The sequence below is a fragment of the Priestia filamentosa genome, from assembly GCF_900177535.1.
Lineage (GTDB): Bacteria > Bacillota > Bacilli > Bacillales > Bacillaceae_H > Bacillus_I > Bacillus_I filamentosa.
Window position 1 is genome coordinate 1,267,101 of record NZ_FXAJ01000001.1, and the last position, 115,343, is coordinate 1,382,443.

Annotated in this window: 103 protein-coding genes and 2 pseudogenes (2 of these 105 cut by a window edge); 69 read left to right on the forward strand and 36 right to left on the reverse strand. The window is 34.8% G+C overall.

Annotation, left to right across the window (positions count from 1 at the left end; genetic code table 11):
* A protein-coding gene (locus B9N79_RS06540; RefSeq protein ID WP_048896828.1) for a DUF6022 family protein crosses the window boundary here: on the forward strand, positions 1-277 show its final stretch. Its footprint begins 428 nt before the window's first position; the window shows 277 of its 705 coding nt (coding positions 429-705); the start codon falls outside the window, past its left edge; it ends in the stop codon at positions 275-277.
* A 317-nt stretch (positions 278-594) separates the two neighbouring features.
* Here B9N79_RS06540 and B9N79_RS06545 read toward each other — a convergent pair whose 3' ends face one another.
* The gene (locus tag B9N79_RS06545) at positions 595-945 is read right to left on the reverse strand and encodes a DUF2200 domain-containing protein (protein WP_040060921.1); all 351 of its coding nucleotides are present in this window, start codon (positions 943-945) and stop codon (positions 595-597) included.
* A gap of 463 nt (positions 946-1,408) precedes the next feature.
* Positions 1,409-2,503, reverse strand: coding sequence for a GerAB/ArcD/ProY family transporter (locus B9N79_RS06550; RefSeq protein WP_040060923.1), 1,095 nt, complete (start codon positions 2,501-2,503; stop codon positions 1,409-1,411).
* A 345-nt stretch (positions 2,504-2,848) separates the two neighbouring features.
* On the opposite strand from B9N79_RS06550, the gene B9N79_RS27015 reads away from it, so the two are divergent.
* The 3 genes from B9N79_RS27015 (at position 2,849) to B9N79_RS06560 (ending at position 4,690) form a co-directional block, all read left to right on the forward strand.
* The gene (locus B9N79_RS27015; protein ID WP_477742887.1) at positions 2,849-2,959 is read left to right on the forward strand and encodes a YczF family membrane protein; all 111 of its coding nucleotides are present in this window, start codon (positions 2,849-2,851) and stop codon (positions 2,957-2,959) included.
* 222 nt (positions 2,960-3,181) lie between these two features.
* A complete protein-coding gene (locus B9N79_RS06555) occupies positions 3,182-3,931 on the forward strand; it encodes a MerR family transcriptional regulator (RefSeq protein ID WP_040060925.1) in 750 nt (249 codons plus the stop codon).
* A 183-nt stretch (positions 3,932-4,114) separates the two neighbouring features.
* Complete coding sequence (locus B9N79_RS06560; protein ID WP_040060926.1) at positions 4,115-4,690, forward strand: 2'-5' RNA ligase family protein; 576 nt, start codon at positions 4,115-4,117, stop codon at positions 4,688-4,690.
* Between the two features lie 39 nt (positions 4,691-4,729).
* Here B9N79_RS06560 and B9N79_RS06565 read toward each other — a convergent pair whose 3' ends face one another.
* Together B9N79_RS06565 and B9N79_RS06575 are read right to left on the reverse strand one after the other, a co-directional pair.
* On the reverse strand, positions 4,730-5,203 hold the full coding sequence (locus tag B9N79_RS06565; RefSeq protein WP_040060927.1) for a VOC family protein: 474 nt from the start codon (positions 5,201-5,203) through the stop codon (positions 4,730-4,732).
* Positions 5,204-6,091: 888 nt separating this feature from the next.
* Positions 6,092-7,093 (reverse strand): DUF3231 family protein, encoded by a 1,002-nt coding sequence (locus B9N79_RS06575; protein WP_082023768.1) that lies wholly within the window; start codon positions 7,091-7,093, stop codon positions 6,092-6,094.
* A 480-nt stretch (positions 7,094-7,573) separates the two neighbouring features.
* On the opposite strand from B9N79_RS06575, the gene B9N79_RS06580 reads away from it, so the two are divergent.
* Positions 7,574-8,575, forward strand: coding sequence for a DUF3231 family protein (locus B9N79_RS06580; RefSeq protein WP_040060932.1), 1,002 nt, complete (start codon positions 7,574-7,576; stop codon positions 8,573-8,575).
* A gap of 746 nt (positions 8,576-9,321) precedes the next feature.
* Here B9N79_RS06580 and B9N79_RS06585 read toward each other — a convergent pair.
* Together B9N79_RS06585 and B9N79_RS06590 are read right to left on the reverse strand one after the other, a co-directional pair.
* Complete coding sequence (locus B9N79_RS06585) at positions 9,322-10,248, reverse strand: DUF2268 domain-containing putative Zn-dependent protease (protein WP_040060934.1); 927 nt, start codon at positions 10,246-10,248, stop codon at positions 9,322-9,324.
* Between the two features lie 614 nt (positions 10,249-10,862).
* The gene (locus tag B9N79_RS06590; protein WP_040060936.1) at positions 10,863-11,246 is read right to left on the reverse strand and encodes a VOC family protein; all 384 of its coding nucleotides are present in this window, start codon (positions 11,244-11,246) and stop codon (positions 10,863-10,865) included.
* 682 nt (positions 11,247-11,928) lie between these two features.
* Between B9N79_RS06590 and B9N79_RS06595 the strand changes: the two genes are divergently transcribed.
* From B9N79_RS06595 to B9N79_RS06610, 4 genes are all read left to right on the forward strand, one after another.
* Positions 11,929-12,723, forward strand: a complete 795-nt coding sequence (locus B9N79_RS06595; protein WP_019392404.1) for an SDR family NAD(P)-dependent oxidoreductase — start codon at positions 11,929-11,931, stop codon at positions 12,721-12,723.
* A gap of 289 nt (positions 12,724-13,012) precedes the next feature.
* The gene (locus B9N79_RS06600; protein WP_040060938.1) at positions 13,013-13,933 is read left to right on the forward strand and encodes a bifunctional helix-turn-helix transcriptional regulator/GNAT family N-acetyltransferase; all 921 of its coding nucleotides are present in this window, start codon (positions 13,013-13,015) and stop codon (positions 13,931-13,933) included.
* A gap of 441 nt (positions 13,934-14,374) precedes the next feature.
* A complete protein-coding gene (locus B9N79_RS06605; protein ID WP_046217634.1) occupies positions 14,375-15,550 on the forward strand; it encodes a site-2 protease family protein in 1,176 nt (391 codons plus the stop codon).
* Between the two features lie 534 nt (positions 15,551-16,084).
* Complete coding sequence (locus tag B9N79_RS06610) at positions 16,085-16,582, forward strand: hypothetical protein (RefSeq protein ID WP_040060942.1); 498 nt, start codon at positions 16,085-16,087, stop codon at positions 16,580-16,582.
* Between the two features lie 295 nt (positions 16,583-16,877).
* Here the strand turns inward: B9N79_RS06610 and B9N79_RS06615 are convergent, their stop codons facing one another.
* Positions 16,878-17,753, reverse strand: coding sequence for a DMT family transporter (locus B9N79_RS06615; protein ID WP_046217633.1), 876 nt, complete (start codon positions 17,751-17,753; stop codon positions 16,878-16,880).
* Positions 17,754-18,167: 414 nt separating this feature from the next.
* On the opposite strand from B9N79_RS06615, the gene B9N79_RS06620 reads away from it, so the two are divergent.
* From B9N79_RS06620 to B9N79_RS26465, 5 genes and pseudogenes are all read left to right on the forward strand, one after another.
* Complete coding sequence (locus tag B9N79_RS06620) at positions 18,168-18,734, forward strand: RBBP9/YdeN family alpha/beta hydrolase (protein WP_046217632.1); 567 nt, start codon at positions 18,168-18,170, stop codon at positions 18,732-18,734.
* A gap of 495 nt (positions 18,735-19,229) precedes the next feature.
* On the forward strand, positions 19,230-19,799 hold the full coding sequence (locus tag B9N79_RS06625; protein ID WP_046217631.1) for a dihydrofolate reductase family protein: 570 nt from the start codon (positions 19,230-19,232) through the stop codon (positions 19,797-19,799).
* A 113-nt stretch (positions 19,800-19,912) separates the two neighbouring features.
* On the forward strand, positions 19,913-20,296 hold the full coding sequence (locus B9N79_RS06630; RefSeq protein ID WP_019392413.1) for a VOC family protein: 384 nt from the start codon (positions 19,913-19,915) through the stop codon (positions 20,294-20,296).
* 188 nt (positions 20,297-20,484) lie between these two features.
* The gene (locus B9N79_RS06635; protein WP_040060950.1) at positions 20,485-21,285 is read left to right on the forward strand and encodes an SDR family oxidoreductase; all 801 of its coding nucleotides are present in this window, start codon (positions 20,485-20,487) and stop codon (positions 21,283-21,285) included.
* Between the two features lie 83 nt (positions 21,286-21,368).
* Positions 21,369-21,602: pseudogene (locus B9N79_RS26465) on the forward strand (ArsI/CadI family heavy metal resistance metalloenzyme); the annotation flags it as partial.
* A gap of 244 nt (positions 21,603-21,846) precedes the next feature.
* Here B9N79_RS26465 and B9N79_RS06645 read toward each other — a convergent pair.
* The gene (locus B9N79_RS06645; RefSeq protein ID WP_019392415.1) at positions 21,847-22,272 is read right to left on the reverse strand and encodes a hypothetical protein; all 426 of its coding nucleotides are present in this window, start codon (positions 22,270-22,272) and stop codon (positions 21,847-21,849) included.
* Between the two features lie 735 nt (positions 22,273-23,007).
* On the opposite strand from B9N79_RS06645, the gene B9N79_RS06650 reads away from it, so the two are divergent.
* On the forward strand, positions 23,008-24,270 hold the full coding sequence (locus tag B9N79_RS06650; RefSeq protein WP_085118029.1) for a dicarboxylate/amino acid:cation symporter: 1,263 nt from the start codon (positions 23,008-23,010) through the stop codon (positions 24,268-24,270).
* Positions 24,271-24,514: 244 nt separating this feature from the next.
* Here the strand turns inward: B9N79_RS06650 and B9N79_RS06655 are convergent, their stop codons facing one another.
* On the reverse strand, positions 24,515-25,789 hold the full coding sequence (locus tag B9N79_RS06655; protein ID WP_046217630.1) for an MFS transporter: 1,275 nt from the start codon (positions 25,787-25,789) through the stop codon (positions 24,515-24,517).
* Between the two features lie 354 nt (positions 25,790-26,143).
* Here B9N79_RS06655 and B9N79_RS06660 point away from each other — a divergent pair, with 354 nt between their 5' ends.
* Positions 26,144-26,671: a DinB family protein gene (locus tag B9N79_RS06660; RefSeq protein WP_040060956.1), complete on the forward strand. Its 528-nt coding sequence runs from the start codon at positions 26,144-26,146 to the stop codon at positions 26,669-26,671.
* A gap of 579 nt (positions 26,672-27,250) precedes the next feature.
* Here B9N79_RS06660 and B9N79_RS06665 read toward each other — a convergent pair.
* Positions 27,251-28,360 carry a GntR family transcriptional regulator gene (locus B9N79_RS06665; protein WP_046217629.1) on the reverse strand — a complete coding sequence of 370 codons (1,110 nt, stop codon included), beginning with the start codon at positions 28,358-28,360 and terminating at the stop codon, positions 27,251-27,253.
* Positions 28,361-28,718: 358 nt separating this feature from the next.
* Between B9N79_RS06665 and B9N79_RS06670 the strand changes: the two genes are divergently transcribed.
* The 5 genes from B9N79_RS06670 (at position 28,719) to B9N79_RS06690 (ending at position 35,572) form a co-directional block, all read left to right on the forward strand.
* On the forward strand, positions 28,719-30,329 hold the full coding sequence (locus tag B9N79_RS06670) for a xylulokinase (RefSeq protein WP_046217947.1): 1,611 nt from the start codon (positions 28,719-28,721) through the stop codon (positions 30,327-30,329).
* 22 nt (positions 30,330-30,351) lie between these two features.
* Complete coding sequence (locus B9N79_RS06675; protein ID WP_046217628.1) at positions 30,352-31,047, forward strand: L-ribulose-5-phosphate 4-epimerase; 696 nt, start codon at positions 30,352-30,354, stop codon at positions 31,045-31,047.
* A gap of 49 nt (positions 31,048-31,096) precedes the next feature.
* Positions 31,097-32,521, forward strand: a complete 1,425-nt coding sequence (araA, locus tag B9N79_RS06680; RefSeq protein ID WP_085118032.1) for an L-arabinose isomerase — start codon at positions 31,097-31,099, stop codon at positions 32,519-32,521.
* 284 nt (positions 32,522-32,805) lie between these two features.
* Entirely contained in the window at positions 32,806-34,200 is a 1,395-nt protein-coding gene (locus B9N79_RS06685; RefSeq protein WP_019390841.1) for a sugar porter family MFS transporter, read from the forward strand.
* Between the two features lie 343 nt (positions 34,201-34,543).
* The gene (locus tag B9N79_RS06690; protein ID WP_040060963.1) at positions 34,544-35,572 is read left to right on the forward strand and encodes an aldose epimerase family protein; all 1,029 of its coding nucleotides are present in this window, start codon (positions 34,544-34,546) and stop codon (positions 35,570-35,572) included.
* Positions 35,573-35,971: 399 nt separating this feature from the next.
* Here B9N79_RS06690 and B9N79_RS06695 read toward each other — a convergent pair whose 3' ends face one another.
* On the reverse strand, positions 35,972-37,423 hold the full coding sequence (locus B9N79_RS06695; protein WP_040060964.1) for an MDR family MFS transporter: 1,452 nt from the start codon (positions 37,421-37,423) through the stop codon (positions 35,972-35,974).
* A gap of 1,334 nt (positions 37,424-38,757) precedes the next feature.
* On the opposite strand from B9N79_RS06695, the gene B9N79_RS06700 reads away from it, so the two are divergent.
* Genes B9N79_RS06700 through B9N79_RS06715 form a run of 4 tightly spaced genes read left to right on the forward strand, consistent with a single transcriptional unit; the run spans position 38,758 to position 42,647 of the window.
* Positions 38,758-39,939 carry an MFS transporter gene (locus B9N79_RS06700; RefSeq protein WP_019392605.1) on the forward strand — a complete coding sequence of 394 codons (1,182 nt, stop codon included), beginning with the start codon at positions 38,758-38,760 and terminating at the stop codon, positions 39,937-39,939.
* A 55-nt stretch (positions 39,940-39,994) separates the two neighbouring features.
* Complete coding sequence (aroE, locus tag B9N79_RS06705; RefSeq protein ID WP_019392606.1) at positions 39,995-40,894, forward strand: shikimate dehydrogenase; 900 nt, start codon at positions 39,995-39,997, stop codon at positions 40,892-40,894.
* A gap of 59 nt (positions 40,895-40,953) precedes the next feature.
* Positions 40,954-41,397 carry a type II 3-dehydroquinate dehydratase gene (aroQ, locus tag B9N79_RS06710; protein WP_040060967.1) on the forward strand — a complete coding sequence of 148 codons (444 nt, stop codon included), beginning with the start codon at positions 40,954-40,956 and terminating at the stop codon, positions 41,395-41,397.
* A gap of 50 nt (positions 41,398-41,447) precedes the next feature.
* Positions 41,448-42,647, forward strand: a complete 1,200-nt coding sequence (locus tag B9N79_RS06715) for an MFS transporter (protein ID WP_048896827.1) — start codon at positions 41,448-41,450, stop codon at positions 42,645-42,647.
* Positions 42,648-42,890: 243 nt separating this feature from the next.
* Here B9N79_RS06715 and B9N79_RS06720 read toward each other — a convergent pair whose 3' ends face one another.
* Positions 42,891-43,910, reverse strand: a complete 1,020-nt coding sequence (locus B9N79_RS06720; RefSeq protein ID WP_046217626.1) for a LacI family DNA-binding transcriptional regulator — start codon at positions 43,908-43,910, stop codon at positions 42,891-42,893.
* Between the two features lie 1,334 nt (positions 43,911-45,244).
* Between B9N79_RS06720 and B9N79_RS06725 the strand changes: the two genes are divergently transcribed.
* The 6 genes from B9N79_RS06725 (at position 45,245) to B9N79_RS26710 (ending at position 51,898) form a co-directional block, all read left to right on the forward strand.
* Positions 45,245-46,645: an MFS transporter gene (locus tag B9N79_RS06725; RefSeq protein ID WP_040060973.1), complete on the forward strand. Its 1,401-nt coding sequence runs from the start codon at positions 45,245-45,247 to the stop codon at positions 46,643-46,645.
* 540 nt (positions 46,646-47,185) lie between these two features.
* Entirely contained in the window at positions 47,186-47,674 is a 489-nt protein-coding gene (locus B9N79_RS06730; RefSeq protein ID WP_040060975.1) for a DinB family protein, read from the forward strand.
* 535 nt (positions 47,675-48,209) lie between these two features.
* A complete protein-coding gene (locus B9N79_RS06735; protein ID WP_019392614.1) occupies positions 48,210-48,875 on the forward strand; it encodes a FusB/FusC family EF-G-binding protein in 666 nt (221 codons plus the stop codon).
* A gap of 581 nt (positions 48,876-49,456) precedes the next feature.
* Positions 49,457-50,365, forward strand: coding sequence for an AraC family transcriptional regulator (locus B9N79_RS06740; protein ID WP_046217625.1), 909 nt, complete (start codon positions 49,457-49,459; stop codon positions 50,363-50,365).
* Between the two features lie 343 nt (positions 50,366-50,708).
* Positions 50,709-51,572, forward strand: a complete 864-nt coding sequence (locus B9N79_RS06745; protein ID WP_046217624.1) for a sugar phosphate isomerase/epimerase family protein — start codon at positions 50,709-50,711, stop codon at positions 51,570-51,572.
* A gap of 194 nt (positions 51,573-51,766) precedes the next feature.
* On the forward strand, positions 51,767-51,898 hold the full coding sequence (locus B9N79_RS26710; RefSeq protein ID WP_275080527.1) for a hypothetical protein: 132 nt from the start codon (positions 51,767-51,769) through the stop codon (positions 51,896-51,898).
* Positions 51,899-52,345: 447 nt separating this feature from the next.
* Here the strand turns inward: B9N79_RS26710 and B9N79_RS06755 are convergent, their stop codons facing one another.
* Positions 52,346-52,897, reverse strand: coding sequence for a GNAT family N-acetyltransferase (locus B9N79_RS06755; protein ID WP_040060981.1), 552 nt, complete (start codon positions 52,895-52,897; stop codon positions 52,346-52,348).
* 310 nt (positions 52,898-53,207) lie between these two features.
* Positions 53,208-53,648, reverse strand: a complete 441-nt coding sequence (locus B9N79_RS06760; RefSeq protein WP_019392620.1) for a MerR family transcriptional regulator — start codon at positions 53,646-53,648, stop codon at positions 53,208-53,210.
* Between the two features lie 309 nt (positions 53,649-53,957).
* Between B9N79_RS06760 and B9N79_RS06765 the strand changes: the two genes are divergently transcribed.
* Positions 53,958-55,160 (forward strand): MFS transporter, encoded by a 1,203-nt coding sequence (locus B9N79_RS06765; protein WP_019392621.1) that lies wholly within the window; start codon positions 53,958-53,960, stop codon positions 55,158-55,160.
* Between the two features lie 158 nt (positions 55,161-55,318).
* Here the strand turns inward: B9N79_RS06765 and B9N79_RS06770 are convergent, their stop codons facing one another.
* Positions 55,319-55,840, reverse strand: coding sequence for a cupin domain-containing protein (locus B9N79_RS06770; RefSeq protein ID WP_040060984.1), 522 nt, complete (start codon positions 55,838-55,840; stop codon positions 55,319-55,321).
* Positions 55,841-56,103: 263 nt separating this feature from the next.
* On the opposite strand from B9N79_RS06770, the gene B9N79_RS06775 reads away from it, so the two are divergent.
* The 3 genes and pseudogenes from B9N79_RS06775 to B9N79_RS06785 all read left to right on the forward strand — a co-directional run bounded on the left by B9N79_RS06775 (position 56,104) and on the right by B9N79_RS06785 (position 59,947).
* Positions 56,104-57,780: an alkaline phosphatase gene (locus B9N79_RS06775; protein ID WP_046217622.1), complete on the forward strand. Its 1,677-nt coding sequence runs from the start codon at positions 56,104-56,106 to the stop codon at positions 57,778-57,780.
* Between the two features lie 667 nt (positions 57,781-58,447).
* Positions 58,448-59,415: pseudogene (locus tag B9N79_RS06780) on the forward strand (alpha/beta fold hydrolase).
* Positions 59,416-59,743: 328 nt separating this feature from the next.
* Positions 59,744-59,947 (forward strand): alpha/beta-type small acid-soluble spore protein, encoded by a 204-nt coding sequence (locus B9N79_RS06785; protein ID WP_019392625.1) that lies wholly within the window; start codon positions 59,744-59,746, stop codon positions 59,945-59,947.
* 304 nt (positions 59,948-60,251) lie between these two features.
* On the opposite strand, the gene B9N79_RS06790 is transcribed toward B9N79_RS06785, so the two are convergent.
* The 3 genes from B9N79_RS06790 to corA all read right to left on the reverse strand — a co-directional run bounded on the left by B9N79_RS06790 (position 60,252) and on the right by corA (position 62,758).
* Entirely contained in the window at positions 60,252-60,590 is a 339-nt protein-coding gene (locus tag B9N79_RS06790; protein WP_040060986.1) for a hypothetical protein, read from the reverse strand.
* 317 nt (positions 60,591-60,907) lie between these two features.
* Complete coding sequence (locus tag B9N79_RS06795) at positions 60,908-61,552, reverse strand: phosphatase PAP2 family protein (protein WP_040060988.1); 645 nt, start codon at positions 61,550-61,552, stop codon at positions 60,908-60,910.
* A 249-nt stretch (positions 61,553-61,801) separates the two neighbouring features.
* The gene (gene corA, locus B9N79_RS06800; protein WP_040060990.1) at positions 61,802-62,758 is read right to left on the reverse strand and encodes a magnesium/cobalt transporter CorA; all 957 of its coding nucleotides are present in this window, start codon (positions 62,756-62,758) and stop codon (positions 61,802-61,804) included.
* Between the two features lie 667 nt (positions 62,759-63,425).
* Between corA and B9N79_RS06805 the strand changes: the two genes are divergently transcribed.
* On the forward strand, positions 63,426-63,650 hold the full coding sequence (locus B9N79_RS06805) for an alpha/beta-type small acid-soluble spore protein (protein WP_019392631.1): 225 nt from the start codon (positions 63,426-63,428) through the stop codon (positions 63,648-63,650).
* Between the two features lie 997 nt (positions 63,651-64,647).
* A complete protein-coding gene (locus B9N79_RS06810) occupies positions 64,648-65,064 on the forward strand; it encodes a DUF1284 domain-containing protein (protein ID WP_019392633.1) in 417 nt (138 codons plus the stop codon).
* A 173-nt stretch (positions 65,065-65,237) separates the two neighbouring features.
* On the opposite strand, the gene B9N79_RS06815 is transcribed toward B9N79_RS06810, so the two are convergent.
* Complete coding sequence (locus B9N79_RS06815) at positions 65,238-66,674, reverse strand: glycoside hydrolase family 1 protein (protein WP_040060994.1); 1,437 nt, start codon at positions 66,672-66,674, stop codon at positions 65,238-65,240.
* A gap of 321 nt (positions 66,675-66,995) precedes the next feature.
* Here B9N79_RS06815 and B9N79_RS06820 point away from each other — a divergent pair, with 321 nt between their 5' ends.
* The 5 genes from B9N79_RS06820 (at position 66,996) to B9N79_RS06840 (ending at position 72,120) form a co-directional block, all read left to right on the forward strand.
* Positions 66,996-67,829: a transketolase gene (locus B9N79_RS06820; protein ID WP_019392635.1), complete on the forward strand. Its 834-nt coding sequence runs from the start codon at positions 66,996-66,998 to the stop codon at positions 67,827-67,829.
* Positions 67,829-68,776, forward strand: a complete 948-nt coding sequence (locus B9N79_RS06825; RefSeq protein ID WP_019392636.1) for a transketolase family protein — start codon at positions 67,829-67,831, stop codon at positions 68,774-68,776. Before B9N79_RS06820 ends, B9N79_RS06825 begins: the two co-directional genes overlap by 1 nt.
* A 48-nt stretch (positions 68,777-68,824) precedes the next feature.
* The gene (locus tag B9N79_RS06830; protein WP_040060996.1) at positions 68,825-69,583 is read left to right on the forward strand and encodes an SDR family NAD(P)-dependent oxidoreductase; all 759 of its coding nucleotides are present in this window, start codon (positions 68,825-68,827) and stop codon (positions 69,581-69,583) included.
* Positions 69,584-69,705: 122 nt separating this feature from the next.
* The gene (locus B9N79_RS06835; protein ID WP_040060998.1) at positions 69,706-71,055 is read left to right on the forward strand and encodes a gluconate:H+ symporter; all 1,350 of its coding nucleotides are present in this window, start codon (positions 69,706-69,708) and stop codon (positions 71,053-71,055) included.
* A 354-nt stretch (positions 71,056-71,409) separates the two neighbouring features.
* Positions 71,410-72,120: a FadR/GntR family transcriptional regulator gene (locus B9N79_RS06840; RefSeq protein WP_019392639.1), complete on the forward strand. Its 711-nt coding sequence runs from the start codon at positions 71,410-71,412 to the stop codon at positions 72,118-72,120.
* Positions 72,121-72,553: 433 nt separating this feature from the next.
* On the opposite strand, the gene tpx is transcribed toward B9N79_RS06840, so the two are convergent.
* Positions 72,554-73,054: a thiol peroxidase gene (tpx, locus tag B9N79_RS06845; RefSeq protein ID WP_046217619.1), complete on the reverse strand. Its 501-nt coding sequence runs from the start codon at positions 73,052-73,054 to the stop codon at positions 72,554-72,556.
* 311 nt (positions 73,055-73,365) lie between these two features.
* Between tpx and pfkA the strand changes: the two genes are divergently transcribed.
* The 6 genes from pfkA to B9N79_RS06875 all read left to right on the forward strand — a co-directional run bounded on the left by pfkA (position 73,366) and on the right by B9N79_RS06875 (position 77,957).
* Positions 73,366-74,349 (forward strand): 6-phosphofructokinase, encoded by a 984-nt coding sequence (gene pfkA / locus B9N79_RS06850; protein WP_046217618.1) that lies wholly within the window; start codon positions 73,366-73,368, stop codon positions 74,347-74,349.
* A 220-nt stretch (positions 74,350-74,569) separates the two neighbouring features.
* The gene (locus tag B9N79_RS06855) at positions 74,570-74,695 is read left to right on the forward strand and encodes a GapA-binding peptide SR1P (protein WP_019392642.1); all 126 of its coding nucleotides are present in this window, start codon (positions 74,570-74,572) and stop codon (positions 74,693-74,695) included.
* A gap of 49 nt (positions 74,696-74,744) precedes the next feature.
* Positions 74,745-75,197 (forward strand): ribose 5-phosphate isomerase B, encoded by a 453-nt coding sequence (gene rpiB / locus B9N79_RS06860; RefSeq protein ID WP_040061002.1) that lies wholly within the window; start codon positions 74,745-74,747, stop codon positions 75,195-75,197.
* 222 nt (positions 75,198-75,419) lie between these two features.
* Positions 75,420-75,905 carry a hypothetical protein gene (locus B9N79_RS06865; protein WP_231573194.1) on the forward strand — a complete coding sequence of 162 codons (486 nt, stop codon included), beginning with the start codon at positions 75,420-75,422 and terminating at the stop codon, positions 75,903-75,905.
* 439 nt (positions 75,906-76,344) lie between these two features.
* On the forward strand, positions 76,345-77,130 hold the full coding sequence (locus B9N79_RS06870) for an SDR family oxidoreductase (RefSeq protein WP_040061004.1): 786 nt from the start codon (positions 76,345-76,347) through the stop codon (positions 77,128-77,130).
* 56 nt (positions 77,131-77,186) lie between these two features.
* Positions 77,187-77,957, forward strand: coding sequence for an SDR family NAD(P)-dependent oxidoreductase (locus B9N79_RS06875; RefSeq protein WP_085118034.1), 771 nt, complete (start codon positions 77,187-77,189; stop codon positions 77,955-77,957).
* 100 nt (positions 77,958-78,057) lie between these two features.
* Here the strand turns inward: B9N79_RS06875 and comJ are convergent, their stop codons facing one another.
* Positions 78,058-78,468: a competence protein ComJ gene (comJ, locus tag B9N79_RS06880; RefSeq protein ID WP_040061007.1), complete on the reverse strand. Its 411-nt coding sequence runs from the start codon at positions 78,466-78,468 to the stop codon at positions 78,058-78,060.
* A gap of 34 nt (positions 78,469-78,502) precedes the next feature.
* Positions 78,503-78,943, reverse strand: coding sequence for a NucA/NucB deoxyribonuclease domain-containing protein (locus tag B9N79_RS06885; protein ID WP_053102086.1), 441 nt, complete (start codon positions 78,941-78,943; stop codon positions 78,503-78,505).
* 429 nt (positions 78,944-79,372) lie between these two features.
* On the opposite strand from B9N79_RS06885, the gene B9N79_RS06890 reads away from it, so the two are divergent.
* The gene (locus B9N79_RS06890) at positions 79,373-80,290 is read left to right on the forward strand and encodes a M14 family zinc carboxypeptidase (RefSeq protein ID WP_240516652.1); all 918 of its coding nucleotides are present in this window, start codon (positions 79,373-79,375) and stop codon (positions 80,288-80,290) included.
* Between the two features lie 606 nt (positions 80,291-80,896).
* Here the strand turns inward: B9N79_RS06890 and B9N79_RS06895 are convergent.
* The 3 genes from B9N79_RS06895 to B9N79_RS06905 all read right to left on the reverse strand — a co-directional run bounded on the left by B9N79_RS06895 (position 80,897) and on the right by B9N79_RS06905 (position 83,729).
* On the reverse strand, positions 80,897-82,327 hold the full coding sequence (locus B9N79_RS06895) for a HAMP domain-containing sensor histidine kinase (RefSeq protein WP_019392651.1): 1,431 nt from the start codon (positions 82,325-82,327) through the stop codon (positions 80,897-80,899).
* Positions 82,308-82,997 carry a response regulator transcription factor gene (locus tag B9N79_RS06900; protein ID WP_040061010.1) on the reverse strand — a complete coding sequence of 230 codons (690 nt, stop codon included), beginning with the start codon at positions 82,995-82,997 and terminating at the stop codon, positions 82,308-82,310. Before B9N79_RS06900 ends, B9N79_RS06895 begins: the two co-directional genes overlap by 20 nt.
* Positions 82,998-83,063: 66 nt before the next feature.
* Entirely contained in the window at positions 83,064-83,729 is a 666-nt protein-coding gene (locus tag B9N79_RS06905) for a hypothetical protein (protein WP_046217616.1), read from the reverse strand.
* Between the two features lie 161 nt (positions 83,730-83,890).
* Between B9N79_RS06905 and cls the strand changes: the two genes are divergently transcribed.
* Positions 83,891-85,387, forward strand: a complete 1,497-nt coding sequence (gene cls / locus B9N79_RS06910; protein WP_040061015.1) for a cardiolipin synthase — start codon at positions 83,891-83,893, stop codon at positions 85,385-85,387.
* Positions 85,388-85,416: 29 nt separating this feature from the next.
* Here cls and B9N79_RS06915 read toward each other — a convergent pair whose 3' ends face one another.
* Positions 85,417-86,733 (reverse strand): APC family permease, encoded by a 1,317-nt coding sequence (locus B9N79_RS06915; RefSeq protein WP_040061017.1) that lies wholly within the window; start codon positions 86,731-86,733, stop codon positions 85,417-85,419.
* 60 nt (positions 86,734-86,793) lie between these two features.
* A complete protein-coding gene (bcaP, locus tag B9N79_RS06920) occupies positions 86,794-88,185 on the reverse strand; it encodes a branched-chain amino acid transporter BcaP (RefSeq protein WP_019392656.1) in 1,392 nt (463 codons plus the stop codon).
* A gap of 692 nt (positions 88,186-88,877) precedes the next feature.
* On the opposite strand from bcaP, the gene B9N79_RS06925 reads away from it, so the two are divergent.
* The 6 genes from B9N79_RS06925 (at position 88,878) to B9N79_RS06950 (ending at position 95,749) form a co-directional block, all read left to right on the forward strand.
* A complete protein-coding gene (locus B9N79_RS06925) occupies positions 88,878-90,392 on the forward strand; it encodes a class I adenylate-forming enzyme family protein (protein ID WP_040061019.1) in 1,515 nt (504 codons plus the stop codon).
* Positions 90,393-90,956: 564 nt separating this feature from the next.
* Positions 90,957-91,151, forward strand: a complete 195-nt coding sequence (locus tag B9N79_RS06930) for a cold-shock protein (RefSeq protein WP_019392658.1) — start codon at positions 90,957-90,959, stop codon at positions 91,149-91,151.
* Positions 91,152-91,259: 108 nt separating this feature from the next.
* Entirely contained in the window at positions 91,260-92,057 is a 798-nt protein-coding gene (locus B9N79_RS06935) for a lipid II flippase family protein (RefSeq protein ID WP_040061022.1), read from the forward strand.
* Between the two features lie 350 nt (positions 92,058-92,407).
* The gene (proC, locus tag B9N79_RS06940; protein ID WP_019392660.1) at positions 92,408-93,250 is read left to right on the forward strand and encodes a pyrroline-5-carboxylate reductase; all 843 of its coding nucleotides are present in this window, start codon (positions 92,408-92,410) and stop codon (positions 93,248-93,250) included.
* Between the two features lie 48 nt (positions 93,251-93,298).
* On the forward strand, positions 93,299-94,423 hold the full coding sequence (gene proB / locus B9N79_RS06945; RefSeq protein WP_026009577.1) for a glutamate 5-kinase: 1,125 nt from the start codon (positions 93,299-93,301) through the stop codon (positions 94,421-94,423).
* A gap of 63 nt (positions 94,424-94,486) precedes the next feature.
* Positions 94,487-95,749: a glutamate-5-semialdehyde dehydrogenase gene (locus tag B9N79_RS06950; protein WP_085118037.1), complete on the forward strand. Its 1,263-nt coding sequence runs from the start codon at positions 94,487-94,489 to the stop codon at positions 95,747-95,749.
* 47 nt (positions 95,750-95,796) lie between these two features.
* Here B9N79_RS06950 and B9N79_RS06955 read toward each other — a convergent pair whose 3' ends face one another.
* Together B9N79_RS06955 and B9N79_RS06960 are read right to left on the reverse strand one after the other, a co-directional pair.
* On the reverse strand, positions 95,797-96,150 hold the full coding sequence (locus B9N79_RS06955; RefSeq protein WP_158512822.1) for a methyl-accepting chemotaxis protein: 354 nt from the start codon (positions 96,148-96,150) through the stop codon (positions 95,797-95,799).
* Positions 96,151-96,159: 9 nt separating this feature from the next.
* Positions 96,160-97,485 (reverse strand): methyl-accepting chemotaxis protein, encoded by a 1,326-nt coding sequence (locus B9N79_RS06960; protein WP_082864738.1) that lies wholly within the window; start codon positions 97,483-97,485, stop codon positions 96,160-96,162.
* Between the two features lie 222 nt (positions 97,486-97,707).
* Between B9N79_RS06960 and B9N79_RS06965 the strand changes: the two genes are divergently transcribed.
* The 3 genes from B9N79_RS06965 to pepF all read left to right on the forward strand — a co-directional run bounded on the left by B9N79_RS06965 (position 97,708) and on the right by pepF (position 100,587).
* On the forward strand, positions 97,708-97,947 hold the full coding sequence (locus tag B9N79_RS06965) for a hypothetical protein (protein ID WP_048896826.1): 240 nt from the start codon (positions 97,708-97,710) through the stop codon (positions 97,945-97,947).
* A gap of 172 nt (positions 97,948-98,119) precedes the next feature.
* Entirely contained in the window at positions 98,120-98,653 is a 534-nt protein-coding gene (locus B9N79_RS06970) for a DUF420 domain-containing protein (protein ID WP_019392665.1), read from the forward strand.
* A 155-nt stretch (positions 98,654-98,808) separates the two neighbouring features.
* Entirely contained in the window at positions 98,809-100,587 is a 1,779-nt protein-coding gene (pepF, locus tag B9N79_RS06975; RefSeq protein ID WP_046217615.1) for an oligoendopeptidase F, read from the forward strand.
* A gap of 183 nt (positions 100,588-100,770) precedes the next feature.
* On the opposite strand, the gene B9N79_RS06980 is transcribed toward pepF, so the two are convergent.
* The 3 genes from B9N79_RS06980 to madL all read right to left on the reverse strand — a co-directional run bounded on the left by B9N79_RS06980 (position 100,771) and on the right by madL (position 102,520).
* Positions 100,771-101,169 carry a Rok-like winged helix domain-containing protein gene (locus tag B9N79_RS06980; RefSeq protein ID WP_019392667.1) on the reverse strand — a complete coding sequence of 133 codons (399 nt, stop codon included), beginning with the start codon at positions 101,167-101,169 and terminating at the stop codon, positions 100,771-100,773.
* 183 nt (positions 101,170-101,352) lie between these two features.
* Positions 101,353-102,111 carry a malonate transporter subunit MadM gene (gene madM, locus B9N79_RS06985; protein ID WP_019392668.1) on the reverse strand — a complete coding sequence of 253 codons (759 nt, stop codon included), beginning with the start codon at positions 102,109-102,111 and terminating at the stop codon, positions 101,353-101,355.
* Positions 102,112-102,142: 31 nt separating this feature from the next.
* Positions 102,143-102,520 (reverse strand): malonate transporter subunit MadL, encoded by a 378-nt coding sequence (gene madL / locus B9N79_RS06990; protein WP_040061028.1) that lies wholly within the window; start codon positions 102,518-102,520, stop codon positions 102,143-102,145.
* A gap of 476 nt (positions 102,521-102,996) precedes the next feature.
* On the opposite strand from madL, the gene B9N79_RS06995 reads away from it, so the two are divergent.
* The gene (locus tag B9N79_RS06995; RefSeq protein WP_040061030.1) at positions 102,997-104,217 is read left to right on the forward strand and encodes an MFS transporter; all 1,221 of its coding nucleotides are present in this window, start codon (positions 102,997-102,999) and stop codon (positions 104,215-104,217) included.
* A 70-nt stretch (positions 104,218-104,287) separates the two neighbouring features.
* Entirely contained in the window at positions 104,288-105,094 is an 807-nt protein-coding gene (locus tag B9N79_RS07000) for a uroporphyrinogen-III synthase (protein ID WP_040061032.1), read from the forward strand.
* A gap of 30 nt (positions 105,095-105,124) precedes the next feature.
* Here B9N79_RS07000 and B9N79_RS07005 read toward each other — a convergent pair whose 3' ends face one another.
* Positions 105,125-105,775 (reverse strand): lysozyme family protein, encoded by a 651-nt coding sequence (locus B9N79_RS07005; protein WP_019392672.1) that lies wholly within the window; start codon positions 105,773-105,775, stop codon positions 105,125-105,127.
* A 226-nt stretch (positions 105,776-106,001) separates the two neighbouring features.
* Between B9N79_RS07005 and B9N79_RS07010 the strand changes: the two genes are divergently transcribed.
* From B9N79_RS07010 to B9N79_RS07040, 7 genes are all read left to right on the forward strand, one after another.
* Positions 106,002-106,619: a ribonuclease H1 domain-containing protein gene (locus B9N79_RS07010; protein ID WP_040061034.1), complete on the forward strand. Its 618-nt coding sequence runs from the start codon at positions 106,002-106,004 to the stop codon at positions 106,617-106,619.
* Between the two features lie 231 nt (positions 106,620-106,850).
* The gene (mbcS, locus tag B9N79_RS07015) at positions 106,851-108,422 is read left to right on the forward strand and encodes an acyl-CoA synthetase MbcS (RefSeq protein ID WP_193399792.1); all 1,572 of its coding nucleotides are present in this window, start codon (positions 106,851-106,853) and stop codon (positions 108,420-108,422) included.
* 134 nt (positions 108,423-108,556) lie between these two features.
* On the forward strand, positions 108,557-109,057 hold the full coding sequence (locus B9N79_RS07020) for a hypothetical protein (RefSeq protein ID WP_040061036.1): 501 nt from the start codon (positions 108,557-108,559) through the stop codon (positions 109,055-109,057).
* Between the two features lie 258 nt (positions 109,058-109,315).
* Positions 109,316-109,786, forward strand: a complete 471-nt coding sequence (locus tag B9N79_RS07025) for a hypothetical protein (RefSeq protein WP_019392676.1) — start codon at positions 109,316-109,318, stop codon at positions 109,784-109,786.
* Between the two features lie 114 nt (positions 109,787-109,900).
* A complete protein-coding gene (locus tag B9N79_RS07030) occupies positions 109,901-110,866 on the forward strand; it encodes an NAD(P)H-dependent flavin oxidoreductase (RefSeq protein WP_046217614.1) in 966 nt (321 codons plus the stop codon).
* 70 nt (positions 110,867-110,936) lie between these two features.
* Complete coding sequence (locus B9N79_RS07035) at positions 110,937-111,383, forward strand: SRPBCC family protein (RefSeq protein WP_040061041.1); 447 nt, start codon at positions 110,937-110,939, stop codon at positions 111,381-111,383.
* A 121-nt stretch (positions 111,384-111,504) separates the two neighbouring features.
* Positions 111,505-112,365, forward strand: coding sequence for a YihY/virulence factor BrkB family protein (locus B9N79_RS07040; protein WP_019392679.1), 861 nt, complete (start codon positions 111,505-111,507; stop codon positions 112,363-112,365).
* 28 nt (positions 112,366-112,393) lie between these two features.
* Here B9N79_RS07040 and B9N79_RS07045 read toward each other — a convergent pair whose 3' ends face one another.
* The gene (locus tag B9N79_RS07045; protein WP_231573202.1) at positions 112,394-112,687 is read right to left on the reverse strand and encodes a DUF948 domain-containing protein; all 294 of its coding nucleotides are present in this window, start codon (positions 112,685-112,687) and stop codon (positions 112,394-112,396) included.
* Positions 112,688-112,804: 117 nt separating this feature from the next.
* Here B9N79_RS07045 and B9N79_RS07050 point away from each other — a divergent pair, with 117 nt between their 5' ends.
* Complete coding sequence (locus tag B9N79_RS07050) at positions 112,805-113,422, forward strand: NUDIX hydrolase (protein ID WP_040061044.1); 618 nt, start codon at positions 112,805-112,807, stop codon at positions 113,420-113,422.
* Here B9N79_RS07050 and B9N79_RS07055 read toward each other — a convergent pair.
* Both B9N79_RS07055 and B9N79_RS07060 read right to left on the reverse strand, forming a co-directional pair.
* The gene (locus B9N79_RS07055) at positions 113,419-114,417 is read right to left on the reverse strand and encodes a DUF4003 family protein (RefSeq protein WP_085118039.1); all 999 of its coding nucleotides are present in this window, start codon (positions 114,415-114,417) and stop codon (positions 113,419-113,421) included. The genes B9N79_RS07050 and B9N79_RS07055 overlap by 4 nt on opposite strands.
* Positions 114,418-114,480: 63 nt before the next feature.
* On the reverse strand, positions 114,481-115,343 hold the 3' portion of the coding sequence (locus B9N79_RS07060) for a LysR family transcriptional regulator (protein WP_019392683.1). 19 nt of this gene lie beyond the right edge of the window; the window shows 863 of its 882 coding nt (coding positions 20-882); the start codon falls outside the window, past its right edge — the gene reads right to left on this strand; it ends in the stop codon at positions 114,481-114,483.

Genomic DNA, 115,343 nt, shown 5'->3' on the forward strand with positions numbered 1-115,343 from the left:
GATTATAAAAGCTATTTCTCAAGCTTCTATACGCCTAAATAAGAAAGATCATGGATTCATTCCCCAGAATAGAGAAAACACAGATACTCTAAGATGGGAATATAGTGCAGAGACAGGATTGAGCGATTATTTAAAGTCTGATCAAGATGTCTTGGAAGTGAGTTATCTTGATTATGCTCTTTCACAATGGGGAAGACAAGGATGGGAGTTAACATCAGTAGTCCCTTATGAGGGTCGCCTAGTTGCTTTCTTTAAACGTCCTATATCAGCTAATTAAATGAATCCTGAAAATAAGACCAGATGTCTATATAATATATGGTCTTGTTTTTGGGGTTTTATAAGAAATGGGTGTTTGCTCTTTCTAGAACCAACATTATGTTGACTGGTTAGTATTGAATTTCCTGGAATAAAAAAACCTTTGCTCTGCATTAGCAAAGGGCATTTATATATGGGGGAATACACTAGTAGTATGGACAGTTTTATAGATTGATATACTTTTTTACTTCTTGTCTGAAGTTTCAAGATTAGTACTAATTCAACAAAAAAACACCGATTCTTTTATATAGGGAATCAGTGTTTTTTCATTTTTAATTATTATTTCCGCAAAATTTTCTCCATCGTTTTTCCCTTTGCTAACTCATCGATTAGCTTATCTAAATAGCGAATTTCCTGCATAGTTGGTTCTTCGATGTCTTCCACTCGGACACCGCAGATCACACCTTTAATCAAAGCCCTCGAAGGGTTCAGTTGGGGAGCTTCCGCAAAGAAGGTCTCAAAGTCTGTCTGTTTTTCCAGTTGAGCTTCTAACTCTTCCTGGCTATATCCTGTCAACCAACGGATGATTTCATCGACTTCTGTTTTCGTACGTCCTTTTTTCTCCGCCTTCGTAACATAAAGGGGATAGACCTTTGCTACACTCATTGTATAGATCCGATGTTTGGTCATGGATACATCCTCACTTTTATGTTTTTCTTTATTATATCACGAAAAATAATGGGTTCAAATGAAGTAATAACCGTTTGTATGGGTCAAGATTACCTTAGAGCTGTATTAGGTTTGCTTTCTTATGTGAAGGACTGGCTATAATTAAGAAAATTAGGCTTATATATACCCTCTACAAAGTTAAGTTAATAAAAACAAATATTTGTTTTACTTTTATTTAAATTAATAAAGCAATTATCACTAAGGAGGGGAGGGGGGAAATAGTAGTATTAACGAAATGATTATAAAACCAAGTAAACATAAAAATCACTTCATTGTTCATATGAGAAGAAAAGGGCCCTTTTAATTATCTCCCCCTTTTTAAGAGATTTATTTGTTATCACTTTTTCTATACGTGTAATATACGGGAAATAGAGGCAAAATTAATAATTACCCATAAGGTTTTTATATTCTCCAGAATAATATATTACGCTCTCTTCTTCTTATTTTTTAAGAAAGCAACAATAAGAAGAAGAAAAGGAATAATGGCTGAGAGAGTAATATATGGAACAAAAATTACTTCCCGTCCCTCACCTAGGTGTTCTTGAACGTTACTCGCAATCGTGATAGATAAGAAAAGAATGGCTATGCCTAAAGGATACGATAGTCGTGAAGGCGATTCAATATTAAATAAACTAGCCGTGCCTATGACAGCTGCATAAAAAAATATGCTAATCTTAAAAAAAATACCAATTATCGAGGCGATCATAAAAAATACATCAAGACGTTCCAAAAAATTAGCAACCTGGATGCTTTGTATAGTACTAAGAAGAGGGAATTGTGAACGTGATGTTAAGTCCACTCCAAGTACACTAATATTAATAATCATTGTAATGACCAAATTTATTCCACTTAATCCTATTGCACATAACATGGTCACTTGTGCTTTATTAGACTTATTTAAATAGGGAAGAATCATCGTAAACACGATTGCTTCTGCAAAAGGAAAATCTAAGGTTTGAGTGAACGCAACTTTTAAGACGGGTAACATCCCTTCTTCAAGTACTGGTTGTAAGTTGGTGAAATCGATTAAACCAGAACTCACAATAAGAATAAATCCAGTGATAGCAAGGATATACATCAATATAAAAAGAACCTCACCTGAGCGCGCGATAACCTCGATTCCTTTTCGAACCATATAAATAATGACAAGCATCAATAAAGCATCTGCAATAAATAGAGGTGTCTCAGAATAGGCAAAGGTTAGTAACATCTCCCCAAAATCACGTAGAACTCTTGAAGCATCATACATAAAGTAAAGAATGTAGACAAAGGCAAGTACGCTTCCTATCCCTTTACCTAGGATCTTTTGCATGTACTCCGTAGGCAAGAGATCTGGATAATAGGAATAAAGCTTGTGATAAATTAAAAATAGAACCAAGCTGCCTATCATTCCAAGTAGAATCGCAAGCCAAGTGTCCTGTTTTGCATCGATGGCAAGAGGTACTAGTAACGCACTACCTAGTTCAAATAGTACCATTAAGATAAATAACTGACCGGCACTAATCTTGGCTTTTTCCATGTAATGGGTACCTCTTTTCCAAATGGCTATCTTAGTATCAAAATTCTCCCCCATTTTTAATTGACGAATGATGATATCTGAACTGTTTTCTGTTTAATCGTAACAAGATTCGCTGATAAAGAACGGTGTATATTTTCTACTGAGTTGTTATCTGATTGATTTTCAGTATCCTGTTGGGGGGTCTTTTTTGATTTGAGGTTTTTAAAAAACGAAGGGATAAAGTAAGGCATCCTTCTCTTGTATTTTATTACTTTAACCACATATGGGATTTATATGTAATTTACAACGAAAATTTATATCATATTAGAGGGAAGAGAAAATCCTATTCAGTGAAGGGTAATAAGTATGAAAGTCGTAGGTGTTTTCCTTTTAATGACGGGATGTTTAATAGGGTTATCTCTAGGCTTCGATATGCTTCAAGGAGCAGACATTTTTCAGGCATTGTACAATGCTTGAAACCATTTTCGTATAAATTTAAATTTAAATATGTCTTACTAATTGAACGTCTATAAAAGTATATTTAAAGGACAAGAAAAAGCTCAAACCCGTTGGTGATGAACGTGTTTGCTCTTTTTACTATCTGGAAGATGTTTTATGTTAATCAGATAAGTATATTAGAATTAGTTATTGACTCTTACCTTAGAGTAGCCTTTAGACTGACAAATGAGGTGGATAAGTGTGCTATATACAGTAAAACAAATATCAGAATTAACAAATGTGACGGTAAAAACCCTATATCATTACCATAAAATTGGTCTTTTATTGCCTTGCAAAATAAGTGAAGCAGGTTATCGTCTCTATGGAATAAAAGAGCTGGAGCGTTTACAACAAATCTTATTTTATCGAGAGTTGGACTTTCCCCTCAAAAAAATACATCAATTATTGGATGGTGAGCCAGAACGGTTATCTATATTGTCTGATCAAAGAAAACTACTTCTTGCACGAATGGAAAGAATAAAGCGTTTAGTTCAGACACTAGATGAATCGATTCACTTCACCATGAAAGGTGATATTATGGATAAATCAGAAATGTTCAAAGGATTTGAGAGTGAAAAAGAGTGGGTGGAAGCAATGACGGATCAGAGTGAATATCTAAAAGAAAAATATGACTACGATTTGTTTAAAGAAAATCAAATTGATGTTCAGTCAATGAATGAGCAGGCTTTAGAGGCAAAACACTTTATGGATAGTATAGCTAATGCACTTAAGGAAGGATTAAAGTTTAATGATGAGAAGGTACAAGATTTAATCAAACAGCATATTGATTTCTTAAATAATCAGGGGCATAATACCAGAGCAGAAGATTTTGCAATACAAGCACGCTTCTTTTTAAATGATGATTTTCATAGAAATATGCTTGAGTCTCAGCAAACTGGACTTTCTTATTATCTATGCATTGCAGCCGAGTCATTTGCTGCTTTTAAGTAGAAAAGTTCAAATATAGAGTAACGAAATAAGTCAATCTTTCTGAGTTGGCTTATTTTGTTACTCTAATTTTCATTGTGTTAACCATACATTAAAAAGGATAGGATTACTCAGTAAAAATAAAGTGATATATGGAATTTTGTGCTGAAATATTTTATTAAAATATGAAAGCTGAGGAGAGAATTTATGGACCACTTCAAACATGATACCTATGTTGTGTTAGATTTACCAAAAGAAATTACTGAGCAAGTTAGAAAGATTAGATATCGTTTTAAAGATAAATTTTATACGGCTCTCCCACCTAAAATCACAGTTGCCGGTTCTAGTGGTGTTGGTGTATTACAAAATAATCAGGAACCAGATCAAGTATTTAAAATTTTAGATGATATTGCAACGAAAATAGAACCAATCAAGGCTTCTTTTTCAGAGGTTAAAAGATTTCCATATACAAACATCTTCTTTTTTTCCCTACATGATGAAGCTTCATTTCACAATATTCATAAAAAAATAGCACAATCAGATATTCGCTTTTCAAAAAATGACTTTCCTTATAAACCTCATTCTACACTGTGGGACCGTTCTTCTATATCAGAAAAAGAAATTCAAGAGTTACTTTCCATACGTTTAAAAGAAGAATTTATACTTAATACAATGTCAATTTACTCCCTTGAGTCCCCAGGGGGTGATGTAATTATTCTTTTACGTCATAGAGTCACATTTACATGGATGTTGTTTTCATTTTCTACCAGATTTATTAGGTGAACTTTTTATCGCTGTTAGAGGCCTATGGAAGCCTAATAACTAAAAGATGTCTCTTGGCAATCTTTCATTCATCTTTTCCCACTCACTCCACTTCATAATCGGTTTATCAGGTAAAGGTTCATCGTCTAACATAGAGATATATTCTACAGAATGTCCATTAGGATCCTCGAAGTAGAATGATACAGCAGGCATAAAAGGAAATACATATAATTCTCCTGAATCATCTTCAAAAAAATTACTAATAGAAATTCCTAATTTCTTTACTTCTATAGCAGTTTTTTTAAGGTCGTCTAAATCAACTGAGATAGCAAAGTGCTGTCTTTGGACATTCTTGCTTGGATAGTTTTCCCTTATACCTAGCATACCCTTACCTTCACCACCAACCCAAAAGAATGTAGACTTTCTACCTTCGTCTCTATATAAGGGAGATATACCAGGTAACTTTTTATAAAAATCCGAGGATTCTTCAAAATTTAATACATTAATGTGTGTTTCAAATATTCCGTTAATCATTTCTAAATCCTTTCTCTTAATGACTTTTTCTAAAATATAGTTTTTTTGCAATTGACCTATATCGAATTTCAATATAAGTTCTAAATATCGTAGATTGTTATTTAAATTATAAAATAATCCTATCGGTCAATTTATGCTCGCTGAGTTTTAAGCCACTTAAGCAACATTGTGTAAATGAACATTTACTTACTAAATTGCCTTTCTAACATTGAAAAAAACAGAATTAGGTGTAAACTTACAACTTTACTTTGAGTTTACAAGGATTTAGGATGGTGAGTACATAGTGAAATCTAAAATTTGCATAATCATTCTTTTAATCTCAGCTACTTTTTTAGGTGTATATGGCCAAGATATTTCCTATTTTTTAGATGAAAACATAATAGAATGGAATGCTATGTACTACTTGACTGCTGTAACGTATATAAGTATTTTTTTATACTTTGTTAAAATTCTCTGGACTTACATACTCCAAAGAAAAAATGTACTAAAGGGTAACATCTTAAACTTGTATTGGCTTGTTACTGTAATTCCTAGTTTCCTTATTTCTTTATGGTCCATATTTGTTTTAGCTATGTGGTGGGGATAATTATTCATATGTTCAAATTTATGAATGAGGGGATATTTTTACTTTTAAAAATATGCTTTGCTTGGCCACTTCCTGTTTTAATAAGTGATCATCATCTGGTTTAAATAACATAGATATATGGAAAATTATAAAATAATGGGAATTAGACAGTCAAATAAACGTCCATAAAAGTATATATAAAGGAAAAGAAAAAAGCGCAAACTCGTTGGTACTAAACTTGTTTGCGCTTTTTTACTTCCTCTACGGTGTTTGACAGACGCCGTAAAAAATGCTCTAAACAAATATAAGAGATAAGCCATCCGCTACTCATCAGGTAATTTCTTCCGGTCATTTGCTTGAGGTGGTTTTTCTATCCATCCTTTTTTAATCATAATGTTTCCCCAACTAGTCGTAAGTTTTAAATCTCTTAGAATAGATGATTCACAATGTGTTATTACATCTACCCTCATACTTACAGCCATAGCATTAGAATAATACACCATACCTAGGTTGAACATAAAACCTGCATGAAATAGCATTAATTTATCAGAGAAAGGAGCCATTTTAGAATCTGTAACGTGGGTATCTAATAACCGTGGTGAATGAAGGTTCTCTTCATGTAGTATGGAAGAAAAAATACCTATATGTTTATTAAGTAAACTTAAACCATCCTCCATAAATTTACGTATCTTTTTGTCCTTAGTTACTTGCTGAAAACCGAGAATAATACCTTTTGCCACAATACTCTTTCTCAAATTAATATATATATTTCCAGCCTCCATTGTATTTAAATGTCTTTTCTTCCCCAATACATCTATAGCATATCCTAACTCGGTAATGAATCCAGGATTTTGTGGTGTAGAAAAATAAGGATCTCTTTCATAAATTCCCTTAGACAGGAGGATATCAATTGATTGATTATAAACCTCCATTGTATCTATATTACACTGATAGTAATGGTTCCTAATATCTTTCCGAACGGAACTACTAAAAGACATGCTATACCCTGATAGCCCATGAGTTGTCATGGTATGTATGTACTGTAACCAAAAAAGATCCGTAAATAAAGGAGGTGCTTCGAGGTTTACATCTTTATCAGTAAAACCAATTGGTAGGGGGAAGTTCTCTTTATTTAAAAACTTTTTTAGCACTTCGAGATGCTTTTCAGATAATTCTAGACAAAATTTAAAAAGAGTACGAATTTCATAATCTTTAACAGTTGCTAACACGTAGTTACTTATACAAATTGCCATAGTTTCCCGAATATATTGAATCCACAGATTTGTAATTTCTGAGGAAGTCAATCGATCGTCATTCATCGTCAAATTTGTTACCTCCAATAATATAAACCTTATGGAGTATTTTGCCCCAAACTTTTACATTTATGAAACCAAAAATAAGTTTCTAATTGTATTCGTTTAATGAACTGAAAATTCTACGGTGCTCTAACAGGAGTTTTATTTCATAAAGAATATAATCATTTATCTAACGGAGAGGAGGAATGTTGATGAATAATGGTAAAAGCAATTCAAACGAAACTAAAGGGAAATACGTTACGAGTATCTTCTTTGAGGCTTCAATTGGAGCTGTATTAGGATTGCTTGTTTATGTGAAGGACTGGTTATAATTAAGGAAAGTAGGAGTAGGAAGCCTTATAAATTTTTATAAGGCTTCTTTCATTGCCTATAAACTACATTATGTGAACTAGAATTGAACAAGGTCTCTATTTTTTTGGAAATTAAAAAAGAATAAATTGGGAAGATAAATGAAATACTCAAGATAAATACATGTAATTAGGAGGCATTATGGTTAAACGAAATGTAAGATTATCAAGTCCTGAAATTGGTGGTTTATGGGGAGTTTATATACAAGAAACAATGTCTATTTGTTTGTTAAAATATTTTCTGCATCACCTCCAAGATAACGAAATAAAGCCTATTTTACAAAAATCTTTACATATCTCTCAAACCCATGTAAAACAAATTAAAGCCATTTTTTTAGAGGAAAATATCCCTTTACCCGATGGATTTACAAGTAAAGATATTAATTTATCAGCTCCTCCACTTTTTTATGATCTCTTTGCTCTGAGTTTTGTCTATTCAATGAGCCGCATGGGAATGGTTAACTTAGGATTTGCTACTTCTACTGTTGCTCGAGCAGATGTTCTTGATTTTTTCACACACGCTTTGAAACAGACTACGGAGCTCTATGCAGAGTCCACTAATTTAATGTTATCTAAAGGTATTTACGATAGACCGCCTATGATTACTTATCCTGAGAAGGTCGAATATGTAAAAAAGCAATCTTATATTATAGCAGCCATAGGAAAAAAAAGACCTTTAAATGCTGTCGAGCTTACTGAAATATTCTTTAACATTGAGCGTAACTATTTTGCAGTTCTACTATGTATGGGTTTATTACAAGTAGTGAAGGATAAAGAGATTAAAGATTATATAGAAAATGGGATGAATTTATCAGAAAAGCAGATTAATTTCTTTAATGACCTTCTAAAAAAAGAGGAGCTTCTTGGTACTGTTCCTGTTAGTATGGAGGTGACAAATTCAACCGTCTCCCCTTTCTCTGATAAGCTTATTGTTGCGCTTTTTCATTTCTTAAATTCTATTGATGTTACACTTATTGGCCATGCTTTGTCTTTATCTATGAGGTTGGATTTAGCTACTTATTATAGTAAATTAATCGGAGAAATATTAACTTATGCTGAAAAGGGATTCAATATTATGGTAAACCGACAATGGCTAGAACAACCACCCCAAGCACCAAATAGAAAGGCTTTAAAAGAAATGTGACTTACTTGACAAAAAGATGATACTTAATGGAATGGAAAAAGCCCTTGATAATGAGGGCTTTTTAGCATGCTACGGCTAATAATATAAGTTATGTAAAGTAATTTTAATTATGGATAAAAATAAGAAAATAGAATTTATGGAACGTAAAGAAGGGCATCTCCTTAAGAATATAATGCTAGTACAAAATAATAAAGACTTAGCACTGATCTCACGGTATGACATAAATATATAATAATTATTTTTTATTATAGAAATAATATTAAGGGGTTACGAAAACAATGAGGATAAATATGCCAATCTATAATTGGTTAAAAATTACAATTATAAAGACTTACCTGATAAAATTTATTCGGATTACAATAAGAAGAGGATAGATAGTTTATTATATACTTATTTATCCTCCTTTTCATGCGCGTCAGATGATTTTAAAGCCGGCTTTGTCTTCTCAAAACCAAGGGATCTGGCAATGCATGGAGCAAAAAAGTATTTTATTAGAATGAGTACATAATCCCAACTTATATCTTGGAAATCCTATTGCTCCTTCATGTGGGGAGGGGAAGCTGACGGCTTATTACGTCTTTTAAGGCTCTATTCGCAAACCTCGTCTCCATAATTGGAGGTGATCCTCAAGTCCGTTGCGCTTAAACAGTTGATTTTATGGGCTTTCGTGCTTCAGGTTAAATAGATTGATTCTATCGTAATAATGTAGGGACCGAGCGGTAATTCCTGTTATTTGAACGCTATCTTTAACAGCTAATAATGGTTTCTTCATTCCAAAATCCCTTTACTTCGTCTAGTATTTGAGCAGCAGGTGTTATTGTGGCCTCAAAGATTGTTCTTCCTGTTTTTCTTAAATAATATTGGATTAAATAATATCCGCAAGCGTAGCCAGCGCTATACGGCATATTGACTGGTTTAAAGTTTTGAAGTTTTGCGATCTCGTCACCGTAAAGATACGGAGCAAATTTATCAAACCCAGTTAATTGCAATTGCTCTCTAAGCACAGGCTTTATGCGCCTGTTAAGTGTTTCTGCGTTTGTTTTCGTTACCCAAGGGCCGAGCAATTCTTCTCCAAACATGAACGTAGCATAGTTTTCAGCTAATCCTTCACTTACAATTAGCTCGCCCAAATTAACGGTATGATCCCACTGAATAAATTGATATCGCACATTATGGTTGCATTCATGCGCCAACGCAGCCTTCATTCGAGGAAGCGTGTATTCATTTGGCACAAGTGTACACATGATAAACCCAGGAATGCCTCCAAAGCCGCTATACCCTTCATTTAATGCTAAGGAACGGCTTTCTGGATTCCCTAGTTGAATGGTAAACAAATATTCGGATACGGGGAGGCTTATTTCATGTTCTATAAATAGACGGAGGCTTTTCCTTACAGCGTGCTCACACTCTAACCAAAAAGAATCGGACGAAATCAACCCTACCTCAGGTGAAATCTGCTGGGTAATCTGATCAGGGGACCGATTCATCATACTATTAAACGTAATAACGTCGAAACCATTCGCCTCTTCAGCTTTAAAAGGAATCTGTTGAATTTGCCATTGTTTCATAAAGGGAGCCATCATTTCGTTTCTGAATAATTCAAGCTTTTCCTCGGGCGAAGCTTGGGCAACTTTTTGATAAATATGATCTGAGCGCAGTGATTTTATATTCATTCCTTTCACTCCCAGTAGTTTATAGTGATCATTAAGCACTATGGGGTACAGTCAGGAAAATGTGGATTTACAACGTTAAGTCTAGTAAATGAAAATTGCTAAATTAGCCACGATAAGAGTTTTGAGACAAGTCATATGAGACACCGACAAGCCTTATTCCCCTTTAAATTGACTCTATCTCAATAGATTAGCCTCTATTGGTACATAGTTTATAACCCTTGTTGCGACTGAGTTTGTGTTCTTGCCGTTGTAAATTGTCAAAATCCTGACGCTACCCCACTATAACCTACCATTATTGTAAAGTACTTTGAATCAAATCCTGAAATTTAGGTACATAGGGCTCCATCAGATACCTCCAAGAATGAGTTAAATAACTGCCTAAATAAATTTACCAATTAATTTTCAACATACTCTTAAAACTATCCTGCTCATTTGTTCAACAACTGGCAGGGATGCCCGCCAGTCTGCTGTCATTGGGCTCTTGTACCCGTTACGTTAACGGGTACAGTTAATTAAGTTTTATATTTATTAATTAGTTATTGAAATGCTTGCTGAACGTCTATGTGCTACCGTTGTTCCATAACCGCGTCCTTTAGTTCAATAAAAAATAGGAGTTATTCACTCTTTTCCATGACTGCAAAGTAATTTTCTTCACTATCTGCAAAGTTAAATACTCTACCAGAAGGCATATTTACAATTTCTCCGACTGTAACATTTTTATTTGATAAATTGTTATATAATTTATCAAGATTTTCTGTGAAAAAAAGCAAAGAAGGTGTACCAAGATTTAATTCAGGCTCCATCTTAGCAACGAATTTTTTATTTTGTAGAATGATACTTGTTTCTGATTCCTTTGTTGGAGCAATTTCAATCCATCTCATTCCTTGACCATTATCTTGTTCGGAAATTACACTAAAGCCTACCTTTTCAGTCCAAAACTTTACTATCTCATCTTGATTCTCTACATATACCATAATTTGACCGACTTTATTAATCATTAGTTTTCTCCCCCTGAATATTTTGGTTTTATCATTAGTTTCTACCACCACTATGGATAAACCTTTTTAATCAAACTTTCACTAACAGAAAAGGGAAACGTTATTGTTAGAAACACAGGCCGTAAACGTATACGTTTACGGCCAATTTTCAAATTTCTCATTTTCTCTTATTCCTTTTTCTATTATATAAGTAATAACTGTATCTATATTACTTTTTGGTTCCTATATTACTTTAAAGTACGTACTTTTTTTTGATATCTACATATTTCATAATAAACTTTGACAAACAATTAAATATTCTTTGTTTACTTATATAGCTTCTTCTTTATTATTTTAACCGTAAATTTTTTAAAAAAGAAGAAGGATATAAAATCAAATAGAATTTTAATTTATATTAAGGATTCTTAAATTAAAAGTACAAATATTTTTCATTTTTGATTTTAAGTTATCAAAAATGAAATTAAACCCATTGATGAGTTTAATCAAAATCATCGTGTATGTTTAAATCCTGACAATTTTGGTTTTTAATGAAGATAGGAGGAGCTAGACATTGTTAATTGTTTAACTCCTTTTCTGTTTAAAAGCAGGAGATTTATTCAGACTAATACCAAAGATGTATTTACAGTAGTATCTCTTTTTAGCCAACAAGTAAGATTTTATAGAGAAATTAGGAGGAGTTTAGATGGAATTGAGTTTAAAAGGAAAAACAGCTCTAGTAACAGGATCGACAGCTGGTATAGGCAAGGCTATTGCGCTTTCGTTAGTAGCTGAGGGAGCAACAGTTCTTATTAATGGGCGACGGGAAGAGAAAGTAAAACAAACCATTAGAGAAATTCAAACTCAATACCCTCAAGCCATTCTTCAGCCTGCTATTCATGATTTAGGAACAGAACAAGGATGTCAACAGATGATTGAACAATATCCAGAAGTAGAGATTCTTATTAATAATCTTGGCATTTTTGAACCTGCTGAATACTTTGATATTCCAGACAAAGATTGGTTCCGATTATTTGAAGTAAATATTATGAGTGGAGTTCGATTAACACGCTCTTATCTCAAGAAAATGATTCAAAGAAAAGAGGGAAGAGTAATCTTTATTGCCAGTGAAGCAGCTATTATGCCTTCTCAGGAAATGGCTCATTACAGTGCAACTAAAACCATGCAATTGTCTCTTTCTCGTAGTTTAGCTGAGTTATGTAAAGGTACAAATGTAACGGTTAATACAGTTATGCCTGGGTCTACTCTAACAGAAGGTGTAGAGACAATGTTAAATAGTCTGTATCCAAATGAACAATTAACCATAGAAGAAGCTGAGAGCCGATTTATGAAAGAAAATCGCCCTACCTCTATTATCGAGAGATTTATTCGCCCTGAAGAAATGGCCCATTTTGTTACTTTCTTAAGTAGCCCACTTTCTTCAGCTATTAATGGAGCCGCATTGCGAGCAGATGGTGGACTAGTACGTAGTGTATTTTAGCTAATAAGCCTAGGGAACTCTATAGGAGCTATCTAGGCTTATATCGCTATAAAAAATTTCTGAATTATCCCTGTTTTATATGTTGTACGAGGAAAACTCCCGTTTAGGTATTAGGAAATTGTCTGTTTTTTTAGCGGTATATCATATACAAAGCTAGTTTACATAAAACGTGTTATAGATAAGGTAATCATTTGCCAAGAAAACAATATAGTTGACTACGACAATCATTATCATTTAAACTTTAAATATAATTGCTAAAATCAACTATATTTAAAGGGGCAGTTCTAACATGATAGAGTCGAATAATGAAAGTGTATCTGGATTTAGACAATTTAATCGTTTTTATACCAAAATTCTTGGTTTACTTAATCAAGAAATATATGATAGTCCTTTTTCATTAACAGAAACACGCGTTTTATTTGAGATTAACAGTAAAAACAAGTGTACAGCTAAATTGCTGCAAGAGGAATTAGCTTTAGATCGTGGTTATGTGAGTAGGATCTTAAAACGCTTTGACGAACAGGATATGATTTATAAAGAAAAATCAGAAGAAGATGGTCGTACTTATTTTATTCATCTAACGGAAAAGGCAAAAAACATTTACTATGATCTAGAAGATAAAGCTAATGAACAGGTTAGATTTTTCCTAAGAAATTTAGATAGAGATAAACAGCAAACTCTGATTAAATCAATGAATACCATTGAAGAAATATTGTCACAACAAATGAATCCAAAAGAATCCGAAATTTACATAAATGAACATTATAAACCTGAAGATAAAAAAGAGCTTATTATTGAAAAACAAAGAGCTTTTTATACAGATAAATATAGATTTGATAAGGCATTTCTAGACTATCTCTATAAAACTTTTGATGCAGAAGTAGAAAAAGTCTGGATTGCAGAAAATGGCGGAGAATTTGCGGGTTCCATAGGACTAGTAAAAGAAAATGAGAAAACGGCTATGTTAAGATGGTTTATCGTTGAAGACTCTACACGTGGAAAAGGGGTAGGTACACGATTAATTCAAGCTCTACTTGATTACTGTAACGAGCAACAATATGAACGTGTCATTTTATGGACGGTAAGTAGCTTACCTGCAGCAAGACGATTATATAAAAAATTCGGGTTCGAAATTACTGAAACAAAAGAAGAACAAGTATTGTGGGGACAAAAACTTATCGAAGAACGATGGGATTTAGAATTAGGATAACTAAAATCCCTTTAAAAAGCATTATAAAGTGAATAACAAATAATTCCCTGAGTAAACTACTCAAGCTGTATGAGCCAGCTTCTTTTAAAAATTTATATATCTGAAAAAAACTCCTTCCCAAGCAGCAGGAGTTTTTTTGTTTTTAATCTGTATACGATATACAAAATTAGCTTATATAAAACATGTTAGAAGTAGTAAAAAAGCACAAACCTATTGATTTTCAACGAAGTTGTGCTTTTTCTTTTCCGCTTAGGTATGCTTTTACAGCCTTAAAATCATATAGATTTTAAGGCTAAATCTATATGATAAATATTTATTACAAGAAAACACTCATTTGTAACCATCTGGAAAGTGTTTTATGTTATCCTGTTATTGTTTCTTCCTATTGATTTAAAAGTATAGAAGAGTGAAAAATAAATTGATATAAAGGTGTGTTTTTGATTGAGTAGAGGAGCAACATTAAAGAAAGAGAAACTAAAGAAAGAAAAGCAAAATAAAAACAAAGGAACCTGGGGAGTGATAGGAGGAATTGTTCTCTTAGGCTTAGGGAAAATGAAGTGGCTTTTAGCCATTTTAAAATTTGCTAAGTTGTCCACTCTTATTTCTATGATACTTTCACTAGGTGCCTACGGACTTGTTTATGGATGGAAGTTTGGTTTTGCTCTAATTTATTTACTGTTAGTTCATGAACTTGGACATTATGTTGCTTGTAAAATGAGAAGACTCCCTGTAAAACCGACCTTATTTATTCCCTTTATAGGAGCAGCTGTACGTATGGAGAAGATGCCAAAAAGCGCAGCAGAAATGGCGTTTATTGCATATATGGGGCCCGTATTTGGGGTTCTTTCACTTGTTCCACCTATCCTGTTATATCTAACTACAGCATCTTCTTTGTGGTTGGTTGTCCTATCATTTGGTGCACTGATTAACCTGTTTAACTTAATTCCATTTGGAGGGTTAGATGGAGGGAAGATAGTAGGGGGAATTAACACAAAATTATGGTTTTTGGGACTTATCCTTATTATTGTCTTTGTTATCTATACACACTCCGTTTTAGCTACAATTATTGCAATCTTAGGAGTTATTCACCTATGGTATTTCCATAAAAAGAGTAAGACATTGGATAAAGATAAACAAGAAGTAACGGCAGCTCGCACACTTTATCATCGCCTTCAAGAAGTTAAAGAAGAACCTTATTTATTTAGAGAGGCTATTCGTGATTTTAATCTTGAAAAAGATAGCTTAGTGCAATTAGAAGTGGAACAGCTCTATGAGGAGTTTAGGGGAACTGCTCCAAATGTAAATCTAAGAAAACCGGTTGTAATAGAAGGGGAGCAATTAGATGAATTCGCTCAAGCTCGCTTACAAGAAGAGTTAGAGGATTACGCCCTTTATCAAAAGGCGTCGGAAAACTTCCTACAACAACTTGAAAAGTATCTGACACAAGAAGAAATCGATTTACAGTACGCAGAGAGCTACCGTACAACAAGTACAAAGTCGAGAGTTATAACGTTTATCATCTATATAGCTCTTATTATTGTGTTATCTGTATGTCTAGACGTCAGCAAAGAATTGCTCCATATGCATCCAGAAGCGCGAGAATTTTTTAATCGTTAATAAGATAAAAAAGAAAAAGACTGTCCCATTATACATAGTAGAGGATAGTTTTTTTCTTTTTATACATGTGCGATTCAGGTGAACAGGTTGTCCTACACATTAATATGTAGGTGGTTTTTACTTTACATAATACACATTCTAGATAAGGATAAAAGAGCATCTAATTTATGATATTAGATGCTCTTTTATCCTTATCTACAACAAGTTTGAGATTTATTTTTTATCTTTAAAAAATGCTCCCCAACTAATGACACTAAGGAAAGTTAAAACCAAGATAATAAGAGATTTTATGAATACCTCCATTCGTTGTTCCTCCCTGTGTATTTTAAATAAATCTACTTCTTTAGATTTTACTTTATACGGTGGAAATCTTTTCTTTTTATATGGATAACGTATTTACTTCTAATTCGCATAATGTGATTTATTGACAGAAAACAACATGTTATAGCCTGCTTCTTCATTTGAGGGTTAAATTAATAAGTTCCCGATAAATAGGAGAAAATAAATATACCTTCAAAAAAGAGGTGTCTAAATATGCACTCAATCATTCAAAATTTAGATTTATCTGCAAGAGGTATTTGGTTTCCTGTTTCTGTAGGACTTATATTATTACTCTTTTCCCTTTTTATGCCTAAAAGAAGAATTAACTGGTTAGAATTTTATATTACTTTTGGCGTTGTAGGTTATGTAGCTTGGATTTCTGATACAGTAGTGGGAGGCATGTTAGATTGGGTAGATCTAGGTAATCCTAAAATTACGGGACTTGGTGAATTTACAAGCTATAGTTTTATACCTTCATCGCTTTCCGTTATTTATCTAAACTATGCCAAGAAAACTAACAAATGGATTCTTGTTCTTATCTTTACGTTATTCTCAACTTTAATTGAATGGATAATGATACAAACAGGGTATTTAAAAATGAAAAATTGGGGCTTTTTCATTTTTTCCATCATTGCCTATTTGATTGTATTCAGTCTTATTCTTCCTGTTCACATAAAAATGATAAAAAAGCACTTACTACATTACAAATAAAATTTTATATCTATAAGCAACCTACTTAAGATAAGTAAAGTATCACATTTAAAAGTTGATAGGTAACAGAAAACATCTACTGTTTACAATCCAGTAGGTGTTTCTACTTTTCAATTGGATAAGAAATTCTTTCTTGCTCGTTTTTTCAAGTAGACTGAGCTATAAGATAGTTATCAAGGTTATTTTTAAGCGTTGAGAGTATATCTGAAAGTTATATTTTACGTACACATAAAAAATACTAGATAAAAAAAGAAACCGTGGGATTGATCATTCCGCGGGTTTCTTTTTTATCATTCTACTCTTTTTCACGAATAACTAACAAAACACCAATTAAAATTAAAAGAGAACCGCTCCAAAATGTTCCCCCAATCTTTTCACCTAACACAAGCCAGCCAAGGAATGTTCCAACTAGAGGTTGAAAAAAGAAAAATAACCCTCCACTCGAAGCATTTAATAATTGTAATCCACGATTCCAAAGGATAAATGCACAAGCTGTTGACACAATACCTAAGTATAAAAGACCGCTCCAAATTGTCGGATGACTTAATTGAGCAATAGAAATATTACTTAACCCATTCAGAACAAAAGGAGTTAGGATGACAAGAGCAACTAAAATAGAATACGTTGTCACCACTAGTGGTGAATAGCTGCTTGGTACACGCTTGATAAGAACTGACATAAGAGCCCATGTTAAGGCTGCCACCAAAAGCGAAATACCACCAAGTTGGCTAGACATATCTATATTACCGTTCCCTACAATGAGCAATACTCCGATTATAGCTAAACAAATAGATGTCCCTTTTTTTACATTTAATCGTTCTTTAAGAATAAATTGAGCAAAAATCACCATAAAGGCGGGTGTAGAAGATGTAATGATAGCTCCCATTTGAGCTGAAGATAACATTGTCCCATATTCTTGCGTAACAATGGATATTGTATTGCCCACGATTCCAATAGCGGCAATCAACCAGAAATGTCGTTTATGAACCTTCCAAGATTGTCTTTTTATTAAACCAATGATAAAAAGAGTAAAAATCGCCACTAAATATCTCATCCACACCAATTCTAATGGAGGAATTACATCTACAACTACTTTCACTACAACATACATACCGCCCCAAATGCTGGCAGCTAATGTTAAATATATCGAACCTAACAAGGTGTTTTTCATTTTTTGTACCCTCCGTTTTTAAAAATTAGGTCAATGAATGCCCTAACGGAGAGAAGTAGTCACTTTACTCCATTAAGGACGGAGAAGTGCTACTGGTACATCATTTTCAAATAATGGAGCTAAAAACATTTCGTTTCACCTCAATTTTACTCTAATAAGGCTATTATACAGGGGTTTTGTTTACTCGTAAATCAAAGATCCATCCTCTATTAAATAGGACATTTTCATAATCTGATTTGTTCTAAAAAGGTATATGTTTTATACAAAACTAGCCAGCATAATACGCTTTATCAGCTCTGAAAAAGGATCTCCGTTTAAAAGATTCTTCAGCTTCTTCAAGTGTTTCTTCTACCATCTAGGTTTGGATTAGTACTATACTGTTTTTATAGCTATAAAAAGAAGGGAAGAGGCGCAGTGGGAAAACAAGTATACATTATTCATGGATACGGAGCTTCACCAACTAATCATTGGTTTCCATGGTTAAAAGAAAAATTAGTAGCAGATGATCATCAAGTTTCAGTTCTTCACATGCCAAATTCGTCTGATCCCAAGAAAGAAGAATGGTTGAAAACATTAGCTAATAACATAAAGAATGTAGATAACAATACTTATTTTGTAACACATAGCTTAGGGTCTATTACACTATTGAACTACCTAGAACAATTAGATCCATTACCAAGCTTTGGAGGGTTTATTCTTGTTTCTGGTTTTTCTGAATCCTTATCATCCTTACCTTCACTAAACCCTTTTACAGCTGAAAAAGTAGACTATAAAAAAATAATTTCCGCAACTCATTCACGTGCTATTATTGCTGCAAAAAATGATTCTATTGTTCCTTTTCAATTGAGTCAAAGTTTATCAAAACAATTGAATACCTCTTTTTATCCCGTTAAAAAGGGTGGTCATTTTCTAGAAGATGATGGGTTCTTTACTTTCCCGTTGGTTCATGAGGTTTTAAATAATATGATGAAACCGGTATAAAGAATGAAGGTGTCACCTTTTAGTGACACCTTAAAACTAAAAAATGTTCCTAAACAATCCGGCCTGATTGTTGAATAAGGTCTCCAATAATCAAATGAATATTCTATACGAACTTAGTGCATATAATGTCCATTATCAGAAGTGAAAAAAGCGCACCTTCATTGAGTGACAATGAGTTTGCGTTTTTTCTTTAGGTATACTTTTACGAATATAAAAAAAGATGAATCATTGATAGAAGTATTCGAATAAAAATCATGCACTGTAATATGAGTTCTTCCCATCGAGCAATTGGGCCATTTAATGGAGGAAGAATCTTAAGAGGAATGGAATACTTAATAGAAATGATAGCATAGTGTTTGAAGGAATTTGTACTTAAACGATATGCTAGTTTGGTGAAATTAGTAGTTCTATTCAGAAATAAAGGCTGTAAATAATGAAAATATAAAAAACTTGGCGGAAGGAACAATACCTAAATGATTATAGGGAGAGAGAATGATGTCCAATAATGTAAAATCAAGAAGAATAATTTTAGATTTAGCAGTTACTTTAGATGGTTTTATTGAAGGGAAAAATGGAGAAGTCGATTGGTGCATAATGGATTCTGAAATGGGATTTATTCATTTCTTAAATCAAATTGATACTATTTTATATGGAAGAAAAAGCTACGATTTATGGGGACAATTTACTCCAGAAATTGAAGATATTGAAACTGAAAAAGAACTTTGGGAATTAGTTCATAGTAAAAAAAAATATGTGTTTTCCAGAACGCAAAAAGGGACTGATAATAAAGCAATATTCATAAATGATAATATTGTTGAAGAAGTAAATAAATTAAAGAAAGAGCCTGGTAAAGACATATGGCTATATGGCGGAGGGAGTCTAATTACAACATTTATCAATTTAGGGCTTGTTGATGAATTTAGATTATCTGTACACCCTGTTATTTTAGGGGAAGGAAAACCGTTGTTTATGGATATAAAAAAAAGGTTGAATTTGAAAGTGGTTAATACAAGAACGTTCTCCTCTGGTGTTGTGCAACTAATCTATCATTTAAATAGAAATTAATAATAGGGGAGACTTGAATTTTTGATATAGAGTTTTTTGACACTACAGCAACGTTTTTTTATATATGTAACAGAACTCGATTTGTGGCAAATTTTAAAGGAGGCAAAAACAGTATGAAAATCATAGTTACCAGTATATTTGTACAAGATCAAGACAAGGCACTAGAATTTTACTCAGAAACGCTGGGTTTTGTAAAAAAGGAGGATGTTCCCGCTGGTGAATTTAGGTGGATAACGCTAGTTTCTCCTAATGATCAAGATGGTACAGAGCTCTTGCTTGAACCGAATGTCCATCCAGCCGCTAGAGAGTATCAAAAGAAGATATTTGATGAAGGTATTCCAGCAACAATGTTTGGTGTTACAAATGTTTATAAAGAGTACAAACGATTAATGGAACAAGGCGTGAAGTTTACTATGGAGCCGACAAAAATGGGCGAAGTCATACTGGCTGTCTTTGATGATACATGCGGAAACCTTATTCAGATAGCTCAGAAGTAACTTTATCAAATAGGTTTTGGTGCGCATTCTGTAAAGGGGAAAGAGAATGATGCTAAATTCTTATGAGACCAATTATAATCTTACAAGGACTGCATAGTTTGGAATCTCCCTCTTGTTAGAGAATAGATACTGTTTTTATATCTGTCTTTTTTATTTGGGAACCACTATATCTCCAGTTGACCTTATCTATGCGTCCTTCTATGGAGGATATTTTAGTGAATCACTTAAAAGAAAAGATTGCGATTATAACAGGAGCAAGTCGTCTAAAAGGCATTGGGGCTGCTATCTGTAGAGAGTTAGCCGAAACAGGATATCATATATTTTTTACTTATTGGACAGATTATGATAAAGAAATGCCTTGGGACTTTGAATTAGATGAACCAATGATATTAAAAGAAGAGCTTGGGCAAAAAGGGATTAGAGTGTCATGTATGGAGCTAGATTTATCACATCCTGATGCACCTGAAAAACTTTTAAATAGAGTTATTAAAGAACTTGGTCATCCACATATCTTAATTAATAATGCAGCATTCTCAACAAATACCGATTTTTCTACTTTAACTGCAGAAGAATTAGATAAACATTATATAGTAAATGTTCGTGCGACAACACTTCTAAGTATTCAATTTGCTCAACAGTTTAATAAGAACAGGGGAGGAAGAATCGTCAATCTTACTTCCGGTCAATTTCAAGGACCAATGCCTGGCGAATTAGCCTATGCAACAACAAAAGGTGCTGTTGATGCGTTAACTATTACGCTATCTGCAGAACTTGCCTCTTTGGGAATAACCGTCAATGCCATAAATCCAGGACCAACTGATACTGGGTGGATGACAGAACCGATTAAAAGTCAACTAAAACCATTGTTTCCTTTCGGTAGGATAGGTGAACCAAAAGATGTTGCAAAAACGATAAAGTTTCTAGTGAGTAATGAAGCGGATTGGATTACAGGTCAAATCATTCATTCAGAGGGTGGATTTAAAAGATAGGTGAACCAAAAAGTCACTTCTATTAGAGGAAATCGTATATTTTAGTTTTAAATTGTTTACCATACAAAATTTTCATCCCCCTATTCACCTTAAATATATGTAATAAAGTAGAAGGAAACCAAATCAATCATTTCGGATTTCAAGTTGAGACGCGCGAAGAAATTGAAGCCCATCAGTTGCGATTAAAGAAAGTCAGATTTTTCGCTCGAGGAGAAATGGATACAACATGTTGCTATACTGTTCAAGATAACTTTTTCGTAACAGATTTTGATGGTAACAAGCGGGAGTTGTTCTATACTAAATTAGGGCCTCCGTAAAGGTGAAAAATAATAAAACCCGATCTTCAAATTGTTTCTATTTCTAACACAGTTTACTAAAAAAGACAGAGCTTCCTTGGTGTGGAAGCTCTGTCTTACTTTATAATATCTAATTTCTTAGTGCACGTAACAAAGAATATCGGCAGTGAAAAGGATAGGATAACCAAGAGGTTTGTTCCTATAACAATCGTTCTAGGAAGCATTCTAATGGTCAATTATCCTCATTCTCTTTGAGTAGTGTAAATCAATCCCAGGCTGTTACAACGGAATTTCCGCTAGAATATTTGGCAAGATAAAATTCAGCTTGATCACCATCGACATAATCACCGATATTTTTAAAGACATGACAGCCATTTGAATCAAAATCATTACTATCTGTACCTGCTGTTTTAAAGTAGGTACCTTTAACACCATTAGATATTACTTCATCATCTGGATTATACGGATCTTCTTCAAATAACTGATAATAGCCTGGTTGACTATTAGAGCTGAGACACATTTTAAAATCGCCTCCACCTGATAGAAAGATCTTACTTTGATTGGTAAATTCATCGCTTCCTAGAGAATCCCAATCACCGCTACCATATTGCGGAACAGTATTTGCAAATACAGAAGAAGGGACGAATAACGCAACAATTAAAGACATGACTAACATTTTAATTTTCTTCATAATTACCTCTCTTTTTTAATATTTTTATATTTTGATATTTCTAAAAATTTTAACATATTATACATATCCTTTCATGAGAGGTTATACCTGATTTTTTTCTATTTGTTGTTTTGTAACAAAAGACTTGTTATTTTGGGATTTTGGTTACTTTGACCTCTAAGGCTAATACGAAAAACATCAGAAATATAGGTTATTGAATGAGATATTATAGACATACATACTTATACAAATTCAGTTAACATAATGTTACTTTTCCTTTAGGTATACTTTTACGAATGCTCCACAGTCATCTATTTAGAATATATAAATTTCAATTTCATATGAAAAAGAATTAGCTCTGGGGCAAAAGCTTCAGAGTCATTATAAGTAATCTCTAAATCTTGGACATACTGGGACTATTACTCTAAAAAAGGTGTATGATCGGTATGGAAAAGGAAAATTTGTTCAAAAGGAAGCTCTATTAGCCTGGTATTATGTTATTAAAGGATAGATGGTACCTACGATGCCATTTGAGCTTTCGTAGTTTGATGAAAATGAAGGAGAATCAGCTACCTTGAAGTTTTTGGACAAGAACAAATTTTTATTAACTGCTCATGGTAAAATGTAATTTGAAATATATAAATATTGGGTGCGAAAAGATATACACATATTTTTACTCCTTATACGATGGGGTAAATCATAAAAGTTCTTGTGTTGTCAATGAGTAAGCACTTGTTATTTGGAGGAGGTATAGCTATGGTTTTAAGTGTATTCAAAACGTACAGATCATCTCTTATTCTACTTGTCGCCATTTTAATCGGGGGGATAGCAGGATATGCTGTCGGGCCAGATGTAGCAGTTGTGAAGCCCTTTGGGGATTTGTTTCTTAATTTAATGTTCATGATTATTGTGCCACTTGTTTTTTTCAGTGTCGCTTCTGCGATTGCAAACATGAATGAAATGAAGCGTCTTGGTAAAATTATGCTGGGTATTGCAGTTGTATTCATCGCCACTGCGGCTATATCAGCAGTTTTAGGGTTTATAGGAGCATCTCTTTATAATCCGTTACATAACGTAGATACTTCTGCTATTAAAGAGTTGATGGGAGATAGTGGAGATCCAACAGAGAAAACGACATTTTTAAATCAGCTTGTTAATACGTTTACCGTCCCTGATTTTGTAAATTTATTTTCGAAAGAACATATTTTACAATTAATTGTCTTTGCCATCATCTTCGGTATTGCTACAACGATGGCTGGAGAAAAAGGACAACCTATGGTTAAATTTCTGACTTCTGGTCAAGAAGTATCAATGAAAGTTGTTAAAATTGTTATGTACTATGCTCCAATTGGGTTAGGTTGCTATTTTGCTACTGTCGTAGGAGAGCTAGGTCCAAAGATTTTGCAGGGATATGCTAGGGCATTCATTCTTTACTTATTAATTGCAATTGTTTACTACTTTGGTTTCTTTACTCTATACGCATGGATGGCTGGTGGCAAAGCAGGAATTAAGCTGTTTTGGAAAAATGCAGCTGCTCCTTCTATCACAGCTATTGCTACTTGTTCTTCTGCTGCATCTATTCCAGTTAATTTAGATGCAACGAAGAAAATGGGTATACCATTAGATATTGCTGAAACGGTTATTCCATTAGGAGCAAACACGCATAAAGATGGTTCTGTTATCGGTGGCATTCTAAAGATTGTTTTCTTATTTAGTTTATTTGGCAAAGATATGACGTCTGCTACAAGTATTCTTAGTATTTTAGGCGTAGCCTTTTTGGTTGGCGCTGTAATGGGAGCTATTCCTGGAGGCGGGATGATTGGTGAAATGTTAATTATTACGATCTATGGTTTTTCACCTGAAGTGCTGCCAATCATTGCCGTCATTTCAACGATTATTGATGCTCCTGCGACATTGCTAAATAGTACGGGAAATACAGTAACAGCGATGCTTGTGACACGTTTTACAGAAGGTAAAGATTGGATTAATAAAATTAGGAATAATAATAGAGTCGCCTAAATGAAAAGGCAGGGAAAAAAGATTACTATCTGGTTTTCCTGCTTTTTGTTTTAAATAATAATCAATAAATGGAATAGTTACTCTTTAGATACTGTCCTAAAACCTTATAACACATATGTAAAAGTAGCTACAAATGCTTTGTAATAAGGTAGGTGTAAACACTAGTTAAGATAAAACATGTGGCAGGAAGATATGAAACAAAGGTGTCTTTTATAAGAGACACCTTTGTTTATATTCTATGTTTCTAGTGAGGAGTTTTTGTAGCAATACTGTTTGTCATATTATGTTCTAACACAGCTACATGCTTAGTTTTAGTAAAAAGTAGCCCACAAATGGCAATAACCAATTGTGTACCAATTAATACATAAAAGCCAGATGAGATATTGTCGTTTCCATTTAAGCTAATAATGTAGCCCATGATAGCGGGGATAAAGGCGGAGATAAAGTTCCCAAGTCCGTTGATTATTCCATATGTACTTCCTACACTTGTTGGGTCAGATAAATGTTGAACCAATGTTGGAATGGCAGCTCCTTGAATTCCCCAAAAACCATTGGCTAGTATAAGTCCTAAAATAATTATGGTTATATTGTTTGATGTGATCGTTAAGATGATGGACAAAGCAGTAGCCAATCCGCCAACAAAAAATATCATGATCATATTTTTGTTGGCAATCCGATCAATAATATATCCACCCAAAAATTTGGATAAAACACTAAAGATGAATGGTAAAGAAGAGACAATGCCCATCTGTTTAATGGAAAAACCTTTTTCATCTAATAAATATGCTGGTAACCATGAACTGCTTCCCCATAAGTAACTTAGTGTAGCGACTTCGATGACGAGCACCCATATAAGCCCTGGTGTTTTCAACGCGGTAGTAAAAGTATTAGTTAACTGCTTGACAGATTTTTTACCCTTATTCTGATGATGGTTAGATGGTTGAATGAAAAATAAAACGAGTGGTAGCCCAATTAATATATTAAGAGCACTTAATATATAGAAAGATGATACCCAACTAAATTGATAAATTAGAAAAGTGATAATGGGAAATCCAATGGATAGACCGATAGAGACCCCCATTGAACTAACTGCATTTGGCTTTCCTCTTTCATGGGAGTTAAAGTGTTCATTAATATACATCGTTTTTAAAGAGAAAAGAGGTCCTTCGCTCCCCCCTAGAATAGCTCTGAAAATCAGTAAAATAAATATCGAACCGGCAAGAGGTGAGATTGCAGTGAAAATAGCCCATAAAAGAATGCTAAAAATTAATCCGCGGCGATATCCTAAAAAAGTTTCAAAAATTGGCGTTATAAAAAAAGCTGACAATCCGTAGCCTATTAAAAAAATTGTCATCAATTGACCTTGCAGAATTCTATCGTCATGGAGTTCAAATGTTGTTAAAAAATCATTATTCGTGATTAAAACAGAAACGTTTATTCGATCGATGTAGGCAATAATAACAATTATTAATAGCGCTAAAACTCCTAACCATCTCTTTTGTAATGAAACCTTCTTCATTAAAATCCCCCTCTTAAATTGTGTTATTAATAAATCTTTAAGAATTCATGTTTCTTTATATTGTTTTGTATATGAAACTGTGTTTTATATATTTAATATATAATAGAATATTCAGAAAATATAGTCAATATAATTGTGGTGTAAAGTTTACTTCTATTTGGAAGAGGTAGGTAGGTTAAATTCATGTTTTTCTTATGGAATGAAAGAGGCAGGGGAGTTTAATAAAGGAATGAATTTTATGGTAAATTTAAATAGAAATAAGTAAGGTTTTTGTTTACAATAGCAGATTTAGACAAGTATAAGCAGAGATATGTTATTGAAGGAGATTACTAGAGGGAAGAAAGGAGCGGTTAGATGAATTTTAATATGAAAGAAGCTACTGAGGTTTTAGAGCGTACACCACAAACATTAGAATATTTTTTAACTAATGTATCTGAAGGGTGGTTGCAATGCAATGAAGGTGAAGGCACTTGGAATGTCTCAGAAATAATTGAGCATCTCATTGAGGGAGAGAAAAATAATTGGATACCAAGGTTAGAAATGATTCTTCAGGAAGGTGAGAATAAACCATTTCCCCCCTTTGATCGTTATTCACATTTAAACGAAAGGTCCAACAGATCGATTGAACAAAAACTGTTTGAATTTAAAGTGATTAGAATACAAAATATAACCAAACTTAATGGGCTTATTGAATCTCCCTTGTATCTTGAAAGAACGGGATTACACCCTGAGTTTGGTATAGTGAAGTTAAAAGAATTGCTTTCTACGTGGGTTGTTCATGATTTAACACACATTGCTCAAATTGTACGGGTAATGGCGGAGAGATACAGAGCAGATGTTGGGCCTTGGAAAGAATATTTGGGTATATTGAAGAGGGAATGATGATAGGAGAAAAAGTTAACTTTTATAAATGAAATTCTCACTTCACATAATTTGAGTTATCAGAAGAAAAAAAGCGCACACCCGCTCAGTAACAACGAGTTTGCGCTTTTTCTTTTTATTTATATCACTAGAACCTGGGGTTTAGAAAGAGTTGTATGTTTTAGTCTTTCCGAAGATATGTTGTGTATGAACAATACCGAGTTAAGTGGAGCAAAAGGAGGTTTTCGTATAAAAGAAGATAAAAACGCCAATCAACTAATTAATCGCACTTATTCTTTGTAAATATCCTTGAGGCTCTCGTTTTTTAAAATAACAATAATAAGGTTTCTCTAATCAACATAGGGAATAGCTCGGTAATTGCCGTTCCGTTTCTAGACAATGTCCTTATAATCGTTTAACACTAGTATCCGTCAACTGATTATTAGAATATTGTCTTTTCTTCTACGTATCGGTTCCCTCAGGCTTTTGATATATTTACTCAACTTTTCTCGTATGAACAAGTTTAAACATTAGATTCAGTCGAACCGGCATCTTTTAAGTGCTCATCTAGTATTGCATAGTCGCCGTGTTTATACGCTTTTAATCTTTCCTCAATGTCTCATTTACTTCTAACTCTTTTACAGTTTCTCCTTCAATTAACACTGGTTGATAATAGGTTTCTTTTGGCAAATTTTTTCTTCCTTGTAGCTTCTTAATGACCCAATCAGCTGCATCGCGTCCCATTTGTTCTTGGGGATGGGTTAATGTCGTTAGGTTGATGTTCGCATTTTTGGAAATATAAGAATTGTCCTGGCCGATAATTGATAGTTTTTCTGGAACAGAAATATCAAGTTGTCTGCATACATTTGCTACTTCCAGTCCTACTTCGTCGTTATAGCAAACAATTGCTGTCAACACGTCTCTATTTTCATTTAGGAACTCCTTCAAGTTAGTGTATAGGTCCAGCTTTGTCTCTGTATTGAACGAAAGCACTTGCTCTGGCTGAAACCGTAATTTGGCTTCTCCAAGCGCTTTTATATATCCCTTCATTCGATACTTTCCTTGTAAGTCATCCATCTTTGAAATGAGTCCAATTTGTGTGTGTCCTTTTGCAATCAACTCTTTTGTTGCAAGATAGCTAGACTGAACATCATCAAGACAAAAGAAAGGAACATCTAATTCTTCATAATGAGCATTAATCATTATGAAAGGAACATCTTGTTCTTTGAACGATAGGTAGTAAGAAATATTGGGATTGTATAGGTTGCTTTTCGTAGGTTCAACAATCAAACCATCCACGCCAAATGACAACATCATTTCCAAAGCTTTTTTTTCTTGTTCGACATCGTTATTTGTACTAGCTAATAATAACGAATAATCATCCTCATTCAATCTTCCTTCAATTCCACGAATAATAGACGGAAAAATATAATCAGAAATGTAGGTCGTGATTACACCAATTATTTTACTATTGGAATTTCCCCCAGACTTGGATTGGTATTGATTACTAACATAAGTGCCAGATCCTTTTTCACTTCTTAAGAATCCCTCTGTCGATAGTTCTGAAATGGCCTTTCGAACAGTGTGCCGGCTAACTTTGTACTTTTCTTGAATGGAGGATTCAGTAGGTATTTTTTCTCCTACATTGTAATCACCTGAAAGAATTTTACTTTTTATATCATCAATGATGACCTGATATTTTGGTTTCATTAAACTCACTTCCTTTATAGTTGTTCGCGTTCAAATTTATTCACTTGGAATATTTATACGTACATATTTTATCGTAGTTTTGAAAGTTTTAAAAGATTTTATCTTATTTTCATATAAATATCCAAACAGTTATAATTTTTTTATTTGGATTTTATGTCATTATAATCCCTTTTGTTACAGTTATTAAAGGGATATTTACGGTGGGATTATCGTTATAATATTTGTAAGTATGTATAATATTTATATTGACAAATGTACGTACAAAAAATATACTGAGGTTGTTAATAAAATTAAGCGAAAAGGAAAGCGCTTCCTTTCAATTATAGATATTGAAACCGCTGTCAAGGGAGGGATTAGTGTGAAAACGAATCGAGCACACATTAAACAAGCGATTACTAAGGGAGAAACTTCACTTGGAATTGAATTCGGATCCACACGTATCAAAGCAGTGCTAATTGATAATCGTTTTGAAACAATCGCATCTGGGAGTTATGAATGGGAAAACCTCTTGGAAGATGGATTTTGGACGTACAACTTATTGGATATTATTACTGGTCTGCAAGCAGCTTATAGTGAAATGAAGCAAGAAGTTGAACGAAATTATGGCATCATAATTCGAACAATTGGTTCTATTGGATTTTCAGCCATGATGCACGGATATATGGCTTTTGACCACACTGGTGAGCTACTTGTTCCATTTCGGACTTGGCGTAATGCAACAACAAGTATTGCAGCAAAGGAATTAACTGATAAATTCCAATTCAATATCCCTGAACGATGGAGTATTGCTCACCTTTATCAGGCAATATTAAACGAAGAAAAACATTTACCTCGTATTGATCTTATTACAACTTTAGCTGGATATATTCACTGGTTATTTACTGGTAATAAAGCAATTGGCATTGGGGATGCTTCAGGCATGTTCCCAATTGATGAATCAACGCAGGATTACAATGAATTGATGGTGGAGCAGTTTGATGAACTAATTGCGAACAAAGGTTATCCTTGGAAGCTAAAAGATATTCTTCCTAAAGTTTATATTTCAGGTGAGCAAGCAGGTGAATTAACTGAAATTGGAGCGAAAATTTTAGATAAATCAAAAAACTTACAACCAGGCATCCCACTTTGTCCACCAGAAGGTGATGCTGGAACAGGGATGGTTGCTACGAATAGTGTGAGAAAACGTACTGGAAACGTCTCAGTAGGAACTTCAGTTTTTGCAATGATTGTATTAGAGAAAGAACTTTCAAAAGTATACCCAGAAATTGATTTGGTAACTACACCAAACGGTAGTCCTGTTGGAATGGTTCATGCGAATAACTGTTCAAGTGATATCAATGCTTGGCTGGGATTGTTCCGTGAATTTTCTGAGGCAATGGGACAAAAGGTTGAAATGAATAAATTATTCCATGTGCTGTTAAATAAAGCTTTGGAAGCTGATCCAGATGGTGGTGGTTTACTTAGCTACGGGTATTTCTCAGGTGAAAATATCACTGGATTAGAAAAAGGCCGACCATTATTTGTTCGCTCACCTGAAAGTAATTTTAATTTAGCAAACTTCATGCGGACTCATCTTTTTACTGCTTTTGGTGCTTTAAAAATTGGAATGGATATTTTAAAAGATAAAGAGAATGTCGCAATTGATAGCATTTTAGCTCATGGTGGTTTATTTAAAACCCCTGTTGTTGGACAAAAAATTGTTGCAGCTGCAATGAATGCTCCTGTTTCGATTATGGCAACAGCCGGAGAAGGCGGTGCATGGGGAATTGCTATTCTTGCTTCTTACATGATGAATAGAGATCAAAAAGAAAGCTTAGAAGACTTCCTCGACAAAAAAGTCTTTGAAGGGGTTGATAGACAAGAAATTTATCCTGATAGTTTTGATGTAAAAGGATTTGAAGAATTTATTGAACGATACAAAAAAGGGTTAGCGGTTGAACAGGCTGCAGTAGATAATTTAATTTTATGAGTGGAAAATGGGAGGGATTGATGTGTTAGAACAACTGAAAGAAGAAGTATTTCAGGCAAATTTGGACTTACCTAAACATGGACTCGTGAAATACACATGGGGAAATGCAAGCGCTATTGATCGTGAAAGCGGTTTATTTGTAATTAAACCTAGTGGTGTTGATTATGAAACGATGAAAGCTAGTGATATGATCGTTGTTGATTTAGATGGCAATGTTGTAGAAGGAGAATTGAACCCTTCATCAGATACACCGACTCACGCAGTACTTTATAAGCATTATCAAGAAATCGGTGGTATCGTGCACACTCATTCAACTTGGGCAACAATCTGGGCTCAAGCAGGCCTTGATGTTCCAGCGATGGGCACCACTCATGCGGACACATTTTATGGTTCTGTACCATGCGCACGCTTCTTGACACAGGAAGAAATTGATCGCGGTTACGAAGTGGAAACGGGTAATGTAATCATCGAAACATTTGAAGAGCGTGGGTTAGATATTTTAGCAGTTCCCGGTGTCTTACTTCATGGTCATGGTCCATTTACTTGGGGAAGAGATGCAAAATCAGCGGTCACAAATAGTGTGGTATTAGATGAAGTTGCGAAAATGAATTTATTTGCACGAGAACTAAATCATTTTGCTGAAGAATTACCACAACGTATTTTAGATAAACACTATTTACGAAAACATGGGAAAAATGCCTATTATGGGCAAAAGTAATGCAAACTATTAAAATATCAGACTATCAAATTAAGAAAAGAGGGTTATTATGTTAACAACAGAAAAAAAAGAATTTTGGTTTGTCGTAGGTTCACAACACCTTTATGGGGAAGAAGCGTTAGCAGAAGTCAAAGCACACGCACAAACAATGACCGATGCATTAAATGAAAGCGGTGTTTTACCCTATCGAATTGTATTGCAAGATTTAGCTGTTAGTGCAGATAAAATTACAAGCATCATGAAAGAAATCAACTATCGTGACGAGGTTGCCGGTGTCATTACTTGGATGCATACTTTCTCGCCTGCAAAAATGTGGATTCGCGGAACAAAATTATTACAAAAACCATTACTTCATTTAGCAACACAATTTAATGAAAGTATTGCTTGGACAACGATTGATATGGACTTCATGAACCTGAATCAATCCGCTCACGGCGATCGTGAATACGGTTTTATTAATGCTCGTTTGAACAAACAAAATAAAGTTGTCGTAGGTTACTGGGAACGAGCTGAAGTGCAACAGCAAATTGCAGACTGGATGGACGTAGCGGTTGCTTATAACGAAAGCTTCAACATTAAAGTCGCTCGTTTTGGTGACAACATGCGTAACGTTGCAGTCACTGAAGGGGATAAGATTGAGGCACAAATTCAATTTGGGTGGACAGTTGACTATTTTGGTATTGGAGACCTTGTTCAATACGTTAATGCTGTTAAGGACGAAGAAATTGATGATTTATTGGCAGAATATGCAGATCTTTATGAATTTGATTATGGCACTTACAGTAAGGAAGATTGGGAGAAGAGTGTAAAAGTACAAGCAAGCTATGAAATCGCCATTAAACGTTTCCTTGATGATGGTGGTTACAATGCTTTCACAACTAACTTTGAAGTTTTATATGGTATGAAACAGCTTCCTGGTCTTGCAGTCCAACGTTTAATGGCACAAGGATATGGTTTTGCTGGTGAAGGAGATTGGAAGACTGCAGCGATTGATCGCTTACTCAAAGTGATGAGCCATAACCAATCAACTGGCTTTATGGAAGATTACACATATGAATTAGCTGCTGGTCAAGAATCAGTCCTTCAATCACATATGCTTGAAGTAGACCCAACTTTAGCAAGTAACAAACCAAAAATTATCGTATCTCCATTAGGTATTGGCGATCGTGAAGATCCAGCACGTTTAGTATTCGACGGTAAAGCAGGGGACGGCGTAGTTGTTTCAATGGCTGACTTTGGCACTCATTACAAACTTTTGATTAACGAAGTTTCTTTATTTGAGCCAACTGTTCCAGCACCAAAACTTCCAGTAGCTCGTGTGCTTTGGGACATTAAGCCAAACTTCCAGGATGGAGTTAAAGCTTGGATTGAGAATGGTGGCGGTCACCATACAGTTGTTTCATTAAATTTAACAACAGACCAAATTATCACCTATGCAAAACTTGTTGACTTAGAATACGTAGTTATTAAGTAATGCCTTTATCCTCCGAGGAGGTTCTGCTTCCTTGGAGGTGAAAAATAGATGTTCTAGAAGTTGAAGAAGGGGAACCATTAACAAGTGGCTCATGGTTCTTTTAATTGTAAGCGTAATCACTTCTTTTAGGGAGATATGAAAGCGTTTAATATAACGGAATGAAACAATGTGATTTATGAGAAACTAAGTTTTTTCATGCATTACAGTTTAAAAACACTTTTATTATTTCTTATAAAGCCATCGATATTTTTAGGAATGGGATAAAACCTCGAGGAGGGACTTTAATGGTTAAGGAAAAGAAAATCTCAAGTGGCTTCATTTATTTTTTTGGTGCTTTTGCCGGCATTCTCTTCGGTTATGATATCGGCGTTATGACAGGTGCTTTGCCTTTTCTACAAAATGATTGGAACCTTCAAAACAACGCTGGGGCTATTGGGTGGATTACCTCTTCTGTGATGCTTGGAGCTATTTTTGGAGGTGCCCTGGCCGGACAACTTTCTGATCGTTTGGGACGACGCAAAATGATTTTAATATCTGCTATAATTTTTATGGTTGGATCTATTTTGTCAGGAATAGCCCCTCATAATGGGATACTTTTTTTGATTGTTTCACGGATTTTATTAGGATTGGCTGTTGGTGCTGCTTCTGCGTTGGTCCCAGCCTATATGTCGGAAATGGCGCCTGCACGTTTACGTGGACGTCTGTCAGGAATTAATCAAACAATGATTGTTTCTGGAATGTTGCTTTCGTACATTGTCGATTATTTATTAAAAGATTTACCAGGGACAATGGCATGGCGATTGATGCTTGGTTTAGCTGCCGTACCTGCAATAATTTTATATGTTGGAATGTTAAAATTACCTGAATCACCACGTTTTTTAATAAAGAACAATAAACTTGAAGAAGCTCGTAAGGTGTTGAGCTATATTCGGTCTAACAAAGAAGATATTGATTCTGAAATAAGACAAATTCAAGAAACTTCCAAGGAGGAAAAGCTGGCGAATCAAAAAGCATCATGGGGTACACTTTTAAGTAGTAAATACCGTTATTTAGTAATTGCCGGTGTGGGAGTCGCTGCTTTTCAACAATTCCAGGGCGCAAACGCCATTTTTTATTACATTCCTTTGATTGTGGAAAACGCAACAGGGCATGAAGCAAGTTCAGCGTTGATGTGGCCAATTATTCAAGGTGTTATTCTTGTATTAGGTTCATTAGTATTCCTAATGATTGCTGATAAATTTAAGCGCCGTACGTTATTAACAGTAGGCGGAACGATTATGGGGCTATCCTTTATTTTGCCAGCAATATTGAATATACTTATTCCTAATGCAAGTCCGATGATGATGGTTGTTTTTTTAAGTATCTATGTAGCACTTTATTCATTCACGTGGGCTCCTTTAACTTGGGTTATAGTTGGGGAAATTTTCCCGCTGACAATTCGTGGGCGTGCGTCAGGATTAGCTTCATCATTTAACTGGATTGGTTCTTTCTTGGTTGGATTGCTATTTCCAATCATGACCGCTACGATGGCTCAAGAAGCTGTGTTTGCAATCTTCGGTATTATTTGTTTACTTGGAGTTTTATTTATCCGGAAAAGCGTTCCTGAAACTCGCGGTCGCAGTTTAGAGGAAATTGAAAAAATTGGAGAAAATAAACAATATAATGGAAAAAGTGCGTAAATAGCCCTTTCATAGGATTCCTTACTTGAGGCCGGAGTTGCTACTTCGGCCTTATTTCAATAATCTACTGACTATAAAGAAGCAGTATTACATCAAGTGTTACAAAACGTGTAGCAATTGAAACAGGATCAAGCTTTAGTTAGGCAAATACGTGTGGTTTGATAGCCTAATTGACAACATTGAAACGTGTGGTGCTTTAGCTCCTGGAAATATTGTTTACGAAAAATTTGGATTCACAGTTGAAAATGTCATTGCAAAATATAAAGAATTAATTTAATTATTCGTTCTCACTTCGTGGGTTAATCAAATATAAAGATTTTAATTATCAAAGGAGTCGAAAAAAATGAAATTAATACAAAGTCCATTTGGGGATGAAGCCTTACTGTTTACTATTGAAAATGATAATGGAGTGATAGTAGAAGTTACAAACTTTGGGGCAAGAATTGTCAATCTTTTTGTGCCAACGGCTTCAGGTCATAAGAACATAGTATTGGGATTTGACTCTATTGACGATTACAAGAAAGAAACATACTGTGGAGCAACAATAGGAAGAGTCGCTGGAAGAATAAAAAATGGTGAATTTTTACTTGGTGAGTCATTTTACAAAACGTCTGTAAATCAATCAGGGAATACTTTACACGGTGGAACCCCTGGATTTGATGAGAAACTTTGGAGTTATGAAGTGAATGAGAAGGAGCAAAGCACCTCAATCATCTTTTCAACAAATGCGCTTCATAATGAGAATGGTTTTCCAGGGAATTTAGAAGTAAGTGTAACTTATACATTAGACAACTTAAATATCTGGTCAGTGAGCTATCAAGCCAAAAGTGATAAAGATACAATTTTTAATCCAACAAATCACGTTTATTTTAATTTAACAGGACATCCAAGTAAACCAATTGATGATCATTCTTTACAAATATGTTCAGAAGAATTTGCGCCAGTAAATACAGATACCACTGTAACTGGGGAAAAGCGAAGCGTAATTGAAACGCCTTATGATTTTCGAACCCCGAAAAAATTAAAATCAACCTTTGAATCCATTGATGCAGAAGTGAAAAAGGTTCAAGGGGTAGACCATCCATTTTTCCTTACCTGCACAGAACTTGATCAAATGGCAGCGAAATTAATTAGTCCTGACGGGGAAATAAAAGTTGAGGTATACACAGAAGAGCCTGCGATAGTCGTTTATACTGCGAATATTGTGGAAGGTGTACCACTTATGCACGGAGAAAAATTAATTCAACACGGTGGAATAACATTTGAAACCCAAGTTGCTCCAGGAGCTATCGAATTTGAAGATTTTGGAGACATTATTCTTCGTGCAGATGAAAATTACGGTTCCCAAACAAAATACAAAATCATTTTTTAGGGATGTAGCTATGAACATATGGTAGAGAAATTTCCAAAATATGATTCAGTAGCTTTTTTGATTCTAATTTGACTTTAGTTAATTCAAAATTTGAGGTATCCTCTGAGAACATTGAGGCTCTAAAAGTAGAAGAAACTCGCCAATAGTAGGAGAAGGGGGTACAGTTTTAATGCCTTTTAGAAGAAATAGATAAGAACTCATTATTATAAGATGGAACCACTAAATCAAGAAAAGAACCCTTTTTTTCATTGGTGTTTTTTTGTTTTTAAAATATGTGTGGTATACAAAATTAGTTTATATAAGGTTCGTTTATCAGCATCTATGTTTATATAGGGAAAAGGCATTTAAGAATCATCTTAAACGCCTTTTGCAATCTTCATCATCAGCTTTATATCTTCTTCAAGTGCTTGCACCAGAACTTATCTTCTTGTTCTCATCTAACGGTTTGTTCCATTTTTCTTCTACTGAAGGGTGAACTTTTTTTATGAAAAACGCTAAAATCACTCCAATAAGGGAAAGAACTGTAATAACGATGAAGGCAACATTTATACCATGAATCAAAGGATTTAGGATCTTAGCTTGTTGTGAAGCATGTTGTGCTGTTGTTGTCATTACCGTCACGATAAGAGCCGTTCCAATGGATGCAGCAATCTGACGCATTGTATTGCTCATCGCTGCCCCATGTGCAAGCAAGCGTTTCGGAAGTTGATTTAAACCTGCTGTTGTAGCTGGCATCATCACCATAGATAAGCCAAACATTCGAACTGAATACATAATTGTTATGTATGCAAACGATGTAGTGGGATTGAGATTTGAAAAGGCCAAGGTTGAGAAAGTAATGATAACTAATCCTGTAATGACTAACCACCTAGCCCCGATTTTATCAAAAATACGGCCAGTAATAGGGGACATAAAGCCCATGACAAGAGCTCCCGGTAATAAGGCTAATCCAGCTTCCATTGCAGTAAAATCACGCATATTTTGCATATAAAGCGGGATTAATGTTTCGACGCCAATCAACCCCATAAAACCAATCATTCCAAGGATAGTCGTCAGTGTAAAGATAAAAGATTTAAATACTCGGAACTCAAGCATAGGGTGGTTCATTCTCAGTTGGCGGAGAACAAATAGACAGAGACTAATCATTCCTACTCCTAAAGTGATAATAGTCACTACGTCTGTCCAACCGTTATTACCTGCACTGGTAAATCCATAAAGCAATCCTCCAAAACCAAATGAAGATAATATAATAGAGAATATATCAATTTTCGGATAGGTCAATTCTGTAACATTTTTCATGGCGATAATGGCTATAATTACATCTAATAAGGCAATAGGCAAAATGATAAAAAATAAAATGCGCCAAGAATAGTTAGCAATTATCCATCCGGAAAGTGCTGGCCCAATGGCAGGGGCAAAAGATATTACTAGGCCAACTAATCCCATAGCCGTTCCTCGCTTATTAACAGGGAAAATTAATAAAAATACAGTTTGCATCAGTGGTAATAGAATACCAGCACCAATCGACTGAATGATCCTGCCCAGTAGTAAGATTTCGAAGTTTGGAGCAATCCCTCCAATCACGGTCCCAATAATAAACGTACTCATAGCAGAAATGAAAAGTTGTCTTGTTGAAAAGCGCTCAAGTAGAAAGGCACTAACTGGAATCATTACACCACTGACAAGCATAAAGACCGTTGTTAACCATTGTCCTGTATTCGCACTAATATTCATTTCTTCCATAATAGGAGGAATGGCCGTTATCATAAGCGTCTGATTTAAAATGGCGATAAATGTGCCTGTCATAAGCAGGATAACAATTGATTTTTTATTATAATGTTGAGATGGCATTCTTTTTCTTTTCTCCCTTTTTTCCCTGATAAAATTCAAGGAGCTTTAAATATTTTATACTTTCTAACATTATCATGATACTACTATTTCTATCTATATAAATGAGCGAAATTTATTTAAAGCCTGGACCTTAATATATTAAATAGAGTTCTGTTGTAAAAATTGTTACCTAGAAACGTAGAGAATCAGTTTCCTTTAAGTAGTTAGCTTATGAAAGTAATCCAAACAGTTGATGGATAAATCCTTTTTGATTTTGAACGAATGTTCCTCTTTAATAAGTCTGTTACATCTTAATTATATGTATAGTTCCTATGTTATACATTGTATAAGTGATTATACTAATTGATTTCAAGGAAATAAAAAAGCACATACACATTGAGTAACAACGAGTTTGCGCTTTATCTTTTTCCTTAAGTATCTTTATTATAGAACATTAGAAAGGTTAGGTTTTTAAAATAGAGTATAGAAAATCAATTATTTTAAAATAATAAATAATGGATAATTAATTAAAAATATTTGATTAAATTAATTAATTGCGTTACTATTAATAACATAGTAAAAATAAATTACTAACTACATTGATGTTTTTATATTATAATGCTAAATCTTTTTTACGTTCACGTCAATGTTATGGGAGAATTAGGATTTTAAGGGTGGATTAGTAAAATAGCTTACCAACCCTAAATTAAAACCGTTTGTCACAGACTTGACACATTTCATTTTCAGGAGTATAGTGGGTTTGTTGTTTTTTATATCTAGTATATCGTTGTACTAAATGTATCTCTTTGTGGAATGCCAAACTTGTAATACTTAGGTATTGGCAAAGGTACATCGTTCTACTTACCTTAGACCATACTGATATACTCAGTCTTATAAATGGGAACTGTAAGAATGAAATAGTATTTTTAGTAGAACGATATACTCAGTTCTTACATTTAGTATATCGTTCTACTAAATGTATCTCTTTGTGGAATGCCAAACTTGTAATACTTAGGTATTAGCAAAGGTACATCGTTCTACTAATCTTATAGCATGTCGATATATTCAGTCTCATAAATGAGCGCTAACAAGAATGAAATAGTATTTTTAGTAGAACGATATACTAATAGTTTAAATGTAAGTTGTATCATCCAACTTGTAGTGTGAATACATTTTTAAAGCCCGTGAATTATAAGAGAAAGGTATTAAAGAAAGCGCTTTAGTCATTGGGGTCACTAGCTTTGAAAGAGGTGAGGATGTAAAAAAGAAATTGATACCAAAGTGACTTAGGATGTGTGAAAAACAAGAGTTAAAACCTTTGCTAAATAAAGGGTTTTTATATAGGAGTGAAAAAAGTGAAAAACCCTTATATCAAATCATCTTTAGGAATGTATATAAACTACTTCATGCTTGGCATGATCAACATCATTATTGCAGCAAATATGGAAAACTTATCGGAACGCTACGGTGTAACGGTTGCACAAATTAGTTTACTTGTAACAGCTATAGGGATTGGTAAATTAATTGCTCTATTTTTTGTTGGTCATCTTGCAGATGGATGGGGTCGCAAACCAGTGATTATTACAGCCAATTTTCTTTATTTATTATTTCTAGTAGGGATACCTATGACAACAAGTTATGTACTTGCTTTTGTCTTTGCGATTTCAGCCGGTATTGCTAACTCATTACTTGACTCAGGAACATATCCTGCATTAACAGAAGCATTTCCAAAAACAGCAAGTTCTGCTTCTGTGTTAGTAAAAGCATCTGTAGCGATTGGGGCAACCTTACTGCCGTTTATAATGGCATTTTTAGTCGCAAACCATATCTTCTGGGGATGGGCATTCTTTGGAATGGGCTTATTATATCTAATAAATGGGATTTATTTAATTTTCATGCCGTTCCCGGACCATAGATTAGTTTCAACGAAAGGAGGAGATGCGATTCAAACAGACTTTAAAGAACAGCCAAAGTTACTTGGTGAAGGATTAGCCGTCATCCTAATAGGCTTCACTTCAACAGCATTAATTGTTGTATGGGAAACATGGTTGCCGCAATTAGGAATCCAACTTATAGGACTTGAATCTAATCAAGCGGTACAATTACTATCTTATTTCAGTATCGGTGCTCTTGTATCCGTATTGTTATTAGCGATTATATTGGATAAATTTATCTCACCAATTATGGTTGCAATCATTTATCCAATTGGTGCTCTTATATCCATGCTTATACTGTTCATGGTGAAATCATCAGGCATTGTGTTAGTAAGTACATTTTTGATTGGATTATTCACATCAGGTATTTTACAACTAGCTCTAAGCATTATGATGAAGCTTTTCCCTGCGAATAAAGCAATAACATCTTCGTATGTAAATATTGCTTCGAGCTTAGCTTTCATCCTTGTACCTCTTATTATAAGTGGTTTAGTAAGTTCTGCGGGAATTTCAGTGACATTGATATTCGGCATAGTTATCGCAATTATTAGTGTTGCACTTGCCGTATTTGTATTAGGTAGAATCAAAAAGATTTTTGCCTAGTTTAATTAATTTTAAAAAAAGCAAGTTTATAAAATATTTAAAGGAGAGTTTCAACATGACAACAAAAGTACACGAAAAAAACATTGATGGAAAAACAAAATTAGTAGGGTTACTAGCAACACCAATCGGACATAGTCTTTCACCACGTATGCACAATCTTGGTTATACATTAACTGGTTTAAACTACGCTTATCTTGCATTTGAAGTAGGTAATGATGAATTAGAAGCAACAGTTAAGGGTTTTAAATCTGCAGGTGTGGCAGGATTTAACGTATCAATGCCAAACAAAATGAAGGTATTAGATTACCTTGATGAGCTGGATGATTCAGCTAAATATGCGCGTGCAAGTAATACGGTAGTTAATCGTGACGGTAAATTAATTGGTTATAACACAGATGGTCTTGGTTATGTGAGAAACTTAATCGAACACGGTGTGAAATTGGAAGATCAAAAAGTAACACTTGTTGGTTCAGGTGGTGCTGCAACACCAATCGCTATTCAATTAGCACAATCCGGTATCCGTGAAATTAGTATTTTTGCTCGCAATGATGCGTTCTTCGTTCAAGCGGAAGAAAACGTAAATTATATTAACAATGAAATGAAAGAATTCGGTGTGAAAGCTACGGTCTTTCCATTAGAAGATAAAGAAGCATTTCGCCGTGAAATTGCAGAAAGTGCTATCTTGGCAAATGGTACAAGCCTTGGAATGAAACCATTAGATCATTTAAGTATTATAGATGACACTTTAGATGTACTACGTAAAGACTTAGTCGTAACAGATGTAGTCTATAATCCTCAAAAATCAAAACTTCTATCCCAAGCAGAAGAAGCTGGTGCGAAAGCAATTAATGGTTTAGGTATGATGTTATGGCAAGGTGCTTTAGCATTTAAATTGTTTACAGGTGTTGATATGCCGATTGGACAAGTAAAAGAAATCTTATTTGGAAACGACTAAAAATAAAAAACTACTCCAACAATGTAGGGACTTTGGAAAAAACAAAAGGAGAGATATCCATGACTAAAATTTTAATGTTACACGGTGTAAACCATAATATGTTTGGTAAACGTGATCCTAAACAATACGGCACAATTACATTAGATGAAATTAATGACAATATTGCACAGTTAGCAGAAGAGTTAAAGATTGAAGTAGAAACATTCCAAACAAATCATGAAGGTGAAATGGTTGAAAAAATTCATGAAGCTTTTTTAACAGGTGTAGACGGAGTGGTGCTAAATGCAGGTGCTTGGACACACTACAGCTACGCAATTCGTGATGCTTTAGCCATTTTAACAGTACCAGTAATAGAAATTCATATGTCAAACATCCATTCACGTGAGGCATTCCGTCACGAGTCAGTTTTTGCAGAAATTGCAACTGGCCAAATTTCAGGATTTGGTGAAGAAAGTTATTTACTAGGTATTCGTGCAGCAGTAGCAGCTAATTCTAGTAAATAAATATTTGATACGGAAATCATGATAAAAGTATGAGAGGAGAGTTGAAGAAAATGAAAAACCCTTATTTGAAAACATCAATAGGGCTTTACTTAAATTATTTTATGCTGGGCATGATTAATATCATCATCGCTTCAAATATGGGTAATTTATCAAGACTATACGATGTCTCTGTTTCCCAAGTTAGTTTGCTTGTATCTGCAATTGGTATAGGGAAGCTGGTGGCGCTCTTTTTCGCCGGAAGGCTTTCAGATAAATTCGGGCGTAAGCCAATCATCATTGCAGGAGGTTTTCTATACTTACTCTTTTTAATTGGCATGCCGATCACAACTAACTACTATTTAGCATTTGCTTTTGCCATTACAGCAGGAATAGCGAATTCCTTTCTTGATTCTGGCACATACCCAGCACTTATTGAAGCATTTCCGAAAAACGCAAGCTCGGCATCGGTATTTGTAAAAGCGTTTGTATCAGTTGGTGCAACTATCTTGCCATTTCTGATTTCTTTTCTATCGGCAAACGGCATCTTCTGGGGATGGTCATTCTTTATCCTAAGTATTCTTTATGCAGTAAGTGCTATTTATCTTATATTTATGCCATTTCCTAAAGTGGATAATGCCGGAGATGATAAATCAGAAGAAAAAGCAGAACTTGCGTCTGAAAAGCAAGTAATGAGGGGAAAACCCTCTATGTGGCGTGAAGGTTTAGTTATTATCGTCATTGGTTTTACCTCAACTGCATTATTTGTTGTTTGGCAAACATGGCTGCCTGAACTAGGAGAAGGTTTTATTGGATTAAGCGAAAATACAGCTGTACAGCTGCTCAGCTACTTCAGCATAGGTGCGCTTGTCTCTGTTCTTTTGCTGACTGTCCTTTTAGACAAGTTTATCAAACCGATTACGGTATTAATTGTGTACCCAATTATTGCCTTTGTAGCAATGCTGGCCCTTTTCTTTGTTAAATCATACCCTATTGTGATGATTTGCACATTTTTACTAGGTCTATTTACAGCAGGACTATTTCAGTTGGCCTTAACAGTTATGACTGACTTTTTTAGAAAAAACAAAGGGACAACAACGTCTTACGTCAACATTGCGGGAAGTGCAGCATTTATTCTTGTTCCAATTATAACAAGTTCTCTTGTAGACTCTATTGGCATCAGTATGACGCTTGTTTTTGATATGGTGATTGCCGTACTAAGCGTTGTGTTAGCACTATATATTTCTATTCGCAGGAAAAAGATTTTTTCTTAAGTGATAAGAACAACTTATTTTAAGAAGATGCATGACTTTATTGGAAAACTTGGAGAAAAAACTATGGGAATAGATATTCATTGAACTAACGCTCCAGTTATTCAATAAAATTTATATCAAGTACTACAATATAAGAGATTCAACCACTGAAAGTTTATAGAGTTACGTAAAAAGCCCAATTTCTCAATTTTGATACTGAGAAATTGGGCTTTTTAGTTTTTTCTAAGAGGATTCTTTTTAGATTTATTTTTTTGAAGTTTCTCGAATAATAAGTTCAGGCTTTAGGATAAGACGTTGAAGTTCGCTACTTTCATTATTCATCCTATTGTATAAAAGATTTGCGGCTTTAATACCTATAGATCGTGGAAATGAAGAAACCGTTGTTAATGGAGGATGATAAAGTTCTGCTTCAGGAATATTATCGAATCCTACGATATCAATATCTTGGCCCGGTATTATACCATTCATTGCTAAGCCTTTTATGACACCAAATGCAACCAAGTCATTAAAGCAAAAAACAGCTGTAGGTGGATGGTCATTCTCTAGAACTTTTAATATTGCCTCTAACCCGCCTTTTCGATTAGGCTCAATATCTATTATAAGGGATTCATCAACTTTTAAGCCTGCTATATCATGGGCTATATGAAACCCTCTTATTCTTTCCGTCCAAGTAGAAGATTGCTTGATTCCTCCTAAAAAAGCAATTCTTTTATGCCCCTTTTCTATCAGATGATTAACTGCCATAAGAGCTCCTGTTGTATAATCAATTCCTACATAATCAGAATTGACATTAGCAAGTTCTCTGTTAGCAAGGACCTTTGGTATTTCAATTTTATTCAATTGACTAACCGTTTTTTCTGAACTTTTAGAGACAGGGTTAAGAATCAAGCCGTCTACTCTATGTTCTATCATGGTTGAAAGTAAATGGTCTTGCTTCGAAACGGAATCAAAGGTAGTCCCTAACAAAACTGTATATCCGACCGCTTCTAATGTAGATTGAACCCCTATTAAAAATTCCGAAATAAAACTATTGGAAATATCCGTTACAATCACGCCAACAATATCAGAACTCCTAGATCTCATATTTGCAGCAACTCTATCGTAAACGTAACCCAATTCATTTATAGAATTTAAAACCTTTTTTCGTGTTGCTTCCGAAATGCGAGGATTATTGCGAACAACTAGGGAAGCAGTTGAAGTAGAAACACCAGCATGTAATGCTACTTCTTGTAACGTGACCCGTTGTTTTTTTGATTGTTTCATACTTGTATCACCATCTTTAAAGTAATTAAAAGTTCAGTTATCTTATATAATTACACACATGATAAGGTTATAGTAGGTCAAAACTGTTCTTAAAAGACATCTCTTAAACAACAATCAAGACGTTTTTAGGTTTTAATCATGATACATTATGTACATTAACTGATCTTAAATTTTTTATCATTAAATTTATTATACCTTTAATTCGCTAAAACTGCCTTGGGCATGTCCCTGATTTTGCGAAAATAGAAGTTTTCTCTTCATTATAATTTCGTTTCATAATTGAGTGTAATCTATTTATTAGGGGGAGAGTCAAGTTATTTTCCTGAGGATAACCTTGTATTAGAAAATGATAAGCAAAAAGGGGTCAAATATTTCACGATCTAATTCCTTAAATTTCGAAAATATAGTATCCCTCTTAGGGGCTAAAACACACAAGCAAATGAAGAGTTCTATTTTGAACTCTTCATTTGCTTAAAGCGATGTAGCAACTTGTTCACCATTAATACAGTAATAAGAATCAGTTTGTTATGTGGTGAAATGTAGAGGTTTATCTTCTGATATATAAGGGTATTTATTATATGTTGAAAAGAAGAGGTAATACAAGGTATCATCATTACCTTCATTATAGCCATAGCTGGTATTTTTTGAATGAGTGAAAAAATGTATATTATGTTCGTGAAGGGGGTTGTTGAATATATTTATGCTCAATTGTAGCTTATTGCTCTGATGGTATTAGAGTAGAAACTCGGAAACCCATAACAGAAAAGGAGATGAGTATAGGTCCGTTCGTTACATGAAGATGAAAAATTGCCCTCTAGGTTTATGCCGAATCTAATAGAAGTATTTATCTATATATACTGATGAAATAAAAATATACATTGTATGCTTCACTTGCTGATTTAGGTTGATATAAAACATGCCTTACTAGGTTAAAAAAGTCTTTCAAACCAAATTTGAAAAGCTTTTTTAATAAAATTTATATGTTTAATCCCATTTATGCTCCGTTTTCTATTTCTTTTCTTTCTCCCTTCATTCTTTCTAAAACTTTATCAGTATTATTAAGAACTTTTTGTCACACAATAATCATAAATATAAGAAGAACCATTCCTAAAGCAACAAATCAGAAAGTTTCGATGCGTACTGTTATAGAAACTTTTATAACTTGTAATACTATTAAATACATCTGTTTGTCTCATATGACAGCTACCTCTAGTTCTAAAAGAAAAAGGCAGTCTCTCTATATTATTGGAGAAAACATGAAAAATCGTTTTGTCCCCGTTTGACTGTAATTCTTATTTTTGCATAATTGTATACCATGGAGTTGACATAATGAAATGAAATTTAACAAGAAAAAAATTAACGTTGTAGATATTCAAAAAGCGAAGAAAAGCGTGTTTGCTACAGGAGTAGGAAACGCGATGGAGTGGTTTGATTTTGGCTTATATTCTTATTTAGCTGTTATTATTAGTCAAAACTTTTTTAGTGCTGTTGAGAATGATGAGCTAAAATTAGTGTTCACATTTGCCACATTTGCGATTGCCTTTTTAATGCGTCCATTGGGCGGTGTTATATTCGGTAGAATTGGAGATAAATTAGGAAGAAAAGTCGTTTTAACAACTACAATTATTTTAATGGCTTTTTCAACATTACTCATTGGTTTATTACCTACATATGATCAAATTGGGATATGGGCTCCGATTCTCTTATTAATCGCTAGAATTATTCAAGGTTTTTCAACGGGCGGCGAATACGCTGGAGCAATGGTCTATATTGCCGAATCTTCTCCAGACAATAAACGTAATATGCTTGGAAGTGGATTAGAAATTGGGACGCTCACTGGTTATATATTAGCTTCACTACTCGCCAGTGCACTCTTTATCATTCTATCTGATGAACAGATGGCCTCATGGGGGTGGAGAATACCGTTTCTACTCGGCTTACCTTTAGGGCTTATTGGGTTGTATTTAAGAAAAAGTTTAGAGGAATCACCGATTTTTGAAAATGAACTTTCTAATGATGAAGTCCAAGAAGAAAGTTTCTTATCTATTTTAAAAAATCACAAAAAAGATATTTTGGTATGCTTTGTAGTTGTTGCCTTCTTTAATATTACAAACTACATGCTCTTATCTTACATGCCTTCTTATTTAGATGAAATTATTGGATTATCGAGTACAGTAGGAACTGTATTAATTACTGTTATCATGATTATTATGGTGCCACTTACTTTAATGTTTGGGAGACTCAGTGATAAAATTGGAAACAAAACGGTTTTCTTAATCGGTTTAGGCGGATTGACCTTATTATCTGCCCTCGCGTTTTATTTAATAAACTTGAATGCTTTAGTATTCGTTTCATTAGGGATTCTCATCCTAGGTGTTCTGCTTTCCGCTTATGAAGGCACCGTTCCTGGGTCGTTACCAACAATGTTTTATACCGATATTCGATATCGGACATTATCGGTGACTTTTAATGTCTCGGTTTCCATATTTGGTGGAACGACTCCATTAGTTGCAACATGGCTCGTTCACCAAACAGGGAATAACTTAGCACCTGGTTTCTATTTAACAGTCGTAAGTATTATTGGATTTTTAGTAATAGCCTTCTTGTTCAAAAGTACTTCAGGAAAATCTCTAAAAGGTTCTTACCCAACCGTTGCTTCTAAGTCTGAGTATCAAGAAGCGGTTGAAAATCCAAAAGATGCACTATGGTGGCAAGCAGAAAAAAGAGAAGAGTAAAGAGAACGAAAAAACATCCACTCAATTGAACTCCTATTCGAAATATGGACACTCCAACAAGAGCGTCTGTATTTCGTTTTTTTTAATGCTACTTATTTAAATGATCTTCTTTCTTACAAAAATTAAAAGGCTTGCCGCTTATGACACCCTTTAATAATATCCGCTTCTTTTTAAAGGAATCAATTTTATATGCTAAGGCAAGTTCATTCTACAAAAGATGATTAACATAGTAAAGATTGTTGTTATAAAGCTATTTTTGCTCATAGTATAAGGTTTTTAAAAATGTTGGTAAGATCCATAGTTTGCAGAGAGAACTACCTTTTTTAGCTAAAAGGTAGTTTTTCGTATATTTTATTCATTACGAGTTCTAGTATTAAGAGCTATAGATCGTTACAAAGGGTCTGCTTAGTTTAAGTTCGGAAAGATTTATTTATTTATTCTAGAGTGTTGTGACCTAGGTATTTATAAACGCTTTGTCGAAATAATTAACCGGTATTAAAAATTACCTACAATACTAAGAAGAAAAATGGAGGTATCATATTGCAAACTATGTTTCGTTATAATTGGTTGATTAGAGAAAAGTGGTATCAATGGTGTGAAGGTGTTCCCCTAGAAGAATTACTACGAAAACGCACAGGGGGAGTCGGGGGAATCCTACATACTCTCTTTCACATCGTTGATGTAGAATGGAGTTGGATTCGGGTACTTCAAGGTAAGACCGACTTCCAGGAAAGTTTTGAAGCGTATCAAAGCTTAGAAAAAGTTCGCCAGCTAGATCGAGCGTTTCAACCTGAGGTAAGGGAATTTATAAGCTCTTGGAACATTGAAAAAGAAAATCGAATTCTTTATAATCCACAACCAGATGGAAGCATAGCTACTGATGCTTGGGGAGAAGTTATACGTCATATGATTGCACATGAAATCCATCATATTGGACAACTATCAATATGGGCTCGAGAAATAGGAAAAGAGCCTGTTTCCGCTAACCTTATTGGTAAAGGGCTTAATCATACATTGCCAAATAGTTAACTTTATAAGATCTATTATAAAGCCTATATCTTCAAGTAACTAAGGGGATAGAGGCTTTTATATTTTTATCATATTCGCCAAGAATACCTCACTTCAAGGAACAAAAGGGCATCGCCCATAAGTAGGTGTGGGATGAACCAGCTTTTTTTTCGTTAGACTAGAAAATGTTGTGTGTAAATCTTTAGTTTTCATAACACCAATTTTAGGAATTAAAGGATCCTTTATCGCTACTCCATTAATTAAACTCTATTCTCTTGGTGAATATAGGTATTATTTGATTTTAAAGATCCTTATAGCAGACATTTATGTTATAATAATTGATGTTTTAGGAGGTGATATAAGTTGGTGAATATGAGTATTTATCCACCAGCGTTTGCAGCGTCTCATGCAAAGCCTGTTATTGGAAAGGCGATACTTTGCATGGGGTGGACTTTAAACTAATCGCCCAATGAAAATAAGCTTATCTTATTTCTGATAAATCGGCTTTGCACCTTATTCAAGTTCAATTTTTCACCAAAATAAGGAGCTGGCAGAAATGAAAAATGAAAAAGCTATTATGATAAATATGGAACCTTTCATAAGATGTGACCAATATAACTTTATTAAGGTACAAACAAAAAATCTCGTTCAAGCCCATTCAACGGTTAAAGATAAAGATGTTCTTAATGCGTTAAAATTCCGTTCACTTGATAAAGTATTAACCTTGTTTCCTGACATTTGCGAGGACCAGATGACTATCCTAGAGAAGCTGGTTGAAATAGAAGAAACAACTCAAGCAGAAAAGTTTCTATCGAATCTAAAAGCTTATGTTATTCCGTTTAAACAAATAACAGAAAAAACAGTAAAAAAATTATTTCCTAAATCCAAAAAAATAAAAGTTCCTTCCCTTAAAGATATGGATTGGAAGGAGATTTCTTATTTGGGTTGGTACGATATTCGCTCAGAGAGAAAACATCTGATTGTTGATTTTAATGGAAAGTTAATGGGGATACAAGGAACATTTAGGAGCAGTGTAGAAGGAATATGTGCTTTATGTAATGGATTTGAAGAAGTTGGATTGTTTATGTCAAAAGTGAAAAGTGGGAAAGAGACGTATACAACTAAAGGGAATTACATTTGCAAAGACAGCCAAAAATGTAATCACAATTTAATCACACTAGATAAGTTAAATGATTTCATTGTACATTTGAAAAAAAACTGAGGGAAAGTCCCTCAGTTTTTTTGATTTTTTTACTAGTTACATTTTATAACTTGTATATTATAGATAAAACTAGTTCACATAATGTTCGTTAAAGAAAGTAAAAAAGCATAAACCCGTTGAGTGACAAAGAGCTTATGCTTTTTCTTAAGTTACAATTTAGTAGATATTTATATATATAGTTCCTATACTGTATAAAGCTGAGTGTAGGATAGTTCAAGAAGATATTATAATATCACTCCTGAAAAATCGCCAATCAGGACTTTCTTTTCATGTTGTTTTTGGCATAAAAAGGAGGAAGTAATACAGATTCTGTTACCCTGCTTTTTAAATTGCTCGATGATTACTATGGAGTAGTTGTACATAGTTTAAGTATAAAAATGAAACTAAGGGTAATAAAAGCTATAGTTAAGATTTGCTGGATAGTCTAAGTTATATCCCGTTTTTAATATGAATATTAAAAATATTAATGCAATTTGTCAAGTAAGGTAGATTTGTTACATTTAATTAATTTAAATGATAAAGTGTGAATTTATCTGATAAGCCTTGAATCTAGTAGGTGACTTGGAAAGGAAGTGGTTTTGTTGGATTTAAATAAATATTTGTCAGGAAAAACTGCTCTTAATAATTATATTCAACAGGTAAAGCAAAATGGTGCTTCTTTTCAAACTCATTATTGGGGAGTTATGCCAAAACATTATAATAATGATCTACACAAACATTCTTTTTTCGAAGTATGTTATGTAGTTGAAGGTGAAGGAACTTATATAGATAATAATTGTACTTATTCGCTTCAAAAAAATACACTTTTTATATCTAGGCCAGAAGTATTGCATCAAATAAAAAGCGAGAAAGGATTATCTCTATTATATGTTGCATTTCAACTCATCGAATCAGAATCGAATGAGAGTTGGATAAGAATTATGGAGAGGGCAAAACAATGTACGGAAATTATTTTACACGATAAATTTGAAACTGAAACCGTATTATTATGGAAAGCGCTTTTGATTCAAGCGACCAAGCGCGGAAATGTACTTTTTGAAGAGATACTTTCGAATATTGCATATTCGCTTATTGTTTCAATACTCCAAGATTTTGTTGCTGATTTAAATAAGAGTGACCATAAAAATGTTCCTGAACAGTATTCTGTACTCCTTACTCAGGCGCAATTATATATTAACGATAACTTATCAAACCCTTTAAAACTTACAGAGGTTGCGAAACACCTCCATATATCTTCTAGGCATTTATCTCGTATTTTTGTATCTGAATTAGGCGTAAGTTTTTCAAAATATGTTCAAGACGAACGAATAAAAAAAGCAACTATATTATTGAAAAAAACAGATCTATCGTTAAAAGAAATTTCTGAAGAAACGGGGTTTATGAGTGTTCATTATTTCACCCGTGTTTTTACTTCTACGATGCAAACATCACCTGGGCGGTTTCGCTCTCTATTCGTAGACAGAAAGACAACTACGTATGCTAGTAAATAATCTACACTTATTTCATGTACAAGAGTGTAAGAAAATTGTTTTTCAGTTTAGTTCTTAATGAAAGATGTCTCCAAAGTACAAAAAAGTGTCCCCAAAATGTAATTACTATTATTAAAATGTTCTATATAATGGACTATACAAAGGGGATACTTACGGTATTAAGGAAGGTGCTTCTTTTCATAAAGGCTCATCAGATAGAAATGGAAGCGTATTCTTTATACTAATCGAATTTATAAAATGTCTTTAAAAGTAAAAGGCAAAACCCCTCTTTACGATTATCTATCATTAGAACATACCAATGACGTTGTATATGGATGCAACAAACAGAAAGGGGAAATTTATAATGCGTTTAGCCTATGACCCATCACATTATCGTGACAATACAAATTTAAAAGATACGATTGATACAGTTGCAAGATTAGGATATGAGTATGTAGAGTTATCACCACGTAAAGATTTTATTTGGTTTTATGAGTATCCAAAAGTGGATAAACAGCTAATCAAAGATTTAAAACGCTATTGTACAGATGCAGGGGTAAAAATTTCTTCGGTCCTACCTGTTCAGCAATGGTCTTCTCCAAAAGAGGAGGAGCGACAAGCTGCGGTGAGAAACTGGAAACGATGCATCGAAATTACATCTGAATTAGATGTAGACTTGATGAATAGTGAATTCAGTGGGGATATAAGTCGCCCTGTGGAAAGTGAAGCTGCTTTTGTGAAATCAATGGAAGAACTTATGCCGATCTTTGAAAGAGAAGGAATTAAATTAAACATTCAATCCCACCCAAATGATTTTATCGAATTAAATACGGAAGCGATTCGTATGATTCGTGCTTTGGACAAAGACTGGATTAAACTTGTATATTCTGTTCCACACGCTTTCTTCTATGATGATGGCATTGGCGATGTTGCGCAACATCTAGAGGAAGCCGGTGATTTATTAACGCATGTTCTCATTGCAGATACTCTAAACCATAAAGCAGCCTTTGGCTTACGTTACATTGTTAATCCGCCAGATGCAAAGGTCACGATTCACCAACATTTAAACCCTGGTGAAGGAGAAATCAACTTTGAGGCGCTTTATCAAAAACTAAGAGAAATGAAGTTTGATGGCATTGTCACAAACGCTGTTTTTGCTTATCCGGATCGTCCAGAGTGGTCGAATGAAGTAACGTTAAAATCTATTAGAGAAGGATTAAACATCTAATACTGGTATATAAGTTTCAGTTCAAGCTAAGAAATTACTAGAAGGTTGTTTCCTTTTTCTTTAAAAAATAGCTAACTAATATTTAATCTCTTAAAAATCTGGGGCAGTTATTGAAACTGCCCCAGATTTTTAGATTGAGAAAGTTACTCTTTAAGGACGTTGAAAACCAAGTAGACCTGTCTGTAGTATGTTTCATGGCACTTGATAATGGAATGACAGGAGTATTTGAGGCTGCAATGGATCGGACACAAATAGATTCTTATGAAGTCATTGGAGCAAAAGGTAGCATTCGAGTATCAAAAGCCTTTATACCTCAGATGTATTAAAGCTCAGATAATAGTTAATAAAACAGATGGAGCTAATAGAGAAAAACAAGTATTGGGACACCAATATATCCTCGAAGTCGAATACTTTTCTCAATGTGTATTGAATGGCGAAATACCTAGGGAGATGATGGAAGATACAATTAAAAATATGAAAGTTATTGAAGCTTGTTTTAAATCTATTGAAAAAGAAACATTTATAGACGTTTAATTGAACTATTTGAAATGTATAATTACAGTGTCTAAAACTTTTAAGACCACAAAAAGGAGATAAAACGAAAATAAGATTAAGAAAAATATCAAGGAATATAATGACCATACCTAGGTAAAATTCAATGGATGAAACATCGTTTTTCTCCTCCTCAATATGCCTTTCCATTTAAGAAGTGTATGCATACCCCTTAAATAGTTAACAAATATAGATAAAATTTGGCTAATCTTTATTTAAAGCTATTTTAATATTTTTCGGTTTAAAATGTTTTCTAACAGGGACCAGGCTTCATGACAGTTTGGGCCTGTGATGAAAGGTTCAAACCCATAGTTTAAGTACATATTGATAGCTTGATAGCTCGTAGTTTGAGATGTAAGATAGGCTTTTGAATGATGATGGGCCAAAATATTCATAGCTGCACTAAGTAAAGGTTTTGAAAGTTTCGCCCCTTGATATTCTGGAGCAACACCTACCCAATGTATTCTACCCCATATTTCTCCATTACCATTTAAGTCGCCATACCATGCTGTTGTTGTTCCAATCACTTTCCCATTTTTATTTTCAATGAAAACACACCGCATGGACATCTCATCAATATATGGACCAAATTCTTTACTGAAGTGTTCCAGTGCAGCTTTCTCGTTTTTAAATTCATCTACACTTGCTTCAACCCTAGCCCAATTATGCTCGTCACCTTTTTCAAATAACCTAATTTGAAATCCAGTTGGAAGCGAATATTGAGGAATATCCAATAATTCCTTTCTCACCATTTTAAGTGGAATTCTTTTCATTAAAATCATCTCCTTATAGGGGTTAATTGGAAGCTATATCAAAGTAACTACGTATTTTTTAAGTACAGGTTAAGTTAAGCCTATTTTGTTTGTTTTTATTTTGTGAGAGCAATTTCTTAAAAATCTTTGCAACAGAACCTTTTAAGTTGCTCTAGAAATGTAATTGTAAGTTTTAATTGAATCGTCAGAAATGGACCAAATAGATTAAGAATGAGAGCCGTTTCTAATTATGATATGTTAAGTGAACAATGAAAAACTTATCGATTAAAAAAATCCAGCTTTCTATGTGAAAAGCTGGATTTTTTTAATCTTACTGCTCTGATTCTTCTTTCTCAAATCGAACTAGGGCTGCTTTGGCACGGTCTCTAAGGGAGACTAAATTTTCCTCAACTTTTAAGAGATTTTCTTTTTTTTGAACGAGCAACTCAAGTTGTTCTTCGACAGTGTTTACTACTTTTCTTAACTTTTCTTTCTGTTCACTTGTACCTTTTACCTGCCTATAATCAGCTTTGCGAAGTTCCAATATATCGCTGAGTTTGATGAACTGCTGAAGTTCTTGAAGGGAAAAGCCCATTACTTCTTTTGCATTTGTGATTTTTTCTAGAAAATCGATATGTTCTTGAGAATATAATCTTATGCCTCCTTTGCTTCGGGGAGGAGAGGGAAGAAGTCCAATTTGTTCATAATACCTTATAGTTCGTTTTGTTAAACCGCTTTGTTTTGCCACATCATCTATTTTAAATTCGCTCATGATTTCGCTCCTACATTTATTCATTTCTCTTCTTACATTAACAGAGGAAAGGTTTTAGTTCAAAAAATATTATCCTACAATCCGAGATTTTCTCAGAAGAACGTAAGCAGTTTAGGATAAGGCTTTATTAATAAAACAGTATGAATGTTTACGTTGACGTCAAGGTAAAAAGATTTTATACTGTTATTTGTAACAAGTATGAATAAACTTCTCAATTACCAAGGGGGTTAAAAAAGATCATAACTCAGAAGAATTTAAGCGGATAGGTTAAATGCATTCAAAAAATAATGTATAAGGAGTTTTTTTAAAATGAATTCAGAGCCAGGACAATCACTGAATGCCCAATACCAATCGGCTAAACAGCCAGTAGTTGTTTGGGTTATCTTTTTTGCGACTATTATTTCTTTCATGGGCTTAGGTTTAGTTGATCCAATTTTACCTGCCATTGCACAACAACTTGATGCAACTCCAAGCCAGGTTTCTTTGCTATTTTCAAGCTATAACTTGATTACAGGGGTAGCAATGTTAATCACAGGGGTCGTTTCTAGTAGAATTGGCATTAAATGGACTTTATTAACTGGTATTTTATTTATTATTGTCTTTTCAGCTTTAGCTGGTTCTTCAAACGGAATATGGCAAATTGTTAGCTTCCGGGGTGGATGGGGACTTGGGAATTCATTGTTTATTGCCACAGCGTTATCTGCTATCGTAGGATTGGCGATTGGAAGTACTGCCAAAGCCATTATTTTATATGAAGCTGCTATTGGACTTGGCATTTCTGTAGGTCCGCTGCTTGGCGGAGAACTAGGATCAATCTCTTGGCGTGGGCCGTTTTATGGAGTAAGTGTGCTAATGATTATTGCCTTTCTTGCCCTTTTATTGAAAATGCCTCGTGTGGAAAAACCGAAAGTTAAAGGCTCTATTCTAGATCCAATTAAAGCTTTAAAATTTCCTGGATTGTTTAGACTTGGTCTTACAGCTTTTTTATATAACATAGGATTTTTTACGTTAATGGCATATGCTCCATTTGTTATGGATTTAGATGAGCATGGTCTAGGCTATGTATTTCTTGGTTGGGGACTTTGTCTTGCCTTGACTTCTGTCTTTATTGCTCCAAAGCTTCAAGTTAGATTTGGAACGGTCAAATCTATGTGCGCCATGCTAACTTTGTTTGCTTTAACTCTTTTAGCCATGGGAATTTGGACAGATTCAAAAACAGTCATTATTGTTTCCGTTATTATTGCAGGACTATTCCTAGGGACTAATAATACATTAATCACTACAGCCGTTATGCAGGTTGCGCCAGTAGAACGTGCTACAGCTTCTGCAGCATACAGTTTTGTCCGTTTTATTGGTGGCGCTGTTGGACCCTGGCTTGCAACTAAGCTTGCTGAAGCATATTCCTCAGCTGTTCCTTTCTATACAGGTGCTGTATTTGTATTTTTAGGCGTGCTGGTGGTTGCATTTGGGCGAAAACACATTGCACATGTAGACCAAGTCAGTGGCCATTAATATTATTCATAGCCAATGTAGTAGAACACCAGTTTTTTAGCCTTGAATATGTTTTTAGTAGAAAAGAACCGATTTCTTTTATAGAAATCGGTTCTTTTCTAAATTGCCTGGCTTCTTATTGTTGCGAGAGTATGAAGAATCATAATTAAAGTCCAATCCTATTCTGGAATTTTTTCGTATGCTAACTTCATAATAATATCTTTGTATTGAGGATACTTTGATAAAAGATCAGCTTGTGTGAACAGTTCAAAGTCTTGGAATTCAAACCCAGGTGAAACCATACAACCTACTAGAGAGCAAGTATCTTCCTCCACAACAGACGATCCAAAGATTGAATTTTTTGGAACTAAAGCTTGAGGGACTTCTCCATTGTCCAAGTCCATACCTAATTTAATTTCTTCATATTCCCCATTTTCATGAATGATATGAATCGTTAAAGAACTTCCAGCGTGATAATACCATAATTCATCCGATTTTAAACGGTGAAAATGAGAGACATCATTTGATGTTAAAAGAAAGTAAATACTCGTATAGAGCTTTCGTTCACCTTCAAAATTAACAGTTAATTCTTGATCAGACGTACGTTCTTCTGATTCAAAGGTTCTTTTATAATATCCACCTTCTGGATGGGGGAGTAGTCCAAGTTTTGATACCCAATATTGTGCGTTATTTTTCTTCATGGCAATCTTCCTTCCGCTTCCTCTATATCAAGAATTTTTATTCGTACACTATTAATATAGCACGTATTGAAAAACTTGAATTTTATATTTAATAGAGGATTTCACCCTAAAATTTTATTAATTTGTAATATGATGTATATAAATTGCTTATATAGGAAATAAGATGTGTGAATTTACAAAAAATCAATAAAAAATTAAAATCTGGCTTACATAAAAATGATAGTTTTATATCAGTTATAAAAAATCTTGTGGGGGGAAGAACAATGGTCAAGCTTCGTAAAAAGATGATTGGACTAACAATAGCGGGAACAGTAGCGGTAGGTTCATTAGTTATAGGTAACAGCATAATGGAGCCTGCGCAGGCAAAAAGCGAATCAAAGAAAAAGGGGAAGAATCCTGAAAACGTAATTGTGATGGTTATGGACGGGACAAGCTCTACAGCAACAACGTTAGCACGTTGGTACAAAGGTGAGCCTCTTGCAATGGATGAAATCATGACAGGAGGAGTTCGTACATACTCTGCTGAATCTGCCATTACAGACTCAGCACCAGCTGGAACAGCAATGGCAACAGGAAACAAATCAAACTCTGGTTATGTTGGAGTGCTGCCTTCACTCGTCAACTCGCCTAGTTTAGAGCAAGTCAGTGAAGAAGACAAGTTCCGCCCTGTAGCAAATATAATGGAAGGAGCGGAGCGCACTGGACGTGCAACCGGTATTATTGCGACTTCTGAAATTCAACATGCGACACCAGCAGCTTTCTCAGCTCATCATGCTGATCGTAATAACTTTGAGGTGCTTGGTGAACAACAGGTTTACCAAGATATGGAGGTTGTTCTGGGAGGTGGAAAGGAAGCTCTTCAGCCTGGTACAGGTAAAAAGAGCCGTAAGGATAATGAGGACTTAATAAAAGTCATTCAAGAAAAAGACTATGATTTTGTTGAAACAAAAGATGAACTATTAAAGTCAAAATCAAATAAAATTTGGGGTTCATTTTCTAATAGTGCTCTAGCTTACGATATGGATCGTGAGGAAACAAACCCGGAACAGCCAACACTTGCTGAAATGACAAGTAAATCAATTGAAACGCTTTCGAAAGATAAAGATGGTTTCTCTTTATTTGTAGAGGGCAGTAAGCCGGACTGGGCAGCACATGCGAACGATCCAATCGGAATGATTAGTGACGTGTTAGCCTTTGATGCAGCTGTTGCCGAAGCAGTAGAGTTTGCTAAAAAAGATGGAAATACAATGGTGATTGCTGTAACTGACCACGGGAACAGTGGTATTTCGATTGGTAATAGCAATACTACAAAAGGGTATGATACAACACCTGTAGCTAAATATATTGAGCCACTGAAAAAAGCAAAAATGACGATTGAAGGGGCAACAAGCAAGCTAAAAGATGATTTATCTAATCTAGAAGAAGTCGCAGCACTTTATGGCTTAGAAAATTTAACAACTGATGAAAAAGAAAAACTAAAAGCGGCAAAAACAAAAGAAGAGGTAGGACCAATCTTATCTAAACTATTAGCAAATCGTGCGAATCTCGGCTTTACAACTGGAGGCCACACAGGTGAAGATGTTTTCTTATATGCTTATGGTCCGCAAAAACCATCTGGTTTAATTGATAACACAGACATTGCTAAAACAGTGTCAAAAGCGATGGGCTTTGACTTAGAAGAATTAACAGATGAGTTATTTCTAGACGCTGAGTCAGCTTTTAAAAAAGTTAAGGCGACAGTAAAGGTTGATAAGACAGATGAAGCCAATCCAGTACTTGTGGTTACACGTAAAAATTTAAGGGCAGAACTACCTGTTAACAAAGATATGATCCGTATAAAAGGAAAAGAATATAATTTAGACAGTGTTATTGTAGAGAGCAATGGTAAATTCTATGTACCTGCAGAAGCAGTGAATTTATTTAAAAAACATGCTCGCTAAGTTAAACGAACGAAGGAACCGCGCCTCAACTTTAATTAAAGTTGAGGCGCGGTTCTTTTTATTTCTTGATATATACCTATTTAGTTCACGTAATGTGATTTCTAGAAAATCATAAAAGCCTTAAATCTGTTGAATAGCAAGGAGTATGGGGTTTTTATTTTTCTTGAGGCCTACTTTTACAGTCATGTTCATTCTATCGAAGAAAAAAACTAACTCATACATGGGGGGAAACAGGACAAAAGTTAAAGAGAAATCTTTCAAATCTTCCTAATCTAATGCCCCTTAAAGAATCTATGAAGAGATAGAGAATGTTTAGATTCTAACTTAGGAAAGAATCCGCATCATGTATCCGTATTATTAAAAATCCCTAAATATACAGGTGATTTACGACTCCAGTCTTACTATGTTATACGTCTAGAAATGGTTGAATTTATATTATTAACCATATGCAATGAGTGTACATCATCTAATGAATGCTTGTTTATTCCAAAAATAAGTTATTTAGTATGTTAGATTATGCAATATTCTTTCACGATATATCATTGTTAGTTAGTAACCATTTGTATATAAGCAGCTAAATGGAAGGAGAGAGAGAAAACTTATCATACAAATTTTAAATTGTTGTCTATCAGAATGATATTAAACAGAGAGGAATTAAAATAATAAAATGAAAAAGATAAGAAGATTACTAAAATGGACAGGATTAAGTCTTGTATTATTACTCCTTATCGCTCTCTTTTTTTCCATCTGGACTGTCCATGTAAAAGGAAATAATAGTATAAATGCATTAGAACAAGTAGAGATAAATGGAAGTAGTCATGAAATTATGATACGGGATCACGATAAGAACAATCCTGTTATTATTTTTGTTCATGGAGGACCTGGAAATTCGGAAATCCCGTATGCGAAGAAATATCAAGATTTATTAGAAAAGAACTTTACAGTTGTAAATTATGATCAAAGAGCAAGTGGGAAATCCTATCATTTCTTCGAGGACTATTCTAATTTTTCATCAGACTTACTAGTTGAGGCCTTATTAGCGATAACCGATTATATATCAGAACGTTTTGGCAAAGAAAAAGTAATCCTTATTGGCCATTCTTATGGTACATATATAGGCATGCAGGCTGCCTATAAAGCACCTCAAAAATATGAAGCATATGTTGGGATGGGCGAAATGAGTGATACAGTCCAAAGTGAGCTCGACAGTTTAAACTACGTTATGAATAAGACAAAAAGAGCTGGAAATACAGATGATATTCCAGCTTTACAAGGGGTAAGGGAAAAAATCATAAAGGATGAAACATTTACTCCAAGGAATTTTGTAATCAAATATGGTGGGGGAGCAAGAGGAATTGATAATCCAGATGGTGATAATCTAGGTATGTTGTTGAGCAGTGAGTATAACTTATTAGACGTGATCGGATATAACTACGGGACAGCCTATTCTCAAGAAACTTTATTAAAGGAAGTCTTAAAAGAGCCATTGCCTACTATGGTAACAGAACTTAAACTACTGTGCTATTTCGTGATGGGGAAATATGATTATATGACTTCGTCTCATGCTGCAAAAGAAAACTTGAAGCTGATAACAAAGAGTTTATTGCTTTTCATCACTCCGCACACTATCCGTAATTTGAAGAGAAGGAAAAGTTTTATAAGTGGATGTGCGATACATTTCTAAAATACGAATAAAATAAAAAAAGATCATTATCCAAATTGGATATGGTCTTTTTAAATCTTATACTTTTACGAACTTATCTTAAGTCATTTTTTATTTACACATGGAAAACTTAGGTTACATGTTGTTTATCCAAGGAAATGAGAGGAGAGGGCTATGTAACGTTCTTCTTCCCAACACATCTTATTATGTATTCTTGGTTATATCTATCTAAATTTTACCTAGTATGTCTTAAGCAAAGAAAGGAATTCTAAGATTATCTAGGGCAAGGAGGTGGCAAGCATGTCAAATCGTAGTGGTGGTCGTAACCAATTATTAGTACAAGGTGCTGAATTAGCACTTGAGCAAATGAAATATGAAATCGCTTCTAAATTTGGTGTTCAACTAGGAGCTGACCAAACAGCTCGTGCTAACGGTTCAGTAGGAGGCGAAATTACGAAACGTCTTGTTGCTACAGCTCAATCGCAATTATCAGGCCACGTTTGATCCATTAACGTATCTCGTTAATGAATCAAAAAATTTCATAGCTATCATGGCTTAGGCTACCTACAGATGTAGGTAGCCTTCAATTTTATATTTTTATTCATTTCTTATCAGCTTCAATGTTATTATGATGAGATTTTAGCTCATTTTATCTAAGGATTGAAAGCTGTTTTCCTTAGGAGGTACGGAGAGCAATTGGGTTTGCTAAAACAAAAAAATAAGAATGATAGATTGTGGATGAAAGAGCTTCTTTCTTAGCAAAAAGTAAAAGGGGAAGGTTCCGTTGAAGAGAACCACCCCCGTTTAGTTAATCATCCCTATTATCTTTATCTTGTCTATCTTCCTGATCTTCTATTTGATCTTCTGGATCTGGATTTTGGTCTTTTTCATCATCTTTGTTTAGGGTATCATTTTCATCGACACCAGGAGCATTCTCATTTCTATCTCCGTTATTTTCAAAATTCACATCATCTGCATCCCCATTATTTTCATTGTTTGTATCATTTCCACCTTCGTCATTTGGAGCTTGTTCTTCATTTTGTTGCTCATCTTCTTGGGGAGAATCTTGATTATCATTTGCTGTACAACCTGTAATAAGCGTAATAGCAAATAATCCTCCTAATGATTTTACTAACCATTCCTTCATTTTGGCACTACTCCTTTCTTAACTATGATTCAAAATTCTTTCATATTTTTTGTATTTTCCTTTTTTTTATTCACATGAATCTTGTTTGAAATAACGAACAAATCATTTTATATAAAAAAGAAGTCCTATTTTTCGTAAATAGGACTTCTTTTATTAGATTTTTATACTATGAATTAGTCAGCATGCAGTTAGAGATGAAGGTTTCAGAACTATGCAAATGTAGACTTAAATACAGTTTCAGAGTATGCACATTTATCTGTTAAAATCTCAGGTCGGTGCAATAATTGGAATAATGCCCATCTTAGACTAAAAATCAGCTAAGTCTTTTTGTTCTTTTCTTTGTGATACCTTGCATATAGGATGACAACAGTAAGCCAAAATCCACTAATAAGGTATCCACCAAAAATGTCACTTGGATGATGTACACCTAGATAAATACGACTTACTCCCATTGCTAAGATTATAGTTACGATCAGTAAAGATAATAGAACCTTTATTTTATAATGATTTAAATGAGTCCATAATAAAAATAAAAGTATACCGTAAAGAACAAAGGCATTCATAGCGTGTTGACTTGGAAAGCTATGTCCATCACTCTCTACTAAATGTGGTCCATCTGGGCGTGAACGACTAAGTAAATATTTTAGTCCCTCCCCAAGTAGTCGCTCTCCTAGCATTGTAATAATAAACAAAATCGAAGCAAAACGACCTTTAATTACAAAATAAAGATAAAATAGAATAACAAGGGAAATTCCAATGACAAAATAGCTTGAACCGATGAAGTCAAGACCTTTCATTATATGGGTTAAAAAAGAAGATCGATTATTATGAATGATTGATGATAACCATTTGTCAAATGCACTAAACTTCCCCATTTTAACTAAAACAGTAGTAAAAACAAAACTAATGATCAATAATAAACCAGTAATAATGTATGCTCTTAATTTAACTAAAATCTCCATGTTAGAATCCTCAAATCTATGTAAGTAATAATATTCTTCCCGAATATTTAATCAACATACAAATCTGTTGTTTATGAGAGGAATCTAGAGAGTTTTGTGAATGAATGATGTATAAAATCTTGTATAATGAAAAGACACAAATCCCTTAACGTTCAACAGGTTTGCGCCTTCTCTACTTCCTCGAATTAAAATCATAGTGATTAGGTTAGTCACTAGAGGTTCCCCTTAGGAAAAGGAGAATATCAAGAGTTATTTAAACCAACCTTTTCTTTTAAACCAAAGATACATGAATACTCCAATAACCCCCATGAATCCAAGAGAAAGAAAATATCCATATTTCCAAGTTAATTCAGGCATATTTTCAAAATTCATTCCATATATCCCTGCAATAAACGTCAAAGGGGCAAAAATAGAGGTAATGATTGTAAGAACTTTCATTACATTATTTGTTTGATGTGAATTCAGTGAAAGGTAGCTATCTCTTATATCAGCTGTTACCTCTCTATTGGACATTACCATTTCCGATAGTTTCAAAAGGTGGTCATATATATCAGAGAAATATTCTCTTTTTTCTCTAATACCACTCAAATGATGAGAGTTTAACATACGATAAAGTAAGTCTCGCATAGGATTAACCGTATGTCTTAGATTTAATAGCATAGATCTTGTATCGAATAACTCATTCATCAAATCGGTCATTGATTTCTTTGTTGTATTGTGTTCAATTTTATTTAATTCATCTTCAATTTTATAGATTAGGGGAAAGTAGTTGTCTACAATTTTGTCCAAAATTTGATAAAACACATAAAAGGTATCCCACTTTTCAGTATTTTTTTGTACTGAAAGCCTCTCCCATACTTGGGTAACTTCCTTTGATGGCATACGATGAAAGGTAACAATAAACTTTTCACCGACGAAGAAATCCAACTCTTCTTTATAAATTTCTTTTTCTACTTCTCGAATAATATGTGTAACATAAAAAGTATAGTCATCGTAGTAGTCCAATTTAGGACGTTGAAGCCTCTGAACACAATCTTCAATAGCAAGTGGATGGAATTGAAAAGTGTACGCTAAATGTTTTATCTCTTCATCGGTAGGTTCATTAAAATCTACCCAGAACCATTTATACTTTGATAAATCTGCATGATACAAATTAATATTTGTTTCTAAATTATTCTCATTAGTAATAGCAATAAAATTTATCATAAATAATTCTCCCTATAGCCCACAATATTCCCGCAGCTGTAAATATCTTTTTCTGTTTAGAACAAGCTAAGATTTAAGGTGACTGGAAATCTCATGTTACCTTAAGTATTTTGCTCCAAATATTGGATGTTATTCCTTTTCTTAAAAGGAGCATAGTAATGCTTCTTTTTCCTTATCGAACAATTAGAAAGATTAAAGAAGGATTATAATTGATTACATAGTTGTTGAAAACCATGATTTTTGAGGGTAATGGTTCAAAATCATAGGGATATTTTATATAAAACAAAATGTAGAGAAGTAGGGCTCATGATTATGAAAGGGATTCGGGGCAGAGTAAAAGAGAAACATTCGATAGGCATTAAAGACAGTGGGAAGCGCTTCACACATTTAAAAATGGTATGTAATAAGAAGAAACTTAGTGAAATGAAAAAAGGGGTGTGACTAACCGGTCAACATCCCTTTTCTCTTTCGCACATGGCAAACCTAATGTCGGATATGAGACTTACATATACAAGGAGATGAGAGGAAGAGTTTTATGTAACGTTCTTCTTCCCAACATAGCTTATTATGTATGAATTTCCTGGTTATATTCACCTAAAATTTACCTAGTATGTATCAAGGAAAGAATGGAATCTTAAGAGTATACAAGAGCGAGGAGGTGACAGATATGGCAAATCGTAATAGTGGTCGTAACCAATTAGTAGTACAAGGTGCGGAATCTGCAATTGAACAAATGAAATATGAAATCGCTTCTGAGTTTGGTGTTCAATTAGGAGCTGACCAAACAGCTCGCGCTAACGGTTCTGTAGGAGGAGAAATTACGAAACGTCTTGTTGCTACAGCTCAATCTCAATTATCAGGTCAAGCTGGAACAACTAACGTACGTCATTAATCTTTCAAAATTTAATAGCTATTATGGCTTGGGCTACCTATTTATGTAGGTAGCCTTCAATTATATGAAGTTTTCTAAATCGTATACACAAAACTAATTTGCATAATACGGATTATAAGAAATAAATCTTTAAAGCAGTAGCGGGCTTGAGCCTTCTTTTTCTGATAGGGGATCGATATAAACAAAGAAAAATATATACTGAGAGAGAAACAAAACTCAAAGTATACCAATTTAATTTTTAAAATAAATTGAAAAGCTATGAAAAAAAGAGAAAAGATGCGCAATATTAAGATCAATGTTTTATACGTTATTGTTTCCGTTTTCAGTGACTTTGCCTAAATAAGACCAACATGACATAATGAGATCAACAAATCATAAGGGAGGAAAATAAAATGAAAAAAATAGTTGAATTAGTTTCTAACGTAAGAGAAGTATATGGTAAATCAATGGATGATTACGGAAATACAATTTTAAAAACAAAAGTCAAGTAAGGAGGACTTTAATTGAAAATATATATCGCCGCATGTCAAACTGATCCACAAACCCATTCCAAAAGATAAAAATGAAAATCGGTTTTTTTATGAAAAAATTCCTCAATCCCTGCTTACCTATTTGGTTATCTCTCCTAAATTAACTTCATCATAAAAAGTATCTACTTTTCCCTTAACATAATTTGTCCTATTAAGAAATAAAAGTCTAGAGGATTCAAAATATACAAGCAATATTTATAGACAAGATAATAAGTAATACTGAAGTATATATTATATTTTGTTAGGATCTAGATTTTCTATTAAGCCATCCCCATCTTGTTTTCTCTTAATCAGATATAGAATAATTGATTTTCATACGTGTAAAGTCTAATCTCCATGTATAAGAGGTTTGAAATGGATTCATTTTTTAGTTAGCCTACAAATATACTATAATGAACATAAAAGTTAACTAATGATATTTTTATGTTAACATAAGGGTGATAGATTCGGTTGAAGTGGGGTGAAATATGTATAAACTGCGAGGCCACCATCTTTTTTGCCTTCTTGGCTATCGGGGAATGGGGTATTCCCCAGAATATGTGGAAAATATGACAAAGTTGCATCAAACTTTAAAAGATCAACCTGAGACAAGGATTAAGCTTATAATGGGGCCTGATCACTTGTGTGAGAAATACCCTAACTCAGGTGAATATCATTGCCAAAATGAAACCATCTACAAAAGAGATGCTGAAGTTTTAAAGAAGATGAAGCTTGAAATCGGACAAATTTTGAAATGGGAGGATATTGAATCCCGTATTCAAAAGCATGTCAACCCCTTCGATATTCAAGACATTTGTAAAAACTGCTCTTGGCGTTTTTATGGGGTTTGTGAACAAGGTATTCAAGAAATACTTGAAGGGAAGGGCTTAAGGGAAGTAAAATAAGCCCTTCTTTTATAGAAGGTTTTTGTTTTTTTAGGGGGGAGGAACATTTATTAAAAGTTTGCAATGGCGTTTTATATTTGGAAAAACAAATCATTAAGTACATTTCTTATCATCTTTTTTCTAATACTAAAAGAGCTACCGTAGTAGCCCTGAATAATAAAGTCAACTGATATTTATAGCTTGGCCCCATTAGTTGTAATAACGTCTTTATACCAGAAAAAGGACTTTTTCTTTTTCCGTTCTAACGTCCCGCTACCGTCGTCATGTTTATCAACATAAATAAAACCATAACGTTTCGAGAACTCACCTGTGGACATACTGACCATATCAATACAGCCCCAACTCGTATAACCCATTAAGTCAACCCCATCTTCGATAGCTTCTCCCATTGCTTTTATATGCTCACGAAGATAGTCAATACGATAATGATCATTTATCGTGCCGTCTTCTTCTATATTGTCATAGGCCCCTAACCCATTTTCTACAACAAACAGGGGCTTTTTATAGCGATCATATAATTTGTTTAAGCTAATGCATAATCCTTTTGGGTCAATTTCCCATCCCCAGTCACTTGCTTTTAAGAACGGATTTCTTATACCGCCAATAATATTCCCTTGTGAAGCTTCCTCATCTGTTTTCATTTTCTTCTCAGTACGTGACATATAGTAGCTAAAGCCAATATAATCAACAGTACCTTCCTTTATTATATCCAAATCACCCTCGTGCATTTCCAATTCAATATTATGTTCCTTAAAGTATCTCTTCATGAAAGGTGGATACTCTCCTCGTACTTGAACATCTGCACAATAGTAATTGAAAAGCTGCTCCTCTTGAAGGGCATACATCACATTTTCTGGATTACAATCAAAGGCATATACAGGTGCAAAGAGAATCATACAGCCTATTTTTGAGTTAGGAATAATCTTATGACATGCTTTGACCGCAATAGCGCTGGCAACAAATTGATGATGATATGCTTGAAAGGTAGGCTGGTATTTATCCTCTTCTTTTTCAATTGAAAAACCAAGGCCTTGAATCGGCATAACCAAGCCACTATTGATTTCATTAAACGTCATCCAATACTTTACTTTATTTTTATAACGATTGAAAATCACTTTTACATATCTTTCAAAGAACGTTACTACTTGACGGTTTCTCCAACCTCCATATTCTTTTACTAAATGAAGTGGCATTTCATAATGAGAAATCGTTACAATTGGTTCAATCCCATATTTATGTAACTCGTCGAAAACACGATCATAAAAAGCTAATCCTTCTTCATTAGCCTCTAATTCATCACCACGCGAAAAAATTCGTGTCCAAGCAATTGACATACGGAATGACTTGAAACCCATTTCTGCGAACAACGCGATATCCTCTTTATACCGATGATAGAAATCAATCGCTTCATGATTTGGATAGTAATATTGATCACGATGGATTTCAAAATCGAAACCTGGATTCATTAATATCTTATAGCGTTCTTTTCCACCTGGAAGAACATCGGCAATATTGAGTCCTTTATTTCCTTCATTATATCCGCCTTCTATTTGATTAGCTGCAGTTGCTCCACCCCATAAAAATCCTTCAGGGAACCGATATTTTTTCATGTTCATTACCTCCATAAGTCTATTCCATCCTTATTATTTGGTTTTTGGGTAAATTTATTAAATTCATTACTCTAAAGATAAAGACTATAAAAAATCAGATTCGAAAGTTAACTCTATTTCTATTGTAGGAAAAAAGAGAAAAATATAGGGAACATTTCTTTTCCTATAAATAAAATATTCATAAAATTTATAAAAAACTTATATACTTAGTAGACAAGTTGAAATAAGGAGTGTATACTAGGGTCATAGAACAACTTAGTAGACAAGTATATAAGTCTACAAATTAGTTGCTTTTTATAAGTCTTAATTGAGGTGACAGAAATGAAAAACATAAGTATTGAGGAATTAAAAGAAAAAGCAATTGAAATGAGACAAACTGCTGTAACAATGATTCACAAAGCACAATCTGGTCATCCAGGAGGTTCACTCTCTGCAGCTGATATTATGACAGCGCTATATTTTAAAGAGATGAACATTGATCCTAAAAATCCTAACTATGAAGATCGAGATAGATTTGTCCTTTCAAAAGGTCATGTTTGTCCAATCCAATATTCTGCATTAGCCCTATTAGGATATGTCCCATATGAAACGATTTATACACTAAGAGAATATGGTTCTCCTTTCCAAGGACATCCAGATATGAAAAAATGTCCGGGAATTGATATTTCAACAGGTTCTCTAGGACAAGGATTATCATGCGGCGTAGGTATGGCCATCGCAGGTAAAAGAGATAAGAAAGATTACCGAGTGTTCTCGTTAGTAGGGGATGGAGAATGTCAAGAAGGACAAATTTGGGAAGCTGCTCAGACTGCTGTAAAGTATCAATTGGATAATTTAGTTGTCTTTGTAGATAATAACCGTCTTCAAATTGATGGCTTCTGTGACGAGATTATGCCACTTCAAGACGTAGAGAAGAAATTTGAAGCCTTCGGTTTTGAAACTAAGAGAATTGATGGACATTCAATGGAAGACATTGTTGAAACATTAGATGAAATTAGAGAATTAAAAAATGGAAAGCCGAAATGTATCGTACTTGATACTGTAAAAGGAAAAGGCGTTTCTTATATGGAGGATATTGCTGAATGGCATGGGGTTGCTCCTAATGATGAGGAGTATCAACAAGCTATGGAAGAACTTGCAGGAGGTTTAAAATAATGAGTATCATAGAAAAAGCTCTAACAACAAAAAAAGCTACAAGAGAAGCCTTTGGTGATGAAATTGTAAAATTAGGTAAAGAAAACAAGGACATTTATGTAATTGATGTTGATATTGCAAAATCATGTAAAACAAGCACTTTTATAAAGGAATTACCCAATCAGCATATTAATGTTGGAATTGCCGAACAAAATGCTGCAGGTTTAGCTGCAGGGCTTGCAACAACTGGTAAGATTCCTTTTGTAAGCACTTACGCTGTATTTGGTTCATTAAGAATGGCTGAACAAATTAGACAAGAAGTTTGTTATCCCAACTTGAACGTTAAGATTGCTTGTTCTCATGGGGGGTTAACTCCTGCTAATGATGGAGGAAGTCACCAAGCCATTGAAGATATGGGCGTTTTAAGAAGTTTCCCAAATATGACAGTTATTATGGGAGCCGACTATCAATCTACTAGAAAATTAGTAGAGCAAGCTGCGAAGATAAACGGCCCTGTATATTTACGATTCACACGGGATAAAGTTCCAATGCTTTACGATGAAACGGAAGAGTTTACAATTGGTAAAGCAAAACAATTAAAGGATGGAAAAGATATAGCCATTATTGCAAATGGGGATACGGTGCATCTCGCTTTAGAAGCAACAAAGGAATTAGAAAAACAAGGTGTTTCTGTAAAACTACTAGATATGCATACAATTAAGCCAATTGATAGAGATGCTGTAGTAGAATGTTTAGAGTTAGGACGAATTATTACAGTGGAAGACCACAATATTTTAAATGGACTTGGAAGCGCTGTATCTGAGGTAGTTGCTGAGGAAGGAAAAGGTAAGGTAAAGAGAATTGGCGTTCAAGATCAGTTCGGTCAGTCTGCTCCATATGAAAAATTGTTAGAACTTAACGGAATTACTGTTGAAAATATTGTTCGTACTGCAAACGAAATGCTTTAAAAAACAAAATTAGTCTTAGAAATTTTAATCTGAGGAGCGAATAAAGATATGTTTGAATTAAAAGATAGAGTAGCAATCGTTACAGGAAGTGGATCAAAAAAAGGGATTGGACGTACAATTGCCTTAACCTTAGCAAAACAAGGAGCAGCTGTTGTAGTAGCTGATTTAAACGCCGATGGAATTCAAGATACTGTTCAAACAATCCAAAGTGAGGGTGGAAAAGCATTAGGTGTAGAGCTAAATGTAACAAGCAAAGAATCAGTTGACGCGATGGTTGAAACCGTTTTAAATGAATATGGACGTATCGATATCCTTGTTAATAATGCAGGAATTTCACAAAAAGTGACAGTTGAAGATATGACAGTTGAAGATATGGCTAAAGTCTTTAATGTAAATATGTTTGGGTTATTCTTATGTACTCAAGCCGTATTAGAACCAATGAAAAAACAAAAATTCGGTAGGGTTGTAAGCCTTTCCTCTGTATCTGCAAAAAGAGGAGGCGGAGTCTTTGGTGGAGCACACTATTCGGCATCTAAGGCTGCTGTTTTAGGATTCTCTAAGAATCTCGCTCGTGAAGTTGCAAGAGAAGGGATTACAGTGAATTGCGTGGCTCCAGGCCTTGTAAATACTGAGATTTGGAAGTCGCTTCCTAAAGAAGATGCTGATAATGTTATTGCTGGAATACCAATGGGTAGACCAGGGGAAACGGAAGAAATTGCATCAACTATTGCTTTCCTAGCTTCAGAAGAAGCTTCTTACATTACAGGTGAAGAAATTGATATCAATGGTGGATCACATATGGATTAATACCTAGGATAGATGGATTGAGTCTGACTCAAAACCAAAGGGTCAGACTCATCTTATTTGTGTAAATAAAATATCCTGTGCATTGTTCTATAGAATTAAAATTATTATGTTGGAGGACTACTATGCCATTATTGTTTACAGCTATTGGGGTAATATTACTACTTATTTTGATAATGGTGTTGAGATTAAACACATTTATTTCATTAATTATTGTATCGTTTGTCGTAGCTTTAATGTTAGGAATACCAGTAGAAGAAATCGCAACTTCTATTGAAAGCGGTTTAGGAGGTACACTTGGCCATATAGGTCTTATTTTTGGACTTGGGGCCATGCTTGGAAGATTAATTGCAGACGCAGGCGGATCTCACCGCATAGCCATGACGTTACTTAACAAATTTGGTGAAAAAAAGATACAGTGGGCAGTCGTATTTGCTTCATTTATTATCGGCATCACATTATTTTATGAAGTTGCTTTTGTCCTCTTAATTCCTATCGTATTTACCATTGCAAAAGAATTGAACATATCAATTATCAAATTAGGACTTCCTATGAGTGCAACTTTATTAGTAACGCATTCTTTTCTCCCCCCGCATCCAGGTGCAACAGCAGTTGCTGCTGAATATGGAGCAGATATTGGGACGGTTCTAATTGTAGGTATTATTATTGCCATTCCAACGGTTATTATAGCTGGTATATGGTATCCAAGAGTTATCGAGAAATTATCTCCCGGTATGTTCCATACAAATCGAGAAGTTATATCACTAGGTGCACAAAAAACGTTTGCATTGGATAAAACCCCTGGGTTTGGAATCAGTATATTAACAGCAATTTTTCCTGTAATTTTAATCACATTAGGTTCTGTTGTTGAAATGGTTCAAGAAACCGTAGGATTTGCAGATAATGGTTTAATCATTTTTATTCGTTTTATTGGAAGCGCTTCAGTCTCTATTTTGCTTTCACTATTATTAGCTGTCTATACTATGGGTATCGCAAGAAAGATTCCAATAAAATCTATGATGAATTCTTGTTCTGCATCTATAAATGCATTAGGTATGTTACTTCTTATTATTGGCGGGGGTGGAGCGTTTAAAGAAATTCTTATTGATGGAGGGGTAGGAACCTATATCGCTAAGCTATTTGAGGGCTCTGCGATTTCACCCATCTTACTTGCTTGGACCGTAGCAGCGCTATTACGCATTGCTTTAGGTTCCGGTACTGTTGCAACCTTATCAACAGCAGGGTTAATTATTCCAATTCTTAGTCAAACACCTGATGTCAACTTGGTTTTAGTGACACTTGCAACTGGAGCTGGTAGTTGTATGGCCTCACATGTAAATGATGCTGCTTTCTGGATTGTTAAAGAGTATATGGGAATGAGCATGAAAGAAACATTTGCAACCTACAGTGTTATTTCAAGTATCATCTCTGTAGTTGGATTAGGGTTCATTATGTTACTAGACTTATTTTTCTAAATACAAAAGAATGAATAAAATTCAATAGGTTTCTTTTCTTTTAATACAAGGAGTATTGTTCTTGACACATCTCTCTGTCATTCAATAATAAATATTCCAAGAGGCGGTGTGTATACTTACTCCTTTGTGTTAAAAATGGAGAGAAATCAATTTGAATGCAGAAAATTGTTATAACCCTAGTTTACAATTACTAAAAAGTTGTATAATATACATATAGTTAACTAAGTAGACAAGAAGACAACTCAAAGGAAATCGTTGATTGACGATTTAATGTATTTTCTTCCCTCTTAAAGCAAGAGAGTGCGATATGGTGATGACTTTTAAAGTGTAATAAATAAAAAATAATGGAGAGAAGTGGTTAATATTAGATTTAATCGAGTTTCTAGTAATAAATTATATATCCAAATTTATCAACAAGTTCTTTCAGAGATCCAATCAGGGGCATTTAAAGTAGGAGATAAGCTTCCTGCTGAAAGGGAACTCTGTGAGCAATTTGGAGTTAGTCGTGCTCCAGTGAGACAGGCTTTAAGTGCCTTAGAATTAAACGGCTATATTTATTCACGACAAGGGGAAGGTGTTTATGTAAAAAGCCATCCATCAGCTTCCGAGGACCAAAATTCAGCTATTATATTAGAAGCTGTATCGCCAGAAGATATTGTTGAGGCAAGAATGAATATTGAACCTCTTATTGTAAAGTTTGCAGCATTAAGAGCTACTGATGACGATATTAAAGCGCTGCAAGAGACTATAAATAAGATGGAAGAAGAAACAAAATCTGGAGTATACGTACCTGAAACAGATGAAAAATTACACAATCAAATCGCCATTGCTTCTCATAATGATCTATTTATCAAATTTATGTCAGCTATTAGTACAGCAATGAAACAACAAGAAATGTGGCACTTCATTCGAGACCGAACTGTTACTCGACCAGACTATAGAGATGTGAATTTTAAAGAACATCAATTATTAATTAAAGCTATAGCGGATCATAATGAAAAAGAAGCAATAGAGCTAATGACTAACCATATGGAAAATTTGTATGAGAGATATTGGAAAGCTTAAAATTCTAAAATTCTTTTGATTGTTTTGTAAACCTTTAACATGTGTCTAGTTATTTTAATATATATTAACTATCTTAGTTAGAGTTAAGATACTTTACTAAATTCAATGCGGAGAGCAAAGCATTGTTATAAATTTAAAGGCTGGCGATGCTTATCGGCAGTCCTATTATCGTATGATTTTTAAGATTTATAGCACCATAGAAGGTCAAAATAACAGAGACTTCATACTCTAAACAGTAGAGGAGTCTAGCTCATGATTGACAGTTGAGTTCGGAGTTTTTTATTTAAAATGAAGGAGTGATACGTGCATCCATGTATATGACTTCTTGAGGAGAGGTTGCCTGGTGGCAACCTCTTTTTATATATTGGGAGGGAAGGATAACTTCCTATTTGAGGAGGGAATTTTTAAATTTATATTCATTTCATCTTACTTTTTATTGCGCTGCTTTTACAGCTTCAATTGCTGCTTCATAGTTAGGGTGATTTGTTGCTTCATTTACATATTCAACATATGTGACTTTATTATTAGAATCAATTACGAATACAGCACGTGCTAATAAACGCAGCTCTTTAATATGGACGCCATACGCTTCACCGAATGAGAGGGTACGATGGTCAGAAAATGTATGTACATTTTCTAGTCCATTTGAAGCGCACCATCTTTCTTGAGCAAATGGTAGATCAACGCTAATTGTTAAAACTTCCACATTGCTGATAGTTGAAGCATCTTCGTTAAAACGGCGTGTCTGAGCGTCACATACTCCTGTATCGATAGAAGGCACTACTGAAATTAAGCGAACTTTACCTTTGGAATCTTCAAGGGTTACTGGATTTAATTCATTATTAATAACAGTGAAATCAGGTGCTGTATCCCCAACTTTTACCTCGTTCCCTAATAACGTAACAGGTTTGTTTAAAAATGTAATCGATGCCATTTCAAATTCCTCCTTAGGATTTATGTAGATTATAAATATAGTAATCTAACAAATTTAACGATGAACAATAAAGATAATAAATTTAAATAGAATCCATTATATTTATTGACATCTACACATATTATAAGTAATCTAGGTATATAAGTCAACTTAGTAGACAAGTATACAAATTAAAAATTAACAATGAAGTGTATTTTCTATTCAAAAGTTGCAATCGCTATCATTAAATAGAAGGAAATAAATTTAGTATGAGTTAGCACTTAACAGACAAAGATTTCAATTACTAGAAATGGGAAAGTGAGGGAACAGCCATGAATAAACTTGGTATCTTAACAAGTGGAGGAGATGCTCCAGGAATGAATGCTGCTATACGAGCTGTTGTTATAGCTGCACAACAAAAGAATATAGAGACAATGGGAATAAAAGGTGGGTACCAGGGTTTGATCAATAGAAATATTGATAGGTTAACGCCTTTTGATGTTGATAGGATTGCAGATAAGGGGGGAACTATATTAAAAACTTCTAGATGCCTAGAGTTTATGGAAGAGGAAGGAAGAAAAAAGGCTGCAAGAGTACTAGAGGAATTTGGCATAAACTTTTTAGTTGTTATAGGTGGTGACGGTTCCTTTAAAGGAGCAGAAAAATTACATCGTTTAGGCATCAATGTGATAGGTATACCTGGAACGATCGATAACGACTTTGCTTATACAGATTATTCAATAGGATTTGATACAGCTTTAAATACTATATTGGACGCTATTAGTAAAATTAAAGATACGGATTTTTCACATGATAAAACAACGATTATTGAAGTTATGGGAAGATATTGTGGGGATTTAGCCACTTATTCAGCGCTGGCTGGTGAAGGGGAAATTATCTCTATCCCAGAAAGAAAATTAGATTTCGATACAATTTGTTCACAAATACATTCAAAGATGGCCAGTGGCAAACATGACAACTTAATCATTATTACGGAAAAGATGTATGATATCGAAGAGCTGAAAAAGTATATTGAGAAAAGGCTGCAGGTTAGCGTCAGAACTTCTATATTGGGTTTTATACAAAGAGGAGGAAGTCCATCAGCTTTTGATAGAATATTAGCAAGTAGGATGGGCGTTAAAGCGGTGGAACTGTTAACTGAGGGATATTCCGGCCTTGCGGTTGGTATTAAAGAAAATAAAATAATAAGCATAGAACTTGAAAATGTAAACAATATACGGTTTGATTATCATGAAAAACTTGGATTGTTAGATACATTTAGCATTTTTAACAAAGGGGACCAAGTTTTAAGATAGCTCAATAACTAACGAAAGTTCATTATAATATCTTAGTTTCCACTTTATGATTTTACTCATAAAGTTTCTAATAAAACTAAAAAAGCCACAGCATGTCAAGGAAAGAGTTTTAGTTAATTTAATGATATTTGTATAAATATATAATAAATATAGCATCCATTCATCACAACATAGCAGACAAGTATACACGTTGTTTAATATATATAAAGGAGGATGAAAAATGGGGATACTAATTTGTCAGGAATGTAATTCAATAGTTGATCATGTTGAAGACAAAAAGGTAAGCGTTTTTTTTACTACGTGCAAGTGCTGTAAAAAAAAGAATGCTAGTACTTTGGAAAAGTAATTTTAGATGAACTTTTATAACAGTTATATAAGAATAGGAGTGGGCGAAAATGAAGGTAGCTATTGCATCAGACCATGGTGGTATTACGATTCGGAATGAAATTATCTCGTTAATGAAAGAGATGAATATTGAATATGAGGATTTAGGGTGTGAATGTGACACGTCAGTGGATTATCCAGATTATGCAATTCCAGTAGCAGAAAAAGTGACTAGAGGAGAAGTAGATCGTGGAATTTTAATTTGTGGTACTGGCATTGGTATGAGTATTGCAGCCAATAAAGTAATGGGGATTCGTTGTGCCCTTGTACATGATCTATTTAGTGCTAAAGCGACAAGAGAACACAATGATTCAAATATATTAGCAATGGGGGAACGTGTTATCGGTCCAGGACTTGCACGTGAAATTGCAAAAGTATGGCTAACAGCACCTTTTGAAGGTGGTAGACATGAGAAACGTATCAATAAAGTAAAGATATATGAAGAAAAAGAATTGTACGCATGATTGTTTAAAGGTATGAAAGAGGGACTTCTCTCTATGTAATTCGATATGTACAATCAATAATGTAAGTGTATTTCTATGTATGTAGTATGAAAAGTCAGCATGCTTTGATTAGAGGAAGTAAAAAAAGCACAAACCTATTGAGCAATGAGGTAGTTCAATTAAAGTTGGAATAATGAACATAATTAAGGATTTTTAAGGAACTCTAAGAAAAAAGATTTAGAGGTGAAAAACTTGATTTCTTTATTAATTCGAATAGGATTAGTATTATTTTCTTGGGGAACTCTTATTTTTCTTCCTAAAAAATCATTTGCAAAATATCTTCCTGTTACTTTCTTTTCAACTTCAATTCTTCTAGTAGAAGCCCTGTTAGGTAGGTCTTACAAGTGGTGGAAAATAAAAGGGGGAGAAAAAGCGGCTACAAACAATGCTTTAGCATTTATTTTTGGTCCTTATTTTATCGGGAATATATGGATTTTTCACTTAACATACGGTAAGTTTTGGTTATATTCCCTTACTAATTTATTTGCAGATTCTCTGCTGGCTTTTCCTTTAAACTCATTATTTAAACGATTTAATCTCTATAAATTAAAGAAATTTAAACCTATACACCTTTTTCTAACTGCTTTCCCTTATTCTTTGTTTAATTATGCTTTTCAGTTATATATAGATAAAACTCAACAAACAAATATCTTTGAAACCAGGAAATGAACATATTTTTCTGGTTTTTTTATTGTATACAAAGTGCCAACTTAGTTAACATAAAAGCTGTTTGAGAAAATAAAAAAGCACAAATCCGTTTAGTACCAATAATTTCAAGCTTTTTCTTTATAATTTTATTATTTATAGAATATTAAAAAGGTTGGATTTTTAAAATTGAGTATAAAAAATACGGTAGTTTAAAATAATAGATAAAGAATAATCAATTCAAAATATTTGATTAAGTGAATTATAAGAGTTACTATTAGTAACAAAGTTATTTATAAGCGCTAAGTTCACTAATAAATTATTTTACATCAATAAAAGAGAGGAAAAGATGACTTACAGCGCTATATATTTTTAATTCAAGATAACTTAAGTGAAGATAATTTAAGTTATCTAAAAAGTACTAGATTATTTTCTACGCTAATGGTAAAGGGATGGGAAACTAATGAGTAATCGTTTTGACGGGAAAGTAGTATTAATTACAGGTGCAGGATCTGGTTTAGGCAGAGCCTCTGCTTTACAAGTAGCTAAAGAAGGTGCAAATCTTTCGCTTGTTGATTTAAACACTGATTCACTAGAAGAAACAAAAAGTAAAGTATTAGAAGTTGCCCCAAATGCAGAAGTGTTACTTATTACGGCGAACGTGACAGATGAAAAAGCAGTTGAACAGTATGTAAATGAAACGGTTAAGAAATTTGAAAAAATCGATGGTTTCTTTAATAATGCAGGGATCGAAGGGAAACAAAGTCTGACAGAGGATTTTGGAATTGATGAATTTCAAAAAGTAGTGAATATCAACTTAAATGGTGTGTTTTATGGTTTGAAACATGTATTGAAAGTTATGAGAAAACAAGAGTTTGGCTCTATTGTTAATAGTGCTTCTGTTGGTGGTATTCGTGGAATAGGAAACCAATCTGGTTATGCGGCTAGTAAACATGGTGTGGTCGGCTTAACAAGAAATTCTGGAATAGAATACGGGCAATATGGAATCAGCATCAAAGCTATTGCCCCAGGCGCCATCATGACACCAATGGTTGAAGCTTCATTAAAACAAATTGATCAAGAAAATTGGGAGGAAGTGGGGAAACAATTTGTTGAACCAAACCCAATGAAACGTTTTGGTAAACCAGAAGAGGTGGGTTATTTGGTAGCATTTCTACTCTCTGATCAATCTAGATTTATCAATGCAGTTGTCATTCCAATTGATGGTGGACAATCTTATAAATATTAAAAGAAAGAGATTTATTTCTTTATTTCATTATACGAACAAAAAGGAGCGTTATTATTATGTTATTTGAAGACAAAGTAGTATTAATAACTGGAGGAGCTGGTGGCATTGGTATTGCTGCTGCGAAAGCATTCGCAAAAGAAGGAGCAAAATTAGCTTTAGTAGATCTGAAGCGGGAGCCACTAGAAAAGGCAGCTGAGTCTGTGGATGCAAAAGACATTTTATTACTTACAGCTAACGTCTCAATTGAAGATGAAGTGAAGGAATATGTTCAAAAGACGAAAGAGTATTATGGGAAAATTGATGTTTTTATCAATAATGCTGGTATTAACGGGGAATTTAAAGATATAACAGAGCAAACAGAAGAAAACTTCCAAAATGTATTTGGAGTTAACGTAATGGGTGTATTCTTTGGTTTAAAATATGTCCTTCAATTGATGAAAGAACAAAAGAGTGGGGCAGTTGTTAATACAGCTTCTAACGGTGGTTTACTAGGGGCTCCAGGAATGAGCGCATATGTGGCATCTAAACATGCCGTCATTGGATTAAATAAAACAGCTGCACTTGAAGTGGCGGAATATGGAGTTCGTGTGAACGCTGTGGCTCCATCAGGTGTAAATACAGAAATGATGAGAAGCATAGAGAAGAATGCTATGGGCGAAAAGGTAGAAGAAGCAAGAAAAGCATTTGAAGCATCAGTCCCTATGAATCGATATGCAACTGCAGAAGAAATTGCAGATTTAATGGTATTTTTATCTTCAGAAAAAGCATCATTTACGAGTGGATCTTATTATAGAATAGATGGCGGACAAGGAGCTACATCTGTTTAATCTATCTCCTATTATATAGATTCTTTTTTATTTCAATCTTGTATTGCTTCGAGAAACGGGCAAGCAAATCAAACGATATTGTCATAAGAATGAATTATTTTTAAACTTTCTTAAATTGAAAAATATACCTCACACGATAGAGTTCTTCAGCATTTGAAGGCTCAAGAGGAAGGGCATCAAAATGAACAGAATAGGATCCTTTTGGTATGTCAAAAAATAATCCCTTTTGGCCTACGCTTGAAATTATAATCCCATCTTCTAGTACTTCAAAAGGAAGTGAAAAGGAACGGACCGATTCATTGATCATTTTATACTCATTGATAACTCTAACACTCACTTCACATGTTGTATTAGACAATGTTTCAATGGAAAGTATTCCGTTTTGACTGATATATCCCTGTTTAAGGTCTACTTCTTTCCATTCCAGATAAGGTTCTTTTATTCCATGATGATATAGCACAAGCTGTGAATAAGAAACCGTTAAATCCTCTATAGGCCATGAATTCCTCAACGTATAATACTCCCTCTCAATATAGAGTAAAATCTTAGTTTAAACTAAATTTAACACGAGTCCCATCTGGGAAATCTTCAATAGCATTGCCGACCCATGCTCCTGAACCACGATTATCAGAGGAGGGAACATATCTTACACTTGCACCAGCGCCTCCTTCTTCACATACGGCCATTGGCCATTCATCACGATCATAACCTGATTTTGTGGGGATGCCTGCTAAAGATTCTTTCCGATTAGCATCTGCACCATCACGATCGATTGTACAAACTGAAGGGTGACCAGCAGCTATAGCATCACTGATATGATCGGCAGTTAACGGATAGCGTTCAGTAGGGAAATTTAAAACTTCATCATACGAACTGTAGGCTACAGCCTTAGGTTCATTCTCTGAAAATGAGATTCCAAAAGATCCAACAACAAGAGATCCAAGAGCTAAAGTACTTAGTGCCATTTTTTTTAAGGTGCTTTTCATAAAATAACCCTCCATTTGATTGTTTTAGTAATATTATCAATTATTAATATAATGGAAGGATATTAAATTCCAGTTACAAGGTTGTAAAAAATGAATTTTATTAAAATCCCTAATACTCATCAATGAGCGCCTTTGTGTCATCTCCTAAAAATGAATACAAGAAAAAATAAAACCAGTTATTTATCTAATTTTCACATTATTGGAAGGTATTCTATTTATAATTTTGAATAATATTAAAGAGGTATTCTAAAAAATGGGGGGATGAACATGATGAGAAAAATAATGAAAACAGGAACCGCTACAGCATTAGCTTTATCTCTATTAGTAGTACCGTCACTCTATGATTCTGTTAAAGCTGATGGTAACAGGACCGATGTAAATCCACATCCTGAACTTTTAAAAATTGAAAGTTTAACAAACTATGACGAAATGTCTAGATTTCTCAAGAACGTTGATCGAAAATCAGAACACGTTAATGTAGAAGAGATTGGCGAATCTGTGAAAGGACGTAAACTTCATCTTGTGAAAATAGGGAATAATTTTGATGACTCAAAGAAACCAACAATATTATTTTTAACCCAACAGCATGGTAATGAACCATTAGTTACGGAATCTGCAATTAGAGTGATTCGTCAGTTATCAACCGATAGCAAAAAAGCGAGAAGCTTAATTGATAAAGTAAATATTTTAGTTGTACCACGTTTAAACCTTGATGGTGCAGAAGGTGATGTGGATTGGGATAGTTCGCATTTATATAGAGGGGGGCTGCAGACTCGCAATAATGCTAATGGTATTAATTTAAACAGGACCCATAATTCATTATCCCAACCAGAAACAAAGGCATTGCACGAAAATGTACTTCAACAGTATGACATTGATTATGCCATTGATTTTCATCATCAAATTGCGAATCGGGCTACTGATGATGGAGAGCTTGTTTCCGGTGCAATGCTTTACCCGACAAATGACGGCGTAAAGGATGAAGTTCTCGAAAGTTCAAAAAAACTAGGATCTGTTGTGTATAAAGCAATAGAGCCAAAGAAGTACAGTAATTTAGCACGCTATCATAGTGATAGTACGTCGACCTCCATTGCCAGAAATAACTTTGCGGCGCGTTACGACATTCCAACCCTTCTCTTTGAAAATAGAGGACTTTCTGATTCACCAAATAGATCTGCTATTTTAGAACAAAAAGATAAGGAGTATTTAATTAAACAAGGGGAAGTAGCGATGATGGCTGCCATCGAAGCGTTAGCTGACCGTTCTATCGAAACAGCTGATACAAGCGTCTGGGATTCCCTGCCGGAACAACATACTGTAGAGACGGAGCTTCAAGAAAGTGAATAACTGCAACACATTTTCTTCCCAGCGGTAAGTGAATAACCCAAGAATCCCTACGGATGTGTGGAGTATATTATTGGAAATGAAAGAGGTTGGTCGTCTTTTAGGCACCCAACCTCTTTCATTTCTTAAGGTGGGATTAATTCTAAAGATCTTCATATTCTGAACAAATACGCTTCTGTGTCTATTCGTACCCCTAAAATACGATTCTTTAATTACTCCTAGCTTTTAAAATAAAGTTTGATTAAAAACGTTCATCATCACTTCGCTTTTGCTGTTCCTTTATACTTTATGGACAAATTATTAATTTATAGAAAAAGAAAAAGTACTTTAAAAAGTCTTTTTCTTATTACATATCGTTAATTGAACAACTTCCTCTATCATCCTCTTTTGTATAAAAGAGAGAAAATCGAACATTCTAATTACTATTAATAGAGGTAGGTGTATAAAATGGATACGATGAGAATTATTCAATATGTATGCAGCATTTCAGGTGTTATTCTTTTAGGATTCACCTATTATCACATTCTAAAAAAAGAAAGTAAGACAAAAAATAAAAATAAAACATAATCGTAAAAAAAAGCCATGATGAGAAGCATGGCTTTTTTTAATTTAATCTGTATGAAGAGGGAGTGTAATTGTAAACGATGTTCCTTCATTAGAGGAAGCTTGTAAAAATAAGTCTCCGTTCATAGCTCGTGCTAACATCTGGCTAAAGGGAAGACCAAGCCCTAATCCACGGACTTCGTATTTTTTCTTTTCTCCTCTGAAAAATCGATCAAATATAAAAGGTTGTTCTTCTTCAGAAATAGGAGGTCCGTTATTTGTAACCGTAATGAGTAGTTGTGTTAAGCTTTCTGAACACTCTATTGTAATATGACCGCTGTCCTTCATCGCATGTTTAGCATTGTTTAAAAGATTGGTCATAATTTGTTGAAAGCGCATTGGATCTACATCAACAAGTATAGATGTGTTGGTTGCATTAATATCATATGAAAGAGCTTCATTTCCTTGTGCAAGATGCCACTGATACGTGATTTCTTTAACTAAATCAAGCGCATTGTGAGTTTCAATGTTAATAGGAATAGCCTGAGCTGTAAAAGCATTAAAGTCTAGCAAATCTCCAATCATGTTTTGAAGTTTGCTTGTTTCTTTTACAGAAATGTCTAGAAACTCTTTTGCTTCTTCTCCTGTTACAACATCGTCTTTAACAGCTTGAAGAAGACCACTTATTGAAGTGACAGGCGTTTTTAATTCATGAGTTACACCTGCAAGAAGTTCAGCACGCAAAGACTCAAGACGTTCAAGCTTTTGGGCCATTTCTTTAAAGGAGTGAATAAGCTCATACATTTCCTGCTGTGGTACGTTCTCAGATAAATTTACGTCATAAAGTCCTGCTTCAATACGTTTGGCTGCCTTTGACACGTCTTGAATAGGGGAAGTTAACTTTCGGGATAAAAAGTAAATAGCCCCCCAGCCTAGAAGTCCAAGGCTAATAATCATAATAAGTAAAAGACTATATTCTTGGTGAACTTCGGTTAATTCTTTTTCAGGCTGAACAACAAGAACCCATCCTTTTTCCCCATTTTCCATTTCAATAGCTGATTTTACAACATAGATATCGTATGGAGGAGAATCAAGACGAAACTTTTTAACCGTATCTTTACTGCTAAAAAAAGACGATGACACAAAGCTGTTTATAACTCCAGGTGAACGAACATTTGAGAAAATGACTTTTCCATTTTCATTGACAATATAAAGAGAAGGTTCTTTTTTGGAATTAAGAATTTTGCTGCGATCCTCCAAGATATTAGGAAAGATTTTTAGAGGGCCATCGATATCATTTGCAACGCTGTTTTCCATCCGATCGGCAATTTCTTCTGCCATATATTTGTTTAGATTTAAATTATTTTCAAGTGTTGAATGTCGAATCCACAGAACACTCATAATCAAGATAATAGCAAGACCAATAACGAGTGTTAAAGCATAACGAGTTGTCCAATAGCGAAGAAGCGATGAGCGTTTAGCTTGTTGTGTATACACAAAATTGATACCCCAATCCTCGTAGTGTCTTAATTTCTCCTTCATCAGTGTTCCAGTTTTCTAATGCTCGACGAAGACGCTTAACAGATAAATCAACGGCTCTGTCACTTCCTTCATAATCTATCCCCCATACTTGATCAATAAGCTGATCTCTTGTAAATGTTTGGTTCGGATGTTGAGCAAGGAAAAAAAGTAAAGATAAATCTCTTCTCGTTAGTTCAACAGAGACTCCATTTAACGTTACTGTATGTGATTTAAAGTCTAGTTTTAAATTACCAAAATATTGGCTGTCTTCGCTATTAAGCGTACCAACAGAGCGACGTAAAACGGCTTGAACTCTCGCAACCACTTCATCAGCTACAAAAGGTTTTGGAATGTAATCGTCTGCACCTCCATTAAGGCCTGATAGACGATATTGCACATCACTTAGCGCTGTCAACATAATGACAGGTGTAGCGCTTTTAGTCCGTATTTCTTTTAAAATGTGCCATCCGTCATAATCAGGGAGCATCACGTCTAATAAAACGAGCTGAAAAATTTGCTCGTCAAATTTTTCAAAAGCTTCTTGCCCTGTGAAGGCTTGTTCAATGCTGTAGCCGGCTTTCTTTAAATAAACGGAAAGAATTCGGCTTATCGTTTGTTCATCTTCTACAATTAAAATTTTTTGCATGTTTCTCACTTCCTTGAAAGTCTACTTCTATTATAGCGAATAAGTAAAGCTTGAGAATAGCTTTACTTATTCATGATATGGAAAAAAGACTCTCGCACAACTTCTAGGAAATAAATCAAGCTCTTTTAATTTATGGGGATGTTTTCTTACAATTTCTTTTAAAAGTTCACGTTCGTTTTTATTTTCAACATTTATGTCAAGGAGAGTAGCTGCGCGCTTTATTTTTTGACATCGAATTTCTTCTTCAAGAGTTTCTAATGGTTTTTCTTCTACTGAAATACGAAGCTCACTTGCTTCTTGTAGGATCATTTGTTGGCGTACTAATTTTGAAAGAGTTAGAAAATCTAGATTCTTAGGCGAGATTCCTAATCTTTGTGCTTCAGTTTCTAAATGAAGAGCATAAAGATGTTGAGAAATTTCATTTTTGCTTTTTCCGTTTGTTTCAATACCGGCATTTTGTGCTTTTTGATATAGATGTTTGTGACGAATCTGATTGCGAAGCTGGGTGAATGTTTGCTTTTCTGTTGATATACCGAGTTTTTTAGCCTGTCTCATTAGTCTTTTAACTCGTGCATGTTGTAAAAGAGCTTGATCTTTTTTAGCTCTGTTTCTTTTCCATCTTTCTAAAAAGGCTTGTATATGAGAACGGACAGGGTCCTGAATTAGCGTTTCTTGATCATAACGATGTTTGTTTGAATGGTTTTCAAGTGATTCGTTCCATACAGATGTCATGTTATTTCCTCCTTATTTCTCGTAAGCGTTTCTTTTACTTTATCTTAGAAATATGTCAAGAAGATGTCCTGAGTTAAAAAGTCATATTCTCTCAGTTTGAAAAAGTACATAATAGGCTATGGTAACAGTACGAAGTGGCGTTTATAGAGAGGAAGAAAAATATGAAAAAAATTCGACAGTTTTTATTTTTTCTAGGTATGACCGTTTCTTTTATAGTTGTGGTGGTAACAAACTATTCATTAAACACAAAAATTGTATTTGGGCTAATCTACATAATTATTGTGCTTTCCATTTGTGGGGGAATTATGCTTGAAAATCGTTCTCCTTACAAAACGCTCCTTTGGATGTATGCTATTATCTTTTTCCCTCTTGTTGGATATGTTTTTTTCATTTATTCTGGACAGCTTGAAGTAAAAGGGCATTTGTTTAAAAAAAAGCGAGAAAAACATATTGAGATGATGAAGAAAATGATTCACTGCAGACCGTCTGAGCTATCACAAGGATTCAATGAAAAAGAAAAATCGTTTGCAGATTTAGTGGAAACGCTAAGTCAACACCCTCTAAGCTGCTACTCTCAAACAGAAGTGTTGAAAAATGGAGATGAGACTTTTCCAGCTATTCAAGAAGAGCTAAGAAAAGCTCGAGAGTATATTCACCTTGGATACTATACGTTAAGAGATGACAAAGTTGGGATGAGTATTATCGACATTCTTTGTGAAAAAGCTAAAAACGGGTGTGAAGTTCTTGTTTATCACGATTTTATCGGCAGTTCTCTTTCAAGGAAGACGATTAAAAAAATGAGAGAATGTGGTGTGCGTGTACATGGCTTCTTGCCGCTTCGTCGAAGTTTTTTTAACCAAAAGCTCAATTTTCGAAATCATCGTAAAATCATTGTAATTGACGGGAAAGTAGGATTTGTAGGTGGAATGAATATTGGGGATGAATATATAGGAGAAGGGAAGAGATTTTCATTTTGGCGTGATACCCATCTGAAAGTAAAAGGAGAGGTTGTGCAAACTCTTCAAGCTGCTTTTTTATCAGATTGGTTTTATATAACAGGGGAAGAGCTTCCGTTTTCTAAGTATAAAGCAAAAGAATTACAAAACGGGGATGGTGGCATACAAGTTGTAACAAGCGGTCCTGATTCAAGTCAAAGCGTAATGAGTGATTTGTATCATGCAATGGTAACATCAGCAAAGGAATCTATTATTATTGCAACTCCATATTTTGTTCCAAACAAAGATATTCGTACGGCACTGAAAATTGCAGCTGCTCGTGGAGTAGATATTAAAATTATGGTACCGCGTAAAAATGATGGTTTTTTAACTCAGTATGGAACAAACTCTTATTTTGGAGAGATGTTAAACGAAAATATAAATATATATCAATATGAAAAAGGATTTATGCATCATAAAATTCTTATTGTTGATGACAAAATTGCCTCTGTTGGCACAGCAAATGTAGATATTAGAAGTCTTCAGCTTAATTTTGAAATCAACGTATTTTTACTTCATAGTAAAACAATTCAACAGCTTATTCATAATTTTTATGAGGATATAAAGGATAGCCATAAAGTAGAAAAACAAGCGTATAGACATCGCTCTTTGTTGGAACGATTGAAGGAATCATTTGCTCGTTTGTTTTCTCCAGTATTATAAAAAAAGAAAGAGGAGTTCCTCTTTCTTTTTTATATTCTTTGCCTTTTTTTCTTGATAGCGTAATATATCGGAAGTCCAATAATAGTGACACCAATAGAAAGCAGACATGATAAAGGTTTTGTCATAAGAGTACTAATTAATACAAAAAGCGAACCTATAATCGCAATGATTGGTAATATAGGATAAAGAGGTACGCTATATTCCCGTTTCTTCTTATTCTTCTTACGCAGTATAAAAACAGCGAAGAAAGCGAGCATATAAAACATATAAATAGTAAAAACAGCAAGATCTGACAGCTTATCTGGATTGCTAGCAAACATGACGATAGAAGCTAAAATCATCTGCAGTAGAACGGAAATCCAAGGAGTTTGAAAGGAAGGGTGAATTTTAGCTATACTTTTGGAAAATGGAAGCTGTCCACGTTCTGCCATTGCAAATGTTACACGCGGGAATGTTAAAATTTTTCCATTTAAACATCCGAAAATCGAAACGATAATGCCGATACTAATGATTTTTCCTCCGATATCTCCAAAAAGCATCGTAGCTGCCGTGCCTGTTGCATTTTCACCAAGCTTTACAATCTCTGTAGCTGGTAACACATGAAGAAGTGCAATGTTCACAAAAAGGTAACACGCGGTCACAATAAGAAGGCCAGCTGTCATTGCTCGCGGCAAAAGTTTTGCGGGGTTTTTCATTTCTCCTCCCATTGAAGCAAGGAGAATCCACCCATCATAAGCAAAAAGCGTAGCTAAAATGGCAGCTCCTAAGTTCATATCCGTAAGCGCGCTGTCAACAGTTGAACCAATAGTTTCGTTGCCTTTCCATAGGCCAAAAATAATAATAAATACGATAGGAACTAATTTTCCGACTGTTGTGAGCGTTTGAACAAAGCCTCCATATTTTGTCCCAACAATATTTACAATACATAAAAAAATAACTGTTATAACTCCAACAACACTTTCTAATGCTGAATTCCATGAAAAAAGATTTGTAAGCAAGGAACCAAAATACAGTCCAAGCGCCCCGATGACAGCAGGACCGTAAACAATGGTCTGAACCCATCCACATAAAAAGCCCCAAAGTTCACCATATACTTCTTCAATATAGGTATATAAACCACCTGTCTTTGGAATTTGCGAGCCAATTTCAGCAACTGTTAAGCCGCCAGCAAGCGTTAAAATTCCACCAAGAAACCAGGCGAGTAGAGCCATGTTTGCAGTACCCGAGTATGTTAAAACAGTGCCAGGCTTCATAAATACACCAGAGCCAATAATCGTACCAACAACAATAGATAATGCGAAAAATAAACCAACTTCTTTTTTTAATTCTTGACTTTGTGAATTCATAGATGCACTCCTAAGGAAGAGAACGCTTTTTAAAAGAAAAAGCGTTCTCCAGTTTGAAAATTATGATTTGACATTTAAATTGCTATGTTTTTTCCCATATAAGAAGTAAACAACAGCTCCAGCAGCAATCCAAATAATAAATGAAATCCACGTAATTCCTGGTAAGCTTAGTGATAAATAAATACAAAATAGGGCGCTTAATAGAGGAACAACTGGAACGAATGGAACACGAAAAGTAGATTTAACATCTGGAAATTTCTTGCGCAAAATGATAATAGCAATGGAAACAAGCGTAAATGCAGCAAGAGTTCCCATATTAACGAGGTGGGCAAGCGTTGTTAAATCAAGAAAACCAGCAATTCCTGCGCCAATAAATCCTGTAATCCACGTATTTAAAAATGGCGTTTGACGTTTTTTATTTAAACGCGATAAAGGCTTCGGTAGAAGACCATCCCGACTCATTACAAAGGACAAACGAACTTGTGCATAAATAAGAGCTAAAATAACGGTAACCATTCCAATAACAGCGCCAACGGAAATAAAACCGGCAATCTTGTCTTGTCCAACAAAGGAAAGAGCAAATGAGACAGGAGCATCTACATTAAGCTTTGTGTATGGAACAATTCCTGTTAAGACAGCAGATACAGCAATATATAACACTGTACAGACAACAAGAGACCCAATAATTCCAACTGGCATATCACGCTGTGGGCGCTTTACTTCTTCAGATGCTGTGGCAATTGCATCAAATCCAAGGTAAGCAAAAAAGACGGTTGCAGCACTTGTGATGACACCGCTAATTCCAAAAGGCATAAAGGGAGACCAATTTTCAGGTTTAACATACCCAATTCCAGTCACAATAAAAGCTAAAATGACAACGATTTTTAAAATTACCATTACGTTGTTAAATCGAACGCTTTCCTTTACTCCGTAGCTAACAAGAGCTGTAATTAGAAGAATGATGATTACAGCAGGTAAGTTTACAATTCCACCTTGTCCACTTAAAGGAGCAGATCCAAGCGCGGTTGGAAAATGGAGACCAAAACCTGTTAGGAAGGATTGAAAATAAGAGGACCATCCTGTAGAAACAGCCGCCATTGCAAGTACATACTCAAGCATCAAATCCCATCCAATTAAGAAAGCGAAAAACTCACCAAGTGTAGCATATGTATAGGTATACACGCTACCTGAGACAGGAACGGAAGAAGAAAACTCCGCGTAGCAGAAGGCAGCAAGAGCACAAGCGATTCCAGCAATAACAAACGATAAAGTAAGAGCAGGACCAGCGCTTGTTGCTGCAACAACACCTGTAATAACAAAGATGCCTGTTCCAATTACACAGCCAACACCAAGGAAGATAAGATCTAACACGCTAAGCGTTCTTTTTAAATCTTTTTGTGTGCTTTGAGCTAAAAGAGCTTCTATCGTTTTCTTCCGAAAGATACTATTCATAAATAAAAATCACCCTTTCTTCGATATGAAATTGTCTTTTTGAAACATGAATTGCTTTATGTAGTATATTGTCGTTTTGTATCAGCGTCAAGAGAAGGTTTTAGAACAGAGTATGAAAGGTTTTGGGCGGTAAAAAGAAAAGATAAACGGATTTTAAATGAAAGAATCTTTTCTTATATAATTTTCTAGGATGAGTTCTTTTTTCTATAGGAAAGAATCTATTTTGAAAAACCACTAGACAACTACAATTTTATATCTATTTTTCAACATTACCTAACATGGATGAAGATATGCATTAAACAATTTCGGTAGGAAAAGAGAGAAAAGGTACTTTTTTTTTATTTGTAACAGATTTTATTTTTACACGAGTAAAAAAAACTGAAAATGAATGTGGGGTAGAAAATCTCTATTTTAGAATAGGGAATTTGTCATATTTTTCATTAATAAATGCTTCTATATATATAGAACGACTAGTTGTTAAAAAGAAAATAGTTTCCAGTTTAAAAAAAACATAAAAATGCTTACAATCCGCATTCTAAAAGAGGCGGGTTATTTTTCTGGAATTTTCCGTTCCTAAGTCCTTTGTCCTTTTTTGATCTACATCACTTTATAAAGAATTTACTTTATGATAAAGTTAATAAAGTGAACAAAAGATAAAAAATAAAATCATTAGCTTAGGAGTGTGTAAAGCTATGAAGACTATTCATTCTTACTTAGTAGAAAGATCTATTGAAACACCAAACTTTGAAGGTTTAGTGGACCGAAAACACCGTTATACATTTAAACAATACAATGAAGAAGTAAACAGACTCGCTCATTATATGAAAGAAAAAGGGGTTCAAAAAGGAGATAGAGTCGCTCTGCTTCTTGAAAATACCCTATTTTATCCTGTAGCCCTTTTTGCATCATTTAAAGTAGGAGCTATTGCTATTCCAACAAACAGTGAATCAACAACCTTAGAAATGGAAAATGTAATTGATTCTGCCAAAGCTAAACTTGTGCTTTATGATGAGAAATTTGCAACTGTGATGGCTCCTCTTATTGAAGAAAAGGGGGATGTTATTTTTAAATCTGTAATGGCTCAAGATGAAAGCTTAGAAGGATTCCAACAATTTTTAAAAAGCTATTCAGCGGATGAGCCAAATGTTGTGGTGAATCCAGAAGATCCAGCTCTTTTCTTATTTACATCAGGAACAACAGGAAAACCTAAGATTTGTGAAATCATTCATAAAACGTATACAAGCTATTTTGAAAGTGGCGATGTTTCAAAATGGAAAAATACAGGTGAAGGAGCTCGTTTTCTTGCCGTTCATCCACTTTTCCATATGAGCTCTCTTATCAGCGTATTTGGAGCTGCCTTTATGGGAATGACAGTTGTTTGTTCTATGAAGTCTGAGCCAACACAAATTTGGGAAACCATTCAAGACCAAAAAATCAATTCAATGATGGCTTTCCCATATGTTTATAATCATATGATTGAAGAGTACCATAAAGGAAATTATGATGCGTCATCTCTTAAACAGCTTCAAACAGGAGGAACAAAGGTACCATCCTCTTTATTTGATAAATATAAAGAAATCAATGTACCGCTTCTTTCAGGTTACGGAAGTACAGAGGCATTTGTGTTAACAAGATATGTACCAAGTATGGGACGAGAAAAAGCAGATTCTGCTGGTCTTCCGGTCGACGACATTGAGATTAAAATTGTGGATAAGGATACACATGAACCTCTAGAAAATGGAGAGGTTGGAGAAATTCTAATTCGAAGCCCATATGTTTTCGAAGGCTACTGGGGAAATGAAGAAGCAACTGAAAAAGCATTTGAAGACGGCTGGTTCCTAATGGGAGATGCTGGGATGATTGATGAAGATGGCTTCTTATATATTATGGGACGTTATAAAGATGTTATTGTATACGGAGGCGAAAACATCTATCCAGATGGAGTTGAGGAAGTATTAACATCAATTAAAGGAGTTCGAGAAGCAGCCGTTGTTGGGATGAAAGATGAAACCTTTGGTGAAGTGCCAAAAGCTTTTATTGTTAAACAACCAGGTTCGCCGCTTAGCGAAGAGGACGTTCTTTCTTATTGTAAAGGACGCCTGTCTGACTACAAAATTCCAGCAGTTGAGTTTGTAGAGAGCCTTCCGAAAAACCCTGTAGGGAAAGTATTGAAAAACGTACTGCGTGATCGTAAACAATATGCTTAACAAAAAATCGAGCAGAAATGCTCGTTTTTTTGTTGACATAAGTGATTTATAGGTGTATATTTATATATTGCTGACTCTTTTTTAAGCAGTTTGATACATGTTTATTTCTCTTTTTAATAAGAGAAACGGAGCTTAAACACACTATTAAATATTCGAGGGTAAATAATCGTATGACTACGTTAAATATAACTGGAACATTATATCTAAAAAGTGAGAAGAAACAAAGCTATAAGAAACCTTTTTCTAATAGCGAGAATATGAACATCTCACACGCGACGAGTAATTTAAACCGACTAAAAAAACTCAAGACTTTGTTCGTAGCAGGCACGGCCTAGGAGCCGTAAGCATGAAAGAGAGGTAGGGCTTTCATTGTTTCTAGTTTTGGGAAGTTACTCTCGATCATAAGTTGAATGAAAAGAAAATTCATCGCATATAATAAAGGGTTAGTATCCACAATTTTCTTTGTGAAATCTTTCTTTAATACATTTTGATGGCTTAACTTCGCCTTTTTTGGAAAGGCTATGAAAAGGAAAAGAATCCATTTCAAGACCAAGGAGTGAGCGCATGTATAATAAAAAGGAAGTCCCTGAAATTGTGACAGCAGAAACGAAAGTTTGGAACTGTGTTTCCGAAGATTGTAACTGCTGGGTGCGAGATAATTTTAAAAGCAGTGAGACGCCGACATGCCCGCTTTGTGAAAGTGAAATGAAGTCGGGAGTAGAAATTCTTCAAGTTGTCGATAATCCAACACTTTCATAATAAAAAACCAGCCAAATTGGCTGGTTTTTTATTGTTTCTGTTAAAAGAGCAACTTTCTACCAAATATTAACGTCTATTTTAAAAATATGGTAAAAAGGTTGGTCAATTATGATATTAGTTCTTATCATGCTTTTAACAGGAGTTATTCACTTTGTAGAAACATCGTGCTATAGCATTCGATTTGGAGGAGTAAAGTTAAAGAAAATTGCTGTATCTCTTTCCATTGCAAGTGCTGTTTTACTTATCGCAAGAACATCGAATTTGTCTCAGTCTATGCTTTTAGGGAATATGGTAGATAGCGTTGATGAAGATATGGAAGGAAGTATTGTTCTTTCCTTTCGTCTTATCTTATTGAGTGCTTCAATCGGAACACTCATTAGTATAGTTGCTTATCCAACAATGGCGAAACTTTCTCCTTTGCTTATTAAGCGTTTTGAGATAGAAGGATCACTAATGAATTTAATGACGCTCACGAATATTAAAAAATTACGTTATGTTCCTTCATACATAAGAAAGCCAAGAATAACGGTTATGCAAAAACTTCGCATTGGAGGAATTCCGAAGCGAATGATGCTCATAAATATTTTCGTAACCTCTGTTTATACAACTGGAGTTCTTTCAGCTTTGTATGCTTCAATTCTCGATCCTGCTCATAGTGCAACATCTATTATGTCAGCTGGAATTATTAACGGAGTAGCTACAATTTTATTTACACTATTTCTTGATCCGCACATAGCACTTTTGACAGAGCGTGCGCTCATTGAGGATACAGGGTCTTCTGCCATGACAAAAACATATATCTTTCTTATGATTTCACGTTTAATAGGGACGCTAGTGTCTCAAATCTTCTTTCTTCCGGCAGCTGTTCTTATTACCTATATAAGTAAGCTTGTTGGCGTCTTATAATTTCGGAAGATAGCTTCTACTTTTTACAAAAGAGCAATGGACAAATTGCTCTTTTTGTAAAAAAACGACAGAAAAAATATTTATTTGTCAAAAAGCTATTGACAAATAAGAAAAAGATAATTTTTTTATGGTTTTTAAAAGTTTCTTGGATTTACCAAGGTAGTTTCCTCATCTATCCCACGAATGACAAGTGTTACAGCGTGTTCTAAAATTTATTTTGTATGCGCTTTCAAATCGTTAAAAGGCTTGTCTTACAGGCGTTTCAACCTTGACATAGAATATGACCATGTTACGATTAATTACGTTGTTGGCACAAAAAAACAGCAGTACATTTTAAAGGAGAGGATATTTTGATTAGTAATCAGAAAGTTGCTTTTTTAGGAGCGGGTTCAATGGCAGAAGCAATGATTTCTGGCATTGTAGAAGCAGAGTTAATTCCTGCTGAACAAATTATTGCGACAAATAAAAGCAATGAAGAGAGATTACAACAGCTGAGAAATAAATATGGAATTCGTGCAATGAAACGTGAAGAATTGGATTTTAGCTCGGTAGATTTTTTTATCTTAGCAATGAAACCAAAAGATATCGATGAGGCTCTTTCGTCTATTAAAGATAAAGTAACAAAAGAGCAGGTTATCTTATCTGTATTAGCGGGTATACCAACTTCATACATGGAAGAAAATTTAAATGAAGACCAACAAGTTATTCGCGTTATGCCAAATACATCGAGCATGTTAAGAGAATCGGCAACAGCACTTTCACCAGGAAAGCACACATCGATGGATAAAGTAATATTAGCGAAAAAGCTTCTAGCTTGCATTGGTGAAGTTTACGTAATTGAAGAAGATAAAATGGACATTTTTACAGGAATTGCTGGAAGTGGTCCTGCGTACTTCTACTATTTGATGGAGCATATTGAAAAAACAGCGAAAGAAGCCGGTCTTGATGAAGAAACAGCACGTCAAATTGGGTCTCAAACAATTCTTGGTGCAGCTAAGATGATGATGGAGCAAGATGATACACCTGCTGATTTACGCAAGAAAGTAACGTCACCAAACGGCACGACAGCAGCTGGACTTGCAGCGCTTGAAAAACACGGAGGCGGAGAAGCGATTTCAGAAGCCATTAAAGGTGCGGCACAGCGTTCAGAAGAAATTAGTGCTAATTTAAATAAGAAAATAGTCACTCAGTAAAAGTAAATTAAAAATATAAATTGAAACTAGCTATAAAACAGGAGTGAGATGATGTCATTAGACACCGTAAAACGGGTTGTCATAAAAATTGGAAGCAGTTCACTAACAAGTAGACATGGAGAAATAAGTAGAAGAAAATTAGAAAAATTAGTTGACCAAGTTGTGCAATTAAAAGATCAGGGACATGAAGTATTGCTTGTTTCATCTGGAGCAGTTGCGGCGGGTTATCGCAAGCTCGGATGTCTTGAACGTCCAAGTTCTTTACCTGAAAAACAAGCAGCCGCATCAATAGGGCAAGGATTATTAATGGAAGCTTATTCAGAGCTTTTTCTATCACACGGTTATGTTACGTCACAAATTTTAATTACGAGAAACGATTTCTCAGACGAAGCTCGCTATAATAACGTGCGTAACACAACAAGTATCTTGCTTGAACGCGGAATTGTACCAATCGTAAACGAAAACGATACGGTAACAGTTGATCGCTTAAAATTCGGTGACAACGATACGCTATCAGCTAAAGTAGCCGGTCTTGTTAATGCAGATTTACTCATCATTCTTTCCGACATTGACGGACTTTATGACGACAATCCACATAACAACCAAGATGCTAAGCTTTTACGCACCGTTGACAAAATCACACCAGAAATTGAAGCAGCTGCTGGTGGTTCAGGTAGCAGTGTTGGAACCGGAGGTATGAAGTCTAAAATTGAGGCAGTTAAGATCGCAAATGCTTCCGGTATTCCAACTTTCCTTGGTAAGGCAGGCGTTTCAAACATTTTGGACGATGCGGTCCAAAATAAAGCAAAAGGAACGTATTTTACATGTGCAGAAGGAGCGCTAAATTTAAATCATAAGGAACAATGGATTGCTTTTAATTCAGGTCCTGAAGGAGAAATTACCGTTGATGAACAAGGGAAGAAAGAGATTTTGGAAAACTCTGAAAGTTTACTTCCTACACATGTTTATAGCGTTGAAGGTACATTTCAAAGCAAAAGCGTTGTACGCATTAGTGATTTGAACGGAGAAGCGATTGGCCTTGGCATTGTAAATTACTCTTCTGAGGATTTAACGCTTTGCCGAGATCTTGAAGCTCTTGAAGCAAAAGAAGCGGCCGTAAAGTTTGAAGACTTAGTTTGTCATAAAGAAGTAATAACGCCAATTAAAATATAGCTTATCTGTAAATATAGTTCGATTATTCTATGAAATAAAAAACTAGGAGGCATTACTTTACACATGACGTTAACAAAAGAAGTATCAAACGTAAAAGAACAAGGGAAAAAAGCAAAAAAGGCAGCAAAAACGCTCTGTTTATTGACAACAGATGAAAAGAACAGAGCATTGCTAACATTAGCTCAACATCTTGAAGAAAATTATGAAAAGATTTTAGAGGCAAATGAGCGTGACTTACAGAAAGGACGCAAACAAAACTTTGAGGAAGCTTTTATGGATCGTTTAGCTCTTTCAAAAGAAAGAGTTCATGAGTTTGCGGAGGGACTTAGAAATGTCGCCAAGCTCAATGATCCTGTTGGAGAAGAACTTTCAAGCTGGACACTTGATAACGGTCTCGGTGTTAAAACAGTTCGTGTACCGCTTGGGGTTATTGGGATGATTTATGAAGCGAGACCAAACGTAACGGTTGATGCAACAGGTCTTGCTTTAAAATCAGGAAATGCCATTATTTTAAAAGGGGGCTCATCAGCTCTTCATTCAAATGGAGCTATTGTAGATGTGATTCATGAGGCTCTAGATCAAACAAAAATTCCACGCGATGCTGTACAATTTATTTCAACCGCAAACCGAGAAGCAACGAGCGAACTTTTTACAATGAAAGATGAAATTGATGTACTTATTCCACGTGGAGGAGCTTCACTTATTAATACTGTTGTGAACAATGCAAGCGTGCCGGTGCTAGAGACAGGTGTAGGAAATTGTCATCTTTACGTTGATCGTGATGCAGAAGTTGAAAAAGCTTTAAATATCATCATTAACGCTAAAACAGATCGTCCTGCTGTATGTAATGCAGCAGAAACGCTCATCCTTCATGAAGAATGGTTGCAAAATTATCAAAAGGAGCTGAAAAAAGCTCTTTCTGACGCAGGAATTACGGTTCATGGAGATGACAAAGCGCTTGCCGTTTTTAACGATGGATATAAAGCAGAGGAGAAAGACTGGAAAGAAGAATATTTAAGCTTAGATCTTGCTATTAAAGTCGTAAGTAACATTGGTGAAGCAATTGAGCATATTGAAAAATACGGTACAAAACATTCGGAAGCAATTATTACTGAAAATGCAGAAGCAGCGAACAAATTTACAACACTCGTAGATGCTGCAGCTCTTTATCATAATGCTTCAACAAGATTCACTGACGGTGGAGCGCTTGGATTTGGAGCAGAAATTGGGATTTCGACGCAAAAACTACATGCACGTGGTCCAATGGGTCTTCCAGCTCTTACAACCGTAAAATATGTGATGAACGGTACAGGACAAATTCGCTAATGTTAATAAAGCAAAACCACCCTTCAGTTCAGATAGGGTGGTTTTGCTTATATTTTAAAATGTGTCACAAGTTTTTGGAGATTTGTCGCTATTTTTGAAAGAGAATGAGCAGAAGCATTAATTTCATTCATTGAAGCGAGTTGTTCCTCTGTTAGAGCTGCCACACTTTGAACATGATCAGCATTTTCCTTTGCAACCTCTGTGATGGAGGAAGCCGTTGCCGTTACTTCCTGCGTATGAGAAGTCATATGTTCTGTAATAGAGACAGAGTTCGTGATCGTTTGCTCAAGCTTTGTTGTGAAAGACGTAATTTCTCGGAATGTATCTTCTGTTTTTCTAACAAGCGTTAATCCATTTTGGACGTCTTCTTTTACATGATGAATGGATTGAGCGGTAGCCACAATTTCTTTCTAAATTTCTTTAATAAAGTTTGAAATTTGAGCAGCAGACTGCTTAGATTGTTCCGCTAATTTGCGGACCTCCTCAGCAACAACTGCAAAGCCTTTACCGTGCTCTCCAGCTCTTGCCGCTTCAATAGAAGCATTTAAAGAAAGCAGGTTCGTTTGGCTCGCAACATCTGTAATAAAGGCAGAAATTTCTTCAATCTCTTTTGATCGTCTATTTAAAAGCTGAATAGCCTGTTTGCTTTGTAAAACCGATTCTTCAATTGTTTTCATTTGAAAGGAAGAAGACTCAATTAGACTGCGTCCCTCTAAAGCCAGTTCGTTTGTTAGTTTTCCTTTCGTTGCCATCATTTTAGAACCCTCTGCAATTTCCTGAATTCCTACTGTGATGTTTTCAAGAGCTTGTTCACTTTCCATCATGCTTGCCATTTGGTTTTCAGAAGCATGGGCAACAAGTTGAATGGATTCAGTAATTTTAACAGTTGCCTCATTTGCTTCCTGCGCTCCGTTTTTTAGCTGTTCAGAAGAGGAAGCGACTTGCTCAGATGTGTGCGAAATTTTTCTAATCATTGTATGTAAATTTTCTTTCATTTTATTAAAACTATCAGCAAGAACTGTCAGCTCATCATGTGCTGTATCTTGTAACTCTACTGTTAAATCTCCATCTCCAGCTTTTTCAAAAACAGCAGAAAGTTTATTTAGAAGCTTTTTCATTTTATTAGTAAAAAGGTAAGTAGCAATTCCTGATAAGATTAAAATAACGAGAACAGTACATGTGAAAAGAAGAAAAAATGATCGAGTTGTTTCTTTGATCATATCTTGATTTGCTCTGACGTAAAAAATACCAATAATATCTCCATTCTTAGCACGAGTAGGCATATATGAGGTCTGATAAGGAACGCCCACAATTTCTGCTTCTCCGTAAAAACGTCTTTTGTCTTTGGAAATCGTTTTCGCTACTTTAGGATCAAGCTTCGTCCCAATCGCCCGCTTTCCGTTAATCATAACGTTAGAAGTAACAGGAACATCTTTTTCGAAAAGTGTCACAGTATCTCCCGTTAGATTTCCAATTTGATCAACAATATCGTAATTTCCATTCATCCGAGTTTTTCCTTTATATAACCCATCCTTCTTTAGAGTCCATTCACCTTTATAACGACTGCTTAAATAAGAATAGCTAATTTTTAAATCCCCTTGTGCTTTTTGTGTAGCAATTTCTTTTATATCATCAGTAATAATATGGAAAAATACGGTGCCAATCAAACTGCAAAACATAAATACAATACAAAAAACTAAAAGATTAATTTTCGCCCACAGCTTTAACTCTAACACTGTTAAAATCCCTTTTCTCTTTTTACTTTTATCATACAAAAGTATGTAATTTTAAAGTTTAAAGAGTGTTAGAGAGAATATGTTTTTAAATAACAAGGTTATTTATTCCTAGTTTCGAAGAAGTTATATATGCATTTATAACCAATCTTTTCCTTGCTTGTTGCATGAAGTATTATTAAGCGTTACAATAAATGTCAAGGCAAAATAAAAAGGAGAGATTATTTGTTATCTCTTTCAATGATTAATAAACAGTATGAAGAAGTGCTTCTTCTACAGACAACACATGCTATCAAGTTTCTAAAACTATCACATCTGCTCACATACATGAGACAAAAATACTTTGTACCACCAATTGAGAATAAGAAGTGGGAAGAGGAAAATCGAAAAGTAATCGCGCTTTATCGGAAGATTATTATAAGTCGCAACAGTTATGAATCGCAAAAGCTTATGGCTTATTCTTAAGTCATAAGCTTTTTCTATGAAAAGAGAGAAAAGTGTGTAGAATAAAGAAGAGAAAGGGAGAGAAAAGGAAAAATTGTGAAGGATTTTAAAACGTTCAAGGCTATTTATTGACACTTGTCTTTTTATTCAATACGATATTTGAGAAGCACACTATTTTAAAGGAGTTACAGGAATGAAACCCACACAGAGTCAAAAAAATTTTACTGGAATTGTTGTGACGCTGACAATCGTCATTAACGGACTTATTGCTCTTCTTTTCTTTATGCCAAAGCTTGAGCAGTTCAGTCATCTCGATGTTACCTTCTTACCATTGTTAAATGCTGTATTAAATAGTTTTACATTTATCTTTTTGCTTTCAGCTCTTATTATGATTAAGCAGCGAAACATTACGGCGCACAAACGCTTTATTTTTGCGGCCTTTACAACAACGTTTTTGTTCTTAATTTCATATGTTACGTATCACGCTATTGCTCCAAACACGCACTTTCCAGCAGAAGGATTTATCAAGTACGTCTATTTCTTTATTCTTATTACTCATATTACACTTTCAGCTGCTATCGTCCCGCTTGCTCTTATTACACTTCTCCGTGGATTGAGCAGACAAGATGAGCGTCATAAGAAAATTGCAAGGTGGACAATGCCACTTTGGCTTTATGTAAGTCTTACAGGAGTTATTGTATATTTAATGATTTCTCCTTATTATTAAGATGAAAACACGAAGAACAAAAGTTTTTCGTGTTTTTTTATCTCTCTTTAAGGATATGGTAAAGGAAGTAACGCATAAACTAAGAAGCAGTATTCTTTTTTTCTTTTCCAAAAAAACGTAAAATAGAAGAATACATACATAAGGAGAGTGTTGTTATGGTAGAAACAAAAAGCATTCCAGAAAGCGAGAAATGGAAAAAAGAACACATTTTTTCTTCTGAAGAAGCATGGAAAAGGAGCTATGAAGAAGTTTCCACTCGTATTGATGATATCAAACACTATCAAGGAAATATTACAAATGCAAAAGAACTTTTAACATACTTAACAAAGGGAGAAGAAATCTCTCAAAAATATAGCAAGCTTTATGTTTATGCAATGCTTTCTCATGATGAAGATACAAGAGTTGCCGAGTCACAAGCAAGGCTTTCAAAAGTGCAGCAGCTTGGCGTAAAACTAAGCAGCGCCACTTCTTTTTTTACACCTTTTCTTCTAAGCTTAGATGAGCAAACACTTTCTACTTATATTAAGCAAGAAGAAGGACTTCAATATTTTGAAGAAGATTTATTTGATACGTATCGATATAAAGAACACGTATTATCTGCAGAGCAAGAAGCGCTTCTTTCCGAAATGGGGGAGGCACTGCAAGCTCCTCGCAATACGTATGGGATGATTAATAATGCAGACATTACGTTCGGATATATTACAAATGATCAAGGAGAGAAAGAGCGCTTAACACGCGGGAAATATGCATTATTAAGCAAAAGTTCCGATCGAGAAAAAAGAAAAGAAGCGTATAAAGCTTATTATGAACCATATATAGGTCTTCATAATACAATTGGTTCAACACTTTCAGCTGCGGTGAAAAATAACGTCAAATTGACTAAGTTAAGAAACTATCCATCTGCTTTAGAAAAAGCGCTCTTTGGCGACAAAGTACCAAAAGAAGTATATGAGACGCTCATTCAAGCGGCACATAAAGGAAAAGAAGCCTTGCATGCTTACACAAAAGAGCGGAAAAAGATTTTGAACGTAAACGAGCTTCGCCCGTATGATTTAGGGGTTCCACTTGTAGAAGGAGTAAAGTACGATATCTCATATGACGAAGCATACGAAATGATGTTAAAAGCGTTAAGTCCGCTTGGAGAAGACTATGTAAGTCAATTAAAAGAAATGAAGGCTGCAGGTGTTATTGACGTTCATGAAACACCAGGGAAACGTTCTGGAGCTTACAATATTGGAGTATATGGAGTGCATCCTTACGTTCTTCTAAACCATCGCAATGACTTAGATAGTTTGTTTACCTTAACGCATGAAATGGGTCATGCTATGCACAGCTATTATTCAAATAAACATCAGCCACATATAACAGCAGGATATTCTATTTTTGTAGCGGAAGTAGCTTCAACGGTGAATGAAGTTTTGCTTATGCACCACCTTATTGATCATGAAAAAGATGATAAAAAGCGACGTTACTTACTTCACCATTTTATTGATCAGTTTAAAGGAACATTTTTTACTCAAGTTATGTTTGCTGAATTTGAGAAAATCGTGCACGAGAAAGCGGAAAAAGAAGAACCTCTTAATGCTTCAGCTTTTAATGAAGTATATGAAGAGCTTTTTGGAAGCTACCACGGAGAAAGTTTGGAGCTTGGAGATGAAGTGAAATACGGATGGAGCCGTATTCCTCACTTTTACCGTCCATTCTATGTTTACAAGTATGCAACAGGCTACGCATCAGCCATTCATATTGCAGACCGTCTTCTTAAAGGCGATGAAGAAACGAAAAACAACTACCTAGAATTTTTAAAAAGCGGAAGCTCTGATTATCCGCTTAGCTTGCTAAAAAGAACAGGCGTTGATTTAGAAGAGGGAGAGCCAATTCGCAATGCGCTAAATGTATTTAGCGGGCTTGTAAAAGAGTTCTCAAAAGAATAAAAAAAACAGAGGTCTGTAGACCTCTGTTTTTTTTGAGCGAAGAATTAGTGATGAAGAAAAAGCGGAGGTTGTAGGGGATAGAAGGTATAGCAGAAAGAGAGGACTATATTTCCTCTCTTTCTTTCATGAGCAAAAGAGACGGTGTTTATACGTGTTTGTTATGTAAGATATGTATACGAGCTACTACCAAGTGCTTTTTTCAGATTTATAGCCGTAGCACCCACGTCGAATCCGCATAATATTTGGATCAATTTCTTGCAACTTTTTATAAAAGTAAGCAAATTGTGAAATTTTATATCCTGTTTCTTGTTCAACATGTGCCGTAATTTCTTTAGCTAAAAATACTTTTTCAGGGTTGTTCTTTAATAGTTGCGTAGCCTCGTAATAAGCCTCCATTTTTTTATGAGAGGTTCTGTTAATGGTTACGTGTGAAGGCACAAAATGGCGGCCTTCAATGTAGTCTAAATCTTTTAGTCTCTTTTTTAATGCGTTTCGCTCTTCTTGAATTTCTTCCAACACATTTTGCTCATACTGGTTTAGCTTTTCAAGTTTTTTTAACAATATAGTCCTTTCGCGAGTCATGTTAAAATCCCTCCGTTTCATCATTGTAACATTTATGAGAAAAATTGTGTATAAAATAAATGTATTTTATGTACAATTTCATAACAGAGAGTTCGAAGGGGAGTCTTCTTATATAAAAAAGCAAGAATGCTCTCTTTTTATGAGAAAGCATTCTTGCTTTTATGGAGTATTATCAACAAAAAGTTAAAAAGTAAGTTGAATAATAAAGTACAAAAGAGATGGACACAATAAGCAGCCTAGTCCTGTATAAAATGTAGCGGTCATTGCTCCATAAGGAACAAGTTTTGGATCTGTTGCTGCAAGCCCTGCTGCTGTACCGCTTGTTGTTCCCATAAGTCCACCAAAAATCATCGCAGAACGAGGGTTATTAAGGCCAATAAATTTAGCTGCAAATGGAGTGAAAACCATTGTTAGCATAGATTTTATAAGCCCTGCTGCAATGCTGAGTGTAATAACTTCAGAGCTTGCTCCAAGTGCTGATCCTGTTACAGGACCAACGATATAAGTAGCTGTTCCAGCGCCAATTGTTGTAATGTCTACAGGGCTTGAGTAGCCAAATGAAAGAGCAACAATGACACCAATAAAGAAGGAAAGGAAAATGCCAATAAATAAAGAAATGAACCCAATAACACCCGCGCTTTTAACTTGATTAAAATTCACACCAAAAGCTGTTGAAATAATAGCAAGATCGCGCAGCATGCCACCACCCATTATACCAATCCCAGCAAAAATACTTATATCAGCAAGTCCTTTTTCTCCTCCTGTTACAGTTCCTCCATAATAAGCAAGAAGGAGACCAATCATAATGGCGATAGCAGAGCCATGAAGTTTTCCGCGTGTGAGCTTTGTGGATATGAAGTAAGATAAGTACATTGTAAGGCCAATGAGGGCGAAAGCTGTGACAAGGTTGTTTTCAATTAATACATTTTTAATACTTTCCATCTATAATTCAGCTCCTTATCTTAGAACTTTCTCACTTGGAAGCGCTTTCTTTTTTGGGTTTATTATTTTTGCTTAGGATTGGAACGGCGGCAAAACTAATCAAAACAGCGAGCACTCCTGCTAAAACAGCCAGCGGACCTCCTTTAATAGCTGCTACAACATTTTGCTGAGCTGCCATTGCTACCACAATAGGAATATAGATAGCACTCCAAAATGCGATTCCATCTTGAGAGGGCTTTTTCAGCCTTCCGTTTTTTGATAGTAAGTTAACTGCAACAATTAAAATTATCATAGAAAGCCCGACTCCACCAATGTTAGAATCAATTCCGATAAGCGTTCCAATAAGCTCTCCGGCTGAAACACCGATAAGCATACTAATTGCAAGAATGGCAACGCCGTAAATGACCATTTTTCTCCCCCTTGTTATCGATATGAAAGCGCTTTTAAATAGTTTGGCAAAAGAAGCCACTTCTCAATTTCTGATAGGACATGTAAGAGAAAACACATAACTATAAATTAACTGAAAATTAAGTTAATTTCAAGAGGATTGAGAAAAATATTTTGATTATATTGTGAAAAAAGGATGTTCTAGGAGAAGACAAGATATCTTTTATTATGAGAGATTTAGAACATGAAAGGGTTCTAAAAAGCCTTGCTTAATTATGTAACATCTTCTTTATTTATGTAAAGAAGAATGTTATCATGTTAAAAACCTGCCATAATGGGACAGGTTCTTAACATTGATAATCATTCTTCAAACTATCTTCACCCATACTTATTCTATACGTTACAGCTTTAAAATGTGCGTTGTTTTTAGAATAATAGAAATTAATTTTACAAAGGAGGCTTATTTTTTGTACATTTATTAATGTAGGGGAGTGTACTATGAAAAACAGTTATATGAATGCAGCTTTTGGAATGTATGTGAACTACTTTTTACTTGGAATGGTTAACATTATGTTAGCTTCCAATATGACTTTTCTAACGCGTCAGCTTAATACAGATGGCGCAGGAATTAGTTATATTATCTCAGCTATTGGAATAGGAAAGCTTTTATCTTATTGGATATCAGGTATTTTATCTGATAAATTTGGAAGAAAACCGCTTATTATTACATCGAGCTTATTAATGGCTGTCTTTTTAGTTGCGATTCCACTTTCGCCTACATATCAAATAGCTTTTATATTTGCTATTTTAGCAGGGATTGCAAATTCTGCTATGGATGCAGGGACGTATCCTGCTCTTATTGAAGTATTTCCAAAATCTCCTGGTTCAGCAAGCGTTCTTGTAAAAGCCTTTATTTCAATTGGAGCAGCTCTTCTTCCATATATGATTGCTTTTTTTGCTAATCGAGATCTTTTTTACGGATACGTATTTTTCATTCCAGCTCTCATTTATTTCGTTAATATGCTCTTTTTATTTTTTGTTCCGTTTCCAAATCATCATAAAATGGTTGTGGAAGGGAAGAGGAGTTCTAACGGAGAAGAAGTGTTTAAAGAAGAACCGAATATGTGGAAAGAGGGAGCAGCTCTTGTGGTGATTGGGTTTACATCAACAGCTCTTTTCACAGTTGCTCAAATTTGGTTGCCAACTTTTGGACAAGATGTGCTTGGAATGCAAGATACAGCATCTGTTAAACTTCTAAGTTACTATAGCATCGGAGCTCTCATTTCAGTCCTTATTCTTGCTTTTCTTTTAAAAAATATAGTAAAACCTGTTCGTGTTTTACTAGTTTATCCACTTATTACGTTAGCAGCGGTTGTCACTCTTTTAACTGTGCATATTGTTCCTGTCGTTATCATAGCTTCTTTCTTTTTAGGTTTCTCAACTGCTGGTGTTTTTCAGCTCACAATTACAGTAATGACGCAGTTTTTCTATAAGAACAAAGGAACTGTTACAGGTATTGTTGCAACAGCTGCGGGCTTAGCATCTATTCTTTTACCTCTTGCAACAGGCAAAATGTCGCAAACTGGCCATATCTCCATTATCTTTATATTTGATGCTTGCCTTTCTGTTGTAGGTATTTTTGCTGCAGCTCTTGTAAACTATCGCTATAATAAAGTTATGCCTAACTTACCAGCTAAAAAAGAAAAGACGCCTGCATAAACCTGCTTTATGCAGGTTTTTTGTGTTGTTTTCTGTGATAAGATAGAAAAAAAGAGAAGAGAGGGATATGATGGGAAAAGGATTAGAAGGGAAGAAAATTGTAATCACAGGATCTAGAAAAACAGAAGAAATGAGCACTATTATTGAAAAACAAGGAGGGATTCCTCTTGTTCGATCTCTTCAAGGTACCGTTTTTTTAGCAGAAGAAAGTATAGAAAAGCCACTGCGTACCGTTATAGAAGAAGGAGCAGATTGGTTTCTTTTCACAACGGGTATGGGAACGGAAACGCTTGTTGGAATGGCGGAGAAATTAGGAATGAAAGAAGAGTTTCTAAATAGAGTGAAAGAAGCAAAGGTTGGAACAAGAGGGTATAAAACATTTTCAGCGTTAAAAAAATTACATATTAAAGTAAATGCTGTTGATGAAGATGGCACAACTGCAGGGCTTATTCGTGCTCTAGAAGGATATAGCTTTAAGGGGGAAAAAGTAGTTGTACAGCTTCACGGCGAAAAAGCGCCTCGCCTTATCCAGTCACTGGAATCACAGGGAGCTACTGTCCTCGAACTTCTTCCATATGAACATACAGCACCTGAGAAAAGCGTTGTTGAAATGCTTTGTAGAGAGATTATCGAAGGTAAAATTGATGCAATATGTTTTACAACAGCAATCCAAGTTCGTGCTCTTTTTGATGTTGCAAAAGAAATAGGAATGAATGATAGGTTAAGAGAGTGTTTTGGCAAAGAGATAGTTGCTGGAGCAGTTGGGAAAATTACCGCTGAAGCCTGTCGAGAAGAGGGAATTCGTAATATTGTTGTACCTGAAAAAGAAAGAATGGGCGCTCTCATTATCGAACTTGGCGAACACTACAAAAAATAAAAAAAGGTGGCATCTTAGGATGTCACCTTTTTAGCTTTGATTAGCATCTGCTGTTGCAGAATTCCCAATCCATTCTTTTACTGTTAAAGTTCGTTCATTTACTTTTTCAGAATACGTGTAGTCTCCATAGCAGTAAGGATAGCGAAAGTTGTTTTTGTCGCCTCCGCATTTATACACGTCAGGATTTTTTTCTACTTGAATTTTAGAGAACTCTTTAGCAAGCTCTTCTGTGTGTTTTTGCCCGTTTAATGCTACATAGTCAATATATCCTGGTCCCATATTGTAGCTTTGAATAACTGTGTCCAAATCAACGCCTTTTTTCTGTGCATAGCTGTACATGTCATAAAAATGGGCAACCCCTTGTTCAATGCTTTGTTCGGGTTCTTTAATTTCGTTGCGAGAAAGACCGTTTGACTCTGAAGACTGCATTGGGTCATTCCCACGCCCATTCGACTCCTGATACATAATTCCGAGTAGAAGAGGTGTGTAGTCTTTTAAACCGTACTTTTCTAGTTCACTTTCAACAAGAGGCTGATATTCCGTTAGTCGCTTTTCAACAAGTTTTGACATTAATTTATCTGTACCGCCATCGCGCGTTACTAGAAAAACAAGCGCAATTAAAAAAATAATGCCGAAGCTTAAGAGAAACCCTAAGCAACCTAAACAGCCTTTTTTCTTCATTCCCTTTTCCACCTTTAAACTTTTCTCTCTCTATTTCTATTATAAAGAGTTTCAAAGATTTTAAAAACAAAAACATCCAAAAATAGATTACAATTTTATTACTTTGTCGAATGAATGGTGAAAAATTTGTCATATTCTCTTTCTTTGCAAGAAATAGTATAGTTCTTTTTCATTTCTTCTTTTGTTATAGTAGAGAAAGAATGTTATCTAAAGGAGAATACACGAAATGGCAAAGAAAAAGTATTACGTTGTTTGGGCGGGAAGAAAGAAAGGCATCTATACAACGTGGGACGAATGTAAAGCACAAGTTCATGGCTTTCAAGGAGCAAGGTATAAATCATTTCCAACGATAGAGGAAGCCGAGTCTGCGTTTAAAGCTGGAGGAGGATTACCTGCAAAAAATGCACCTAAACGTGCATCTAAATCTACCTCATCTTCTTATATAGAAGAAAGCATATGTGTTGATGCTGCTTGTAGTGGAAACCCTGGGGTTATGGAGTATCAAGGAGTAGATACAAAAACGGAGGAGAGAATCTTCCATTATGGACCTGTTAAAAATGGAACAAACAATATTGGAGAGTTTTTAGCTATTGTTCATGCGCTCTCGCTTTTTCAAAAGGAAGGAAAAAGTACGCCAATTTATACAGACTCTATTACAGCTCTTGCCTGGGTTAGAAATAAGAAAGTGAATACGAACTTGCCACGAAGTGAAGAAACACAGCATATATGGGATCGTATTGACAAGAGCATTGAATGGCTGAATCACCACTCTTATGAAAATCCAATCATGAAATGGGAAACTAAAAAGTGGGGCGAAATTAAAGCGGATTTTGGTCGGAAATAAAGGAGTCTATGGAATTTTCCATAGGCTTTTTAGCATAACAAGAATGCATAGAACTTAAGAACTAAAAGATGCGAAAGCTTAATTTGGGCTTATTTTGAATTTTTATGATACAATTACTCATTGTATGGCAAAAAATTAGTAGCAGGTATTAATGTTTAGTTATATAATAAAGTTACATTAAATGAAAATGAGAACTGAATCCAAGAGAACGTGGATGAAGGAGGAAGAGAAATGTTGAAATTAGAAGAACTTATTCCAGCGGAACAGTATAACTTAACAGAAGAAATGGAAAAGTACGCTTCAGAAAGAACGGCATTAAAATGGAGAGACGATGAAGGCCATCGTGAAGAAGTATCATATAATGAACTTATTGAGCGAGGAAACAAGCTAGCAAACTCGTTTAAAAAACTGGGTTTACAAAAAGGAGATCGTGTATTAGTGATGGTGCCCCGTCTTGTGGAAGCATATGTCACATATTTTGCTTGTTTAAAATCAGGTCTTGTTATTATCCCGTCGTCTGAAATGCTTCGTGCTAAAGATTTACAGTACCGAATAAAACACGCAGAAGCGAAAGCCATTATTGCATATAAGCCATATTGTAAAGAAATTGATATGGTAGAAGATGTAGAAACTTTAGAACATAAGCTTGTAATTGGTGGAGAATATGGTGAGTGGACAGATATGGTAGCGCTTACAAAAGGGATGTCAAGCTCATTTGATGCTGTACAAACCTCAAAAAATGATATTGCTTTTCTTTCATACACATCTGGCACAACTGGACAGCCAAAAGGTGTTGTTCACAGTCACGGCTGGGCATATGCACATTTACGCATTGCAGGCGGTGAGTGGCTAGATATTAGTGAAAAAGATGTAGTATGGGCAACTGCAGGTCCTGGGTGGCAAAAATGGGTATGGAGTCCGTTTTTATCTGTACTTGGAAGAGGAGCAACAGGATTTGTTTATCATGGACGATTTGAGCCTAAGCAATATTTGCAGCTTTTACAAGATGAGAAAATCAATGTGCTTTGTTGTACACCAACTGAGTATCGCCTGATGGCTAAAATTGATGAATTAGAATCCTATAATTTATCTTCTTTACATAGCGCTGTTTCAGCAGGAGAAGCGTTAAATGAAGAAGTTATTAATACATTTAAAAAGTATTTTAATCTTCAAGTTCGTGATGGATATGGTCAAACGGAAAGTACGCTTTTGATTGGTACATTAAAAGGAGTTCCGCATAAAGCAGGGTCAATGGGAAAACCGATGATTCCTCAGTTCATTGAGATCGTAGATGATACCGGTGAGGCGTGCAAACTAGGAGAAGTCGGCAATATTGCGGTTCACAAAGATCTTCCCTCGCTTTTTAAAACATACTACAAAGATCCTGAAAGAACGGCATCTGCCTATAAAGGAGACTACTTCTTAACAGGAGATCGTGCATCAAAAGATGAAGAAAACTATTATTGGTTTGAGGGAAGAAGCGATGATATTATCATTAGCTCAGGTTATACAATAGGACCGTTTGAGGTAGAAGATGCACTTATGAAACACCCTGCTGTAAAAGAATGTGCGGTTGTAGCCAGCCCTGACGAAATCCGAGGAAATGTAGTAAAAGCGTTTATTGTGCCAAGAACAAGCGTAGACAATGAAGAGGAGCTCACAAAAGAGCTTCAGAACCATGTTAAAAGTCTAACAGCACCATACAAATACCCACGTCGTATTCAATTTGTAGACGATTTGCCAAAAACGAATTCAGGTAAAATTCGTCGCGTAGAGTTACGTCAACAAGAAGTAGGAAAGTAAGAAAAAGCATCCGGCTGGATGCTTTTTTTATGCTAACTCATCATCTCCCTTTCTAATGAAAAACGGGCACACCTTCTTTTCTTCCGCATATTATAAATGGGGAGCTTTTTTATCAATTGAGCGAGGTGAACCTCATGAAAAAGATTGTTTTAAATGTAAGCGAGAAATGGGTTAGCATGTTAAAAGAACAAAAAGAGAAAAACTATATGTCAAAAACAAAAGAATACTTGAAAAAGAGTGGGGTGTGGGTTCCAATCACTCCTGAAGTCCTTCTATGGTGCTTGGAGAAAAAAGGAAATATCCCCATTGTTGAACCACACTTATCGTTTTTAGAAGAAGGAATTGCTTTTAGTGGTAAAGTCAAAAAACTCGGCATCTCCATTCCTTTTGAAATAAGACTTTCCCCTTTCAAAGCCAGCAACCGTTCGCTTACGTTTCAAGTTCTTTATGTAAAGCCGTTAAACAGCAGTTGGTTCAAGAGGAAAATATTTCATAATGAACCTCTATCTCACTATAGTCAAAATTTATTAACGATTAATCTTAACGAAATAAGCAAGATTCGCTATGTGCCAGTCGGAAATATAAAAGACTTTGAAATTAAGGATGGAAAAGTATTTGTGAAATTAGGTGTTTAAATAAAAAAGCTATCTTTGCTTCAAAGATAGCTTTTTATTTTGTTTTATAAAACTATGTTCTAAAAGACCGAGTTAACATTATTTAAATATTTGTAAAGTCCCTGAATAAAAAAGCTCTGAATCTTGTTATCAAAGGGGATAAAAAGTAATTATAATTAAAAAATTGATTAAATTATAAAAATAATTAGAATATTTTGTTTGTTTTTCTATTTATCGGGTACAGCTCCTATGTATTACCAAAAATAAGGAGGAGAACAGATGAAGAAAGCAAAAAGAGTTTTAGCAGGATCTGCCTTAAGCGTCACTCTATTAGCCGCACCATTAGCTCTACCTTTTGGAGGTAACACAGCGTCTGCTGCGACGCCTGAAGTAGGAGGAAGTGTTACAATCGATCCTGTTGCAATTGGACAAGCTATTGAAGATGCAAAAGTTTCGGCTGATAACAGAAGTGGTTTTGTAAAAGGAGCAATGGAGAAAGCGTTCTTTGAATCAGGACAGCAATATAACGTTGTTGTGATGAATTTAAGTCAAGGATACAACTCAGATGGACTTCAAGGTGTACAATATTTTGATACAACAGACTATGATGGAGTAACATATGGAATTTGGGTATTTGAACAAGGAACCTTCATTAATGAAGGTGATGGAGGTTATATTAACTGGGCAATGAGAGGTTGGTTTGAACGAACAGGAGATGATGGGAAAACTGTCAACTTTCATCGTCCATAATATAAAAAAGCTTGAAGTGCAGCCACACTTCAAGCTTTTTTATATGTATAAACAGGATTTACCTTGAAGAAGACGAATAAAAGGGATAAATAATGCTTTAGGGGGAATAAAGCAATGAAAACGCGTGTAACAAAGTTATTAAATATTCAATATCCAATCGTTCAAGGAGGGCTTGCTCATTTAGCGTATGCAGAGCTTGCTTCCGCTGTTTCTAATGCAGGCGGACTTGGGCAAATTACAGCGATGACGTTAGGAGAAGGTGAAAAACTTAGGAAAGAAATTCGAAAAACAAAAGAGTTAACCCAAAATCCATATGGCGTAAATTTTGCAATTGGTCAGCATGCCACTTCTTATGAAGAATTGCTAGAGGTTGTTATAGAAGAAGAAGTTCCTGTTATCTCTGTTACAGGAGCAAATCCTAAGCCGATTTTTGAACGCTTACAAGGAGAAAAAGTGAAAAAACTTGTGCTTGTTGCAAACGTAAGACAAGCACAAAAAGCGGAAAGTCTTGGAGCGGATGCTGTGATGGCCGTTGGAAACGAAGGTGGAGGTCATTTAGGAAGAGATGAAGTAGGCACGGTGGTTCTGATTCCGCGTGTTGTTCAGTCTGTATCCATCCCAGTTTTGGCGAGTGGAGGAATTGGTACAGGCAGAGGTTTGCTTGCTGCATTAGCCCTAGGCGCTGACGGAATTGAGATGGGTACGCGCTTCATCGCAACAAAAGAGTGTGTACATGCGCATCAAACGTACAAAAAAGCGCTTCTTGCTAGTAGTGAACAAGATACAGTTATCATTAAAAAAACGTGGGGAGCTCCTGGACGTGTTTTAAAATCCGTCTATACAAATCATATTATCCAGCGTGAAAGAGAAGGAGCAACATATGAAGATTTAAAAGAATCAGTAAGTGGAGAGGCGAATAAAAAATATATTTATGAAGGAGAAGAAGATAAAGGATTTGGCTGGGCAGGCCAAGTAGTCGGGCTCATTGATTCAGTCCCATCTGTTCAAGAACTTATCGTAAATATGATAGAAGAGGCACGTCACGGAGCAGAGGATGTTTATAAAATGTTTGAAAATTGAGTGTCTTCTTCATAAAAAGCTTGTTTTCTTGCATAGAGTAGAAAAAAGCCTTTGAAGGGAGAAGATACGTTTGAAAGGAGAAGGAACAATTGATCTTCATACAACACGAGAACGTGCTTTTAAGATGCTTTTGGATCCCGGCGTATTGAAAGAATGTATGGTTGGATGTAAACGCTTCGAAAAGGTAGAAGAGGGAATATATAAAGCAAACATTTCGCTTGGTTTTCTGCCGGTAAAAGGGGATTACGATATAACCATTAAGCTAACGGATTTAAAAGAGCCAGAGCAATATAATATGAAGATGAGTGGAAAAGGGGGACCAGGCGAAATTAAGATGCTGAATCATATTCATCTTGATGAAAAGGGTCATACAACAGTGCTTTCCTATACATATGAAGCAGAAATTCATGGGAAAGTAACAAAAGCGGGAAAGCCTGTTCTAAAGAAAGTAGCAGGGTTCATTGTGAAAGATTTTTTCAAACGATTTGAAAAAGAGATCAAGCGTAGTAAAGTATGAATAGAAAGAAGTCAGTAGATCTCTACTGGCTTTTTTCTATTGAAAACAGTATTGAAAAGTCAGAAAGTCGGGTATGCAATAGATATAAGACAACACAAAAAAGATAGAAAGGAGAAAGTGTATGTCTTCGGCAAAAGGGTTTTTAAAAAATTTGGGAGAAGAGATGCAAAAAGATCGAGCAACAGGATTAGCAGCAGAGCAAGCTTATTACTATATGCTATCCATTTTTCCTGTTCTCATCCTTTTGCTATCTATCATTCCATATCTATCAATTGAGCCTCAAACAGCAGTTTCATTTATTAAAAGTATTCTTCCATCACAAACAGCTAATTTACTAGAAGAAAATGTGATCGACCTTGTAACAACTCCAAATGGTGGATTGTTAACAGTCGGAATTCTGGGAACACTTTGGTCTGCATCAAATGGGATTCAAGCGTTTATTCACGCGATGAATATCGCATACGATGTGGAAGATAATCGCTCATTTATAAAAGTACGCTTGCTCGCTATTGTGTTAACAATAGGCCTTCTTGTAGCTTTTATTATTTCATTAGCTCTCCCTATATTTGGAAATGTAATTATTGATTGGATTAAAAGCTTTGTTCCTATATCCTCTGGATTTGAAATTTTATTTACTATTTTAAGATGGGTTGTAGCAGTTGTTGTCATTTCTATCGTCCTTTCAGGTCTTTATCGTTTTGCGCCGAATAAAAGTTTTGCTTTTAAACACGTTATTCCAGGAGCTGCTATTGCAACAGTGCTTTGGCAAGTAATCTCATTTGGGTTTTCTTTTTACGTTAGTAATTTTGGCAATTACTCCGCTACTTATGGAAGCTTAGGAGGCGTAATTGTCCTTATGATTTGGCTCTACTTAACAGGACTCATTCTTGTTATTGGAGGAGAGATTAACGCTCTTTTTCATAAGCGAAATATTCAAACAGAAGCAATTGTGAAACATCCTAAAAGAGTTGTTAAACAATAAAAAAAGCGAGGGATTCCTCGCTTTTTTACTATGCTTTTCCGTTTTCCCATACTCTCTTTAATAAAGTTGGGGTTTTTTTGGCACCGCCTATTACTTTGTTGACGGATTCTTTTTTATACTGAATGTCCTCTGAAATCTTATCTTTCGTGTCATTCAATACAGCCGTTTCTGTTTTTATACCATTCATACGTTCATTTACCCGCTCCGCTGTAGCATTTAATTCTTTTACTTTTGGCTTAATGTTTTTCATTGCTTTTATAGCTGTATAGCCAAGATAAATAATGGCTACAACGAGTAAAGCAATGCTTGCATATAAAATCATAATCACTGCTATCAACCTCCTTATGGGATACATACCCAATTTAAGCTGTTTATAATCGATGCAAAAGGAAAAACAGTATGGTACGATAAGGAAAAGTAGAGAGAAAGGAAGAATTATATGGACTTAGAAAAACTACAGCAAAAGTTAGAGCATCGCCGTCCTGCTATTTTAGGAAGCGAACATTTTTTAAAATATGCTATTTTAATTCCTATAGTTCAAAAACAAGATGAACTTCATCTTCTCTTTGAAGTGCGAGCTTCAACAATGCGAAGACAGCCTGGGGAAGTTTGTTTTCCAGGAGGAAGAATTGAAGAAGGAGATAAAAATGAGCAAGAGGCAGCTATAAGGGAAACGGCAGAGGAACTTGGCATTTCCTCTAATAAAATTACAAACGTACAGCCTCTCGATTATTTTGTATCTCCTTTTGGGATGATTATTTATCCGTATGTAGGCTTTATTGATGAAGCTGAGATTCTTCCAAATCAAGAAGAGGTAGAGCGCGTATTTACGGTGCCTCTTTCTTATCTCCTCCATAATCCGCCGAAGGAATTTGAGATGAATTATGAAGTGAAACCTGCTGCTGATTTTCCATATCATTTAATTCCAGGAGGAGAGAATTATAATTTTCGTCAGCGTCCACTTCCTGAATATTTTTATGAATACAATAGCGATGTAATATGGGGATTAACAGGACGAATGTTAAAACACTTTATAGACGTCATTCAAAAAGATTAGTTTCCACCGCCGCCATCACTAGAGGAAGCATTTGCTGCAGCGCTTGCTATCACAGCTACCATTGCTGCCTGCTGAGCTTGAATAACCATATCTAGCGTTGTGTAGAGGCTTGTTTTTAAAATGTCTTCATGTTCCATACTATAGTTCATCACACTGTTAACAGCTGTTGCAAAATTTGTTTGCTGCTTCCATTTGAAAGCTTTATGTTTATTGAAATAAGCAGCAATATCATGAATTTGAGCAAGCTTTCTTTCGTCAGCTTCTAATAAAGAAAGGATTGCAAATTGAGTATAGTAAGCAGGTTTTATTTTCATGCCATTTTTAGAAAAGTAGTTTTCAATTCTAGCATACGTTTCATAAAGGTCTTCAAGCGGTTGCGTATCCTGAAGCGAGAGAATATGGCTCAAAAACTGCAAATCGTTTCCTTTTCGGCATCCTTTACTTGCCCACATTTCATACACGTTTTCAACACGGTCGATAATTTCAATAGGAGCGCCATTTTCTCTTGAAAGCAGCATTGCAAGCGGATAGTCGCTTTTAGACGTTATAAACGGATGAGCTTCTTTCATTAAAGTGTAAAGAGAAAGGGCCCGGTCAGCATAGTCTTCAACCGAAAACGTTGGCGTTTCTTCATTAAGAACAATAAGAGCGCACAGGTATGTGAATACATCTTTTTTAAAGCCTGAATCCACTAGCTTGTTATAAATTGTGTTAAGCTCCTGAAATTTAGCTTCTGGGTTGTTATATTGAGCATCAAGAAGTGCAGCAATCATAAAAGAGTAGCTAGAGTTAAGGGGTGAAAAAAATCCAACTTGCTTTTTTAATATTTTTCCGAGCGAAAGAAGCGAAACTTGCGCTTCTTTTTTATTGCTTTCTCCATATATAGAAGAGAGAATCATTAAATAGTTTTTATCAACAGCTTGCCATTTTAATTCATTCTTTAAGTGAAAATACATTTTTTCAAAACGTTCCACTTTTTCTTCCAGTGTTGTCATCTATATCACTTCCTTTTTTCTTTCTTCTTTTTTATACGAAGAAAGAAACGAAAAGTTTCAAGATTACCCATCTTGAAACTCTTCAAACGCCTGTATAAATTCCTGTGCAGCTTTTGATACATATCCTTTTCGGTAAATAAGTGATGTTTTAAGAATAAAAGGATTGTTTTCAATTGAGAGTGTTTTTAAATCGTTTAAGCCATGTAAGGAAAGCATTGAACAAGGAAGTATCGTTGCCCCAAATCCTGCTGAAACGAGATTTAAGAGGGTGGCAGAGTCGTGACATTCACAAAAAAGCGTTGGATGTAAATTTAATCGTTCAAATTCTACTAAAATACTGTCATAAATTCCTTTTCCATAGTTGGTTCGTAGCAAAACAAGCGGAAGGGAAGCAAGAGTTTCCATACTTACTGGCTCTGTGCTTGGATGATTTTTCGGTACAACAACAACGCAAGGATCTTCAGAAAGCTGTTTTGTAATGACGTTTTCATTTGAAAAGAGGGTTGTGGTTAGTACTACATCAATTTTTCTGCTTTCTAAAAGTTCTTCTAACCGTGTTGGTTCATCTTCCCAAACTTGAAATGTAAAATTAGGATGTTTTTCTTTATAAGACACAATGCTTTTTACAAGAAGGGCAGCCGAATAAATCGTTGCTCCAACAGATAACTTACCTTCCCCGCTGTTTTGAAATTCTTTTACTTCTTCAACTGTATCTTCCATCTTATTCACGACTTCTCGCGCTCGCTTGAGGAACAGCTCTCCCTCTGGCGTGAGCGTCATTCGCTTCTTTTTATTACGCTCAAACAGCATAACACCAAGCTCTTCTTCCATTCCTTGAACTTGTCGACTTAAAGGTGGCTGTGCCATATGTAGGCGTTCTGCAGCTTTTGTAATTGTTCCTTCTTCAGCAATAGCAATAAAATACA

What these genes read in the sequence shown, in the direction of transcription:
- B9N79_RS06795 (WP_040060988.1), bottom strand. Translation starts at nt 61,552, where the DNA reads ATGGAGATTTTAGTTAAATTAAGAGCATACATTATTACTGGTTTATTA.
- B9N79_RS06600 (WP_040060938.1), top strand. Translation starts at nt 13,013, where the DNA reads ATGATAGAGTCGAATAATGAAAGTGTATCTGGATTTAGACAATTTAAT.
- B9N79_RS06635 (WP_040060950.1), top strand. Translation starts at nt 20,485, where the DNA reads ATGCGTCCTTCTATGGAGGATATTTTAGTGAATCACTTAAAAGAAAAG.
- B9N79_RS06650 (WP_085118029.1), top strand. Translation starts at nt 23,008, where the DNA reads ATGGTTTTAAGTGTATTCAAAACGTACAGATCATCTCTTATTCTACTT.
- tpx (WP_046217619.1), bottom strand. Translation starts at nt 73,054, where the DNA reads ATGGCATCGATTACATTTTTAAACAAACCTGTTACGTTATTAGGGAAC.
- B9N79_RS06770 (WP_040060984.1), bottom strand. Translation starts at nt 55,840, where the DNA reads ATGAAGAAAAATAACGCACAATATTGGGTATCAAAACTTGGACTACTC.
- B9N79_RS06790 (WP_040060986.1), bottom strand. Translation starts at nt 60,590, where the DNA reads ATGAAGGAATGGTTAGTAAAATCATTAGGAGGATTATTTGCTATTACG.
- aroE (WP_019392606.1), top strand. Translation starts at nt 39,995, where the DNA reads ATGACAACAAAAGTACACGAAAAAAACATTGATGGAAAAACAAAATTA.
- B9N79_RS06595 (WP_019392404.1), top strand. Translation starts at nt 11,929, where the DNA reads ATGGAATTGAGTTTAAAAGGAAAAACAGCTCTAGTAACAGGATCGACA.
- B9N79_RS07040 (WP_019392679.1), top strand. Translation starts at nt 111,505, where the DNA reads ATGTCTTCGGCAAAAGGGTTTTTAAAAAATTTGGGAGAAGAGATGCAA.
- B9N79_RS06935 (WP_040061022.1), top strand. Translation starts at nt 91,260, where the DNA reads ATGATATTAGTTCTTATCATGCTTTTAACAGGAGTTATTCACTTTGTA.
- B9N79_RS26710 (WP_275080527.1), top strand. Translation starts at nt 51,767, where the DNA reads ATGGCACTTGATAATGGAATGACAGGAGTATTTGAGGCTGCAATGGAT.
- B9N79_RS06585 (WP_040060934.1), bottom strand. Translation starts at nt 10,248, where the DNA reads ATGAATATAAAATCACTGCGCTCAGATCATATTTATCAAAAAGTTGCC.
- proB (WP_026009577.1), top strand. Translation starts at nt 93,299, where the DNA reads ATGATGTCATTAGACACCGTAAAACGGGTTGTCATAAAAATTGGAAGC.
- B9N79_RS06810 (WP_019392633.1), top strand. Translation starts at nt 64,648, where the DNA reads ATGTATAAACTGCGAGGCCACCATCTTTTTTGCCTTCTTGGCTATCGG.
- B9N79_RS06925 (WP_040061019.1), top strand. Translation starts at nt 88,878, where the DNA reads ATGAAGACTATTCATTCTTACTTAGTAGAAAGATCTATTGAAACACCA.
- B9N79_RS07045 (WP_231573202.1), bottom strand. Translation starts at nt 112,687, where the DNA reads ATGATTTTATATGCAAGCATTGCTTTACTCGTTGTAGCCATTATTTAT.
- B9N79_RS06590 (WP_040060936.1), bottom strand. Translation starts at nt 11,246, where the DNA reads ATGATTAATAAAGTCGGTCAAATTATGGTATATGTAGAGAATCAAGAT.
- cls (WP_040061015.1), top strand. Translation starts at nt 83,891, where the DNA reads ATGAAAAAAATTCGACAGTTTTTATTTTTTCTAGGTATGACCGTTTCT.
- B9N79_RS07030 (WP_046217614.1), top strand. Translation starts at nt 109,901, where the DNA reads ATGAAAACGCGTGTAACAAAGTTATTAAATATTCAATATCCAATCGTT.
- B9N79_RS06645 (WP_019392415.1), bottom strand. Translation starts at nt 22,272, where the DNA reads ATGAAGAAAATTAAAATGTTAGTCATGTCTTTAATTGTTGCGTTATTC.
- B9N79_RS06775 (WP_046217622.1), top strand. Translation starts at nt 56,104, where the DNA reads ATGGTCAAGCTTCGTAAAAAGATGATTGGACTAACAATAGCGGGAACA.
- B9N79_RS06690 (WP_040060963.1), top strand. Translation starts at nt 34,544, where the DNA reads ATGAAATTAATACAAAGTCCATTTGGGGATGAAGCCTTACTGTTTACT.
- B9N79_RS07055 (WP_085118039.1), bottom strand. Translation starts at nt 114,417, where the DNA reads ATGACAACACTGGAAGAAAAAGTGGAACGTTTTGAAAAAATGTATTTT.
- B9N79_RS06820 (WP_019392635.1), top strand. Translation starts at nt 66,996, where the DNA reads ATGAAAAACATAAGTATTGAGGAATTAAAAGAAAAAGCAATTGAAATG.
- aroQ (WP_040060967.1), top strand. Translation starts at nt 40,954, where the DNA reads ATGACTAAAATTTTAATGTTACACGGTGTAAACCATAATATGTTTGGT.
- B9N79_RS06855 (WP_019392642.1), top strand. Translation starts at nt 74,570, where the DNA reads ATGGGGATACTAATTTGTCAGGAATGTAATTCAATAGTTGATCATGTT.
- B9N79_RS06560 (WP_040060926.1), top strand. Translation starts at nt 4,115, where the DNA reads ATGGACCACTTCAAACATGATACCTATGTTGTGTTAGATTTACCAAAA.
- B9N79_RS06695 (WP_040060964.1), bottom strand. Translation starts at nt 37,423, where the DNA reads ATGCCATCTCAACATTATAATAAAAAATCAATTGTTATCCTGCTTATG.
- araA (WP_085118032.1), top strand. Translation starts at nt 31,097, where the DNA reads ATGTTAACAACAGAAAAAAAAGAATTTTGGTTTGTCGTAGGTTCACAA.
- B9N79_RS06830 (WP_040060996.1), top strand. Translation starts at nt 68,825, where the DNA reads ATGTTTGAATTAAAAGATAGAGTAGCAATCGTTACAGGAAGTGGATCA.
- madM (WP_019392668.1), bottom strand. Translation starts at nt 102,111, where the DNA reads ATGGAAAGTATTAAAAATGTATTAATTGAAAACAACCTTGTCACAGCT.
- B9N79_RS06755 (WP_040060981.1), bottom strand. Translation starts at nt 52,897, where the DNA reads ATGAAAAGAATTCCACTTAAAATGGTGAGAAAGGAATTATTGGATATT.
- B9N79_RS07050 (WP_040061044.1), top strand. Translation starts at nt 112,805, where the DNA reads ATGGACTTAGAAAAACTACAGCAAAAGTTAGAGCATCGCCGTCCTGCT.
- B9N79_RS06970 (WP_019392665.1), top strand. Translation starts at nt 98,120, where the DNA reads ATGAAACCCACACAGAGTCAAAAAAATTTTACTGGAATTGTTGTGACG.
- B9N79_RS06825 (WP_019392636.1), top strand. Translation starts at nt 67,829, where the DNA reads ATGAGTATCATAGAAAAAGCTCTAACAACAAAAAAAGCTACAAGAGAA.
- B9N79_RS07020 (WP_040061036.1), top strand. Translation starts at nt 108,557, where the DNA reads ATGAAAAAGATTGTTTTAAATGTAAGCGAGAAATGGGTTAGCATGTTA.
- B9N79_RS06665 (WP_046217629.1), bottom strand. Translation starts at nt 28,360, where the DNA reads ATGAAACCAAAATATCAGGTCATCATTGATGATATAAAAAGTAAAATT.
- B9N79_RS06625 (WP_046217631.1), top strand. Translation starts at nt 19,230, where the DNA reads ATGTCCAATAATGTAAAATCAAGAAGAATAATTTTAGATTTAGCAGTT.
- B9N79_RS06715 (WP_048896827.1), top strand. Translation starts at nt 41,448, where the DNA reads ATGAAAAACCCTTATTTGAAAACATCAATAGGGCTTTACTTAAATTAT.
- B9N79_RS06655 (WP_046217630.1), bottom strand. Translation starts at nt 25,789, where the DNA reads ATGAAGAAGGTTTCATTACAAAAGAGATGGTTAGGAGTTTTAGCGCTA.
- pepF (WP_046217615.1), top strand. Translation starts at nt 98,809, where the DNA reads ATGGTAGAAACAAAAAGCATTCCAGAAAGCGAGAAATGGAAAAAAGAA.
- B9N79_RS06720 (WP_046217626.1), bottom strand. Translation starts at nt 43,910, where the DNA reads ATGAAACAATCAAAAAAACAACGGGTCACGTTACAAGAAGTAGCATTA.
- B9N79_RS06930 (WP_019392658.1), top strand. Translation starts at nt 90,957, where the DNA reads ATGTATAATAAAAAGGAAGTCCCTGAAATTGTGACAGCAGAAACGAAA.
- madL (WP_040061028.1), bottom strand. Translation starts at nt 102,520, where the DNA reads ATGGTCATTTACGGCGTTGCCATTCTTGCAATTAGTATGCTTATCGGT.
- B9N79_RS06735 (WP_019392614.1), top strand. Translation starts at nt 48,210, where the DNA reads ATGAAAAATGAAAAAGCTATTATGATAAATATGGAACCTTTCATAAGA.
- B9N79_RS06890 (WP_240516652.1), top strand. Translation starts at nt 79,373, where the DNA reads ATGTCTAGATTTCTCAAGAACGTTGATCGAAAATCAGAACACGTTAAT.
- B9N79_RS06615 (WP_046217633.1), bottom strand. Translation starts at nt 17,753, where the DNA reads ATGAAAAACACCTTGTTAGGTTCGATATATTTAACATTAGCTGCCAGC.
- B9N79_RS06725 (WP_040060973.1), top strand. Translation starts at nt 45,245, where the DNA reads ATGAAATTTAACAAGAAAAAAATTAACGTTGTAGATATTCAAAAAGCG.
- B9N79_RS07005 (WP_019392672.1), bottom strand. Translation starts at nt 105,775, where the DNA reads ATGAAGAAAAAAGGCTGTTTAGGTTGCTTAGGGTTTCTCTTAAGCTTC.
- pfkA (WP_046217618.1), top strand. Translation starts at nt 73,366, where the DNA reads ATGAATAAACTTGGTATCTTAACAAGTGGAGGAGATGCTCCAGGAATG.
- B9N79_RS27015 (WP_477742887.1), top strand. Translation starts at nt 2,849, where the DNA reads ATGAAAGTCGTAGGTGTTTTCCTTTTAATGACGGGATGTTTAATAGGG.
- B9N79_RS06900 (WP_040061010.1), bottom strand. Translation starts at nt 82,997, where the DNA reads ATGCAAAAAATTTTAATTGTAGAAGATGAACAAACGATAAGCCGAATT.
- B9N79_RS07010 (WP_040061034.1), top strand. Translation starts at nt 106,002, where the DNA reads ATGGCAAAGAAAAAGTATTACGTTGTTTGGGCGGGAAGAAAGAAAGGC.
- rpiB (WP_040061002.1), top strand. Translation starts at nt 74,745, where the DNA reads ATGAAGGTAGCTATTGCATCAGACCATGGTGGTATTACGATTCGGAAT.
- B9N79_RS06885 (WP_053102086.1), bottom strand. Translation starts at nt 78,943, where the DNA reads ATGAAAAGCACCTTAAAAAAAATGGCACTAAGTACTTTAGCTCTTGGA.
- corA (WP_040060990.1), bottom strand. Translation starts at nt 62,758, where the DNA reads ATGATAAATTTTATTGCTATTACTAATGAGAATAATTTAGAAACAAAT.
- bcaP (WP_019392656.1), bottom strand. Translation starts at nt 88,185, where the DNA reads ATGAATAGTATCTTTCGGAAGAAAACGATAGAAGCTCTTTTAGCTCAA.
- B9N79_RS06905 (WP_046217616.1), bottom strand. Translation starts at nt 83,729, where the DNA reads ATGACATCTGTATGGAACGAATCACTTGAAAACCATTCAAACAAACAT.
- B9N79_RS06760 (WP_019392620.1), bottom strand. Translation starts at nt 53,648, where the DNA reads ATGAGCGAATTTAAAATAGATGATGTGGCAAAACAAAGCGGTTTAACA.
- B9N79_RS06685 (WP_019390841.1), top strand. Translation starts at nt 32,806, where the DNA reads ATGGTTAAGGAAAAGAAAATCTCAAGTGGCTTCATTTATTTTTTTGGT.
- B9N79_RS06545 (WP_040060921.1), bottom strand. Translation starts at nt 945, where the DNA reads ATGACCAAACATCGGATCTATACAATGAGTGTAGCAAAGGTCTATCCC.
- B9N79_RS06565 (WP_040060927.1), bottom strand. Translation starts at nt 5,203, where the DNA reads ATGATTAACGGAATATTTGAAACACACATTAATGTATTAAATTTTGAA.
- B9N79_RS06950 (WP_085118037.1), top strand. Translation starts at nt 94,487, where the DNA reads ATGACGTTAACAAAAGAAGTATCAAACGTAAAAGAACAAGGGAAAAAA.
- B9N79_RS06765 (WP_019392621.1), top strand. Translation starts at nt 53,958, where the DNA reads ATGAATTCAGAGCCAGGACAATCACTGAATGCCCAATACCAATCGGCT.
- B9N79_RS06875 (WP_085118034.1), top strand. Translation starts at nt 77,187, where the DNA reads ATGTTATTTGAAGACAAAGTAGTATTAATAACTGGAGGAGCTGGTGGC.
- B9N79_RS06835 (WP_040060998.1), top strand. Translation starts at nt 69,706, where the DNA reads ATGCCATTATTGTTTACAGCTATTGGGGTAATATTACTACTTATTTTG.
- B9N79_RS06785 (WP_019392625.1), top strand. Translation starts at nt 59,744, where the DNA reads ATGTCAAATCGTAGTGGTGGTCGTAACCAATTATTAGTACAAGGTGCT.
- B9N79_RS06915 (WP_040061017.1), bottom strand. Translation starts at nt 86,733, where the DNA reads ATGAATTCACAAAGTCAAGAATTAAAAAAAGAAGTTGGTTTATTTTTC.
- B9N79_RS06550 (WP_040060923.1), bottom strand. Translation starts at nt 2,503, where the DNA reads ATGGAAAAAGCCAAGATTAGTGCCGGTCAGTTATTTATCTTAATGGTA.
- B9N79_RS06980 (WP_019392667.1), bottom strand. Translation starts at nt 101,169, where the DNA reads ATGACTCGCGAAAGGACTATATTGTTAAAAAAACTTGAAAAGCTAAAC.
- B9N79_RS06870 (WP_040061004.1), top strand. Translation starts at nt 76,345, where the DNA reads ATGAGTAATCGTTTTGACGGGAAAGTAGTATTAATTACAGGTGCAGGA.
- B9N79_RS06610 (WP_040060942.1), top strand. Translation starts at nt 16,085, where the DNA reads ATGCACTCAATCATTCAAAATTTAGATTTATCTGCAAGAGGTATTTGG.
- B9N79_RS06630 (WP_019392413.1), top strand. Translation starts at nt 19,913, where the DNA reads ATGAAAATCATAGTTACCAGTATATTTGTACAAGATCAAGACAAGGCA.
- B9N79_RS07000 (WP_040061032.1), top strand. Translation starts at nt 104,288, where the DNA reads ATGGGAAAAGGATTAGAAGGGAAGAAAATTGTAATCACAGGATCTAGA.
- B9N79_RS06815 (WP_040060994.1), bottom strand. Translation starts at nt 66,674, where the DNA reads ATGAAAAAATATCGGTTCCCTGAAGGATTTTTATGGGGTGGAGCAACT.
- mbcS (WP_193399792.1), top strand. Translation starts at nt 106,851, where the DNA reads ATGTTGAAATTAGAAGAACTTATTCCAGCGGAACAGTATAACTTAACA.
- B9N79_RS07025 (WP_019392676.1), top strand. Translation starts at nt 109,316, where the DNA reads ATGAAGAAAGCAAAAAGAGTTTTAGCAGGATCTGCCTTAAGCGTCACT.
- B9N79_RS06805 (WP_019392631.1), top strand. Translation starts at nt 63,426, where the DNA reads ATGGCAAATCGTAATAGTGGTCGTAACCAATTAGTAGTACAAGGTGCG.
- B9N79_RS06745 (WP_046217624.1), top strand. Translation starts at nt 50,709, where the DNA reads ATGCGTTTAGCCTATGACCCATCACATTATCGTGACAATACAAATTTA.
- B9N79_RS06660 (WP_040060956.1), top strand. Translation starts at nt 26,144, where the DNA reads ATGAATTTTAATATGAAAGAAGCTACTGAGGTTTTAGAGCGTACACCA.
- B9N79_RS06995 (WP_040061030.1), top strand. Translation starts at nt 102,997, where the DNA reads ATGAAAAACAGTTATATGAATGCAGCTTTTGGAATGTATGTGAACTAC.
- B9N79_RS06580 (WP_040060932.1), top strand. Translation starts at nt 7,574, where the DNA reads ATGGTTAAACGAAATGTAAGATTATCAAGTCCTGAAATTGGTGGTTTA.